Annotated in this window: 106 protein-coding genes, 1 pseudogene and 1 riboswitch (2 of these 108 only partly in view); of the genes and pseudogenes, 33 read left to right on the top strand and 74 right to left on the bottom strand. The window is 65.0% G+C overall.

Features of this window, described 5'->3' with window-relative positions; translation table 11 throughout:
- The 9 genes from HWX39_RS03790 to HWX39_RS03750 all read right to left on the bottom strand — a co-directional run.
- Positions 1 to 830, bottom strand: partial view of an efflux RND transporter permease subunit gene (locus HWX39_RS03790; protein WP_175965626.1) — the beginning only. 2257 nt of this gene lie to the left of the window's left edge; the window shows 830 of its 3087 coding nt (coding positions 1-830); its start codon is at positions 828 to 830; the stop codon falls past the left edge of the window.
- Positions 827 to 1912 (bottom strand): efflux RND transporter periplasmic adaptor subunit, encoded by a 1086-nt coding sequence (locus tag HWX39_RS03785; protein ID WP_175965625.1) that lies wholly within the window; start codon positions 1910 to 1912, stop codon positions 827 to 829. Before HWX39_RS03785 ends, HWX39_RS03790 begins: the two co-directional genes overlap by 4 nt.
- A gap of 178 nt (positions 1913 to 2090) precedes the next feature.
- Entirely contained in the window at positions 2091 to 2525 is a 435-nt protein-coding gene (locus tag HWX39_RS03780) for a DoxX family membrane protein (protein WP_175965624.1), read from the bottom strand.
- On the bottom strand, positions 2522 to 3712 hold the full coding sequence (locus HWX39_RS03775) for a multidrug effflux MFS transporter (protein WP_175965623.1): 1191 nt from the start codon (positions 3710 to 3712) through the stop codon (positions 2522 to 2524). Before HWX39_RS03775 ends, HWX39_RS03780 begins: the two co-directional genes overlap by 4 nt.
- A gap of 57 nt (positions 3713 to 3769) precedes the next feature.
- Positions 3770 to 4396 (bottom strand): thermostable hemolysin, encoded by a 627-nt coding sequence (locus HWX39_RS03770; RefSeq protein ID WP_175954433.1) that lies wholly within the window; start codon positions 4394 to 4396, stop codon positions 3770 to 3772.
- Between the two features lie 13 nt (positions 4397 to 4409).
- A complete protein-coding gene (locus tag HWX39_RS03765) occupies positions 4410 to 5885 on the bottom strand; it encodes an AMP-binding protein (RefSeq protein WP_175965622.1) in 1476 nt (491 codons plus the stop codon).
- On the bottom strand, positions 5882 to 6811 hold the full coding sequence (locus tag HWX39_RS03760) for a TauD/TfdA family dioxygenase (protein WP_175965621.1): 930 nt from the start codon (positions 6809 to 6811) through the stop codon (positions 5882 to 5884). Before HWX39_RS03760 ends, HWX39_RS03765 begins: the two co-directional genes overlap by 4 nt.
- A gap of 208 nt (positions 6812 to 7019) precedes the next feature.
- Positions 7020 to 7976: a LysR family transcriptional regulator gene (locus HWX39_RS03755; protein ID WP_175965620.1), complete on the bottom strand. Its 957-nt coding sequence runs from the start codon at positions 7974 to 7976 to the stop codon at positions 7020 to 7022.
- A gap of 92 nt (positions 7977 to 8068) precedes the next feature.
- Positions 8069 to 8605, bottom strand: coding sequence for a MarR family transcriptional regulator (locus HWX39_RS03750; RefSeq protein WP_175965619.1), 537 nt, complete (start codon positions 8603 to 8605; stop codon positions 8069 to 8071).
- 108 nt (positions 8606 to 8713) lie between these two features.
- On the opposite strand from HWX39_RS03750, the gene HWX39_RS03745 reads away from it, so the two are divergent.
- Complete coding sequence (locus HWX39_RS03745; RefSeq protein WP_175965618.1) at positions 8714 to 9568, top strand: alpha/beta hydrolase; 855 nt, start codon at positions 8714 to 8716, stop codon at positions 9566 to 9568.
- 203 nt (positions 9569 to 9771) lie between these two features.
- Here the strand turns inward: HWX39_RS03745 and HWX39_RS03740 are convergent, their stop codons facing one another.
- On the bottom strand, positions 9772 to 10476 hold the full coding sequence (locus tag HWX39_RS03740) for an SDR family oxidoreductase (protein ID WP_175965617.1): 705 nt from the start codon (positions 10474 to 10476) through the stop codon (positions 9772 to 9774).
- Positions 10477 to 10610: 134 nt separating this feature from the next.
- Between HWX39_RS03740 and gcvA the strand changes: the two genes are divergently transcribed.
- Complete coding sequence (gcvA, locus tag HWX39_RS03735) at positions 10611 to 11504, top strand: transcriptional regulator GcvA (protein ID WP_175954447.1); 894 nt, start codon at positions 10611 to 10613, stop codon at positions 11502 to 11504.
- Positions 11505 to 11520: 16 nt separating this feature from the next.
- Here gcvA and HWX39_RS03730 read toward each other — a convergent pair whose 3' ends face one another.
- From HWX39_RS03730 to HWX39_RS03705, 6 genes are all read right to left on the bottom strand, one after another.
- Positions 11521 to 12108: a pyridoxamine 5'-phosphate oxidase family protein gene (locus HWX39_RS03730; protein ID WP_175965616.1), complete on the bottom strand. Its 588-nt coding sequence runs from the start codon at positions 12106 to 12108 to the stop codon at positions 11521 to 11523.
- Between the two features lie 104 nt (positions 12109 to 12212).
- Positions 12213 to 12404 (bottom strand): hypothetical protein, encoded by a 192-nt coding sequence (locus HWX39_RS03725; RefSeq protein WP_175965615.1) that lies wholly within the window; start codon positions 12402 to 12404, stop codon positions 12213 to 12215.
- 12 nt (positions 12405 to 12416) lie between these two features.
- Positions 12417 to 13616 (bottom strand): PLP-dependent aminotransferase family protein, encoded by a 1200-nt coding sequence (locus tag HWX39_RS03720; protein WP_175965614.1) that lies wholly within the window; start codon positions 13614 to 13616, stop codon positions 12417 to 12419.
- 308 nt (positions 13617 to 13924) lie between these two features.
- Complete coding sequence (locus HWX39_RS03715) at positions 13925 to 14893, bottom strand: hypothetical protein (RefSeq protein WP_175965613.1); 969 nt, start codon at positions 14891 to 14893, stop codon at positions 13925 to 13927.
- Positions 14894 to 14999: 106 nt separating this feature from the next.
- Positions 15000 to 16640: a DUF2334 domain-containing protein gene (locus HWX39_RS03710; protein ID WP_175965612.1), complete on the bottom strand. Its 1641-nt coding sequence runs from the start codon at positions 16638 to 16640 to the stop codon at positions 15000 to 15002.
- A gap of 12 nt (positions 16641 to 16652) precedes the next feature.
- Positions 16653 to 16949: a hypothetical protein gene (locus HWX39_RS03705; protein ID WP_175965611.1), complete on the bottom strand. Its 297-nt coding sequence runs from the start codon at positions 16947 to 16949 to the stop codon at positions 16653 to 16655.
- A gap of 973 nt (positions 16950 to 17922) precedes the next feature.
- Between HWX39_RS03705 and HWX39_RS03700 the strand changes: the two genes are divergently transcribed.
- Positions 17923 to 19881, top strand: a complete 1959-nt coding sequence (locus HWX39_RS03700) for a glycosyl transferase family protein (RefSeq protein ID WP_244134895.1) — start codon at positions 17923 to 17925, stop codon at positions 19879 to 19881.
- On the top strand, positions 19878 to 21572 hold the full coding sequence (locus HWX39_RS03695; RefSeq protein WP_175965609.1) for a bacteriophage N4 adsorption protein A: 1695 nt from the start codon (positions 19878 to 19880) through the stop codon (positions 21570 to 21572). The genes HWX39_RS03700 and HWX39_RS03695 overlap by 4 nt, the downstream gene beginning before the upstream one ends.
- Before the next feature lie 38 nt (positions 21573 to 21610).
- Here HWX39_RS03695 and HWX39_RS03690 read toward each other — a convergent pair whose 3' ends face one another.
- On the bottom strand, positions 21611 to 22513 hold the full coding sequence (locus HWX39_RS03690) for a hypothetical protein (protein ID WP_244134926.1): 903 nt from the start codon (positions 22511 to 22513) through the stop codon (positions 21611 to 21613).
- 502 nt (positions 22514 to 23015) lie between these two features.
- Positions 23016 to 25316, bottom strand: a complete 2301-nt coding sequence (locus HWX39_RS03685) for an NADP-dependent malic enzyme (RefSeq protein ID WP_175965607.1) — start codon at positions 25314 to 25316, stop codon at positions 23016 to 23018.
- A 136-nt stretch (positions 25317 to 25452) separates the two neighbouring features.
- Between HWX39_RS03685 and HWX39_RS03680 the strand changes: the two genes are divergently transcribed.
- Positions 25453 to 26424 carry a LysR substrate-binding domain-containing protein gene (locus tag HWX39_RS03680; RefSeq protein WP_175965606.1) on the top strand — a complete coding sequence of 324 codons (972 nt, stop codon included), beginning with the start codon at positions 25453 to 25455 and terminating at the stop codon, positions 26422 to 26424.
- 117 nt (positions 26425 to 26541) lie between these two features.
- Here the strand turns inward: HWX39_RS03680 and HWX39_RS03675 are convergent, their stop codons facing one another.
- The 10 genes from HWX39_RS03675 to HWX39_RS03625 form a co-directional block, all read right to left on the bottom strand.
- Positions 26542 to 27195, bottom strand: a complete 654-nt coding sequence (locus HWX39_RS03675) for a hypothetical protein (RefSeq protein ID WP_244134894.1) — start codon at positions 27193 to 27195, stop codon at positions 26542 to 26544.
- A gap of 133 nt (positions 27196 to 27328) precedes the next feature.
- A complete protein-coding gene (locus HWX39_RS03670; RefSeq protein WP_175965604.1) occupies positions 27329 to 29221 on the bottom strand; it encodes an SAM-dependent methyltransferase in 1893 nt (630 codons plus the stop codon).
- A 125-nt stretch (positions 29222 to 29346) separates the two neighbouring features.
- Positions 29347 to 29841, bottom strand: coding sequence for a GNAT family N-acetyltransferase (locus HWX39_RS03665; protein WP_175965603.1), 495 nt, complete (start codon positions 29839 to 29841; stop codon positions 29347 to 29349).
- Between the two features lie 65 nt (positions 29842 to 29906).
- A complete protein-coding gene (locus HWX39_RS03660; protein WP_175965602.1) occupies positions 29907 to 30158 on the bottom strand; it encodes a hypothetical protein in 252 nt (83 codons plus the stop codon).
- 478 nt (positions 30159 to 30636) lie between these two features.
- Positions 30637 to 31011, bottom strand: coding sequence for a VOC family protein (locus tag HWX39_RS03650; protein WP_175965601.1), 375 nt, complete (start codon positions 31009 to 31011; stop codon positions 30637 to 30639).
- Positions 31012 to 31304: 293 nt separating this feature from the next.
- A complete protein-coding gene (locus tag HWX39_RS03645) occupies positions 31305 to 31691 on the bottom strand; it encodes a hypothetical protein (protein WP_175965600.1) in 387 nt (128 codons plus the stop codon).
- 402 nt (positions 31692 to 32093) lie between these two features.
- Positions 32094 to 32363, bottom strand: a complete 270-nt coding sequence (locus tag HWX39_RS03640; RefSeq protein WP_244134893.1) for a hypothetical protein — start codon at positions 32361 to 32363, stop codon at positions 32094 to 32096.
- A 66-nt stretch (positions 32364 to 32429) separates the two neighbouring features.
- A complete protein-coding gene (locus HWX39_RS03635) occupies positions 32430 to 33590 on the bottom strand; it encodes an IS30 family transposase (RefSeq protein WP_175965599.1) in 1161 nt (386 codons plus the stop codon).
- Positions 33559 to 34239, bottom strand: a complete 681-nt coding sequence (locus HWX39_RS03630; protein ID WP_279613059.1) for an alpha/beta fold hydrolase — start codon at positions 34237 to 34239, stop codon at positions 33559 to 33561. Before HWX39_RS03630 ends, HWX39_RS03635 begins: the two co-directional genes overlap by 32 nt.
- Positions 34240 to 34326: 87 nt before the next feature.
- Positions 34327 to 35193, bottom strand: coding sequence for a helix-turn-helix transcriptional regulator (locus HWX39_RS03625; protein ID WP_175965598.1), 867 nt, complete (start codon positions 35191 to 35193; stop codon positions 34327 to 34329).
- A gap of 268 nt (positions 35194 to 35461) precedes the next feature.
- Between HWX39_RS03625 and HWX39_RS03620 the strand changes: the two genes are divergently transcribed.
- Positions 35462 to 35920, top strand: coding sequence for a GNAT family N-acetyltransferase (locus HWX39_RS03620; RefSeq protein WP_175965597.1), 459 nt, complete (start codon positions 35462 to 35464; stop codon positions 35918 to 35920).
- A gap of 232 nt (positions 35921 to 36152) precedes the next feature.
- Here HWX39_RS03620 and HWX39_RS03615 read toward each other — a convergent pair whose 3' ends face one another.
- From HWX39_RS03615 to HWX39_RS03600, 4 genes are all read right to left on the bottom strand, one after another.
- The gene (locus HWX39_RS03615; RefSeq protein ID WP_175965596.1) at positions 36153 to 36806 is read right to left on the bottom strand and encodes a DUF998 domain-containing protein; all 654 of its coding nucleotides are present in this window, start codon (positions 36804 to 36806) and stop codon (positions 36153 to 36155) included.
- Between the two features lie 90 nt (positions 36807 to 36896).
- Entirely contained in the window at positions 36897 to 37091 is a 195-nt protein-coding gene (locus HWX39_RS03610; protein ID WP_175965595.1) for a tautomerase family protein, read from the bottom strand.
- A gap of 271 nt (positions 37092 to 37362) precedes the next feature.
- On the bottom strand, positions 37363 to 37773 hold the full coding sequence (locus HWX39_RS03605) for a GNAT family N-acetyltransferase (protein WP_175965594.1): 411 nt from the start codon (positions 37771 to 37773) through the stop codon (positions 37363 to 37365).
- 177 nt (positions 37774 to 37950) lie between these two features.
- Entirely contained in the window at positions 37951 to 39078 is a 1128-nt protein-coding gene (locus tag HWX39_RS03600; RefSeq protein ID WP_175966074.1) for an aminotransferase class V-fold PLP-dependent enzyme, read from the bottom strand.
- A 325-nt stretch (positions 39079 to 39403) separates the two neighbouring features.
- On the opposite strand from HWX39_RS03600, the gene HWX39_RS03595 reads away from it, so the two are divergent.
- Positions 39404 to 40585: a serine hydrolase domain-containing protein gene (locus HWX39_RS03595; RefSeq protein WP_175965593.1), complete on the top strand. Its 1182-nt coding sequence runs from the start codon at positions 39404 to 39406 to the stop codon at positions 40583 to 40585.
- A 103-nt stretch (positions 40586 to 40688) separates the two neighbouring features.
- Here HWX39_RS03595 and HWX39_RS03590 read toward each other — a convergent pair whose 3' ends face one another.
- The 4 genes from HWX39_RS03590 to HWX39_RS03575 all read right to left on the bottom strand — a co-directional run bounded on the left by HWX39_RS03590 (position 40689) and on the right by HWX39_RS03575 (position 45514).
- Positions 40689 to 41861, bottom strand: coding sequence for an FAD-binding oxidoreductase (locus HWX39_RS03590; protein WP_175965592.1), 1173 nt, complete (start codon positions 41859 to 41861; stop codon positions 40689 to 40691).
- Positions 41862 to 42054: 193 nt separating this feature from the next.
- A complete protein-coding gene (locus HWX39_RS03585) occupies positions 42055 to 43206 on the bottom strand; it encodes a branched-chain amino acid ABC transporter substrate-binding protein (RefSeq protein WP_175965591.1) in 1152 nt (383 codons plus the stop codon).
- A 420-nt stretch (positions 43207 to 43626) separates the two neighbouring features.
- Entirely contained in the window at positions 43627 to 43818 is a 192-nt protein-coding gene (locus HWX39_RS03580; protein WP_175965590.1) for a CsbD family protein, read from the bottom strand.
- Positions 43819 to 43957: 139 nt separating this feature from the next.
- Positions 43958 to 45514 (bottom strand): helix-turn-helix transcriptional regulator, encoded by a 1557-nt coding sequence (locus tag HWX39_RS03575; RefSeq protein ID WP_175965589.1) that lies wholly within the window; start codon positions 45512 to 45514, stop codon positions 43958 to 43960.
- Between the two features lie 368 nt (positions 45515 to 45882).
- Here HWX39_RS03575 and HWX39_RS36070 point away from each other — a divergent pair, with 368 nt between their 5' ends.
- From HWX39_RS36070 to HWX39_RS03555, 4 genes are all read left to right on the top strand, one after another.
- The gene (locus HWX39_RS36070) at positions 45883 to 46050 is read left to right on the top strand and encodes a hypothetical protein (RefSeq protein WP_244134891.1); all 168 of its coding nucleotides are present in this window, start codon (positions 45883 to 45885) and stop codon (positions 46048 to 46050) included.
- Positions 46051 to 46109: 59 nt separating this feature from the next.
- Entirely contained in the window at positions 46110 to 46460 is a 351-nt protein-coding gene (locus HWX39_RS03565; protein WP_175965588.1) for a BON domain-containing protein, read from the top strand.
- 56 nt (positions 46461 to 46516) lie between these two features.
- Positions 46517 to 46714, top strand: coding sequence for a CsbD family protein (locus HWX39_RS03560; RefSeq protein WP_175864337.1), 198 nt, complete (start codon positions 46517 to 46519; stop codon positions 46712 to 46714).
- Positions 46715 to 46931: 217 nt separating this feature from the next.
- Entirely contained in the window at positions 46932 to 48440 is a 1509-nt protein-coding gene (locus HWX39_RS03555) for a DKNYY domain-containing protein (protein WP_175965587.1), read from the top strand.
- A 160-nt stretch (positions 48441 to 48600) separates the two neighbouring features.
- Here the strand turns inward: HWX39_RS03555 and HWX39_RS03550 are convergent, their stop codons facing one another.
- The gene (locus HWX39_RS03550) at positions 48601 to 49629 is read right to left on the bottom strand and encodes a DUF1338 domain-containing protein (protein ID WP_175965586.1); all 1029 of its coding nucleotides are present in this window, start codon (positions 49627 to 49629) and stop codon (positions 48601 to 48603) included.
- Between the two features lie 226 nt (positions 49630 to 49855).
- Between HWX39_RS03550 and HWX39_RS03545 the strand changes: the two genes are divergently transcribed.
- Positions 49856 to 50803 (top strand): LysR family transcriptional regulator, encoded by a 948-nt coding sequence (locus tag HWX39_RS03545; RefSeq protein ID WP_175965585.1) that lies wholly within the window; start codon positions 49856 to 49858, stop codon positions 50801 to 50803.
- Positions 50804 to 50822: 19 nt separating this feature from the next.
- Here the strand turns inward: HWX39_RS03545 and HWX39_RS03540 are convergent, their stop codons facing one another.
- Positions 50823 to 51356 (bottom strand): hypothetical protein, encoded by a 534-nt coding sequence (locus HWX39_RS03540; RefSeq protein ID WP_244134890.1) that lies wholly within the window; start codon positions 51354 to 51356, stop codon positions 50823 to 50825.
- A gap of 27 nt (positions 51357 to 51383) precedes the next feature.
- On the bottom strand, positions 51384 to 53513 hold the full coding sequence (locus HWX39_RS03535) for a TonB-dependent siderophore receptor (RefSeq protein WP_175965584.1): 2130 nt from the start codon (positions 53511 to 53513) through the stop codon (positions 51384 to 51386).
- A gap of 922 nt (positions 53514 to 54435) precedes the next feature.
- On the opposite strand from HWX39_RS03535, the gene HWX39_RS03530 reads away from it, so the two are divergent.
- The gene (locus tag HWX39_RS03530) at positions 54436 to 56064 is read left to right on the top strand and encodes an NADP-dependent glyceraldehyde-3-phosphate dehydrogenase (protein WP_175965583.1); all 1629 of its coding nucleotides are present in this window, start codon (positions 54436 to 54438) and stop codon (positions 56062 to 56064) included.
- 67 nt (positions 56065 to 56131) lie between these two features.
- Here the strand turns inward: HWX39_RS03530 and HWX39_RS03525 are convergent, their stop codons facing one another.
- On the bottom strand, positions 56132 to 57298 hold the full coding sequence (locus tag HWX39_RS03525) for a Xaa-Pro peptidase family protein (protein ID WP_175965582.1): 1167 nt from the start codon (positions 57296 to 57298) through the stop codon (positions 56132 to 56134).
- A gap of 128 nt (positions 57299 to 57426) precedes the next feature.
- The gene (locus HWX39_RS03520) at positions 57427 to 58755 is read right to left on the bottom strand and encodes an MFS transporter (RefSeq protein ID WP_175965581.1); all 1329 of its coding nucleotides are present in this window, start codon (positions 58753 to 58755) and stop codon (positions 57427 to 57429) included.
- 86 nt (positions 58756 to 58841) lie between these two features.
- Here HWX39_RS03520 and HWX39_RS03515 point away from each other — a divergent pair, with 86 nt between their 5' ends.
- Complete coding sequence (locus HWX39_RS03515) at positions 58842 to 59030, top strand: hypothetical protein (protein ID WP_175965580.1); 189 nt, start codon at positions 58842 to 58844, stop codon at positions 59028 to 59030.
- Positions 59027 to 59995 carry a LysR family transcriptional regulator gene (locus HWX39_RS03510; RefSeq protein ID WP_175965579.1) on the top strand — a complete coding sequence of 323 codons (969 nt, stop codon included), beginning with the start codon at positions 59027 to 59029 and terminating at the stop codon, positions 59993 to 59995. The genes HWX39_RS03515 and HWX39_RS03510 overlap by 4 nt, the downstream gene beginning before the upstream one ends.
- 18 nt (positions 59996 to 60013) lie before the next feature.
- Here the strand turns inward: HWX39_RS03510 and HWX39_RS03505 are convergent, their stop codons facing one another.
- The gene (locus HWX39_RS03505) at positions 60014 to 60646 is read right to left on the bottom strand and encodes a LysE family translocator (protein WP_175965578.1); all 633 of its coding nucleotides are present in this window, start codon (positions 60644 to 60646) and stop codon (positions 60014 to 60016) included.
- 592 nt (positions 60647 to 61238) lie between these two features.
- Here HWX39_RS03505 and HWX39_RS03500 point away from each other — a divergent pair.
- The 8 genes from HWX39_RS03500 to HWX39_RS03465 all read left to right on the top strand — a co-directional run bounded on the left by HWX39_RS03500 (position 61239) and on the right by HWX39_RS03465 (position 69581).
- Positions 61239 to 61562 (top strand): DNA-binding protein, encoded by a 324-nt coding sequence (locus HWX39_RS03500; protein ID WP_175015743.1) that lies wholly within the window; start codon positions 61239 to 61241, stop codon positions 61560 to 61562.
- Between the two features lie 93 nt (positions 61563 to 61655).
- Positions 61656 to 61889: a hypothetical protein gene (locus HWX39_RS03495; protein WP_175965577.1), complete on the top strand. Its 234-nt coding sequence runs from the start codon at positions 61656 to 61658 to the stop codon at positions 61887 to 61889.
- Positions 61886 to 62431 (top strand): hypothetical protein, encoded by a 546-nt coding sequence (locus HWX39_RS03490; protein WP_175965576.1) that lies wholly within the window; start codon positions 61886 to 61888, stop codon positions 62429 to 62431. The genes HWX39_RS03495 and HWX39_RS03490 overlap by 4 nt, the downstream gene beginning before the upstream one ends.
- A 103-nt stretch (positions 62432 to 62534) precedes the next feature.
- Positions 62535 to 63020 carry a DUF2946 family protein gene (locus HWX39_RS03485; protein ID WP_175965575.1) on the top strand — a complete coding sequence of 162 codons (486 nt, stop codon included), beginning with the start codon at positions 62535 to 62537 and terminating at the stop codon, positions 63018 to 63020.
- 243 nt (positions 63021 to 63263) lie between these two features.
- On the top strand, positions 63264 to 64727 hold the full coding sequence (locus HWX39_RS03480; RefSeq protein WP_175965574.1) for a PepSY domain-containing protein: 1464 nt from the start codon (positions 63264 to 63266) through the stop codon (positions 64725 to 64727).
- Positions 64705 to 65136: a DUF2946 domain-containing protein gene (locus tag HWX39_RS03475; protein WP_175965573.1), complete on the top strand. Its 432-nt coding sequence runs from the start codon at positions 64705 to 64707 to the stop codon at positions 65134 to 65136. Before HWX39_RS03480 ends, HWX39_RS03475 begins: the two co-directional genes overlap by 23 nt.
- A 159-nt stretch (positions 65137 to 65295) precedes the next feature.
- Positions 65296 to 67410 (top strand): TonB-dependent receptor, encoded by a 2115-nt coding sequence (locus tag HWX39_RS03470; RefSeq protein ID WP_175965572.1) that lies wholly within the window; start codon positions 65296 to 65298, stop codon positions 67408 to 67410.
- A gap of 53 nt (positions 67411 to 67463) precedes the next feature.
- On the top strand, positions 67464 to 69581 hold the full coding sequence (locus HWX39_RS03465; RefSeq protein WP_175965571.1) for a TonB-dependent receptor: 2118 nt from the start codon (positions 67464 to 67466) through the stop codon (positions 69579 to 69581).
- A 69-nt stretch (positions 69582 to 69650) separates the two neighbouring features.
- On the opposite strand, the gene HWX39_RS03460 is transcribed toward HWX39_RS03465, so the two are convergent.
- The 4 genes from HWX39_RS03460 to HWX39_RS03445 form a co-directional block, all read right to left on the bottom strand.
- Positions 69651 to 70016 carry a copper resistance protein CopC gene (locus HWX39_RS03460; protein ID WP_175965570.1) on the bottom strand — a complete coding sequence of 122 codons (366 nt, stop codon included), beginning with the start codon at positions 70014 to 70016 and terminating at the stop codon, positions 69651 to 69653.
- Positions 70017 to 70032: 16 nt separating this feature from the next.
- Positions 70033 to 70950 (bottom strand): hypothetical protein, encoded by a 918-nt coding sequence (locus tag HWX39_RS03455; protein ID WP_175965569.1) that lies wholly within the window; start codon positions 70948 to 70950, stop codon positions 70033 to 70035.
- Between the two features lie 109 nt (positions 70951 to 71059).
- Positions 71060 to 71443, bottom strand: coding sequence for a DUF2946 domain-containing protein (locus HWX39_RS03450; protein WP_175965568.1), 384 nt, complete (start codon positions 71441 to 71443; stop codon positions 71060 to 71062).
- Between the two features lie 180 nt (positions 71444 to 71623).
- On the bottom strand, positions 71624 to 72868 hold the full coding sequence (locus tag HWX39_RS03445; protein WP_175965567.1) for an NADH:flavin oxidoreductase/NADH oxidase family protein: 1245 nt from the start codon (positions 72866 to 72868) through the stop codon (positions 71624 to 71626).
- Between the two features lie 77 nt (positions 72869 to 72945).
- Here HWX39_RS03445 and HWX39_RS03440 point away from each other — a divergent pair, with 77 nt between their 5' ends.
- Together HWX39_RS03440 and HWX39_RS03435 are read left to right on the top strand one after the other, a co-directional pair.
- The gene (locus tag HWX39_RS03440; protein ID WP_175965566.1) at positions 72946 to 73416 is read left to right on the top strand and encodes a MerR family transcriptional regulator; all 471 of its coding nucleotides are present in this window, start codon (positions 72946 to 72948) and stop codon (positions 73414 to 73416) included.
- Between the two features lie 104 nt (positions 73417 to 73520).
- On the top strand, positions 73521 to 74219 hold the full coding sequence (locus HWX39_RS03435) for a hypothetical protein (protein ID WP_175965565.1): 699 nt from the start codon (positions 73521 to 73523) through the stop codon (positions 74217 to 74219).
- 228 nt (positions 74220 to 74447) lie between these two features.
- On the opposite strand, the gene HWX39_RS03430 is transcribed toward HWX39_RS03435, so the two are convergent.
- On the bottom strand, positions 74448 to 75281 hold the full coding sequence (locus tag HWX39_RS03430; RefSeq protein ID WP_175965564.1) for an NAD(P)-dependent oxidoreductase: 834 nt from the start codon (positions 75279 to 75281) through the stop codon (positions 74448 to 74450).
- A gap of 82 nt (positions 75282 to 75363) precedes the next feature.
- On the opposite strand from HWX39_RS03430, the gene HWX39_RS03425 reads away from it, so the two are divergent.
- Positions 75364 to 76467, top strand: coding sequence for a LacI family DNA-binding transcriptional regulator (locus tag HWX39_RS03425; protein ID WP_175965563.1), 1104 nt, complete (start codon positions 75364 to 75366; stop codon positions 76465 to 76467).
- A 78-nt stretch (positions 76468 to 76545) separates the two neighbouring features.
- Here HWX39_RS03425 and HWX39_RS03420 read toward each other — a convergent pair whose 3' ends face one another.
- Entirely contained in the window at positions 76546 to 77838 is a 1293-nt protein-coding gene (locus HWX39_RS03420; RefSeq protein WP_175965562.1) for an MFS transporter, read from the bottom strand.
- Between the two features lie 320 nt (positions 77839 to 78158).
- On the opposite strand from HWX39_RS03420, the gene HWX39_RS03415 reads away from it, so the two are divergent.
- Both HWX39_RS03415 and HWX39_RS03410 read left to right on the top strand, forming a co-directional pair.
- Positions 78159 to 79643: a DNA-3-methyladenine glycosylase 2 family protein gene (locus HWX39_RS03415; protein ID WP_175965561.1), complete on the top strand. Its 1485-nt coding sequence runs from the start codon at positions 78159 to 78161 to the stop codon at positions 79641 to 79643.
- On the top strand, positions 79640 to 80173 hold the full coding sequence (locus HWX39_RS03410) for a methylated-DNA--[protein]-cysteine S-methyltransferase (RefSeq protein ID WP_175965560.1): 534 nt from the start codon (positions 79640 to 79642) through the stop codon (positions 80171 to 80173). The genes HWX39_RS03415 and HWX39_RS03410 overlap by 4 nt, the downstream gene beginning before the upstream one ends.
- Before the next feature lie 19 nt (positions 80174 to 80192).
- Here the strand turns inward: HWX39_RS03410 and HWX39_RS03405 are convergent, their stop codons facing one another.
- Positions 80193 to 81011: a helix-turn-helix transcriptional regulator gene (locus tag HWX39_RS03405; RefSeq protein WP_175965559.1), complete on the bottom strand. Its 819-nt coding sequence runs from the start codon at positions 81009 to 81011 to the stop codon at positions 80193 to 80195.
- 77 nt (positions 81012 to 81088) lie between these two features.
- On the opposite strand from HWX39_RS03405, the gene panB reads away from it, so the two are divergent.
- Positions 81089 to 81946 (top strand): 3-methyl-2-oxobutanoate hydroxymethyltransferase, encoded by an 858-nt coding sequence (gene panB, locus HWX39_RS03400; protein ID WP_175965558.1) that lies wholly within the window; start codon positions 81089 to 81091, stop codon positions 81944 to 81946.
- Positions 81947 to 81978: 32 nt separating this feature from the next.
- Here panB and HWX39_RS03395 read toward each other — a convergent pair whose 3' ends face one another.
- Entirely contained in the window at positions 81979 to 82470 is a 492-nt protein-coding gene (locus HWX39_RS03395) for an Lrp/AsnC family transcriptional regulator (RefSeq protein ID WP_021160045.1), read from the bottom strand.
- Between the two features lie 156 nt (positions 82471 to 82626).
- On the opposite strand from HWX39_RS03395, the gene glmS reads away from it, so the two are divergent.
- The gene (gene glmS / locus HWX39_RS03390) at positions 82627 to 84456 is read left to right on the top strand and encodes a glutamine--fructose-6-phosphate transaminase (isomerizing) (RefSeq protein WP_175966070.1); all 1830 of its coding nucleotides are present in this window, start codon (positions 82627 to 82629) and stop codon (positions 84454 to 84456) included.
- 1111 nt (positions 84457 to 85567) lie between these two features.
- Here the strand turns inward: glmS and HWX39_RS03385 are convergent.
- The 5 genes from HWX39_RS03385 to HWX39_RS03365 all read right to left on the bottom strand — a co-directional run bounded on the left by HWX39_RS03385 (position 85568) and on the right by HWX39_RS03365 (position 92604).
- Positions 85568 to 87928 (bottom strand): DEAD/DEAH box helicase, encoded by a 2361-nt coding sequence (locus HWX39_RS03385; RefSeq protein WP_175965557.1) that lies wholly within the window; start codon positions 87926 to 87928, stop codon positions 85568 to 85570.
- Positions 87929 to 88112: 184 nt separating this feature from the next.
- Positions 88113 to 89453, bottom strand: coding sequence for a DUF1837 domain-containing protein (locus tag HWX39_RS03380; protein ID WP_175965556.1), 1341 nt, complete (start codon positions 89451 to 89453; stop codon positions 88113 to 88115).
- 121 nt (positions 89454 to 89574) lie between these two features.
- A complete protein-coding gene (locus tag HWX39_RS03375; RefSeq protein ID WP_175965555.1) occupies positions 89575 to 90168 on the bottom strand; it encodes a hypothetical protein in 594 nt (197 codons plus the stop codon).
- 269 nt (positions 90169 to 90437) lie between these two features.
- Positions 90438 to 91772, bottom strand: a complete 1335-nt coding sequence (gene mauJ / locus HWX39_RS03370) for a methylamine utilization protein MauJ (RefSeq protein WP_175965554.1) — start codon at positions 91770 to 91772, stop codon at positions 90438 to 90440.
- A gap of 475 nt (positions 91773 to 92247) precedes the next feature.
- Positions 92248 to 92604: a hypothetical protein gene (locus HWX39_RS03365; protein WP_175965553.1), complete on the bottom strand. Its 357-nt coding sequence runs from the start codon at positions 92602 to 92604 to the stop codon at positions 92248 to 92250.
- Positions 92605 to 92646: 42 nt separating this feature from the next.
- A riboswitch (SAM-I-IV-variant riboswitch) is annotated at positions 92647 to 92750 on the bottom strand.
- A 315-nt stretch (positions 92751 to 93065) separates the two neighbouring features.
- Between HWX39_RS03365 and HWX39_RS03360 the strand changes: the two genes are divergently transcribed.
- A complete protein-coding gene (locus HWX39_RS03360; RefSeq protein WP_175965552.1) occupies positions 93066 to 93443 on the top strand; it encodes a hypothetical protein in 378 nt (125 codons plus the stop codon).
- A 364-nt stretch (positions 93444 to 93807) separates the two neighbouring features.
- Here HWX39_RS03360 and HWX39_RS03355 read toward each other — a convergent pair whose 3' ends face one another.
- From HWX39_RS03355 to HWX39_RS03305, 11 genes and pseudogenes are all read right to left on the bottom strand, one after another.
- Positions 93808 to 94896: a porin gene (locus HWX39_RS03355; RefSeq protein WP_175965551.1), complete on the bottom strand. Its 1089-nt coding sequence runs from the start codon at positions 94894 to 94896 to the stop codon at positions 93808 to 93810.
- A gap of 197 nt (positions 94897 to 95093) precedes the next feature.
- Complete coding sequence (locus HWX39_RS03350; protein ID WP_175966068.1) at positions 95094 to 95429, bottom strand: Rieske (2Fe-2S) protein; 336 nt, start codon at positions 95427 to 95429, stop codon at positions 95094 to 95096.
- A gap of 3 nt (positions 95430 to 95432) precedes the next feature.
- Entirely contained in the window at positions 95433 to 95744 is a 312-nt protein-coding gene (locus HWX39_RS03345) for a YciI family protein (protein WP_046549162.1), read from the bottom strand.
- 20 nt (positions 95745 to 95764) lie between these two features.
- Positions 95765 to 95893, bottom strand: a pseudogene (locus tag HWX39_RS03340) (6-chlorohydroxyquinol-1,2-dioxygenase); the annotation flags it as partial.
- Positions 95894 to 95921: 28 nt separating this feature from the next.
- A complete protein-coding gene (locus tag HWX39_RS03335) occupies positions 95922 to 96989 on the bottom strand; it encodes a maleylacetate reductase (RefSeq protein WP_175965550.1) in 1068 nt (355 codons plus the stop codon).
- 8 nt (positions 96990 to 96997) lie between these two features.
- Entirely contained in the window at positions 96998 to 98464 is a 1467-nt protein-coding gene (locus tag HWX39_RS03330) for an aldehyde dehydrogenase family protein (protein ID WP_175965549.1), read from the bottom strand.
- A 45-nt stretch (positions 98465 to 98509) separates the two neighbouring features.
- Positions 98510 to 99529, bottom strand: coding sequence for a hydroxyquinol 1,2-dioxygenase (locus tag HWX39_RS03325; protein ID WP_175965548.1), 1020 nt, complete (start codon positions 99527 to 99529; stop codon positions 98510 to 98512).
- A gap of 38 nt (positions 99530 to 99567) precedes the next feature.
- A complete protein-coding gene (locus tag HWX39_RS03320; RefSeq protein WP_175965547.1) occupies positions 99568 to 100062 on the bottom strand; it encodes a hydroxyquinol 1,2-dioxygenase in 495 nt (164 codons plus the stop codon).
- Positions 100063 to 100177: 115 nt separating this feature from the next.
- Positions 100178 to 101107, bottom strand: a complete 930-nt coding sequence (locus HWX39_RS03315) for a LysR family transcriptional regulator (protein WP_175965546.1) — start codon at positions 101105 to 101107, stop codon at positions 100178 to 100180.
- A gap of 149 nt (positions 101108 to 101256) precedes the next feature.
- Positions 101257 to 102510 (bottom strand): MFS transporter, encoded by a 1254-nt coding sequence (locus HWX39_RS03310; RefSeq protein ID WP_175965545.1) that lies wholly within the window; start codon positions 102508 to 102510, stop codon positions 101257 to 101259.
- 527 nt (positions 102511 to 103037) lie between these two features.
- A complete protein-coding gene (locus HWX39_RS03305) occupies positions 103038 to 103652 on the bottom strand; it encodes an NIPSNAP family protein (protein ID WP_175965544.1) in 615 nt (204 codons plus the stop codon).
- Between the two features lie 199 nt (positions 103653 to 103851).
- On the opposite strand from HWX39_RS03305, the gene HWX39_RS03300 reads away from it, so the two are divergent.
- Entirely contained in the window at positions 103852 to 105342 is a 1491-nt protein-coding gene (locus tag HWX39_RS03300) for an aminotransferase class V-fold PLP-dependent enzyme (protein WP_175965543.1), read from the top strand.
- 16 nt (positions 105343 to 105358) lie between these two features.
- On the opposite strand, the gene HWX39_RS03295 is transcribed toward HWX39_RS03300, so the two are convergent.
- On the bottom strand, positions 105359 to 106363 hold the full coding sequence (locus HWX39_RS03295; protein ID WP_244134888.1) for a DJ-1/PfpI family protein: 1005 nt from the start codon (positions 106361 to 106363) through the stop codon (positions 105359 to 105361).
- A gap of 209 nt (positions 106364 to 106572) precedes the next feature.
- On the opposite strand from HWX39_RS03295, the gene HWX39_RS03290 reads away from it, so the two are divergent.
- A complete protein-coding gene (locus HWX39_RS03290; RefSeq protein ID WP_175965541.1) occupies positions 106573 to 107583 on the top strand; it encodes a helix-turn-helix domain-containing protein in 1011 nt (336 codons plus the stop codon).
- A gap of 63 nt (positions 107584 to 107646) precedes the next feature.
- On the opposite strand, the gene HWX39_RS03285 is transcribed toward HWX39_RS03290, so the two are convergent.
- The 7 genes from HWX39_RS03285 to HWX39_RS03255 form a co-directional block, all read right to left on the bottom strand.
- A complete protein-coding gene (locus HWX39_RS03285) occupies positions 107647 to 108039 on the bottom strand; it encodes a 2-oxoglutarate dehydrogenase (RefSeq protein WP_244134887.1) in 393 nt (130 codons plus the stop codon).
- Between the two features lie 92 nt (positions 108040 to 108131).
- Positions 108132 to 109976, bottom strand: a complete 1845-nt coding sequence (locus tag HWX39_RS03280) for a peptidase S10 (RefSeq protein ID WP_175965539.1) — start codon at positions 109974 to 109976, stop codon at positions 108132 to 108134.
- Between the two features lie 712 nt (positions 109977 to 110688).
- Positions 110689 to 112503: an ExeM/NucH family extracellular endonuclease gene (locus tag HWX39_RS03275; protein WP_175965538.1), complete on the bottom strand. Its 1815-nt coding sequence runs from the start codon at positions 112501 to 112503 to the stop codon at positions 110689 to 110691.
- 220 nt (positions 112504 to 112723) lie between these two features.
- A complete protein-coding gene (locus HWX39_RS03270; RefSeq protein WP_175965537.1) occupies positions 112724 to 113665 on the bottom strand; it encodes a CopD family protein in 942 nt (313 codons plus the stop codon).
- On the bottom strand, positions 113662 to 114042 hold the full coding sequence (gene copC, locus HWX39_RS03265) for a copper homeostasis periplasmic binding protein CopC (protein WP_175965536.1): 381 nt from the start codon (positions 114040 to 114042) through the stop codon (positions 113662 to 113664). The genes HWX39_RS03270 and copC overlap by 4 nt, the downstream gene beginning before the upstream one ends.
- A gap of 14 nt (positions 114043 to 114056) precedes the next feature.
- Positions 114057 to 114404 carry a copper-binding protein gene (locus tag HWX39_RS03260; protein WP_175965535.1) on the bottom strand — a complete coding sequence of 116 codons (348 nt, stop codon included), beginning with the start codon at positions 114402 to 114404 and terminating at the stop codon, positions 114057 to 114059.
- A 67-nt stretch (positions 114405 to 114471) separates the two neighbouring features.
- On the bottom strand, positions 114472 to 115063 hold the end of the coding sequence (locus HWX39_RS03255) for a copper oxidase (protein WP_175965534.1). Its footprint extends 704 nt past the window's final position; only the last 592 of its 1296 coding nucleotides appear in the window; the start codon falls outside the window, past its right edge; the stop codon is at positions 114472 to 114474.

Genomic DNA, 115063 nt, shown 5'->3' with positions numbered 1-115063 from the left:
TTGTATTGCTGGCCGCCCAGCTCGATCGTCGCGACGTCGCGCAACCGCACGAAGCTGCCGCTCGCGTCCGATTTCACGACGAGGTTGCCGAACGCGCTGACGTCGGTCAGGTCGGTGTTCGCGGAAATGTCGGCAACGGTCAGCGCGCCCTTCAACTGGCCCGGCGCGGCCTGCACGTTGTTCGCCTTCAGCGCGGCCGCGACGTCGGCGGCCGACAGCCCATGCGCGGCGAGCCGCGACGCGTCGAGCCAGACCCGCATCGCGAGATTCTGCCCGCCGACGATTTCAGCCGACGCGACGCCCGGCACCGTGGTGACCAGCGGCTGCGCCACCCGCACCACGTAATCGGTGATCTCGGGGATCGACAACGTATCGCTCGAGAAGCCCAGATACATGACGGCCGTGGGCGCATCGGTCAGCTTGGTGATCACCGAGTCGTACGCGCCCTCGGGCATCTTGTACTTGACCTCCTGCACCTTCGCCATGATTTCCGTCATCGCGCGGTCGGCGTTCGCATTCAGGCGCAGCCGCGCCTTCACGACGCTCTTGCCCTGCGTCGACGTGGAGGTCAGGTACTCGATGCCGTCCGCCGTCGCGATCGACTGCGCGATCGGCGTCGTCACGAAACCCTGCATCAACGCCTGCGACGCACCGGGATAGGCCGTCTCGACGCTGATCGTCGCGCTCTCCAGCATCGGATACTGGCGTACCGGCAGCGCGCCGAGCGAGCGCAAGCCCACCAGCAGGATCAGCAGGCTGCAGACGAGCGCCAGCACCGGCCGCCGCACGAAGATGTCGGTGAAGCGCGCGCCTTGCGTGGTCTGGCTCATCGCACCGTCTCCCGTTGCGTGGACGCATCGGCCAGCGCCTGCACCTTCGCGCCCGGCGCGACGCGCAACTGCCCGGTCGTCACGACCACGTCGCCGGCGCGCAGCCCGTCGTCGATGACGATGCGGCCACGCTCGCGCGCGCCGGCCCGCACCTGGCGCACGCGCGCCACGCCGACGCCGTGCGCATCGCGCTGCTCGACCACCACCACGGTGTCGCCCGCCTGCGAGGTCTGCACCGCGGTATCCGGCACGCTGATCACCGCGTCGCGACCCGGCAGCGCCAGATGTGCGTCGATATACATCCCCGGGCGCAGCAACTGGTCGGTATTGGCCACCGTGGCCTGCACGGTGATGTTGCGGGTCTCGTCGCCGACCTGCGGCTCGATCGCGGTCACGCGCCCTTCGAATGTGCGGCCCGGATACGCATCTGTCGTCACGCGCACGGTCTGGCCGAGCGCCACGCGGCTCAGCGCTTTCTGCGGCACCGTGAAGTTCGCGTGCAACACGTCGAGATCCGTGAGCGTCGCGATCGCGTCGCCCGGGTTCAGGTACTGCCCGAGGTTCACGCGGCGCAAGCCGATCACGCCGGAGAACGGCGCGCGGATCGACTTCTGCGTAATGACGGCCTGGGTCTCGCGGATATCGGCGCGCGCGGCGTCAAGCTCGTAGCGGCGTGCGTCGAAGGTCGCCTTCGGCTCGGCGCCGTTCGGCACGAGCTGCTCGGCGCGCGCGAATTGCCGGCGCGTATAGTCGGCCTTCGCCTGCAGCCCGGCGAGCTTCGCCTGCTCGGGCGCGTCGTAAAGCTGCACGAGCGGTTGCCCGGCACTCACGCGCGACCCCGCGACGAACTGGATGCCGACGATGCGACCCGCGACTTCCGGCGCGATGGTCACCTGCCGGACCGCTTCGAGCGAACCGACCGCGTCGAGCGTGGGCGCCGTCGCCTGCGGATTCACGACGATGGTTTCGACCGGCAACGGCGCCGGTGGCGACGCAGGCCGATCGGCGGCCGATACGCGTTCCGTGCGCCACAGGAACAACGCGCCGAACAGGACGATCAACGCGCCCGCGGTAAAAAACATTGAGCGTCTCACCGATATCTCCCCAATCAATCAGTCATGACATCAGTGTGTGTGGAGCGGCCTGCCTCGGATGTCAATTTTTTGAATCCCTGTTTAAATATTTCGCGTGCCTGACACGAAAAAAAACCGCATGCCCGGGACGAACGGGACATGCGGTGAAAAGACACCCGCCACGAGGTCAGATCGTCGTGGCCGGCGATCGCGACGCATGAAGGGTCCATGCGCGCGCATACGGGTGTGACATCGCCAACAGGACGGCGCCGAACAGCAGCAACGGATTGGTGCTGACCGCGCCGCACATGAGGAACAGCACCGACATCGCGGCGGCGCCGGCGACGCCCCACGCGGTTGCGATGCCGAGCAGGATCGACAGCCCTGCCGCCAGTTCGAGCCAGGGCACGGCCAGGTTGACCGCGACGACGTGCGGCAGCGCGACGTGTCCGATCGCGCTGGCCAGCGCGAGCCGCACGGCTTCGGGCGCCGCGGCGGATCGCGTGACGGCAGCCGTCAGGAACGGCCCCGCATCGAAGTGCCCGAAGATCTTCGTCAAGCCGGCCCAGATCCAGAACACGCCGAGTACGAGCCGCAACACGAGTGCGACGGCGGTCTTCATCGCGCCACCTGCGGATGCAGGCGATGCAGTTGCCGGAAACCGATCATGGTCACGCCCAGCAAACACGCGAACATGACGGCAATCGCCGCGTTCGTCTCCATGGGCAGCGCGCTGACGACCCCCGACACGATGGAGCCGAGCGCAAGCATCAGGCACCCCTGCAGGCTCGCGGCGGCGCCCGCGCGGCCCGGGAACAGGGCCATCGAGCGCGCCATCGCGTTGGAGAAGATGAAGCCCTGCGCAAACGCAATCAGCATGATCCCGCCGAGTGCGGTCACCAGGATCAGCTCGCCGCCGCTCGACGCCACGCAGGCCACCCCGAGCGCAAAGGTCGCAATGCCGCCGCGCATCAGCTGCTCGCCGCTGTAGCGCCGGATCAGGCTCCGGTTCAGCGTCGTGCCGCACAGGTAGCACAGCCCGACGCCGAGCGCGGTCGAACCGAAATACGACGCCGAATGCCCGAGGCGGAACTGCACGATGTACGGCCCGATCACGTTCCACATCAGGAATGCCGAGAAGCTCATCCCGAGCATCGCGACCGCCGACTGGAAGTGGGAATCGGACAGGATCTCGCGATAGCCCGCGATGGTTTGCCGCGGCGTGCGCCGCAACTCCGGTCGCAGCGTCTCGCGCAGGCCCGCGAAAGCGAACGACAGCACGACGAGCCCGTAGCCGCAGTAGACGACGAAGTTCCAGCGCCAGCCGGCCCACTCCTGCACGTGTCCGCCGATATACGGCGCGATCACGGGGCCGAGCCCGAACGCCAGGCTGAGATAGACGATCGCCACGCGGAAGCGGTCGCCCTTCAGCCGGTCGACCAGCACGGCGCGCGCGACGACCTGGCACGACCCGATCGCGAAGCCCTGGATCGCGCGTCCTGCCATCAGTACCTCGAACGACGGCGCGGCGACCGCAAGCGCACTGCCGGCGATGAACAGCGCGAGGCCGAACAGCACCGACGGGCGCCGGCCCAGCCAGTCGGCCAGCATGCCGAACGCGAGCTGGCCGATCGCATAGAACACGAGCGTGATCGTGATCGTGTTCTGCATCATGCTCGGCATGACGTTGAGTTCTCGACCGATGGCCGGGATGCTCGGCGCGTAGAGGTCGATCGCGATCCCGCCGACGCTGTTGATCAGCGGCGCCAGGAACACGAGAAAGTTTTCGTATCTTTTTGAGTCGGACATGGGGACGTTCCTGAAATGACGGGACAGGCCGACGCGAATGCGTGCGGCCCGTCGGGATCAGTGACCGTTTGCGGTGAATTCAACCTGCCTCGGCGGCATGCGGGCCGACGGCGGATCGTCGAACGGACTCCACTTCGGCAAGCCGTTGCGCCAGGCCATATCGCCGATCTTCACCATGATGACGCGCGGCGAGTTGTCGTAGTACGTGCCCCAGTCGACATGCCTGTCGCGTACCCGGCTCACGCAGGCGCGGCCGAGATCGTCATAGGTGATTTGCAGCGACTGCACGATGTGACGCACCCGCTCCGTCGCCGTCATCAGTACGTACCGGTAGTGATGCTGCGCCAGCGTGCGGAACACGTTCGCGATCAGGTAGCGCCCGGCGCCCTTCGAGCCGAACGACGAGAACTGCCCGAGCTCGACCAGCTCCGCACGCGACAGCCCGTAAAGGCTCGTCAGCGATTCGTCGAGGTAGTGCTCGGAGAACAGCGGGGCGCTGTCGCCCCAGCTGAGCCCCAGGCACGCGTAGCCGGGCAACGTCATCGCGCGATCGGTCAGGCACCAGAACTGGTCCGGGCGAGGCTCCGGACGCGCGCCGTGCGCCTGGTAGTAATGCTGAGAGACCGCGAGCTGAATCTCGCGATAGGCGCTCTGGCCCGGATGAAAGCTTCGTACGATGTGCACGGTCGGCTCCCGGTCAGTACAGCGACGCCGCATGATCCCGCTCGATCAGCTGACGGCGCGGCCGCCCGGTGACCGTGTAGTAATCCTTGCGGAACCGTTCGATGTCCGTCACGACCCGGAAGCGCCGCACGCGCGCGAAATCCGCGAGCCGCGGTTCGAGCCGCGCCATCTCGTCACGCACCGCCGCTTCGTCGTGCGCGGACAGCACGATCGCCGCCGGCTCTTCGCGCCCTTCGCCGAACACCACGATGTCGTCGATCAGCGCACTTTCCTTGTAGACCGTCTCCACCCACTCCGGCGAGATGTTGCGCGCCGTCGACAGGATGATCACGTGCTTCTTGCGACCGGTGATGTACAGGAAGCCGTCGACGATCTCGGCGATGTCGCCGGTGTGCAGGTAGCCGTCGGTGAGCTCGCACGACGTATCGTCCGAGTTGTAGTAGCCCGCGCAGAGCGTCGGTGTGCGCACGCGCAACTCGCCGTCGACGATCACCGGCTCGATCCCGTCGAGCAGCGTCCCGGCGGAGCCGATGCGGCGCTGCCCCGGGTAATTCAGCGAGATGATCGAGCTGTTCTCGCTGAGCCCGTAGGCCTCGTAGACCTGGACGCCGCGCTTGTCCAGCGATTCGAGCACGGTGGCCGGAATCTTCGCGCCGCCCGTGATGATGTGCGGATTGCGGCGGCCGAACAGTTGCGTCGTACTGGTCGACTCCAGCAATGCGTCGGCCTCCTCGAGCAGCTTCGGCGGCAGGTACAGGAAGTTCGGATCGACGCGGGCGATCAGGTCCAGGTAGTCGCGCGCATTGCCGCTGCGTGCGCCGTACTCGGCGTAGTTCGCGGGCATCAGCGTCAGCGAGCCGCCGGACAGCACCGGCAGGAACACGCCGAGCACCTGTTCGATCAGCAGGCTCATCGGCACGATCGACAGGTAGTCGAGCGGGCCGGCCGGCACGCGCTTGAGCACGTTCGTCACCAGCAGGCCGACAGCCTCGTCGCGGATCTTCACGCCCTTCGGCTTCGACGTCGTACCGGACGTATGGATGATCCCGCAGATGCCCGGCTCGATCCGCTCGCCGGTGGCTGCGCCCGCCGCCGGCCATGCACCGCGCTCGCTCGCGGCGTCGATGCACGCGATGCCGGGCAGGATCGCGCCGATCCGCGCGGCCGTGTGGGCGTCCTGCGTGAAGATCGCGGTCGCCTTGTGCAGCAGGCTGCCGATCTGCTCGTCGGAGAATTCGATCGGCACCGGCAGCAGCACGGCCTTCACGCGGAAGATCGCGAGCATCGTCGCCACCCACGTGTAGCTGGAGCGGGCGGCGATCCCGAAGACGAGGCCGCTGCAATCGCCATAGACGTCCTGCAGCGTCGCCGCGATGCGCGCGACGTCCGCGCGCAGTTCGTCCAGCGAGTATTCGCGGCCTTCCATCTCGCGCACGACCACACGGTTCGGCGCTTCGGCGAAATGACGTTCGATGAGTGCGCTGATCATGCAATGGCTCCCTTGCGATAGCTTTGCGCACCGAAGATGCGGCGCCCCGTGTCCGCGAGACGGCGGCGGCCGTGCATCACGCGACTGTTGTCGATCACGACGATGTCGCCCTTGTTCCAGAACAGGTCGTACGTATAACGGGCGGTCACGTCCTTGATTTCGTCCCACACCTCGAAATCGATGTCGGTGCCGTCGGCCCACGTGATCAGCGGCGGCTCATAGTTCACGCTCGGCCCGAGGAGCGAGTTGCAGAACGCACGACGGCCGGAGAAGCAGCTGGTGATGATCGCATCGGTCACACGCTCGGACGACACGAGGAACGGGTCGAGACGGCGATAGTGCTGGCCTCGAACGCGCTGGTTGACGACCTCGAGATGCGAGTCGTTCACTTCGTGCGCCGGCACCTGCAGCTCGACGCTCAGGAAGCGTTGTACGTTCGGCCAGGGAATGCGGCGCGAATACTTGATCTGGCGTTGCTCGAACAGGCGACGCACGGCCGGCGTCAGTTCGTGCAGCACGCGCTGCCCGTCGCAGATCGTCGTCTCGGAGCCGACGCGAGCCGGCTCGAGGCAGTAGAACCATTGCAGGTCAGGCGTGAACGGCAGGTTGCCGTTCTCACGGTGCAGGCCCATTTCGAGGTCGCCGGCATCGATTTCCGCGGTGTTTTCCGTCGAGGTCTTGCGAGCCGGATCGAACGTGACGCGCGCCGAATGCTGGCTGACGAAGTGATTGAAATCCTCGAGCGTATCCGCGAAATTGCGATAGATCACGACACCCGAATGGGCGAGCTGCTCGTACAACCCGTCGGTATCGACAAGGTCGATCGCCTTTTGACCGGGCTCGAGGCTTTCGATCAACTCGAAGCCGAAACGCGGCAATGGTTTGTGCTGAACCTGCGCAGTGACTACGTCAACAACATCCATCATGGTTGCCTCTCAGAGTGGTTAGTTTTGCGTTCGAAGCACTGCTTCGTCGAACACTGACCAATCTACCGACACGGCCGGGCACACCGTTTTAAAAATTAAATGGTGGATGTAAATTTTGTTTAGGGTCTTGCAAGGAAGCCCGGCTTTGCTTCCCCACCGGCAATAAACCGGACGGCGGCGATCGCCGGCCAGTGCGGGCAAGTTGCGGCTACGCGCGCGGCAATTCCCCCGGCTCGAGCGCGTTGGCGCTCGCGAGATCCTTGAACAGGGTGCGCATGGTGCGGATGTCGGGGTTCCTCTCCATCGGCGTCGACCAGATCACGTCCAGCGTAAAGGTCGGGAAGCCAAGCGGCACTTCGCAGATCTGCACGGTCGCCGGAATCGACAGGTACGGGATCAGGCGCCGCGGCAACGTCAGCGCAACCGGCAGCCGCGCAACGATGTTCAGGCAGGCCTGATACGTGTTGGCGCGCGCGACGATGCTGCGCGAGCGGCCGAGCTTTTCGAGCCAGCCGTCGATCATGTTGCGCTCGGAGACCCACGGCGTCGGGAACACGTGGTCCATGTCGCAGAATTCGTCGAGCGAGACGCGCGTCGACTGCGCGAGCTTGCGCGACGCGGTCAGGCACACGAAGGTGTCGGAAAGAACCGATTCCCATTGCAGGTCGGGATGCAGCCGGTGATAGCCGGGGCCGAAGCCGATCGCGAAATCGATTTCTCCGGCCAGCAGCCGTTCCACCGGCAGTTCGCGGCCGAGGCGATCGACGATCAGCGAGGTTTCGCGGCCACGCTTCATGAACGACTCGAGCACGCCCGGCAGCAGCAGCAGCTCGAAGTACTCCGGCGCACAGACACGCATCACGCGGCGCGCCGCCGCGACCACCTGGTCGTCATCCATGTCGGCGCAGTGGTTCACCGCATCGATCACGTTGCGCAGATAGGGCTCGATAGCCTCGGCCTTGGGCGTCGCGACGAGGCTGCCGTGATCGACATCGAAGAGCACGTCGTGAAAGCAATTGCGCAACCGCTTCAGGCAATAGCTGACGGTGGGCTGGCTGATGCTCATGACCTCGGCGGTGCGGCGTGCGCTTTTGTGTTCGTACAGACACAGAAACACCATCACGTCTTGTAAGTCGAGCTGGCGCAATACGTTACTGTTGAGCACGATTTTCCTCGTTGTTGTTGTCATCGGGACTTTTTCCGGGTTCCCCTCAACGCCCCGGCGATACTCCGGCGATCATCGATCGCCCTTTCCCATCACGCCAAGCCAGCCTCGTCCTGTGGCAGTTCCTCTCCCGGCAATGCGAGCAGCGCCTGCTTCAGGAGCGCCGCGAGCATGGTACGGTCATCGACATCGAGCCCTCCGAGCAGCAGATTCTGCGTATCCACGTGCACATGCACCGCCCGGTCGATCAGCTCAAGACCTGCTGGCGTCAACCGCACGGTGAGGCTTCGGCCGTCCTGTGGATTCGGCACACGCTCGACGAGTTCAGCCTGCTCCAGGCGCATCAATCGGTTCGTGATCGCTCCAGACGTGATCATGAGCGAGCGGTAAAGTTGCGTCGGCGACAGTTCGTAAGGCTTGCCGGCACGTCGAAGCGTCGCCAGCACGTCGAATTCGCCTTCCTTGAATCCAAACGGCGAAAGCGCCTCGGTACGCGCTTTCTCGCAGTGCTTCGCAAGCCGCGCGAGCCGGCCAAAGATTTCCATCGACGCGACGTCGAGCTCGGGGCGTTCGTGGCGCCATTGAGCCACAACCCGATCGACATGATCCTCCTTGGCACACGCCATCATGAATGTCCTCGCATTTGAAGGGGCTCTCGTTGAGCGCTTGTCATCAATATATCTCAATATTAAGATAATCGCGAGAGCGCATGTTGGGCGCGACAACGGAGCAGACCCATGACAAAACTATCATTCGGAGACCACGATCTCTACTACGCGGATGTCGGCAGTGGCACGCCCGTTTTGTTGATTCACGATTTAGGCAGTTGCGGGCGCGCGTGGGCGCGCCAGATGTCGTTCCTGCGTCAGGCGGGTTTTCGCGTGATCGTGCCGGACCTTCCCGGCCACGGCGCGTCGTCCTGTCCGGATCGCATGCTGGATATTCCAGCATGCGCCAGCGGCCTCGAATGTCTGCTGGATCATCTCGGGCTGGAAAGCGCGAACCTGGTTGGCCTGTCGCTCGGTGGCGCCATTGCGCTATCGGTGGCGATCGACGCCCCCTCACGTGTTGGCAAGCTGGTCATCTGCAACGGCTTCTCGAACCTGGTGGCCGACGATGTCGCGCGCCGGTTCGAACTCTGGAAGGCCGGATTCCAGCGCGGCGACGGCGCGACTCGCTGGTTCGAGGAAATGTGGCCGTTAATGGTGAGCGCCGAGTTTGCTCAAACGGAAGACGGAGAGATCGCTTATCAGATCGGCCATGCGCATGCGGCAGGCACGGATTCGGCCTTCCTGGCGCGCCTTTGCGAGGGAATCGCGAACCACGACGTGCGCAGACGATTGAACCTCGTCCGCAGCGAGACACTGGTCCTGCAAAGCGACGACGATGGCGTTCACCCGGCGATCGAGGGCCAGCGGCTCGCCGCGATGATCCCGGGCGCACGATTCAGTGCGCTGCCGGGAAGCGGGCATCATCCGAATCTCGACTGCGCCAGGACATTCAACTGGACGCTCCTGCGCTTTCTGTCGGATCACAACGAGTGGGATGCAGCCCACGTTGCACCCCATTCAGATTATTGCCGGGGCGCGTAACACCGGTGGCGACTTCGCCACTCCGGCTGACAACCCGCCACGTCCAGTGCCGTGACTGGATGACCGTTTGCATGCAATGCGTTGCGCTCGTTCCCGGCCACCCGGAAGGAACCCGCATGGTCTCCCGTGCATGACGCCCGCTCACCCACTGCCGGAGGCGCGGCGAGCGGCCCGGCCTGCGCGACCGCTCGCCGGTGCGACGCTCAGAGCGCCTTGACGATCGCGCCGTCGACGCGAATGTTCTGCCCGGTGATGTAGCCCGCGCCGTCCGACAGCAGGAACGCGACCGTCTTCGCGATCTCGCCGGTCTTGCCGAAGCGGCCGGCCGGAATGCGTGCGACGATCTCCGGCGTTTCCGGCCAGCTGTCGATGAAGCCCGGCAGCACCGCGTTCATCCGGATGTTCTCGGCCGCATAGCGTTCCGCGTAAAGACGCGTCCACGCGCTCAGCGCCGCGCGCAATGCCGACGAAACGGGCATCGGCTGCTCGGGCGCGTCCGCCGCGAAGCTCGAGATGTTGACTACCGCGCCGCCGCCCTGCTTCTGGAAGATCGGCGTCACGCGGCGCATCACGCGCACCACGTTCAGCAGGATCAGGTCGAGCCCCGCGTGCCAGTTGTCGTCGGTGATCGCCAGCAGGTCGCCCTTCGGCGGATGCCCGGTGTTGTTCACGACCGCATCGATGCGGCCGTAGCGCGCGACCGTTTCCTGCACGAGCCGGTCGATATCGGCTTCGTCCGTCACCGAGCCCTGGAGGCCGAACCCGCCCAGTTCCTCGCCGAGCGCCACCGCGCTGCCGGACGGCGACATCAGCGCGACGCGATAGCCCGTCGCCGCCAGTTCGCGCGCGATCGCCGCACCCATGCCCTTGCCTGCCGCCGTGATCAACGCTACTTTTTCTACAGTCACGATTTGCTCCTCGTTCGAATCCTGCCGCCGCGCAACCGCCGTTTGGTGCGCCATGGTGGTAATGTAGGCGCATCAATCATGACTGTCGAACCAGTATTTCTGCCTTCAGCCGATAGTTTTTCTACAGCCTGACGATGCCGCCTCGCCCCTCCCGCCTGCCGCCGCTGAATGCGCTTCGCGCGTTCGAAGTGTCCGCGCGGCACCTCAATTTCCGCGCCGCCGCCGACGAGATCGGCGTCACGCAGGGCGCCGTCGCGCAGCAGGTGCGCCACCTCGAGGACGTGCTCGGCCTGAAGCTGTTCGAACGCCTGCCGCGCGGCCTCGCACTGACGCATGACGGCGCCGCGTACTTCTCCGACGTGCAGCGCGCGCTGCATGCGATCGCCGACGCGACCGACAAACTCGTGAAGCGGCGCGCCGCGCTGACCATCAGCACGACGCCGTCGTTCGCGTCGAAATGGCTGATCCCGCGGCTCGCGCAGTTCACCGATGCGCATCCCGACTACGACGTGCGCGTGATCGCCGACCCGCAGATCGCGACGTTCCGCCACGACGGTGTCGATCTCGCGATCCGCTATGGCAAGCCGCCGTTCGGCAAGCATCTCGCCACGCATGCGCTGTTCCCGCTCGACGTGTGCGCGGTGTGCAGCCCTGCGCTGCTGGCCGCGCCCGCGTCGCCGCGCGCGCTCGCCGGCCACGTGCTGCTGCACGACGCGCACGACCTGTGGCCCGAGTTCCTCGCCGCGATGCCCGAGCCCGTCGACGTCGATCCGCACAAGGGGTTGCGCTTCAACCAGACGTCGCTCGCGATCGATGCGGCCGTCGCCGGCCAGGGCATCGCGCTCGCCACCGATCCGCTGGTCGAGCGCGACATCGCCGCGGGCAGGCTGTGCAAGCCGTTCGATTTCGCGTTTCCGCTGTCGGTGGGGTTCTATCTCGTGTACCCGGCCGAGCGGCGCGACGACGACGCGATCGTCATGATGCGCGAGTGGATGGCCGCGCAGGTGGTGTCGGGCGGACGCCCTTGAGCGACATTCGGCGGCGTCAGGGCGCGATCCAGCGGCCTTCGTAGCCGCCTTCGTGCAGGTCGAACACCGCGCGGCGATGGCCGGCGCGCGCGAGTTCGAGCCAGTCGATGCGCGTCACGCTCACGCGAAGCAGGCAGAAGTTGTCGTAGCCGTCGTCGGTCGAGGCGGCGCTGTCGGCATGCGCGGCTTCGGGCGACTCGACCGGCGTACCCGGCGGCAACGGTGCGCGATACAGCAGCAGCGTATGCGGACGGCTCGATTGCCAGACCGCGCGCCGTTGCGCTTCGTCGTCGCAGATCGATGCAACGCCCTCCGCACGAATCTGCACGAGCGCATCGAGATCGTTGGCGACGAGCGCGATATGCGGATCGCGCCGCAGCTCGGCGACCTTCTCCGAACGCGCGTCGGTATGAAACGACAGCACACGGTCGGCTCGGCTCACCTGACGCAACACGATCGTGCGCACCTTCGGCGTGCCGTCGACGCCGAGCGTCGCGGCCTGCAGCATCGTGAACGGCGAGCGCTGTGCGCTCACGCCGGATTCGAGGCAGGACCACAGGCGCTCGTACGTTTGCACGAGCGATTCGGAAGTCGAGGCGGGCATGACGGAGCGGCGATCGTGCGGGTTGCGATCGCGCAAGCTTAACTGTTTGCGGCGGCAACGGCACGCGTGCGGCTCGGGCCGCGCGCGCGCCGTCGCCGTGCGGCTCAGTTGTAGCCGAGTACGACCGGCGCCGCGTCGCCGAGGTCGGCCGCCGGCTCCGCGCCGAAGCGGCCGAGCACGTCGGCCACATACTGCGGCCCCGCGCTGATCTGCGACGACCGGTGCGCGACCGGCCGGCTATCGCCCGCGCCCAGCGCCGCGTCCGTCGATACGGTGTCGTTGACGGTGATGTTCATGTTGCTGTCTCCTCACGCGGCGAGCGCCGCACCATAGGCGCGCACGAGGCGCGCAACGCCTTCCCGGATCGCGTCGACGTCCGGCGCGGCAAACGACAGGCGCAGCGAGGCCGCGTCGACGTTGTCCGCGAAGAACGCCTTGCCCGGCACGAACACGACCTTGTTCGCGATCGCCTGTTGCAGCAGCGCGTCCGACGACACCGCGCCGATCCGCGCCCACACGAACATCCCGCCTTCGGGACGGTGGAATTCGATCGCCTCGCCAAGGCCGTCGCGCAACGCATCGCACATCGCATCGCATTTGCGCTGGTAGGCGGCCGTGATGCGCGGCAGATGGCGTTCGAGCGCGCCGTCGGCCAAATATTCGGCGGCGGCCGCCTGTGTCCACGGCGTGCTGCACAGATCGACCGTCTGCTTCGCGATCACGCAGCGCCGCGCGATCTCGGCCGGCGCGATCGTCCAGCCCACGCGCAGCCCTGGCGCGACGATCTTCGACAGGCTCGCGAAGTGCACGATCCAGTCGCGCGCGCCGTCCACGTGATCGGCGAGCGCGAGCATCGACGGCACGGCTTCGCCCGCGAAACGCAGGTCGCCGTACGGATCGTCCTCGACGATCAGGAAGCGGTATTGCACGGCGAGACGCAGCAGCTTCAGCCGGCGCTCGCGCGTGAGCGTCGCGCCCGTCGGGTTCGCGAAGGTCGGCACCGTATAGAGCAGCTTCGGCTGCGCGATCGCGCCGGACGCAAGCTGTTCGCCGAGACGATCGACGTCGAGGCCCGCGCCGTCGACCGGAATCGTCACGATGCGCGCCTGCTGCAGACGCATCGCCTGCAGCGTCGCCGGATAGGCCGGCTGCTCGGTCAGCACGACGTCGCCGGGCGACACCATCACGCGCAGCAGCAGGTCGAGGCCCTGCTGCGAACCGGTCGTGACGAGCAGTTCGGCCGGCGTGCACGCCACGCCGCGGCGCCCCATCAGCGCGATCAGTTGCTGCTTCAGTTCGGCGAGTCCGTCGGTCGGGCCGTATTGCAGGCAGCGCACGGGCTGCGCGTACGCACGCTCGGCGGCTGCGTCCAGGCCGTCGACGTCGAACAGGTCGCTGGCCGGATAGCCGCCTGCGAAGGAAATCATGCCCGGTTCGGACAGATACTTGAACAGTTCGCGGATCGGCGAGCCGGCGGGATTCTGGAATGAGGGAGTGAACGCGTACATGTCGTCGTGAGCTGGATGGCGCGGACGGCCGGGATAGCCGCCGGAGACCGCCCACCGCGGCGCTTCTGGCGCCGCGGCGGTGAAATCGAGTCACGATTGTCGAGAGTCATTAAGGCCGCGGCAAACGATATCTATGCACTAGGTCTTGCGGTTTGGTCATCACATGGGGCGTGGGCGGGAGCGGCGAAACGCCCCGTCCTTCGGCGCGGCGGCACCGGGTTTCGGGCGTGTGTTGCCGGCGGAAAGGCAATCCCGCCGATTGTTTCGCGATGCGCCCGCCCTGCCCCGCTTGCCGGAATCGCGCCGGATCAGTGCGGCGTCCCGGAAGACGCGGCCGGCGGCGGCGTGGGCTTCCACGTCGAGAGCGCGCGCGTGAGGTCGTCCGACACATAGTGCGGACCATCGAACAGATAGACCGGATAGCCGCGATACGCCAGCAACTGCTTGCTCAACTCGCCGGCGCTGGCGGAGCGGAAGCCGCCGCGCTCGGCGGGCCGGAACGCCTCGGCGATGACCCGCACGCGCTGCTTGCCCAGCCTTGCAGCCAGCTCGTCGAGGTAGCTGCGCGCGACATACGGCTCGCGGGCATAGACGCCGCAGCCATCCTGGAAGAACACGCCGACATCCGCGGGCAGCCACGCGGCGAGCCACTCCGCGAGCGCCTTTCCGCCGATATTGGTCTGGTCGTACACGCTCACCCAGAGCGGGCGCGGCAGCCGTTGCAGGATCGCGGCGAGCTTGGGCGCGTCCTGCCAGGTCGGATCGATCTCGGCCGGAAAGTAGTAGCCCGTGACATGCAGCGGGATCGATGCGCGCGCCACTTCCAGCGACTGGTCGGCCAGCGTCGACAGATGGGTGCGCGCGCGCTTTTCGTCCTGGTAGCCGGCGAGCCCCAGGATCACGTTCCGGGCCCACGGCTCACGACCGATACGTTCCCAGTCGGGAAGATGCGCGGCAGGCTGGATGCGGGTGTTGGGGAGGTACGCGGTATCGTCGACGACGGTCCACTGAATCAGCAGATCGTGTATGCCGAGTATCTGCCAGTTGCCGGACGGATTGGTCGTCGCGTTGTCCACCTGCCAGACGATGCCGTCCGCGTGCACGTCGTGCGCGGTCCAGCTGCAGGCGGCCACCACGAGCGATGCGCCGATCGCCGCGAGCGTCGCCGCGCGAGGCGAACGCGGCGCGGCGGCAGGCAAGCCCGGCCGTGCTGCGAGCCGGAACCGGCCCATACGCTGTCGAATCCTGCGCAAGGCCGGGATCGCATACGTGGTCATCGCTGGTTCCCCGGAAGCATGCCTGCGCGTCATCGTAGCCGATCAAGCGAATGCGTGCGACCCGCGTTGCCAATGCGGGTCGCACGGGGTTGTCGCTACGTCGTCGTCACTTGGCCGTCGTGCCGTCCACCCACTTGTAGCCCAGATTCGTGATACCGGTAATGAGACTCTGGAAGTCCTGGAACGCCGGCAATCCGAGATCCGGTTCGAGCCAGTACGGATGGAAGAAGAAGGACGCGAAACCGTCCCGCACCGCCAGGCCATACTGCGCATTGGTCACGATTTGCTGCCACGTGTACGAGATGCACGAGAACGGGTCGATTTTGCAGATGTTGTACTGGATGCTGCCCAGGTTCTCCGGAACGATCCGTTGCCCGTAGTAATCGGCGTTGATGATGTACGGGAAAAACTGCCCGGCCGAGAAGTCCTGGTTGGCGGCGCCCGTTCCGAGTTGCGGATTGGTCGCGGTGTAATACACGGCCCGCTGGAATGTGGTCGGGAACGTCAGGGCTGTCGCCGTCGATGCGGCCGGCGACATCTGGTACTGCGGCGCGGCAAAGCCGACGACCTTGTAGCCGTTGGTCTTGAACTCCGCCAGGCCATCGGCCATTCTGCCCTCCGCCCACGGGATGGAGTCCTCATCAACCGGCCGGTTCTGCACGGCGAACCAGAATTCGTAGTCGCTCCCGCTCACTGCATTCTGCAGGTTCGGCGTCGAATCGTACTGGTGCGTATAACCGTGCATCACGATCGAGCCGCCGCGCGCGATTGCATAGTTCAGCGCAGTCTTGAGGCCGGTTGCCTGCGCCAGGTGGATCGTTTCCGGCACGCCGCCGTTGTAATAGCCGTTCGGGTCCGTATACACCGGGATGGTGGCCATCGTGAACGGGATCTTCTTCGAGTACAGGTAATTCGTCAGCTGCTGCATCGAACTCGTCGTCGTATAGGCATCGAGGTCCTCCAGGCGGACGAGCGCACGGTGATTCACCGGTGCATTGGTCTGCAGGATGTCGTGCAGGATGTCGCAAATCACCAGGTAGCGGTCCGTCGGTCCGATGTAGGAAAACGGCATGTCCGCGAAGTACCAGAAGTTGCCCGAGCGCACGATGTAGGGCGTGGTTGCCCCGCTCTGGCTGTTCTTGATGGTGACGAGCGCTTGCGCCTTGGTGGAATTGATCTGGGTCAGGCCGACATCCGGATCCGCGCTGATGACGCCGGTCGACGCGTTATACGAGTAGTACTTGACCATCGACAGGTTCTTGTACGTGACCGTGTCGTAGAAGCCCGGATTCGGATTGCTCGCCGAAGGCGTCGCGTTCATCCCGGCGAGGCCCAGGAAGCTGAACCCGAAGGTCTGGTTGAACGTGTAGGCCGTGTTCCAGGCCAGCTGCCACAGGTTGTACTTGAACCAGACCACCGTCTTCGTGGTGGTCATCACGTCGCTCATGAACGCCGTCGGAATCGGGTTGTTGTAGTAGTCGCCGATATAGAACGTCGCATCGTGGCTGCCGACCATTCCGGACGTGTAGTTCTGGATCGGAACCAGATCGACCGTCGTATTGAAGTGGCCCAACAAGTTCCTCAGCATGATGCTGTACATCAGTCCCAGCTTCGAATAGGGATCGTTGGCCGGATTGTCGTACAGCACGAGCGTATGGGCAGTGGTGGCCTGTGCGTGGGCGGTGCCCGGCAATGTCATTTGCGCGAGTCCCGCGAGCAGGGCGATGACGAGCAAGATCTTTTTCATGGCCGTTTCTCCCTATTCGCGTTCCACATTGCCGTTGGATTTCTTGACCCACTTCCGGTTGAACTTCGGGCGCCCCGTTTCCTTGTACGCCTTGTCCCAATCCTCGTCGGACATCCCTGCTTTCACGTTGATCTGGGCCGAGCCGACCGGCAGCGGAGGCGGTTTGATCTTCGGAGCAGAGGAATTACTCGTCTGCTGCGCCCCCACATCCTGAACGCCGACGGCAAAGACGAGCGTCGCGATCAATGCGACGATTGATCCGGCTGTGCTCAACCCGTTTCGAAAAGATTGCTTGCGATGCGAAGGCATGATTTTCATCCTTTGATATGCAAAATAAATTCATCTCGTTAACGAAACGAGCACGGCGAATCACCATCCGGAATCGGGGCGCCATGTCGTGAAATTCCGCGGCGCAATTGAAACCAGACAAATAAATCCGGGAGGAGATGGTTTGACTTTCAAGCTAGAACCGTACCATCCGTCGCAAATGGGCATAGGGCCAAGAGGACAAAATCGACGCAGCGACACATTTCGAAAATGCGTCGATAAAACGTTTCAGGCGTGCAACGCGGTTGCGATACGAATCAAATCGGACAAACGCGCGAAACCCGTTCGTACGATTCAGGGAAAACCAGTCGATCACCGCGCGGCGCAGCACGCGATGCGGCGCGCTCCACAGGGGGCATGCACGCGCAATGACGACTCGGGCGTCGGCTTTCCGGTTCGACGCCAATCCATCCAGACAGTCACCACCGGGATCGCATGACGATCTCCCGGGGGCGGCTGACGCGATCCGCCAGTGGGTCTGAAAACGATGTGTGATGCAGTCGATCGGCCGCGTGTTTCAGCACTGAAACATTTGGCTCGGATTCGGCGGACCGGTCCGGTGCCGCTTCGCGCGCCGCCCGCAGCCTCAAGGGTCACGCCGCGATGGCGCACGACTTGCTACATGATCTGTGTGCCGCGAAGCCGGTGCGCGGGGAGCACCGCGCGGGTGCCGGGTGGAAAGCCGCTGCAAGCGTTCAAGCATGCAGGCACGGAAGCAGGAAAGCGGGAAACGGGCGGTCAAAAAGTCATCCACTGAACACGTTGCATCGCGCACGATGCAACGTGTTCACATCGGGAAAGCTCGCGTGTCGACAGGGCTGTTCCGGTTGACAGGCATTCGCGTGGCGCAAGCGAAGGCGTGGACATGACGGGGGCGACGAGGACGGGGAAGGTTTCGTCTTGCGTCGGTACGAGGAGGAATCATCCAGTACAAGATAAAAGTGCGGAACAAATGATGGATAACATGATTTGGAATGCGTATTTATATGCACTCAACCTTGTCGCCATTGTCACCGCAATCGTCATCCTGGTGAGCACACTGGATGACCTCACGCTGGACGCCTGCTACTGGTCCTTTGAAATCCGTCGCATCCTGCGCCGCGAAAAATCCCAAACGGTTGATATCGGCACGCTGCGCGCGCTGGAAGAGCGGCATCTGGCGCTGATGGTGCCGGCGTGGAAGGAATACGACGTCATCGCCAAGATGATCGAAAACACGTTGGCGACGCTCGAGTACGAGCGATACGTGATATTCGTCGGCACCTATCACAACGATGCCGAGACTACCGCCGAGGTCGAACGGATGATCCGCCGGTATCCGGGCAGGGTCACGCGCGCGACCGTCATGAACGACGGGCCGACCTGCAAGGCGGACTGCCTGAACTGGATCATCGAAGCCATCCTGCGTTACGAATCGGTCCATCACATTCAGTTCGCGGGCGTCGTCATGCACGACTGCGAGGATGTCATTCATCCGGTCGAACTCAAGTACCTCAACCACGCGCTGGCGGATAGCGACCTGGTCCAGCTTCCCGTGCTGTCGTTGCCGCGGAAATGGAACGAGTTCGTCGCCGGATGCTACCTGGACGACTTCAGCGAGACGCACCAGAAGGATGTACCGGTGCGCGCCCGGCTGACCGGCATCGTCCCCGGCGCAGGGGTGGCATCGTGCTACAGCAGGCGCTCGATCGAAGCGGCGATGAAGGAGCGCAACGGCGCGCCGTTCAACACCAGCTCGCTGACCGAGGACTATGACTTCAGTTTTCGGTTGAGAGACCTGGGGATGAAGGAAACCTTCGCGTGCATTCCACTGACGGGGATCGTGCGCGATGCAGCGGACAAGCGTGTGCAGGGTGGCGCCGTCAATCGAAACCTGCTGGCCACGCGCGAGTATTTTCCGAAAACATTTCGTACCGCGTACCGTCAGCGCACGCGCTGGATCCTCGGCATTGCATTTCAAGGCTGGGAGCAGCTCGGCTGGAAAGGCAATCTGCTGATGCGATACATGTTCTTCCACGATCGCAAGGGCATCGTGACTTCGCTGTTTTCGGTCGTTGCCTATGGCGTGCTGATCAACTTCCTGTTGCTGGGCGCGCTTCATCGATCCGGCCATGTCATCCCGCCCGGCGCCTCGTTCGTCATGGCAGCCCACTGGGTCATGCCGCTGCTGTGGATCAACACCGCGATGCTGTTTGCGCGCGCCGGGCAGCGCTTCCATTTCGTCAGCAAGCTGAACGGCCCGACCCAGGGGCTGCTCTCCATACCGCGGATGTTCGTCAACAACCTGATCAACTTCTACGCGGTTTGCCGTGCGTGGCGCATCTATATCCGCCACCTCGCGACCGGCAAGCCCATCGCCTGGGACAAGACCAGTCATACCTACCTGTCCAACGAAGCACTCGGGAAGGTGCGCCTGAAAGTCGGCGAGATCCTGGTCGGCTGGGGCGTGGTCACGCTGGAGCAATTGCAGGCGAGCCTCGAGAAACAACTGACCTGCGGCAAGCGGCTCGGTGAACTTCTGGTCGAAGGCTGCGCGATATCCGCCGAATCGCTGGCGGATGCGATCGCCGAGCAGGCGGAGTTGCCCCGGGTGAGCCTCGGCAACGTCGCGGTGGGCCACTTCGCGGATTCACTGGCATTCGAACTGCAGTACGCGTACCGCGCCATCCCGTTTTCGACGGCGGACGACGGCACGTTGAACGTCGCGGTCGGACGGCCGCTCACCCAGGACGAGCAGGATGTGGTGCGGCGGGGCGCCCGATCGAACGTGGCCTACTTCATCGCGTGCGATGCGGAGATTACCGCCGAACTCTCGCGGCACTCGCGCTTCGTCGAACTCGCACGCGCACGCGACGGCGATCCGGCGGCGCAGCACGGCGCTCCCGTAAAAACACCGTCGGGAGAACAGGCATGAAGCATTCGAGACTTCCGATCGCGGCCGGCCTCAAGCGCTGCGCACGGCTGAGCGCACTGGCGATCGCCGTGTCGCTGGCCTGGCAGGCGCCGGCATCCGCCGCCCAGCAACTGACACCCAAGGCCTACAAGCTCGCCGACAGCGCCTACAAGGCGATCAACGCCGGCGACCTGCCCCTCGCGGAGGTGTACGCATCGCGCGCCATCAAGATGCAGCCCGGCAGCGAACAGCTCGGGCTACTGCTCGTCGACGTATACAGACGGGAAGGAAAAGTCGACGAAGCGGACGAAATGGTCGAATCGCTGATCGTTCGTTTTCCGAAAAGTGCGGCGGTACGCGCGCAGCATGGCTACCTGGCGCAGCGCCAGATGCGCTACGACGTTGCCTGCAGCGATTTCGCGGCCGCCGTCGCGACCGGGAAATGGAGCAAGGATCAGCAGCGCAACCTGCGTCTCGCCTGGTCGGACAGCGCGCTCGCGGCGAAGCGTCCGCATGAAGCCGGCATTGCACTGGCGCCGCTGGCCGATGAAAAATCGGCCGTGATCCAGTTGCGCATCGCGCAGATGAGCCTGCAGGCAGGCGACCGCGACACCGCCATCCGCATGGCCGACCTGGCGGCCGGCAACGCGACGAACGACGGCGAGCGCAACATGGCCACGTCGATCGCGGCGCAGGCGCGGCAGGAAGACCAGGCCGCCGAAGCGCCGGTGGACAACACCGCGCAACAGAAATTGCAGGAAGCCTACGACCTCCTGCGCGACCACAAGGATCGCGAGGCGCTCGACGCATTCAACGCGGGATTTTCCGGCGGTGCCGGCAATGCGATGAACTACGCGGACGCGGGCTACGCCGCCAAGCGGATCGGGCTGAACCAGGAGTCCATCGACCTGTTCGAGCACAGCCTCGATGCCGACGAAAACGAACACACCTTCGATGCGCAGCACAAGTTCGGCTATCGGCGCGAAGTCGAGCAGCTTCAGCGCACCTGGGGGTTCGTGCTGAGCGCGCCGTACCAGTCGGCCGCGTTCGGGCCGCAAGGCACCATCAGCGTGTTGCAGCCGGGTATCGAAGTGTATTGGCAGCCGCCGAAGTTCGGCTATCAGAACGGCCGCATCTTCCAGTTCTTCGTGCGCGGATACGGCACGGCCTATGACGGGACGGGCAACGTGACCGGCATGCCGACCGTGCAGGGTTCGGTGGGCGCGCGCTACAAGCCGCTGCCCGACCAGAACGTCGTGCTGACCGCCGAGCGGCTGTTCCACGTCGGCAGCCTGTCGATGACGGACTGGCTGATGCGCCTGGGTTATTCGTCGGAAGGCGGAACCGACCTGAGGGTGACCGAGCCGAGCTGGCGCAGCTGGCAGGCGTACATCGAGGGCGCTTACTTCATCAGCGCGGGTCGATACATCATTTATTCGGAGTTGCGTTACGGGCACACCTGGCGGTTGCCGATGATCAGCGATCGGCTGACCGTCTACCCGCACGCCGCGGTGGCCGGCGATCACGACAATCGAGAGCCGGACAAGACGGCGATCGGCGCCGGGCCCGGCATCCAGTTTCGGTACTGGTTTCGCGAGGGCCGATATAGCGCGCCGGCAAGCTATCTGGATGTCACGGTGCAATACCGGTTCGGGTTGACGTCAGCGGCACGCGCACGGGGTCTCGTGGTACGCGCGACATTGTGGTTCTGACTGCGACGCTGACGCTTGCTTTCGAATGACGCGACTGCTTAGTTGGGCGCCTTGAGCGTGATGATCGTTTGACGCAGCAGCTGGAAGTACGCGCTCGTCGAATACGGGACCATTTGCTCGACGTAGTTCCACCAGAAGAATCCGCCGATGAAACGCGGATCGGCCATGCTGTTGACCATCGGGTAGTACGTCTTGATCAGGCTCTGCTGCACCGACGCCGGCGCGGAGGTATCCGAGGTACCGATTTCGCCGAAGCCGACCTTCGCGTTCGGGAAGATGCTTTCCAGCGCCGCGAAATCGTTCTTCCACGTCGGATTCAGCCCCGGGCAATCCTGGTACGGGTAGTAGCTGAACAGTGCGTAGTCGGCTTGCTGGCGGACCGTCGAGGACAGGAAGGTGGTCGGCCACGTCTTCCAGTAATCCTGCGGCTTCTCCCAGCAGTTGTTGCCCTTGCTGTCGTCGTTGTAGTACAGCGTGATGGCCGTCTTGCCGCCGTTCGATTTGACGATCTGGTTGGCCGCCGCAACCATCTGGCCGATCTGCTGCTCTTCCGAGTTGACCACGGATTTCGTGCCGCTCGGATCGTTACGCAGCCATTCGCCGTTGATTTCGTTCGCAATCTCCCAGACGTCGACGGTGTTCTTCAACTGCGACACCAGTTCCTGCGTACGTGCCTGATACGTCGCGAGATCCGTAGGGAAATAGTAAGAATCGTAGACTTCGCCCATCACGTAGGCGACTGCATGCAGGCGCAGCAGCGGCGCGTAGTAGTCGGCGGCCGACGTACCCGGATCGAACACGACACGCACGGTGGGTTTGTACGGCAGGTTCTGCAGCGACGCGACGATCGCGTCCAGCTTGGTCAGGTCGTCGAGGGTCACACCGTAGACGGGATTCTTCAGAGGTTCGACCTGGGCTTCGGCAGGCCGGGATAAAGGCAGGAGCCCGGCATAAGCAACGCATGCGGCGATGGCCGTGCGCGAGAGTTTTTTCGTCAGTCTTTTCAAAACAATTTCCGTCCAAAAGTAAGAAGAAGCGCGATTTTAGACGAAAATAAAAGGTAATTATCGGATGATATCGGAAGTGGCGAGCCCTAAAAAAATGGTTAGGATCGGTATCAAACGTGGCTGCGACAGGGTGTCGCGCCGAGGCAGTTGTTACGTGATGCTGATTAAATGCACTACAGCATTAGTGCAGGGAACGGGTGCGGGCGAGGCGGCGGGTGCGCGTCAGGGTAAAGCCGATGTCCGGTTGGCTGCACGCAAACGATTGCCGACGTCCGAGGCCGGTCTCGACCGACCTCGACATGCATGCGCGGCACCACGCCACGAACCACCAGCGGCACCCGTTCATCGGGCAACCGGATAGCGGAACCCCGCCACCACCGGGATTCCGCTACGCGGCGCCTTGCGGAGTTGCCACCGCCCCGCTTCCGTTACCTGTTCACGCGGACGCGTTGCGATTCGCCTCGATCACCGTCAAAGCCGCCATGTTCACGATCCGCCGCACCGTCGAGCTCGACGTGAGAATGTTCACCGGCGCGTTGACGCCCAGCAGGAACGGCCCCACCGCCACGTTGCTGCCCGCCTCGGTCTTGAGCAGGTTGTACGCGATGTTCCCCGCATCCACGTTCGGGCAAACGAGCAGGTTCGCAGCACCCTTCAGCGGCGACATCGGCAGCAGCTTCGACCGCAAGCCCTCGTCGAGCGCGCAGTCGCCATGCATTTCGCCGTCCGCCTCGATATCCGGCGCCTGCTCCCGGACGATCTCCAGCGCCCGGCGCATCTTCACGCCCGAAGCCGCGCTCCCCGACCCGAAGTTCGACCGCGACAGCAACGCCGCCTTCGGCGTCAGATTCAGCCATTCCATCTGACGCGCCGCGGCGATCGTGAATTCCGCGATCTGCTCCGCGTCCGGGTTGTCGTTGACGTGCGTATCCACCAGCGCGACCGTCCGCTGGTCGAGCAACAGGATGTTCATCGCCGCATAGGTCGACGCCCCCGGCTTCTTCCCGATCACTTCGTCGACGAACCGCAGGTGGTTGTGATACTCGCCCACCGTCCCGCAGATCATCCCGTCCGCATCGCCGAGCCGCACCATCATCGCGCCGATCAGCGTCAGGCGGCGCCGCATCTCGACCCGCGCCATTTCCTTCGAGATGCCGTCCCGGCAGCGCAGCTCCCAATACGTCGTCCAGTACTGCGGAAACCGCTCGTCATATTCGGGATTGGTCACCTCGACATCCTGGCCGAGCCGGATCCGCAGGCCGAAACGCTCGATGCGCGCCAGCAGCACCTCCGGGCGCCCGACCAGGATCGGCCGCGCCAGCTTCTCGTCGACGATCACCTGCACCGCGCGCAGCACGCGCTCGTCCTCGCCTTCGGTAAAGACGATCCGCGCCTTGCCGCCGTCGCGCACCAGCCGGCGCGCCGTCGCGAACAACGGCTTCATGAACGCGCCGGAATGGTAGACGAATTGCTGCAGTTGCTCGACGTACGCGTCGAGATCGGTCAGCGGGCGCTTCGCCACGCCGCCTTCCATCGCCGCCTTGGCCACGGCCGGCGCGATCCGGACGATCAGGCGCGGGTCGAACGGCTTCGGAATCAGGTATTGCGCGCCGAACGCCACGTCGTAAGCACCATAGGCCGCCGCGACGACTTCGTTCTGCTCTTCCTCGGCCAGCCCCGCGATCGCGTGAACCGCGGCGATCTCCATTTCACGGGTGATGGTCGTCGCGCCCACGTCCAGCGCGCCGCGGAAGATGTACGGGAAGCAGAGGACGTTGTTGACCTGGTTCGGGTAGTCCGAGCGGCCCGTCGCGATCACGACGTCGTCGCGCGTCGCATGCGCCAGTTCCGGGAAGATTTCCGGAGTGGGATTCGCCAGCGCGAGAATCAGCGGGCGCGGCGCCATCGCCTTCAGCATGTCGGCGGTCAGGATGCCGCCGACCGACAGGCCCAGGAACACGTCCGCGCCGCCGATGACTTCAGCCAGCTTGCGCGCATCGGTTTCCTGCGCAAAGCGCGACTTGGCCGGGTCCATCAGCGTGGTGCGGCCGCGATAGACGACGCCTTCGATGTCGGTCACCCAGACGTTTTCAACCGGCAGCCCGAGGTCGACCAGCAGGTCCAGGCAGGCCAGCGCGGCGGCGCCGGCCCCCGACGTCACGACCTTCACTTCCGAAATCGACTTCCCGACGACCTTCAGCCCGTTGATGAACGCGGCGGAGACGGTGATGGCGGTACCGTGCTGATCGTCATGGAAGACCGGAATCTTCATGCGTTCGCGCAGCTTCTGCTCGACCGTGAAGCACTCGGGCGCCTTGATGTCCTCGAGGTTGATGCCGCCGAACGTCGGTTCGAGGCCGGCGATGATGTCGACCAGCTTGTCCGGATCGGTTTCGTTGATCTCGATGTCGAAGACGTCGATCCCCGCGAACTTCTTGAACAGGACGGCCTTGCCTTCCATGACCGGCTTGGATGCGAGCGGGCCGATGTTGCCCAGGCCCAGCACGGCCGTGCCGTTCGTGATCACGCCCACCAGATTGCCGCGGCTCGTGAAACGGTGCGCCTGCAGCGGATCAGCGGCGATCGCCTCGCACACGCCCGCCACGCCCGGCGTATAGGCCAGCGCGAGATCGCGCTGGGTCACGAGCGGCTTGCTGGCGACGACCGAGACCTTCCCCGGGGTCGGAAATTCGTGATAGTCGAACGCTGCCTGCTGCTGTGTCTCAGTCTGTTTCATGTTTTTCGGTCCGGGCACGGGCGCCAGGCCAGTCCCGGCGCGATCCATGAACGGGATTCTAGGGATCCGCCATAAGGCGATGATTCTGTTTTAATATCGGTCCATCACTTTTTCATGATGATTACGTGGCCAGTCAATGACCTTTGATGCAAACGACGTGGTCAGGCGGCTGGGCGCCCGCTTGAAGATGCGGCACCTGGTGCTGTTGCTGCAGATCCAGCAGCACGGGTCGCTGACGCGCGTCGCGGAGCACATGGCCAGCAGCCAGCCGGCCGTGACGAATGCGCTGTCCGAGCTGGAGAGCATGTTCGGCACGCCGCTGTTCGAGCGCTCGTCGCGCGGCATGCGGCCCACCGCGCTCGGCGCGGTCGTGCTCGAGCGGGCGAAGGCGATGATCAAGGATCTCGACCACCTCGCTCGCGAAATGGAGGCTGTCGCCGCCGGGCATGCGGCCCACCTGCATATCGGCGTGATTCCGTTCATTTCCGGGCACATGCTGTCGGCGGCGCTCAAGCGGCTGCAAGCGCGCATGGAGCGGCGCCTGACCGTGACGATTCACGAAGGCACCAGCGATCAGCTGCTCCTTCAGCTCCGGGATCACAGCGTCGACATCGTGATCGGGCGGGCATCGTCGGCGATCGACCTGGGCCAGGTCTCCTTCGAAGTGCTGTACCAGCAACAGCCGCGCATGATCGCGAGCCGGCGTCTTGCGGCGAAACTGGCCCGCACCGTGCTCGACTGGCACAAGCTGCACGCGCTCGACTGGATTCTCGGCGCGCCGCATACGCCGATGCGGGAACAGGTCACCGACCTGTTTCTGTCCGCCGGCATCGCGCCGCCCGTTCCGATCGTCGAGAGTTATTCCTCCAAGCTGATCGGCGAAATGATCGCGTCGAGCGACGAGGCCGTCTCGATCGTGCCCGCCGATATCGCGGAAGAACTGGTGCGGATCGCCGGCGTGGCGATCGTCCCGTACTCGCTGGTGTGGACGCTTCCGCCCATCGCGCTGTTTACCCGCGCCGCCGATTCGCGCATGCCTGCGCGGGATCTCCTCGTCGAGGCGCTGCGCGAGGTGTGCAGGGAGACTTACGGGGAAGCGCAGCGGTAGCGGTTCACGCACCGCCCGCGTTGAACGGCCCGCCGGGTCCGCCGAAAACGGTCATGCGTCTCGACGAACACCGGGCACACCGGGCACACCGGGCACACCGGGCACACCGGCCGCAGGCTACTTGCTCGCGGCGAGGCGCCGCATGATTTCCGCACGCTCGGCAGCCAGCACATGGTCCGAGCCCTCGCCGCGGTCATAGCGCCTGGTCGTCCGGTAGGAAAACCGCTTCGTGTACAGGCTGGCGGCGGGATCGAATACCCACGCGTCGACGACGAAAAAGTGCGGGCCGAAATGACTCTCGTCCTTGCCCCACACATAATCCGCGCGAACGAACAGCGGATAGGGCGACACGTCCGGCACCGTCCACATCGCGCGGTCGGCCAGCTCGGTCTGGGTGACTTTCGGCATCACGTTCTCGATCTTGCCGTTCGCGCCATAACGCAATACCGCCACACGCTCCAGCATCCCGCTGCCGCCGCCGGAGAACATTCCCGAGAAGAACACCCAGGAGCCGCCCGACGCAATCGGCAAGCGTTCGGATCGCGGATCCAGCCCGAACTGGTATTGCACCTTCGTCGAGCCATCGGGAAGCGGCGCGGGCGGCATCTCGAAGCACGGCGCATGGTCGGGAAGCACGCAGAGTTTCACGCCGGACAGCGGGAGCCCGTCGGTGTCCAGCCGGCCCTCCGCCTGGGTGAAACGCGGGAAGGCAAGTTCGCTGGAAGCGGCTTGAACGCCGGTGACGCCGGCAACAGTAAGGCCCAGAATCACCCCAAGCGTTCGACAGAACCCGCGCATGCACCCGCCCCCTTCTCTCATGTTTTGATAGCCGCGAATTGTCGATGATCCGGCCACTTCTGTCGAATGAACGGTTGCGGCCCGCAATGCCCGCCGGCCGACACCATCAGACGGTGGCCAGAACCAGACGCCCCGGTGACGCGCCGATGTGCAGCCCGTCAGAACGATTCGCGAGATAACGCCGGTTCAACTCGTCCGGCGTCCACGTGTTGCAGTGGCTGAAGCCCAGCGCAGCCAACCGCTTGGTCAACTCGGCGGGTTCGAAGAAGCTCTTCCACGGTTCACCGCGCTCGGCGAATCGCGCCACCATCTGCTCCATCGCGATGCGCATGATCGGCGGCAGGCTCGGCAGCGGAACCACATACTCGAGCAGTACGGCGCTGCCTTTCGCGCAACCGGCGATGAAGCGCAGCGTCTCGATGACCGCGGCCTCGTCGAGATACATCGTCACGCCCAGCCAGCTGAACAGCGCCGGCGCATCGGCATCGAAACCGGCGCGCGCCAGCCCTTGCGCGAGACCGACACGCTCGAAATCGACCGGCACGAATTGCAGCGACGCCGGCACCGCGATGCCCGCCTCGCGCAAGCGGGCCCGCTTCCACGCCTGCGTCGCCGGCAAGTCGACCTCGAACACGCGCCCCGGCGCATCGGGTCGCCGGTATGCGCTGGTATCGAGCCCCGCGCCGAGCACCACATACTGGCGGATGCCACGTTCGATCGCATCGACCCAGACGTCGTCGGCCAGCCTGCTGCGTACGACCACCGTGCTGCGCATGCCCACGGTCATCGGCTCGCGGAACTTGTCGAGGTTGTCGTGCAAGGCCTGCGCCTCGGCCGGCCCTAGGACGGTCAGTGCGACCGGATCGTCGAGCACCAGCGGCCGGTCGAGCAGCTGGTGCGCGGCCCGCTGCGTGGCCACCATCAACGCGCTCGGCTTGGGCCCGGCGTTCACCGGTGTCGTGTCGTGGCCGACGATATACGCCCGGTTCAGATAGGCCAGCAGCGCATCGTCGAGGCCGATGCCCAGTTGCAGATCCGGTTCGCGCATCATCGCATCGCGCACACGCGCTTCCAGCGCGGCGTCGCTGCCGCAGAAGCTGTCGAGAAACAGCTGCTGCCAGCGCCTCACGATGGCTTGCACCGCAGCGGCGCCGGCGTCGACGCCCGCCTCCATGTGCGCTCTCAGTTCGACCACCAGTGCCGGCCACGCCCGATGCTTCATCGCGGCGAACTGGCGCCGCCGCACTTCGTCGGCCTGAGCCGGATCGAGGTACTTCGCAAGCAGCGCGCAACGCGCGTGCGTGAACGCTTCGTCGATCCATGCCAGCATCCCGGCCGTGATGCCGACGATTTGCGGGGCGCGCGGCTCGTCGAGCTGCATCATCATCAGCTTGGTCGCGAGCGTCGGGTCGTTGCGGGTCATGCGGACCACGAGCCGGATCCAGCGCCATGCCAGTGCGTGGGCGGCTTCGCTGTCGGCCGGCAGCGCCTGCTGCCAGGCAACGCGGACCTCGTCGATCAGCGCGACCCACGATGGGTCCGTCGGCGCGATCGTATCCGGCCCGGATGCCAGCAACGTATCGAGTTCGTCGTCATCAAGGTGTTTTTGGATCATGTTCATCAGCTCCAGAGCGTTCAGCCAGTCGGTCGCCGTGGTCTCGTCGCCGGCGGCGATCATGTCCACGAGGTATCTCAGGTGACGACCAAGGCGCTGCGCGCGCGATGCCTGCGCATCGAGCTCCGCGATCTGGCGCTGCAGAAGCTGGAGCGGTGAGCCGGCCAGTTGGCCGTCGAGGCTGGCCTTGATGTCCGGCAGCGAATACCCGAACCGCTTCAGCGCCTCGATCCGATGCAGCCGGATGAGGTCGTCGCGCCCATACAGGCGCGCGCCGCCGTCGGTGCGCTGCGACGGTGACAGCAGCCCGATTGCATCGTAGTGATGCAAGGTCCGGACGCTCAGTCCTGCCTTCTTCGCCAGATCGCCGATTTTCAGTCGCATGTTTTCCCAGTCGTCGGAGTCGACCATAAAAGCTGACGTAGCGTCAGGTGCAAGGGAAATCGAAGGGGTTGTGCGGGTGACGGGTTGAACCGTCCGGGAGAATTCACCGGGGTTCCAGTCGAAAACTACTCAGCCGGCTTCTCGTACAGGGACCAGACGATCCCGTCTGATTTCAACCCGACGCGAACGAAGCCAAGCGACTCGTAGTAAGCGCAGAGCGTCGCGTTTTCAACCGCGCAATCGAGTCGAACAAAGCGCCGGTTCAAGCTGCTCACCTTGTGAGCGCACCAGTCGAGCATGACGCTGCCGAGCCCCTGCCCGTTGAAACCTTCCCGCACGCACAGCCCGTGCACATAACCGGCGATCGGCTCCTGCGGCCCCCAATGCTTGTCCTCGTCGAAGGCGAGCGAGAACGTTCCGGCCAACGTGCCGTCCAGTTCGACGACATACACGTCCTTTTGGGAGACGTTGTTGCGTACCCACGCCTCGGAAAATCCGTCGCCTTCCTTGCCCCACACATGGTCGCCGTACCTGAGCTTCTTCGTGTGAGCGTCGTTCCGGATCACGGCGAGAATCGATACATCCTCTTCCGTTGCCCGGCGGATGCGTTTCGAAGCCATCGTTCGTATCTCCGTTGAAGCGTGCCGGTAAGAAAATGCCGCTTGTTTCCGACGGGGCGCCTGGACTATTCGCCGTTACGTTCAACGCGAACCGGCAGCGGCGTTCCGTCTTCAAACGAGCCCAGCGATTCCTGCGCCATCAGCACCAGCTTTTCGACCTGTGGAAACGGAAGTCCTGCTTGAAACAACGAAACGGTCAGGGAATTGTCGGCGTCGCACCTGAACACCTCGGCCAGCACATTACCGTCTGCGTCGATCAGCTCGATGCCCAAACCGTCGCGGCGGACATCCGAAGCCACCTGGAACCCATACGTCATCGAATTTCTCCGCTGAAATGTCTACGGCCCATCATCGCCGCTCCTGGCATGATGCAGAATTCGCCGACCCGGGAGCCGCTCGCACGGGACGCGCGACAGAGGGTGAGACTGTTCGCTCGATACACTCGCATCAAGTATTCAAACCCTGCCGAAGGGACTCATAAATCCCCGCGCCCGCATCAACAATGAACAAGAGCGCGATGACGATGCACACAACGCGCCCGATACCACGCAGACGAGTCACACCGACATATAACCCGACAGCACCGACGCAAAGTGCACGGGCCAGTAAATGGACCCCATGAGAATCGCGATGACTGGAAAGGGGATATCGATGGCGATGTCACTCATCCCCAAAGGCTCCGTTGCTCGGGTGCGGCATGTATTCGCTCATCGCTTCGAAGGCATCGGCCGACCGCCGACCATCAACGCGTGACGTCGCAAGCGGCCTCGCCTCCCCATGTTGCTCGACAGGGAATCACCCCTCCGCCTGATGACACACCACCTCGATATTGTGCCCATCCGGCCCGATGACGAACGCCGCGTAGTAGTTCGCGTGGTAATGCGGCCGCAGCCCCGGCGCGCCGTTGTCCTTCCCGCCGGCCGCCAGCGCCGCGCGATAGAACGCCTCGACTTGCTGCCGGTTGTCGGCCACGAACGCGATGTGAAGATGCGCCGGTTTCTCCGTCGTCTGGAACAGGCACAACGAAGGCTTGCCCGGCGGAGAAATCTCGATGCCGTACGAAGGCTCGCCCTCCCCCTGCACCACGACGCCAAGCGGTTCAAGTGCGCTCAGGAAAAACGCCTTGCTGGCTGCAAAGTCGCTCACGCCGAATTTGACATGGTCAAACATGACTCCCCCTCGGATAGATGGGTCTGCCGGCACCCGGATGGAATGTGCAAATCACCGCGATGTTGCCACACGTAGCCGTCGCCGGCACACCCGCTCGCGACCGAACAAAAAAAAGCCCGACACAGTCGGGCCAACGAGCGAGATACAAGGAAAGATCCCGCTCACCCCTCATCGAGCGGTCACACCGTACGACCTGACGTCATCGTGATCCTGGCGATAGCCGACTACCGGGCACGGCATTGCGACCGATCGTCGATCGACAGGCTTGCCTGGAAGGATTCGGAAAGCAGCGGCTACTGCGAAACCGGCGTGCCGGATGACCCGTCCGCCGGCATCGTCGGCAAAGGAATGGCCGCGCTGTTCGCCCCGCCGCCCGACGCGCCGGCTGTATTCGCGGTGCCCGTCTGTCCGCGGCGGCCGCGGTGCGCGCCACGCGCGACCGGCGGCGCGCTCGCGGCGACCGGCGGTAGCGGCGGATGCGCGATGTACTGGAAGTTGTCGTTGATCGCGCTATTGCCCGTGTCGTACGACCGGTGCACGAACACGCTGCTGGTCACCGGTTCGCTGGCTTGCGCGAACGCCGGCGGCACGGCGGACACCGTCACGGCGGCAGCCGCCGCGCTCAACGCGGCGATCCGCACGAGCGAACCGGCATCGCGGACTGTCGGGCGTACTGTCACGTTGCGTTTCCTCCGATGTGCATCCGGCCGGCGATCGTTCGGCCGCCGGTGGCGCCCGCCCGAAAAATTGGCCCGCACCGGAAAGCGCGGGCCCAACCGAGAACACAACAACACCTTGGGGGGGGGTATCAAGGCGAGGCCAGTCTAGCCCGAGCCGCCCGAAAGAAAATTTCAGGCCAAATTACAGCTATTACTCCATATGACGAAGCCTCGGCCGCTGTCGTGTACGGCCAAGTGGTGACGCATCGTCCGTGAGCCCGCGTAACGACTTGGCTCCGCGTGTCGTTCGCCGACGCGCTTCAACCTTCCATTTGCCCTGCATACGCAGTCGCCGTCAAAGCCAGCGGCGTTGCCATTCGCGTAAGCCCCGGATGCCGCACGCACGCCCTGCAGCGGGCCCGATCAACGCGCGCCAGACAGATGCAGCGTGAACCATTCCACCGCCGCCTGGCTGGTTGCATCGAAGTGCTCGATATACGGCGTGAAATGTCCGCCCTGGAGCAAGAGCAAGCGCTTCGGCTCCAGCGCGTTCTCCCATGCCTTGAGGCACAGGTCGGTGGGCGTCAGCAGATCCTGGTCGGCCACGATCATCAGCAACGGCGTGGGCGAAATGCGATCGACATACTGGCCCGGCTCGTTCTCGCGCGACAGCTCGGCGCTGCGCAGCGTCACTTCGTTCTTCCAGTTCGGCGCACACCGCGCCGCCGACTCGGTGAAGAACCGGTACGCATTGCGGATTCAACCGGTCGATGCAACAGATTGATGGAACCGCTGGGCGGGTGTGTCAAAGTTTAGCGTCTTACGCGGACGCTCGTTGAGACGCCTCGCTACAGCGTCGAGTTGGGCTTGGGAATAGGCAGAGAGGTCGGTACCTTTCGGGAAGTACTGCCTCAGCAGTCCGTTCATGTTTTCATTCGAGCCGCGTTGCCACGGATTCTGCGGATCGCAGAAATAGACCTGGATCTTGGTCGCCACGGTAAAGCGTTTGTGATCAGCCATTTCCGTGCCCCTGTCCCAGGTCAGCGATTTATATAGTTCCCGAGGTAACTTGCTGGCGTGTCGTATCAGCGCGTTGACCACAGCCTCGGAATCCTTGCCGGCTACTTTTACCAGCATCACGTATCGACTCTGACGTTCGACAAGAGTCGCAATCTGGCTGGTAGCGTTGCCAAACAGCAAGTCCCCTTCCCAGTGCCCGGGTATCGCGCGATCCTCCGCCGTCGCGGGGCGTTCACTGATCGATACAGCGTCGCGAATGTTCGTGCGGTCTTCGGTTTTCAATGTGTGATGGCGAGACCGGCGCATCGCTCGAGAGCGTCGCAAGTGTTCAAGCAATTCCTTTTTCAGGGCACCGCGAGCTTGGATATAGAGGCTCCGATAGATCGTCTCGTGTGACACCAGATGGTCCTTGTTGACGGCATACGCATGCTTGAGCCAACCAGAAATCTGCTCAGGGGACCACTGCAGCTTCAGCTTTGCAGCGACAACTCGCGCCAGCGTCTGGTTGCTCACTAATTTGCAAATCTTCGGGCGACGTGCCCGATCCCAGGCGAGCTCATCCGCCCGGCTCGCTCGATAACCTTGGCTGCCTCCGTTGCGCTGCAGCTCGCGGCTGATCGTGGAAGGAGCACGTCCCAGCTTGGCCGCGATAGACCGAATCGATAATCCGCTCACCAGGCAGCGAGAGATTTCCTCGCGTTCCGCGAGCGTCAATGTCTGCGGTGCGCGATGTCTTTGCGGTGGCTCGATGCCGCCGGCCTCTGACAGGATCCGCTGTATCGAAGAGTGGCCCCGATCGAACAGTTTGGCAATTTGATGAATCGTTTCACCTTTGCGCCAGCGGTCCCACATGAGTGCTTTCTGACTCTCAGAATAGTAGATCCTCGGCCTCCGCTTCATTTGCAACACCTCCACTGCTTGCGCAGATTCTAGTGTGTTGCATCGACCGGTTGAATCCGCAATCCGCACCGGCCATCGCGCAGGCTGTCGCGGGATCGGCGCTGACTGCCGGCAACATCGCCGGCGGGCCGCCCGCGAATCGCTGCCTGCGATCTTCAGCGAAGCGAGCCAGCATCGCCGGCACCAGATCGGAACGCGTACGGCGCAACGCCGACCGATAGCCGCTGATCGTCGGCACCTGCGACACCACGCATTTGACGCGCCGGTCGATCGCCGCGACTTCGAGCACGTGGCCGCCGCTGTAACTGGTGCCCCAGATGCCGATGCGGGCGGCGTCGACGTCCGGGCGGGTGAGCAGATAGCTGATCGCGTCGCGATAGCCGCGCTTCTGTTGCACGGGGTCGATCTCCTGACGCGGATACCCGTCGCTCGCGCCGAAATTCCGGTGATCGTAGAGCAGCACGCCGAAACCGCTGGCGGCGAACACCTCGGCGTAGCGGTCCAGATATTGTTCCTTCACGCCGGAGAAACCGTGCGCCATCACGATGGCCGGATACGTTGCCGTATCGGCGATGCGCTGCGCCGGTTCGTAGTACCAGCCTCGCAGCGTGGCGGCTTCGGACAGGAATTCGATGTCGTGTCGCGTCATGTCGGCTTACCTCGTTCGGTCAGTGGATTCGATGACCGACACGATAAGCGTGCGCGCCACGCGCTGCGTTTGCCGGAAAGACGTGTGCTACGCGGAATCGGACAGTTTCGCGTAAGCGCTGGGCGTCATGCCGGCAAACCGGCGAAACACGGTCGAGAAGGCACTCGCGGTTTCGTAGCCGAGTTCGGTCGCGACGGCGATCACCGAGCGCCCCGACGCCAGCAGCGGGCGCGCGGCCGAAATCCGGGCCTGCTGGCGCCACTGGCTGAACGACAGCCCGGTTTCGGCAGTGAAAAGCCGGGCCAGTGTCCGGCTCGACGCACCGACTTCATCGGCCCATTCCGCCAGCGTTCGCGGATCGGCCGGATTCGCCAGAATCGCGTCGCAGACGCGGGCAAGACGCCGATCCTGGCCGGACGGCAGCCGCAGGGGCTGCTCGGGGGACCACTCGATTTCGGCCAGCATCAGCTGGATGACGAGATCGTCGCGTCCGTCGGGATGGATCTCGACCGGGAACGACGACGCGCGCACGATCAACTCACGCAGCAGCGGCGACACGTTGACCAGGCGCGGCCGGTTCGGGGTTGCCGATCGGTATGCGCACGGGTCGACGTAGGCGGTGCGCAATTCGAGCGGCCCGTGTGCACGCATCGCGTGCGGCAGGTCGGGCGGAATCCACAGTGCGCGATGCGGCGGGATCATCCAGAGCGACTGGCAGGCAATGACTTCGGCGATGCCCGTCGTGGTGTAGACGAGTTGTGCGCGTCGATGCCGATGCTCCGGGACGACGAAACCGTCGGGGAATGCTTTCGGCATGACGGCGGCGATACCGGGTGCATGCTGGTAGTCGCGCGGGTCGGTGCTCTTCGTCGCGCGTGCGATACCGGCACGCTTCGGCCCTGCCGCCGTGTTTTGCTCGATCGCGTTGCCGTGGCCGCGCCCTTCGACCTTCATCGCTCGTCCTCTCGTTTGTATGGAATCGCCAGGTCATGCGGTCCCGGCGAATCGGACAGATGATACGAGAATGTCGAATCCCGGGGATCGTGGAACGAAGCAGCGAATCGGTCACGAGATCGCGCTGTCGATTCGCTGTACCCCACACTCGATAGGTCGCGTTGAACTTTCGGTCTCGCCGGTTTCAGCGCAGTCCACGCGATCTTGGAAGGTCCATTCCGTGCTGCTATCGTTGTGCACCTTTTGAAGATTTGGGAGCGGGAGATACATGCCCTTGATCTTGCGTCGAGCGATTGCGGCCGATGCCGCGGAGGTAGCCGAAGTCTATCTACGGTCGCGCAACACGCTGGCATCCTACGCGCCGCTCGCGCATTCCGAAGCCGCCGTCCGCGATTGGATTGCCAACATCCTCGTGCCTTCGGGCAACGTTACCGTTGCCGTGAACGATCAGCGCATCGTCGGCATGGCCGCACACGTCGTCGCCAACGGCGTGGCGTGGCTTGACCAGTTGTATGTGTGCCCCGAATTCAAGCGACGCGGGATTGGCTCTTCCCTCCTGGAATCGGTGAAATCGCAGACGGTTGGCAGGCTCCAGCTCCATACGTTCCTGATGAATCGCGATGCTGCCGCGTTTTATGAACGGCACGGGTTCGTTGCGATTGCATACAGCGATGGAAGCAGGAACGAGGAAGGTTGTCCCGATGTTTTGTATTGCTTGATGCGGTAGCGCTCGCTCGCGTGGCTCGCATCATCTGTCTTGTCCGTCGCCGGCAAGATGGAAGGATTGCTCGGAGTCGGAAACGATGAGGGCTTTCGTCGGGAAACGGCCAGGAGCGATCGTTCGCGCAACTCGACGAACTGGGAGGCCCACGCGATGGAACCTATGGACCAATCCGAGTGTGGCTGCACAAAGCCGCCTCGCCGGCCGGCAATTGGTACATCGCAACCGATGAAGTATTTCAAGCGTTCCGTCGTGTACAACGCGAGCACAGTGTCGCAGCCAGAACGCCGACCCACGCGATCGACACGCCGTAGTTGATGCGCTGATACAACCCGAAGGGACCGCCGGTCCCTGCGGCCTGAACCATCAGCGGCAGCGTCGCGAGGCAGATGAGCGTCGTGACGGCCGAAAGCGCACTGAGCCACCCCAGACCGAGCACGCGCTTTCCCAACACCGTCCACAGGACATTGGCCCCGAGCAACGACAGCGCCATGACGAGGCCGGCCAGATTGTGGATCCGTTGGGATGACGAAGCGGCGTCGAGCCGGCAACCGACGTCGCAGCTCCATGTTCCCGTCGCGACATTCGCCAAGCCGTGAACGACCAGCAAGACGGCGCTCGTCCGGGCGAGTCGACTCTCCGGAAAGGTTTGCCATACCGCGCATCCGAAGGCAACAAACCAGAATGCCAAGGGGAAGTTGTTGATCAACGGTGACCACTGATGCGTGGGAGCGCCAACGGCACCGAGCTCGCTCATCGCTTGCGTGATGTGACTGTAGCCAGGGTAGAAGTGCGCGACGAGGGTCACCCCCATCGCCAGCCAGAGCGGTGCCAACATGCCTGAGACATAACCGAAACGGGTCCAGCGGGATTGCAAGCGAACTGCTGTCATTTCAACTCTCGATAAGTCAACGCTCGTGGGACAGGGTGCTCCCTCCCATCGAATCATGGACCGGTGCCGTTCAGGGCCGGTCAGGGAAACTCAAGCCTCGCTTGGCGGCGCAAGGAACTTCGCGTCGATAGCCCACGCCGAAGCCGGCACGTCCAGGTACTCGACATGGATGCTTTCGAGTGTGGATCCGCGGTGCGTCATCATGGCTTGGGTAATCGCATCGGTCACCTCCTGTTTTTTGGAGCGCGTGCGCCCTGACGACATCTCAACGCGAATCACGGGCATCGATGTCTCTCCTTAGCATGGCCGGAATGAAGGGAAATACGGGGGGCGTGCGGCAGTATGCCGTGACCGCGAGACAGCCGGTGTGCCCAGCGCCTGAAGCGCGTCACGCGAGATATCGCGCGCGATGGCGTGTCCGGAAGGCGGCACGCGCAGGCGATGGGTGGGCACCTTGCCGGTGAAGAAGTCGCGACCGTCGAGCAAGCACTCACCACCGAACGAATGCAGCATCATTCCGCCCCGTGCCCGTATCGCGACTGACGCATCCCGCACGTTACGCAATCCGCAGGAACATCCCCGCCTTCTCGGGCAACAGCGACGGTTGAAACCCGTAGCGCGCGTAGAACTTCGGTGTCCCGTGATCCGCCATCAGGCTGACATAGGCGGTCGGCGGCGCATGCTCGTGAATGTAGCCCATGAGTGCTCGCATCATCTGGTCGCCCACGCCTTTCTTCTGGTGAGCCGGCAATACCGCGATATCGACGATTTCGAAGAAGCAGCCGCCGTCGCCGATAACCCGGCCAATTCCGACCGGGACGCCGTCGCAATACGCTACGACACTGAACAGGCCATTCCTCAACCCGATCGTCGCGGCCCGCTCCGACTTTATGCTCAACCCTGCGGCAAGACGAATGTCGATATACGCGGATACCGACGGGACTTCCTGTCGAACGACGTATGCCATGCGAACCCTTCAGGTTAGCCGTACAGGCAGAGGAACCGACCTCGCTGCGCATGCGTACCTCGAACCCGGAACCCGAACGCGCGCATCGGGCAAGACCATGACCATGAGTCCGGCGAGGCGATGGACCGCCGGTGCGGCCACCCACCATCCACTGCCTCGCCAACCCCGCGAACCGCCTCAAAGAATCCGATTCAGCGCATCCGCAAACCGCGCAACCGCCCCATCGACATCATGCAGCTTGTCGAGACCGAACAACCCCAGGCGGAAGGTCTTGAAATCCTCCGGCTCATCACATTGCAACGGAACGCCAGCCGCGATCTGCAAGCCAACGTCGGCAAATTTCTTCCCGGTCCGGATCCCGTCATCGTCCGTATAACTGACCACGACGCCCGGCGCCTCGAACCCTGGCGCCGCGACACTCCGGAAACCCTTTTCAGCCAGCAGCGCGCGGATGCGCTTGCCCAGCTCGAGTTGCTCCTCTTTCACCTTGTCGAAGCCATACGCGTCGGTTTCCTTCATCACGTCGCGCAGCGTCGTGAGGCTGTCCGTCGGCATCGTCGCGTGGTACGCGAACCCGCCGCCCTCATAGGCTTCCATGATCTGCAGCCACTTGCGCAGATCGCACGCGAAGCTGGTGCTGGTCGTGCCATCGATGCGTTCGCGGGCCAGCGCGCTGAGCATCACCATCGCGCAGCACGGCGACGCGCTCCAGCCCTTCTGCGGCGCGCTGATCAGGATATCGACGCCGCTCGCCTGCATGTCGACCCACACCGTGCCGGACGCGATGCAATCCAGCACGAACATCCCGCCGACCGCATGCACGGCATCCGACACCGCGCGCAGATACCCGTCGGGCAGCATCATCCCGGACGCGGTTTCGACGTGCGGCGCAAAGACCAGATCCGGCTTGTGTTCCTTGATCGCGGCAACCACTTCGTCGATCGGGGCCGGCGCATACGCGGCCTGCCGTCCCGCTTCGACCGGGCGCGCCTTCAGCACCGTCGTTTCGGACGGAATGCTGCCCATGTCGAAAATCTGCGACCAGCGGAAGCTGAACCAGCCATTGCGGATGACCAGGCACTTCCTGTTCGTTGCAAACTGCCGCGCGACGGCTTCCATGCCGAACGTCCCGCTGCCGGGAACGATCACGACGGACTTCGCGTTGTAGACTTTTTTCAGCGTGCCGGAGATGTCGCGCATGACGCCCTGAAAGCGCTGCGACATATGGTTGACCGAGCGATCGGTGTACACCACCGAATATTCGAGGAGCCCCTCGCGGTCAACATCGGGAAGTAATCCTGGCATGCTCGCCTCCGGTGAAAGATGAACGATGGAATCTGGGCAAGCAGTGTCCGTCATGCGATACCGCGCTGCACCCATGCAATTGCGTTATTTTCTCGACGAAAGCAGATTCTAACGAACACCGCGCACCGCTTGGCGCATATTTTGTCGGCCGCCCGGCGCATGCCCGACGTGGGCGCCCCCCGGCTGAACCGCCCGCCCCGTGGCCGTCCACGCCGACCGTTGCAGCGCACGAAGCCCTCGAAGCCCTGTTCCATGTATGGACAAATGGCACTTCCGCCGGGTGCCGCCTACCATGTCGACTCCCCCCTTCACGACAGAGTCTTCGATGATCCCCAACCGAGCATCATCACGGCAGCCGTCGGCCGATCCCGCGCTCGCCGAACGCGTCGATGCGGTGCTGTCCCGCCAACTCGAAACGCAACGCCTCGTCGGCGTGGTCGTCCTGGTCGCACGCGACGGCGAACTCGTCTATCGCCGCGCAGCCGGGTTCGCCGACCGCGAAGCGCGCACGCCGATGCAGGAGGACACGCTGTTCAGGCTCGCGTCGGTGACGAAGCCGATCGTCTCGGCGGCCGCCATGGCGCTCGTTGCACAGCACAAGCTGTCGCTCGACGACGACGTCACGCGCTGGCTGCCCGAGTTCCGTCCGGCACTGCGTGACGGCAGCGTGCCGGTGATCAGGGTGCGTCATCTGCTCACGCATACCGCCGGCCTCGGCTATCGCTACGCGGAAGCCGACGCGATGTGCGCGTATGCACGAGCGGACGTCTCCGACGGGCTCGATGGCGCATCGATCACGCTCGCCGAAAACATGCGCAGGATCGCAAGCGTGCCGTTGCAGTACGCACCCGGCACCGGCTGGAACTATTCGATCTCCATCGACGTGGTCGGCGCTGTCATCGAGGCCGTCAGCGGGCTGCCGCTCGCCGATGCAATCGATGCGCTTGTGCTCCGCCCGCTCGGTATTCGCGACACGGGATTCGTCGCACGCGACGCCGCGCGGCTCGCGACGCCCTACGTCAATGACACGCCGCAGCCGCACCGGCTCGCCGAGGGCGAAACCGTGCCCATCTTCGAAGGAACCGTCGGCGTGACGTACTCGCCGTCGCGCGCGCTCGACCCGGGAGCATTCGCATCGGGCGGCGCCGGAATGGTCGGCACCGCCGGCGACGTGCTGAATGTGCTCGACACGCTGCGGGCGGGCGGCGGCACGCTGCTGCCGGCCGACCTGGTCGACGAGATGGGGCGTGTCCACACCGGCAACCTCGCGTTGCCCGACCTGCCCGGCGCGGGTTTCGGGATCGGGTTTTCCGTGTTGCGCGACCCGCAAGCGGCCGCGTCGCCGGAGTCCGTGGGCACCTGGCGCTGGGGCGGCGTCTATGGCCATTCGTGGTTCGTCGATCGCGCCCGCGGGCTCACCGTCGTGTCGCTGTCGAACACGCTCTACGAAGGAATGAACGGCCAGTACACGCTCGATCTGCGCGACGCGGTCTACGGCGCAGGCTGACACGCGCAATGACGTGCACAACAAAAAAGGCCCGACACGGTCGGGCCAATGAGTCGAGACACAAGGAGAATCCCGCCCACCACACCGGGCGGATTACGCCGCGCTACACGACGTTCTTTTCGACGATCGGCCGGTTTTCCAGCACGCGCGACCAGCCGAGCGTCGACAGGTCGAGCGTGTCGTAACGCCCGCCCAGAATGAGTTCACTGACGCCGCGCCCCGTCGCCGGCCCTTGCTGCAGCCCGTGGCCGCTGTAGCCGTTCGCGAACACGACGTTGTCGAGTTCCGGGTGATACCCGATGATCGCGTTGTGGTCGAACACGTTGTACTCGTAGTACCCGGACCAGCAGTTCTCCACGCGCAATGCCTCGAACTCCGGCACGCGATTCGCGAGCGTCGGCCAGATCACCTCGTCGAACAGGTCGTGATCGACTTCGTCGAGCGGCAGGTCGTCCGGGTCGCGATCCGGGCTCGGCGACGTCCCGCAGATATACGTGCGCCCTTCCGGCCGGAAATACACGCCGGTCGGATCGATCAGCAGCGGGCAATCCGTGAGCTTCGCCGGCGACGACACGTTGAAGATGCTGCGGCGCCGCGCATACACGGGAATGTCGATGCCCATCATCGACGACAGCGTGCGCGTCCACGCACCGGCCGCGTTGACCAGCGTGTCGCACGCATAACGCTCGCCGTCGCCCGTCACGACCTGCGTGATCCTGCGTCCGTCGCGCTCGACCGACTTCACGTCGGCCGCCACGTAACGCGCGCCGAGCGCCTGCGCCTTCTTGCGCAGCGCCTGCACGAGCCCGTAGCCGTCGAACCAGCCTTCGCCGCTCACGCCATACGCGCCGGACACGAGATCGTCGACGTTCAGCCACGGAAACTTCGCGCGCAGCGCATCGCGATCCATCAGCCGGATGTCCGCGCCGAGGCTCGTCTGCAACGCATGGTTCTCGCGCAGCGTCGCATCGCCGGCCGGCGTCGCGAGGAACAGGTAGCCGCCTTCGTGCAGGTCGATCGACGGCCGGTGGCCGTCCACTTCGAGCCGTTCGCCGATCGTGCGCAGGAAGTCGATGCCGAACAGCGACATCTCGATCGACAGCGGCGTCGAGAACTGCTGGCGAATCGACGCGGCCGACAAGGCCGACGACGATCGCGCATAGGTGGGGTCGCGCTCGATGACGGTCACGGAAACCGTGGGATCGGTGGCGCGCAGGAAATAGGCGATCGAGCTGCCGATCACACCACCGCCGACGATGACGACTTGAGAACTCACGACTGACTCCAGTTGCACATGTTGGGCGCGGCCAGCCGGCCGCGCCCGTGGGTTGTTCGTGCCGCGTCACGCGCGGCGTCGCGCGGGCAGGCTCGTGCGGCTGCAACACCGGCGTGCGCCGCGAGCGCAACCGGTCGCCGATGGCATTTCAGCACGTCCGGCATCGCCGCGAAAGTCCGCGCGCGTGGTGCGTTCAATCCGCCGATTTCGTCGTGACGGGCTGCCACGCGGCGTTCTTCACCTCATACAGCGTCGAGCTCGGGTTCTTCAGGTCGCCCGTGTTCGTGAACGCGATCGTGCCCGTGATGCCGTCGTAGCGCGTGCCCTTCAGCGCGCCGTTGAAATCGGCCGGCTTCGTCGAGTTCGCCTTCTGCATCGCATTGATCGCGATCCACGTCGCGTCGTACGCGAACGGCGCATACGCGAGCATGTCGATGCCGTACTTCTGCTTGAATTTCGTTTCGAACTGCTTGCCCTTCGCGAGGCGCGACAGCGGCTGCCCGTATTCCCACACGGACGCACCTTCCGCCGCATTGCCGGCCAGCTTGATGAAGTTCGCGTTCATCACGCCGCCGCCCGCGAGGAACTGCGCGCGGATGCCGAGCTGGCGCATGCGCTTCACGAGCATCGCGGCCTGTGCGTCAAGCCCGCCGAAGAACACGAGATCGGCCTGGGTGCTCTTGATCTTCGTGAGCTGCGCGCTGAAGTCCACCGCCTTGTCGTTCGTGAATTCGCGCGCGACGATCGTGCCGCCGTTCGCCTTCACGGCCTTCTCGAATTCGTCGGCTTCGCCCTGGCCGAACGCGGTGCGGTCGTCGATGATCGCGATGCGCTTCGCCCGGGTCACGCTCGCCGCATAGGCGCCTGCGTTGCCGGCGTTCTGCGTGTCGGTTGCGATCACGCGATACACGGTGCCGAGACCGGCGCGCGTGATGTCGGGATTGGTCGCCGACGGCGTGATCATCGGAATGCCGGCCTTTGCGTAGATCTTCGATGCGGGCAGCGTCGTGCCCGAATTGAAGTGGCCGATCACGACGGCCACCTGCGCGTCCGCGAGCTGCTGCGCGGCCTGCACGCCGGTGCGCGGATCGCTCTGGTCGTCCTGCGACGCGACGACGAACTTCACGGGCTTGCCGCCCACCGTCGTATGCGCGGCATTCGCTTCGTCGACGGCCATGCGCACGCCGTTCTCGATGTCCTTGCCGTACGCGGCGCCACCGCCCGTCAATGGGCCGGCCACGCCGACCTTGACGACCGTCTCCTGCGCATGAACCGCGCCGGTCTGGAGCGCGAGGATCGCGGCGGTCAATGCGACGCCGGAAAGCGAACGAATGCGGAACGTCATGACAATCCTTGTTCTGGGGGCCGGGATGCAACGCGCGACCGCCGCGCGTCGGCAACCTCCCGCGTGCCGGTCATTTCGTCCGCCGCCGGGGCGTCATGCCATGCCCGCAAACCGGCCGGTCGATCGCCGCGGCTCCGTCTCCGAAGAGCCTTTCATCGCGAAAGAGGTGAATGGATTGTGGATAGCCAATACCCGTGCAGCAAACGAAAATTCGGAACTATGTTGTGAGGATTTGTCATCAAGTTCCGCGTTTGCGGCTGGCCCACGGCCCGCGCAACGGGGGCCGGGGGTCGACAGTTGCCGTGGGACGCCGCGCCGGTGCCCGTCCATCAAGGCCGGCGGTGGTCATGCCGGTGGCTCATCACCGTTGCGATGACGGCCCGGCCGGCCAGCGCGACGCCCGCGGCGCCGCGTCATCGGTCAGTGCCGATCGGTGCTCGTCTGCTTGCGCACCGCATCGGCCGCCTCGCCGGCCTGCTCCTGAATCCTGCCGGCCTGCTGTTCGGCGACGCCTTCCGCTTCCGTCTTGCGGTCGCCCGTCACCTTGCCGAGCGCTTCCTTGACCGAACCCTTGACCTGCTTGAGCCTGCCTTCGATGCGATTCCTGTCCATGGTCGTCTCCTGCGATGGTTGGGGAGAACCGGCGATGTGACGCCAGCGCCGCACCGCCGAATGGACAGGATCGCAAGCGGGCGCCGCGCGCGGCAGATGCGGATGCACCAGCGCACATGGTGCATTCGTACCGACGGCGTCAGTCCTTCCCCTTCGCGCCGCCCTTCTCGCCGCCCTTTTCGCCCCCCTTCTCGCCGCGCGCGCCATTCGCGTCGGCCGCGCCGACGATCCCGCGTTCGCGCGCCCACACGATCGCCTCGCCGCGGCTGTGCACGTCGAGCTTCGCGTAGATCGTCGCGACGTGATTGCGCACGGTGTTCGGCGCGAGCCCGAGGCGGCCGGCGATTTCCTTGTCGGCCAGGCCGTGGCACAGCAGGTCGAACACGTCGCGCTCGCGCGCGGTCAGGTCCGACAGCTGGGCGCCCGCATCCGGCGCATTCGCGCGCCGCACGTTCGCGAGCTTCTCGATCAGCGTGCGGCTGAACCATGACGCATCCTGCATCGCCGTTTCGATCGCGTAGACGAGCTCCATCTCCGTGCGCTTGCGATCGCTGATGTCGAGCAGCGCGACGAGCAGGCAGTCGCGCCCGTGTATCGCGACCGGGTCGGCCGACACGACGCAATCGCGCACATCGCCTTCGCGCGTGCGAATCTGCACGTCGGCGTTGCGCACGTTGCCGTCGCGCGCGAGCCGGCCTTCGATGCGCTGCCACGCGCCGCGTTCGGCCCACAGCCCGATCTCGTCCGCGGATTTACCGAGCAGGTCGTCCTGCGCATGGCCCGTCATCGTGGCGAACGCGTCGTTCACGTCGAGCAATTCGAAGCGCTCGGCCGTGACGATCGCGGTGGCGACCGGCGCCATCCGGAACGCCGTCGCGAAGCGTTCCTCGCTCTGCCGCAGCGCGCGCTCGGCCTGCTTGCGCGGCTCGAGATCCATGAACGTGAACAGCATGCAGGCCTCGTCGTTCATGTCGATCGGCTGCCCGGCGACGACCACGGCCTTCGCGCTGCCGTCCGCGAGCTTCAGCACGGCCTCCATCTGCGGAATCGTCGCGCCTTCGCCAAGCCGCTCGATCGCGAGTTCGCGCCGCTCGGCCTGTTCGAGCACGTCGACCTCGTACACCGAGCGGCCGAGCACGTCGTCGCGCGCATAGCCGGTCATGTCGAGAAAGCCCTGGTTGACCTTCACGTAGCGCAGGTCGGCGAGCCGGCAGATCACCGCCGGCGCCGGGTTCGCGTTGAAGGTGCGCTCGAAGCGCTCCTCGGCACTCGCCCATTCCGTCGCGTCGTGCAGCACGAGCGCGAGGCAGTCGGGTTCGCCGGCCGCGTTCGTCAGCACGAGACTGCGGATGCGGTGGACCCAGCTCACGGTCTCGTCGGCGGCCGATTCGACTTCGACCGTCACGTCGCTGAACTCCTCGCCCGCGATCACGCGATCCATCGGATAGTGGCCGTCGCGCACCGGGTGGTTGTTCCGGTAGCGCAGCCGGAAGCGCTCGCGGTAATCGGTGACGGTCGCGCCGAGCGCCTTCAGCTCGGTCACGCCATGCATCGCGAGCGCGGCTTCGTTCGCCCAGACGATCCGCTGGTCGGGCTCGATCAGGATCACGCCCTCGGTGAGCCCCGAGATGATCTGGTGCAGCTGGCGCCGGTCGGTATGTGACTTCAGCGCCTGTTCGTTTACCTGTTCGTTCATCGAATGGTTGTCCCTGTCGTCTGCATGACCGCCGGCCCGGTTGCCGCTGCGCCGACACGCGCCGGCCGGCGCGTGTGGCGATGATCGCGTGCCGCACCGGTGCGCGACAGATGTGAATGCACTATCCGCCATAGTACATTCGCGCCGCGCGCCGCCTCCGTGCGGTACCTCGCCGATCCCGAAAACATCCGCCGCACCGGCTTCCCGCGCGCCCCCGCCACCACGCGCACCGCCTCCCCGTGACGACACCCCGTGCAAACGCACTAGCCGATCAGGTGAATTTGCGCGATGTCGGCGCGCGTTCGCATCGGTACGCTGGTACTGCATCGGCGCTCATGCGCTGCCTTTCCGAACCGTAGAGGAGAAGCATGATGAAGCTGCATCAGACACCCGATCCGACGCGGCCCGAACCGCCTCCGGACAGCCCGCCCGAACCGCCGCCCGGCACCGATCCGCCGGTTCCGCTGCCGCCCGACGTGCCGCGCCCGGACCTCCCGCCGCGCGAGCCCGGCTACGACACGCCGATCGCCCGGTGACGGACGACCCGGCTCGCACTCGCTGATTTGACACGCTTATCCCGAAGGAGGACCCATCCATGAACAAGACCCGCCACCTTTCGACGCTGCTCGCCGTCAGCGGGGCTTTCCTGCTCGGCGCCGCGCCGCTCACGAACGCGGTTGCGCAGGACGCATCGACCGACAACGGCATGAAGGCCGAATCGAACCAGCCCGTCACCGACACGTGGATCACGACCAAGGTGAAGAGCCGGCTGGCCACCGTCGACGGCCTGAAGAGCGTCGACATCAGCGTGACGACGGTCGACGGCGTCGTCACGCTGACCGGCGTGCTGCCGACCAAGATCGCCGTGAAGAAGGCGATCGCCGTGTCGCGCGCGGTCAAGGGCGTGAAGCACGTCGACGCATCCGGCCTGAAGGCAAAGGCCTGACCTCCCGGCGCGGCACGCCGCCGCGCCTTTTATCCCTGCATGACAAGGAGCACACGATGAACGAGGACAAGATCAAGGGCCAGTGGAAGCAACTCTCCGGCAAGCTGAAGGCCAAGTGGGGCAAGCTGACCGACGACGACCTGGCCGTCGCGGATGGCAATCGCGAGTATCTGGCCGGCAAGATCCAGGAGCGTTACGGGATCGCCCGCGACGCGGCCGAGAAGCAGCTGAAGGAATTCGACCGCGAGCTGTAACGCGACAACGCAACCACCGCGGCGCCCACGGCGTCGCGGCCACCAGGACAACGACATGGGCAAATACCTGATCGCCTGGCTGCTCGGCGTACCGGTCGGGCTGCTGGTGCTGTTCTATCTGATCACGCACATCTTCTGACGGCGCGGCGCCGGCGCGCGCCGCCCGTATTCCACGGCATACTACGGCGACCGCCACGACGCCCGCGCGCCATCCGCCATGCCCCAGCCGCCCCTGCAGGACACCAACCATCCCGACTACGCGATCGCCGGCGACACCGTGATCCGCCGCCCGGACGGCCTGCCGCTGTGGGGCAAGGACGGCAAGCCGCTGCCGATCGAACGGCCGCACGCGTTCCGCTGCATCGGCGGCCGCTGGTTCACCGACGGCGTACACGTGATCGTGCAAGGGCAACTCGGCAGCGCGATGGTGAGGCTGTATTACTACCGGATCGAGGATGCCGATCTCGAGACCTTCGAGATCCTGAACCAGCGCTACGCACGCGATGCGCGGCAGGCGTACTACATCACCGGCAGGACGATCCGCACGCGCAGCCCGCACGCATTCCGGCCGCTCGTCTACGAAACCTGGAGCCGGCCGACCGACGGCCGCGGCGTGACGTTCGAGCGGTGCGAGCACGAGTACATCGCGATCGACGACGAATCGATCTACATGAACGGCCGCCGCATCAACGGCTCGCATGGCGCGAGCGCGATCGGCTTCCCTGGCGGCTACTTCGCCGATGCCGATCGCGTGTACTACTACGGCCGGCCGAAGGACATCGATCGCGCGAGCTTCCTGTGCGGGCCCGACGAGGCCGGCACCCTGCGATGCACCGACCGGGCCGGCCCGATCGAATCCGGCGAGCGGCAGACGGTGCAGGAGACGCGCATGTTCGACGACTGGCGCGGCTTCTTCACGATGCGCCCCGAACTGCGGGACTACTGGTGGCATCGGCAGCAACAGCCGGCGGCCGACACGACGGTGCGATTCGGGGACGCGACGCTGACCGGCTTCGATCCCGCGACCTTCGCCGCGCGCGAGACGCTGTTCGATTTCGGTGCGATCGAGTGGCTGTGCGGCGACGCACACGGCATTCACTGGGCATACCGGACCTCTGCCGAGATGCCGATCGAGCTGACCCGTTTCTCCGACCAGCCGATCGATGCGCTGCGCGTGCTCGGCCCGCACTATTTCACCGATGGCGTCACGGTGTTCTACGCGTTCACGCCCTCCCAGCCGCAGCCGCTGCGCGGCGCCGATCCGGCCGCGTTCCGCGTGCTGTCGGGCGGCTGGGCGCGCGACGCGACGCGGGCGTTTCATCTCGGCGTCGTCAAGAAAGGCATCGATCCGGATCGGCTGCAGGTCGAAGGCAGCTATGCGTGGGACGGCGAGCGCCTGTTCTGCGACGGCAAGCCGCTGCAGGTCGACGTGCCGGCCAGCGCGCTCCAGGTGCTGCACCCGACCTTCCTGCGCGCTGGCGACAAGCTGTTCTTCGGCCGCCGGCCGGTTTCGACGAAGCGCGTGCACCTGCCGACGCTCGAATTCCTCGACGACGATTTCGCGCGCGACAGCAAGCATGCGTATATCGTCGGCTACGTGAGCCTCGTTGAAATCGACGGCGCCGATCCGGCCACGTTCCGCGTCGTCGAACCGGGGACCGCGGAGGACAGCGCCCGTCGCTACGACGCGCGGACCTTGCGCGACGCAACGGCGCCGCGCGACTGACGCACGCCTGACGCACGCCGCCAAACGCAATCGGGCAGGATGCGGTCACGCCCTGCCCGATCGGCCATCCTTTCCATCGGGAGCGGCCCGCCGGCGCCGGCACGGCGATCACGCCGCCGCACGCACCGCTGGCCACTTCGCCTGCGTTACTTCACCTGCGTTACTTCGCCGCGTTCGCCGTCATCTTGAAGATGCCCTGCGCGTTGCCGGCATCGAAACGCAGGTCGGTCACCCAGCGGCGCGCCGCCTGGTCGAACGTGCGCTTGCGCGTGATGAACTCGTAGAACGAACCCGGCACGTTGCGCTTCACCGTGCCGCCGTCGCGCGTGCGGAATTCGCGCTCGACGATATCCGCGCGATACGCGGTCTGGAACACGCGGCCCGAGCGCGAACGCTCGACTTCCGGCTTCATCGGCCGGCCCTTCGCCTTCTCGTCGTCGGCCAGCTTGAACACGTCGGCGACGCGGTCGGTCGCATGGTTGAACGCATTACCTTCGGTCGAGATCCACGCCATTTCCGCCGATTCGAGCAGCAGCGTTTCGTAGTCGAGTTCGCTCGGCAGGTCGTGCTGGCGCGCGAACGCCCCGACGATCTCCGGCAGCAGCGCGTGCGCGGCCTCCAGCGGCAGCCAGCCTTCGCGCTCGACTTCCCACAGCAGCGCGACGGCCGCTGGCGACAGCGGATCGCGCGACGTGCTCACCACGTTCGTCACGGCCTGCTGGAATTCCTTCGAGAAACGTTCCGGATGCAACTCGCTGACGAAGAACTGCGCGATTTCGTCCGGTGCGTCTTCATGCGCATACGCGCGGCCCGTCATGCCGAGCTTGTCGAGCGGGTAGCGGCCGTTCAGGCGGAAGCCGAGCGGACGCAGGATGCGCGTGAACGCGGCCTCGCCCGGCGGCAGCGCGCCCGTGTGCGGCCAGCGCACCGTGCGCAGCGCGCCGTGGTCGAAATAGACCGAGCCGCCGCTTTCGATCGCGTCGGCCGTATACGCGCGGCCGTTCGCCGAACGTTCGAGCAGCCCTTCGAACAGCGCCATGTTCATCGTCTGCGCGATTTCCGCGCGCGTCACGACGCCGTCTTCCCATTCTTCGAGGATGGCCGGCATGTTCAGGGTCGAGAACAGGGCGTCGGTCTTCGCCTGTCCCAGCAGCTTCGTCAGCAAGCTCTCGATATTCGGATTGCGCATCAGGATTCTCGTCTCGGGGGATCGCCGGCAAACGTGCCGGCAACTCGTTGGCCGGCCGCCCAGCGGGCGCACGGCCTTGCGTGGGGAGCATTATTCAAAGGGTTGCAGCCGGGCGTAAAGCGAGATTAAATTGATACGTGATGAGTTTTTGGAATTATCGGCCGCTCCGCTGCTCCGCCTCCCGCCTTGTGTCGCGCGGGCCTGATCGTCAGACGAATCGAACATCATGCGCAAATTCAAGATTCCGAACATGGGCGCGCTCGTGGCTTTCGAAGCCGCCGCGCGCCACGAAAGCTTCACGCACGCGGCCAAGGAGCTGTTCCTGACCGAAAGCGCGGTATCGCGGCAGATCGCGACGCTCGAAGCGAGCCTCGGCGTGCGGCTGTTCGCCCGCGTGAAGCAGCGCGTCGTGCTGACGCGCGCCGGCAAGCTGTACGGCACGCAGGTGCGGCGCGCGCTCGAGGCGCTCGACCGCGACACGCTGTCGATCATCGCGCACGGCAGCGGCGGCGGCTACCTGGAGCTGGCGGTGCTGCCGACCTTCGCGTCGCACTGGCTGATCCCGCGCATCAAGAACTTCTACGACCGCACGCCCGACGTGCGCGTGAACATGGGGAGCCGCACCGACCTGTTCTCGTTCGAGGACACCCACTTCGAGGCCGCGATCCATTACGGCAAGCCGACCTGGCCCGGCACGTCGTCCGACTACCTGTTCGGCGAGGAAGTCGTGCCGATCTGCTCGCCGGCGCTGCTCGACGGGCCCGTGCGCAGCGTCGAGGATCTGCTCGCCTACCCGCTGCTGCACTCGACGACGCGCCCCGGCGCGTGGGCGCAGTGGTTCGAGGCGCACGGCGTCGAGGACATCCGCACGATGCAGGGCGTGCGCTACGAGCTGCACACGATGCTGATCAGCGCGGCCGCGGCCGGGCTCGGCGTCGCGCTCGTGCCGAAATTCTTCGTCGAGGAACAGTTGCAGCAGCTCGGGCTGATGGTGCCGTGCGACGCGGCGACCGTCGGCGATTCCGCGTACTACCTCGTGTATCCGACGGAGTTCAGCCACAGCAAGCCGCTGGAGCTGTTTCGCGGCTGGCTGCTCGAGCAGGCGAGCGCGTATGCGGCGCCGGATTTCGACGCGGAGGGCGGCGAGATGGTGGACGACGAGGACGTCGAGTAACGTCGCGGTCGCGCCATGCTTATGGCGCGGTGGCCTCGCACGCGTGTCGCGCCGGCGGACTGGCCTTCACCACCTTCACCAGCCGCGCGTGATCGGGCTCCTCCAGCCCCGGGCACACCGTGTCCAGATCGCGGATCACGACCGTCGCGCGCCCGTCGAACCGGCACACGCCGTCGGGTTGCGCGGCGGGCAGCCGCAGGCCGCGCCGTGCATCGCGCTGGTTCGTGAACCGGATCACACCCGCGCGTTGCGAACGGTCAGGCAGGCGCCGCGCCGATGCGTCGTCCTCCTCGAACCACACGTCCGGCCCGCTCGATTCGTCGCCGTAATCGAGCGTGTAACGGCCCGACAGCGTGATCGCCCGGGCGACATGCACCGAATGGCATTCGGGTTCGGCATCGCCCGGGATCGTCTGCGCGCGTGCTGCAACCGGGCCACAAGCCAGCCACAACACGGCGCACAGCACGCGGGCGCGGCCGGTCATGTGCGACACATCAATCGATTGGCGGATCATGGGCAGTGAGGTGCGGGTCATCGTGACGAAGACCCGCATTGTCGCCTGACGCATGCATCACGTGCATCACATGTGCCACTTCACCGTGGCGGTCAGCGTGCGCGGATCGCCGGGCATGTTGTACAGGTCCGCGTTGCCGTGCGCGGCGATGAAGTAGCGGCGATCGAACAGGTTGTCGAGCGTGAGCGTCACGTCGACCTTCTTGCTGCGATACCCGGCCCCCAGGTTGAACACCGTGAACGACGGCAGCGTGACGAGATCGCTCGCCGACGTGTAGCGCGCCGACTGAAACTGCATGCCGGCCGCCGCGTAGAAACCGTACGGCAGCTCGCGCTTGAGCCACAGGTTCGCGCTGTGACGCGGCATCAGCCCCGGCGTGTTGCTCGATACCGCGACGCCCGCCGCCGTCGATTGCGCGGAGCCGTCGACCGTGCCGTTTAGGTACGCGTAGCCCGCATACACCGACCACTTCGGCGCGATCTCGCCGGTGAAGCCCAGCTCCATCCCGTGCACGTGCTGCGTGCCGATCGGCAGCGCATAGCCGGGATTCGCCGGGTCGCCGATCTGCTGGTTGGTCTGGCGCATGTCGAACAGCGCAACGCTGGCCGTCGCCTTGCCGCCGAGATCGAAGCGCGAGCCGACTTCATACGCGGTGGTCTTCTGCGGCGCGAGCGCGGCGCCGTTCGCGAACGCGCCGGCGCTGATCAGCGTGTCGGCCAGCGGCGAGAACGACTGGCTGAACGAGCCGTACAGCGTCAGCCAGTCGAGCGGTTCGTAGATCAGGCCGACGCGCGGGCTCCACGCGTGATCGGTGCGGTCGAGGTTGACGTTCGCCGACGTGTAGTCGTGGCGGATCTGGTTCAGGTAGTCGAAACGCAGCCCCGCGAGCACCTTCCAGTGTTCGGTCAGCGAGATCAGGTCCTGCGCGTAGCCCCCCGCGAGCCCGACGACGGTCGACGCGTTCGTCTTCGCCCGCGCGCCGGTCGGCACGCCGGGCAGCATCACCGCCTGCGGATTGAACAGATCGTAGGTCGCCACCTTCGACACGCTGTAGATCGTGTCGAACTTCTGCTGCTGCGACAGTTCGAGCCCGTACAGCAGCTCGTGGCGCATGCCGAACAGCGAGGTTTTCTGCGTGAGTTCGAACAGGCCGTCGATGCCGTGGTCGGTGCGCTGGCGCGTCGACTGGTCGAGCGTCACGACCGGGTGCGCGGCGGTCTTGATCGGCTCGTACGTCACGTAGTTCTTGCGTTCGAGCGAGAAGTCGTACGCGCGGATCGCGCCATGGAACGACAGCGAATCGCTGAAGCGATGGTCGAGCGACACCGTCGCGCTCTTCGCGGAGACGTCGTTGTACGAGCTGTTCGCCGCGTCGGCCGAACCGTAGTACGTGTTGATCGGCACATCGACCGGCCGCCCGAGATACGCGGGCAGCCCCTGGTCGGACGTGCGGCGGTCGTGCAGGTAGTCGAATTCGACGTTCAGCACCGTGTCGCTGTCGAGCTTGAACTGCGCGGACGGCGCGATCGCCTGACGGTTGAGCTGGAACTGGTCGCGGAAGCTGTTCGAGTTCTCGGCCGCGCCGGTGATCCGGAAACGCGCCGCATCGTTCGCATTCCAGCCGAGGTCGAATTCGCCGCGCCGCTCGCCGCGCGTGCCGAGCGTCACGCCGACGTCGTTGACCGGCGTCGCCAACGGCCGCTTCAACACGCGGTTCACGATGCCGCCCGCCGAGCCGCGCCCGTACAGCACGGCCGCCGGCCCCTTCAGCACTTCGACGCGGTCGACGTTCGACAGGTCGCGATAGTAGAGCGCATCGTCGCGGATGCCGTCGACGTACTGGTCCGTGATGCTGTTGAAGCCGCGGATCGTGATCTGGTCGCGCTGGCCGTCACCGACCGAGAAACCGACGCCCGGCACGTTGCGCAGCGCATCCTGCATCGACGTCGCGTTCTGGTCCTCGATCACCGCGTGCGGCACCACGTTCACCGTCTGCGGCACGTCCATCAGCGACATGTCGGTCTTGGTCGCCGCGCGCGAGTGGCCGCCGTCGTACGACGCATGCTCGGCGGTTGCATTGACGGAGATCGCGGGCAGGGTCGCGGCGGCGTCGCTTGCCTGCGCGCAGGCGGCGCGTGTGCCGGCAAGCGACGAGGCGATCAGAAGGACGTGGCACGCGCTCTTGTTGAATTTCATCGTTGAAGTAAGGGCAGAGGGAAAACGGCGAACGAAAACGCATCCGGCCAACGCGCGAACCACGCAGTGAATCGGCTGGCGAAATCCTTTCCGTGAACAGGAAACGGCGCGCGGGGGATCGCCTCGTCGCGCTGGCGGGCCGGTGGACGGCCGGCGCGGATGGCTGCAGGCCGGCACGAAACCAGCCGTGACGTTCCGTCACGGCGTGTAACGGAGCGAAATATTAAACGAGAATGATTCGTATTTTTAGTTAATTTTTAACGTGTCGCCTGCCTGCAACGGGCAGGCACATGGCGTTCCGCATTCCTGACGAATGCCTTTCTGTTTCGGGATTTAATGCGACCCGCGCGTAATTAAAACGAAAGATTTCGATCGACCACATCGGGCGATGAAGGGGCAGGCAGAAGGCGGGATTCGGCAGACGACGATAGAAATACTGGAGAGGATCACGAAGCATCCGTCGAAGCAGGCGGAACGCATGGGAAGTCCGGTGCGCGCCGGACCGGGCAACCCCGACCCGGCGCTCCGGGCAGCCGACCTCGCATCGGCAGCGCGGCGGACTTTCTTCCGTTCTTCACTACATATGCTCTCAGGCTCACTTCATTTTTCTCTTCGCCGCGCCGGACAATTATCCGCGCAATCCGGCCCAAGGGAAACGTTTGCGGGTGCGATTGGCGTGTTATACCAAGCATTCGGCAACAGTCTTTCCAGATGCTTACGGCGGATGCGGCACGGTTCGGCAAATCTTGCGTTCACGCCGGCGTTCCTTTTTAATGGAACTGGTTTCATTCGTTGATTCGGCCATGTTCGCGCGTGACGCGTCGTCGTCCGCGCGTCATGATGCCGAATCAGGATCGAGGATCACCCAGCTCAGGATTCGCAGCGCCCGTCCTTCCCGGACACCCCGTCAAACGAGACCGTCATGCCCGATTCCGCCTCCCTGCAGCAGTTGTTTCCCGCCTTTCAGGACATTCCCGCCGAGTACCGGCTCACTTCGCCGATTCACCAGCGCGTGTCGCTCGTCGACGGCGCGTTACGGCCGTGGGACGGCGCGACCAAGACCGTGCTGTCGCCGGTGTGCGTGCGACAGGCGGACGGCAGCGTCGAGCAGGTCGAGATCGGCAGCTACCCGGTGATGGGCGAAACGGAAAGCGACGCGGCGCTCGACGCCGCGGTGCGCGCGTACGACGCCGGTCGTGGCGAGTGGCCGACGATGAAGGTCGAGCAGCGCATCGCGTGCATGCAGGATTTCATCAAGCGGATGGTCGCGCAGCGTGAGCGGGTGGTGAACCTGATCATGTGGGAGATCGGCAAGAGCCTCACCGATTCGCAGAAGGAGTTCGACCGCACCGTCACGTACATGACGCAGACGATCGACGCGCTGAAGGAACTCGACAACGCGAATTCGCGCTTCGTGATCGCCGAAGGCACGATCGGCCAGATCCGCCGCACGCCGCTCGGCGTCGTGCTGTGCATGGGCCCGTACAACTATCCGTTGAACGAGACCTTCGCGACGCTGATCCCCGCGCTGCTGATGGGCAACACCGTGGTGTTCAAGCCGCCCCAGTACGGCACGCTGCTGTTCGAGCCGCTGCTCGAAGCGTTCCGCGACGCGTTCCCGAAGGGCGTGATCAACACGATCTATGCACCGGGCGCGGTGGTCGTGCCGCACATGCTCGCGTCGGGCAAGATCAACGTGCTCGCGCTGATCGGGTCGAGCAAGGTGGCCGACCACCTGAAGAAGCAGCACCCGAAATCGCACCGGCTGCGCGCGATCCTCGGCCTCGACGCGAAGAACGCGGCGATCGTGCTGCCCGACGCCGATCTCGACCTCACCGTGAAGGAATGCCTGCTTGGCGCGCTGTCGTTCAACGGCCAGCGTTGCACCGCGCTGAAGATGCTGCTCGTGCACCGCTCGATCGTCGATGAATTCCTGAAGCGCTTCACCGCCGCGCTCGAACAGCTGAAGATCGGCATGCCGTGGGAGAAGGGCGTCAGCATCACGCCGCTGCCCGGCATGCATCGCACGGCCTACATGACGGACGCGATCGACGATGCGAAGGCCAAGGGTGCGCAGGTCGTCAACCATTCGGGCGGCGAGTTCAGCAAGACGCTGTTCTATCCGGCCGTTGTGTATCCGGTGTCGGAAGGGATGAAGCTGTACCGCGAGGAACAGTTCGGGCCGATCATTCCGGTCGCGCCGTTCGACGACGTCGACACCGCGCTCGATTACGTGACGACGTCGGATCACGGCCAGCAGGTCAGCATCTTCGGTTCCGATCCGGCGCAGATCGGCGCGCTCGTCGATCCGCTCGTGAACCAGGTGTGCCGCGTGAACATCAACTGCCAGTGCCAGCGCGGGCCCGACGTGTTCCCGTTCGCGGGGCGCAAGGATTCGGCCGAGGGCACGCTGTCGGTGAGCGACGCGCTGCGCGCGTTCTCGATCCGCTCGATGGTCGCGGCGAAGCAGACCGAAGGCAGCAAGCAGCTGCTCGATTCGATCGTGTCGGATCACTACTCGAAGTTCATCAATACGGGCTTCATTTTCTGACGCGAGCCGTTCGCGAAAAAGCCGCTGCACGCGCCCGTGCAGCGGCTTTTTTTGACCCTGCGCGCAACTACGCCCGAACCTGGAACGTCAATGCGTCGAGATCGAGCGGCCCGCCGGTCAGCAGAACCGGGCCTTCATCGCCGATCAGCACCGTATCGGAATGACGGAAGCCGCCGACACCCTCGATATAGATGCCCGGCTCGATCGTCAGGCACATCCCCTTCTCGATCGGCCGGTCGTAGCCTTCGGCGAAGAACGGCGCCTCGTGCGCGGTGACACCCATTCCGTGCCCGGTCCGGTGCAGCATCCGGTCGCCCATCCCCGCGCGGCGGAAATAGTCGTTGACCTTGCGATCGACGTCGCTCAGCAGCGCGCCGGGCATCGCCGCGTCGAACGCCAGCCGCCGCCCTTCCGACATCACGTCGAACGCGCGTCGCGCCGCGTCCGGCACGTGGCCGAGGAAGAAGGTCCGCTCGACTTCCGCGCCGTAGCCGTTCATCACCGCATTGACGATCGACACGTGCGGACCGCCCTCCTCCATCCGCATGTCGATGTTGCTGAAGTTGTGCGGATCGTGCGACACGCTGCCCGGCTGGAACACCGCGACGATCCGCGTCGCCAACGGGTTCAGCGACGGATCGTCGGCCAGCAGCCGCTGCATGATGAAGCCGCGAATGCGCGACGACATTTCCGCCATCCCGAGTCCCGGGCGCGCTTCGCTCAGCAGCAAGTTGTGCGCGTCGGTCGCGATCCCGCACGCATACACGTGGCGGCCGATCTCGTAGTCTGACTTGATCATCCGGACGTCGTCGATGATGTCGATGCATACGCGCTCGCCCGGCGTCCGCGCATAGACCTGCAACGGACACACCGACTCGACACCGACACGCTCGCCCGGCCCGAACAGCGCGTTGAAACGGTCGCTCCATTCGCGTCCGGCCGGCGCCGGAAATTCGAAATATGGAATCAGCTCGAGTTCGCCGATCGAGCGCGTCCGCACATGCGGCTGCTCGAGCTGCGGCACGACGAACTGCGGCGGGCCGCTGCGCGAAATGACCAGCACGAACGGCCGCTCGTGGACGATGTTCGCGAAGTTCGTCAGGTAGTAGATGTTGTCCGGGGAGAACGCCACATAACGATCGAGGCCGGCTTCCGCCATGCGTTCGCGCACGCGGTCGAGACGCCCTTCGAGTTCCGCCTCGCTGGGCGGTGCGAACGTGGGTTTGAACTTCATGCGTGACTTCTCCTGTTGAGGGTGAGGGGGCGGCCGCACTGGCCGGTCATTGCGATGTCGCTACAGCAGCACATTTCATTCGTTATCCTGCATTTCAACAACACGCTCATCGACTGAATCCGGCTCGCTTATTCGCTCGCCATACGACGGAACCCGAGCAGCGCGACCAGGCTCACGACCGACATCGCGACGATGTACAGCGCGGGCGACGCCTTGTTGTGCGTGGTCGCGATCAGCCACGTGACGATCAGCGGGGAAAAACCGCCGAACACCGTCGTCGGGATGTTGTACGACACCGCGAGGCCGGTGCTGCGCACCGCGGCCGGGAACGCGCGCGCGGCGAGCGCGGGCACCAGCCCGACGAGCACGCCCATCGGCGCGGCGGCGGCGGCCTGCATGATCAGCAGGTTGCGCAGCGAAGGGCTCGCGATGACCCACGTATAGAGCGGCAGCGTGATCGCGGACAGCACGACGATCGCGGCGGCGACCATCGCGACCGGCCGGCGCCAGACGTCGCCGAGCAGGCCCGCGAGCGGCGCGATCGCAACCATCACGATGCCGGCAACCGTCGTGCTCATGAACGGCGCGGACATCGGCAACCCGAGCTGCTTCACCGCGAACGTCGGCATGTAGATCAGGTACATGTAGAACGACGCAGTACTGACGATCGTCACGCCGATCGCCGCGACGAACGACGCGAGGTGCTCGCCGAACAGGCGCTCGAGCACCTGCGAAACCGGCAGCGCTTCGCCGTGCACGAACGCATCGGTTTCCGACACGTTCCTGCGGATATAGAAGCCGACCGGGCCGATCAATAACCCGACGACGAACGGCACACGCCAGCCCCAGCTTTCGATCTGATGCGGGCTGAGCGACGTCGTCAGAATCGTGCCGATCATGCCGCCCAGCACGATGGCCAGCATCGTGCTCGACATCTGCAGGCTCACGAAGAAATGGCGTCGATGCGGCGGCGCCTTTTCCGCGAGGAAGGCAACCGTGCTGCCGAATTCGCCCGATGCCGCGAAGCCCTGCACGAGCCGCGCCAGCACGAGGATCGTGGCGCCGAGCCAGCCGGCCTGCGCATACGGCGGCGCCACCGCGATCGCGGCCGTGCCGGCCAGCATCAGCCAGATCGTGACGGACATCGCCGCCTTGCGGCCGTATCGGTCGCCGTACAGCCCGAGCACGATACTGCCGAGCGGCCGCACGACGAACCCCACGCCGAAGGTCGCCGTCGCGAGCAACAGCGACCCGACCTGCCCGGCCACCGGGAAAAACAGCTTCGCGATCACGCTGGCGAAATAGCCGTAGATCACGAAGTCGAACCACTCGAGCGCATTGCCCGCGGCGGCGGCCGCGACGTCGCGCAGCATGCCCGTTCGCGCGGACGGCGGCGCCCCCGCCGATCGGCGATCGAGCGCCAGGGCGTCGGCCGGATTCACTGCATCCTCTTTCATCGTCTGTCTCCTCCACCTGCTGGCTGCAGTGGCTTCGTGCTCATGTTCGATGCGCACCGTTACCGCGTCCAACGGATTTCCGGAATATGATCATCACCAACGTGAATAATGGTGTGAGCCTGCATGCGGCTTCGTCGGGCCGCCAGGCCGGCTTGCTGCAAGGGCAAACGCGGCCTTGCCCGCATGCCGTGTCGCGCGGACACTGGCAGCCGCAACGTTCCGCTTTCCGCAGCCATGTGCGGGATGCCGGCACCCGAACCGGAGATGTGCGATGAAGGATGTGTTCCGCCAGCTCGACCTCAACCTGCTGCGCGTGTTCGCGGCATTGATGGCCGAAGGCAACGTCACGCGCGCCGCCGAGCGGCTGGCGCTTTCACAGTCGGCGGTCAGCAATGCGCTGCGCAGGCTGCGCGAATCGCTCGACGACGTGCTGTTCGAGAAGACCGTCTCGGGCGTGCGGCCGACCGCGCGTGCGCGCGAGCTGTGGTCGGCGGTCCAGCCGCACTTCGACGCATTGAAGCAGGCGATCTCGCCCGACCAGTTCGACCCGCAAGCACATCGGGGCACCTTTACGATCGCGATGTCGGACTACTCGGTCGAGCGCATCATGCCGCGCCTCGCGCGATACATGGGCACGCATGCTCCGTCGATGCGGATCGAGCTCACGCCGTTCAGCGTCGCCGACCTGCCGGGCATGTTCGACCGCGGCGGCGTCGATCTCGCGATCGGCGGCTACCTGAACGACTCGAGCCCGAGCAGCGGCGTGCGCACGCACGAGATGTGGCCGATCCACTGGAGTTGCTTGATGCGCAAGGATCACCCGCTCGCGAAGGGGCCGCTCACGCTGAAGCGCTTCCTCGCGGCGCGGCATCTCGACGTCGGGTTTTCGGGCATGCGGGTGCCGGTGTACGACAGCCTGCTCTCCGCGCACGGCCTGCAACGCAATCTCGTCCTCACGCTGAATGCGTACTCGCCCGCGCTGGCGATCATCCGGGAGTCGGATTTCATCGGCGTGCTGCCGACCACACTGCTCGATCTATCGATCCATGAAAAGGAACTGGTGTCGCGGCAACCTCCGGTGCGCATGCCCGCGCGGCCCTACTGCGTGATCTGGCATCAGCGCTGGGACAGCCATCCCGCGCACCGCTGGCTGCGGCAGACGATCGTGTCGCTGTTCACGCGTCCGGCGGAGCAGCCGGGCAGCGCCGGGCGCCCGGCAACCCGGCGCGCTGCCCGCTAGATGCGCGGGTGCGCCACCTCAGACGTTCGACGCCAGCAGCCTGATCCCCGCCACGCCGAACACGACGGCAAGACACGCTTCCATCGCGCGCCGGCCGCGCACGTACAGCCGGCGCGCACCGTCCATCGAGAACACGAGTGCGTAACCGCCGAACACCAGGCACCCGATCACGAGGCAGCCCGGCACGACGGCGCCGTGCGACGCGCCCGCGCCGTTCGATGACAGCGCCACGATCGACACCCACACGAGGATCGCTTTCGGATTGGTCAGGTGCAGCATCGCGCCACGCACATAGAAGCGCGACAGCCGCTGCTCGCCTGCTGCGTTCAGCGACGCTGCCCCCTTGCCCGACAGCGCCGTGCGCCCCGACTTGAACGCGAGCCACAGCAGATACACCCCGCCGAACAGCTTGATCGCGACCAGCAGCTTCGACCACGCGAGCAACGCGGCCGACACGCCGAGCGCCGCCACCGTCGCCCAGAGCATCGACCCGGACATGACGCCGAGCGCGAACGCGAGCGCCGCCTTGCGGCCCTGGTTCGCGGCGACGGACATGATCGCGAGATTGCTTGGCCCGGGGCTGGCCGTACCGATGAAATAGGCCGTGTAGGCCAGCAGCAGGTTGGCCGAGAAGAAGGCGTGGACGCTCATGTCGAACCTCGCAAGGATGGTTAGGGGATTGTTGGCAAACGCGCGCCGTCTGCCCATGGACAATTGCCCTTCCATTCGCTGGGCCAGTTGGACGGGCCGCGCTTCCGGGTTGCCGCACGCGAATCCGTCTCGGTTTTGAAACACCCGTCACATTCGCCGGCGGTTTTTGCCGACCATGGCGGACTTCCATTTCCACCGCTTCCGGCGGCCCGGACGCCCGGCGGGCGCAGGCGGCACACGCGCGCCGGCCCGTTTCGTCAGACACGCGGGGAACGCGCCACGCAATTTATCCCGGCGTTACGTTACATCCGTGAAGCATTTCGCCTCGGCGAGCCGCTCCGCGTACCCGATATGCGTCGCGCCACGCATCTAGACGGCCGCCTCGATCACCTCCGCTACCCAGTATCGGCGGGACTCGCCGCCCGCCTCGCATCGCGGCTCAACAATACTCAACAATCGTCTCGCGGCGCTGGTACGAAAACTGCATTCCGTTCGGGTGACAACCGCGCCGTTCACCGCGCGGACACGAACCCACCTTCGGGCGCATCCACCGGACACGCCCGAACGATCCGAGCAAGTTACGAGGCCCTTCATGGATACGCTGCCCAATTCGTCCGACACGTCGTTCCAGCTCTTTCTCGCGAAGCTGCTCGAACAGCCGTTGCCCGACTGGACCGAAAAACAGCAGATGGAACTCGAGATGGCACGCTCGCTGTCCACCGAAATGGTTCACCTCGCCGAGGACATGCGCGGCCGCACGCCCGACCTCGCGCGCTGCCTCGTGCTGCTCCGCTACGCGAAGGTGCTCGACTTCATGCTGACGTCGCTCGCCGCGCACCGCGACATTCATCCGCAGACGCTGCGCACGCTGTTCCGGCTCGCGAACCTGAAAGTCGACGATGCGTATCCGGCCTGAGCCGGCGCAATGCATCGGCTGCCGCGGGCGTCACGCACGACCGCGGCGGCCCCTCCCGATTCGCGGCGCGCGCATGCCCGACGACCTCGCCGCATGATCGCCAGGAACCGGAGAAACCGTCTGGCCGGCGCACTCGGCGTGTTCGTGAAACGCTACGGCCGCAACGCGCAGAAGCATCTCGACCCGAACGATCGCCGCCACGATCACGACGTCGAGCGGACGATGCGCCGCTTGTCGCCGGCCGACCTGTCCGATCTGCTGGCCGGCGATGACGGCAGCGCCGCCGACGACGAGTCCGGTTTCGCCGAGGTGAGGCCCGCGCCGTGAACGCCGTCGACTTCGACCGGATCTGGTCGGCCATCTGCACAACCCCGGCCTGGTCCGTGACGAAGGGCCAGGGCAGCTTTCTCACGTTCGAGTTCGGGCAACCCGCGCTGTACGTCAGGGAGCCGCTCGCCGGCTCGCCCGGCCTGTCCGCGGCGGCGCGCGACAGGCTCGCGTCGCGGCGCGTGACGGTCGCCGGCAACGGGCATCTGTGGATCTGCTACTGCCATTGGTCGATCGCGCTCGACGGTCACGAACTCGCGCACAGCGAATCCCGATCCGGCGACATCGCGGCCGCCGCGCAACGGCTCGACGGACAGATCCTGCAATCGATCGCGCCCTGCGCGCAGCCGGGTTCGTGGGCGTTCGACTTCGATCTCGGCGGCAAGCTGACGACCTGGCCCTACGGCGACGACCCGGCCGACGAACAGTGGCATCTGTACGACCGGCGTTCCGGCAACGTGCTGACCGCCCGCGCGGACGGCACCTGGTCATATGGCCCGGCGAACACACCGCCCGGCGGCGGATCGTTCGGTTCCGGATAGCCGCAGCGGGCGCCCCATCCGCTTCCGGCCGCACGCCGGGCTGATACCGCGAATCAGCGTGCCAGCCGGCTCCTCCGCGCAAACGGAGGTACAATCGCGCGCCATGAACGCACTTCGCCACTTCCTGCTCCGGCAAGGCGTCGCGCGACAGCTTCTGTGGGGGTTCCTCCTCGTGACGCTGCTGTCCCGCGCGCTGATGTCGGGCGCCGTGATGCTCGATCCGGACGGTCCGGATGCGGGCTCGGTGGTACTGTGTTCGGGCCGCGGCCCGCTGATCGTCAATGTGGCTGCACTCGCCGCCCGCTTCGATGCCGGCGCGCCGATCACACCGGCCAACGATGCGCGGGCGCTCGCCGATGTGCTCAAGCATGACGCGCATGCCGACCAGACGGCGTCGTCCGGCAGCGGCGACAGCCTGTGCGTATTCGGCGCCGCGCTGTTCACGGCGCTGGCGTCGTTCGTGCTGCGGGTGCTGCTGTTTCCCGCCGTCGCGCCGCGGCGCTTCCGGATTCGCTTCGACCGGTTTCCCGTCGTGCGATCGATCTTCGACGATCGCCCCCCCTCCCGCGCTCCTCCTCTGTTCTGCTGACGGTTCCGCCCAGCGGCTCGTGCACGTCGACGTGCGCTGGCCTGCATTCCGTTCGTCTCACACGACCTGATTCAAAGCGTTCACCTGCATGCCCGCATCGCGCGGGCGACGCCGTCATGCGCCCCTTCCGCGCATGACGCCGCGCCGCCCGTTCCATCGATGCGCGCTGGCGGGCGCAACGCGCGTTGACGCCCGTCGGCTCGCGCCGGCGCGGCCGCTCAACGAACACGAGGAGCTGACACCATGTCGACCACCGTCGAGCGAGCCCTCTCGCCCGCCCAATCCGCCCACGCCGGCTACCGGACGCTCTGGCGCTGGCACTTCTATGCCGGCCTGTTCGTCATGCCGTTCCTGGTGGTCCTCGCGATCACCGGAACGCTCTACTGCTTCCAGCCGCAGATCGAGCCGCTGCTGTATCCGCACCGGCTCGTCGTCGAGCCGCGCGCCACACCGCGGCTCGATGCCGACGCGCTGCTCGCGAACGCGCGCGCCGCGATGCCGGCCGGCGCGACGCCGGTGTCCGTCCAGGTCTCGACCGCGCCGGACCGCAGCGCCGAATACGTGTTCCGGCTGCGCGACGGCAGCCGCGAGAGCGTGTATGTGAACCCGTACGACGGCAGCGTGCTCGGCACGCTGAGCGTCGAGAACCGCTTCATGCAGATCGACCGGATGCTGCATCGCAAGCTGCTGCTCGGCAAGACCGGCGAGTTGCTGATGGAACTCGCCGCGTGCTGGACCTTCGTGATGATCGGCACCGGCATCGCGCTGTGGTGGCCGCGAGGCGCGGCGCGCGTCGGGCAGGCGCTGCGTCCCGACCTGTCGCTGCGCGGCCGGCCGCTGTGGAAAAACCTCCACGCGACGGCCGGCATCTGGCTCGCAGCCGGCACGGTGGCGTTCATCCTGACCGGGCTGCCGTGGTCGGGCTCGTGGGGCAAGAACTTCAAGGCGCTGGCCGCGACCGTGAACCTCGGCGCGCCGGAAGGCGCATGGGGCGGCGGGTCGGTGCGCTCGACGCGCCCGGGTGCTGCCGCGGCGCCCGCGCCTGCCCAGGCCGCTGCGCCGTCGGGTCATCACCACGAATCCGGCGATTCGATGCCGGGAATGGTGATGGACGACCTGCCGCTGCCGCAAACGCCGTGGGCGGTCGGCAACGTGCCCGTGCCGCACTCGCCGTCGGCGCCGACGCCGGCACCGCTGCCGCTCGCGCGCGCGATCGCGATCGTCGCGGGCCTCGGCGTGACGAGCGGCTACACGCTTGCGCTGCCGTCCGGCACGGACGGCGTGTTCACCGCGTCGTACTTCCCGGCCGACCCGAAGGCCGAGCGCACGATCTACATCGACCAGTACAGCGGAGCCGTGCTGAAGGACATCCGCTATGACGACTACGGCGCGGTATCGCAGGCCGTGTCGTACGGCACGTCGCTGCACATGGGCCGCTACTTCGGGCTCGCGAACCAGATCCTCTGCGCGGTCCTGTCGCTCGGGCTGGCCGCGATGGCCGTCACCGGTACCGTGATGTGGTGGAAGCGCCGCCCGGCCGGCAAGTTGGGCGCGCCGTCGCGCGAACGCGGCACGCCGCCGATGCGCGGCTGGGCCGCGGGACTCGTGCTGCTCGGCATCGTCTTTCCGCTGATGGGCGCGACGATCGTCGCGGTCTGGTTGATCGACCGCCTGCTGTTCGGCCGTGCGGCACGCGCAGCCGCCTGAATCGTCGCGCGCCGGCACACGCCGCGCGCCGACACGGCAAGCCCGGGCCACGGCGTGGCTCGGGCTGTTCGCGCTCGTGCTCGCGCTGGTCGCGCCGCTGATCTCGCAACTGCGCGCAGCCGCATCCGACGACGGCTTGCCGGCCGCGCCGATCTGCTCGGCAACCGGCAACACGCTCGTGACGCACGCGCAACCGCATGCGCCGTCGGATTCGCCGTCCGACCGGCATGTCGACCGCTGCGGCTATTGCGGCCTGCTCGCCGGCCATCCGCCGCTGCAGTACGCGGTGCTCCTGTCCGCCTCCCCGGCCGTGCGGCATGCGCTGCCCGAGCCACCGATCCTCCCTGCTCGCCCCCCGTCGAAGCCCTACGCGCTCGCCGCGCGCGGGCCACCGTCCGCCCGCGCCTGACGCGCTTCTCGAACGAGCCGACGCACGTGCGTGCCGGCGTCGTTCGCACAGCTTGCCTACCACGCCGATACCTGAAATCGCGCACGAGCGCGCGCAGCGCGCCGGCCGTGGCGTGTGCCGTATCGGTTCCGCATTCACTATCACCACACACACAACGACATGTTTCCCTTGACCCGTATTGCCGTCGCGCTGTCCGGTGCGATCTCCGTCCTGTTCGCCTCGAGCGCATGCGCACAAAGCGCCGCCGCGCCGGCCGAAGCGCCGGCCGCTTCGACGCTGCCCGCCATCAACGTCAACGCGACCCGCACGGCGGATTCGCTGACGTCGAAATCGACCGACGACCTGAAACGCACGCTCGGCCAGACGGTCGGCTCGGTCGGTTTCGTCGACGCCGACAGCTACCGGAACACCTATGCATTCACGCTGCGCGACGTGCTGAAGGACGTGCCCGGCGTGTTCGTCGAAAACCGCTACGGGCAGGAATTGCGGCTGTCGATTCGCGGCTCGGGGATTGCCCGCGGATACCATACGCGCGGCCTCGAGATCCTGCAGGACGGCATCCCGACCAACCTCGCGGACGGCAGCGGCGACTACTACCAGATCGATCCGCTCGCGCTGCAGGCGGTGCAGGTCTACAAGGGCGGCAACGGCCTCGCGTACGGAGCGTCGACACTCGGCGGCGCGATCGACTTCATCACGCCCACCGCCCATACCGCCGACGCGCCGAACATCGTGCGCGTGGAAGGCGGCAGCTACGGCACGGTGCGCACCAGCGCGCAGATCTCGCGCGTGCTCGGCCCGCTCGACTTCCTCGCGAACTTCAGCGTCAATCACGCGGACGGCTATCGCGATCATTCGAAGGGGCAATACGAGCAGTTCAACGCGAACGTCGGCTACCGGTTCAGCCCGACGGTCGAGACGCGCTTCTACGTCGGCGTGTACGTGGTCGACCAGTTGCTGCCCGGCACGCTGTCGCTGTCCGACGCGCTGAGCAATCCGACCAAGGCCGCGCCGAACGCGGTGTCGGGCGACCAGGCGCGCAACACGCGCACCGAGCGGATCGCGAACCGCACGACGGTGAAGCTCGATTCGGGCGAACTGCAGTTCGACACGTGGGCGATCCACAAGAGCCTCTATCACCCGATCTTCCAGGCGCTCGACCAGGACGGCTGGACCTACGGCTTCGCCCCGCGCTACACGGGGCGCCTCACGCTCGGCGGGATGCGCAACGACCTGATCGTCGGTGCGCGCTTCTTCGGCGGCCGCACGCAGGCGAACCAGTACGTGAACGTCAACGGCGACAAGGGCGCGCAAACGCTCGACTCGACGCAGACGGCGTTCAACTACGAGGCGTACGTCGAGAACCGGTTGTTCTTCGTGCCGACCGTCGCGCTGATGACCGGCGTGAAGGTACTGCACTCGGTGCGCGAGTACATCGACAACGGCGGCCTGCCGCGCAACCCGAACTACAAGTCGACGAATGCGAGCTACAGCGGCGTCAACCCGAAGCTCGGGCTGCTGTGGCAGCCGGATGCGAACACCCAGGCCTACGTCGACGTCACGCGCAGCCAGGACGTGCCCGACTTCACCGACCTCACGCAGACCTTCTCGAACACGACGCGCTTCACGCCGCTCGCGGCGCAGCACGCGTGGACGATCGAGTTCGGCACGCGCGGTTCGCGCGAGCGCGTGAGCTGGGACGTGACCGCCTATCGCTCGCTCGTGCGCGACCAGTTGCTGCAGTACACGACGAACCCGGATGTCCCGGCGTCGACGTTCAACGCGAACAAGACGGTGCTGCAAGGGATCGAGGCCGGCGCGTCGGTCGAGTTGCTGCGTAACGTCACGGGGCGCGGCGCGGGCGACAAGGTCACGCTGTCGGGCATCTGGAACCTGAACGACTTCCGCTTCAAGAACGACCCGCAGTACGGCAACAACCGGATCGCGGGCGTGCCGTTGAACGTGCTGCGCGCGACGCTGGGTTACGCGCGCCCGAGCGGCTTCCACATCGCGGCGACCCTCGACTGGGTGCCGTCGGGCGCATGGGCCGACGATGCGAACACGCTGCGCGTGCCGAGCTACACGCTGCTCGGGCTGCAGGCCGGTTACGACTTCCGCAACGGGCTGTCGCTGTTCGTCGACGCACGCAACCTGACCAACAAGCGCTACGTGAGCGACATCAGCACGGTCGCGAATGCGCGCACCGCGAACACCGCGATCTTCTATCCGGGTGAAGGACGCAGCGTGTTCGCCGGCATGCGCTACGCGTTCTGATGCGCCGCCGCCCGCAGCCGTGCTCATTGCAAAGATTCAAAGGAAACCGAAACATGAAGTTCAGATTGATGCTGCCCGCCGCCTTGCTCGCCGCCTTCTCCCCCGCCGGGCAGGCACAGGAAAGCGACGTCAAGCACACCGGCGCCACGCTTGCGCCGATTCGCGTCAACGCACAGAAGGCGGCGCCGCTCACGCAGCCGCTCGACACCGGCAGCCGCCTCGGCTTGACTTCGCTCGAAACGCCCGCGAGCGTCGAGCAGATCGATCGCACGACGCTCGGCACCCGCGGCGACGCGTCGATCGTCGACGCGGTGAGCCGCGCCGCCGGCATCAGCGCGTCGCCGCATCCCGGCAACGGCGGCTCGGAGCTCGGCGCGCGCGGCTTCGTCGGCGCGTCGTCGGTCACGCAGCTCTATGACGGCGTGCGCCCGTACGGCGCGATCGGCGTCACGTTTCCGTTCGACACGTGGTCGGTCGACCATATCGACGTGCTGCGCGGCCCGGCGTCGGTGATCTACGGAGAAGGCGCAATCGGCGGTGTCGTCAACATCGTGCCGAAGAAACCGACACGCGGCGCGATCCAGAACGAGCTCCAGGTCGGCGGCGGCACCGAGGGCACGGCGCGGGTCGCGTTCGGCAGCGGCGGCGCGATCAACGACAAGCTGTCGTACCGCTTCGACATCAGCGGCAACCGCTCGTCGAACTGGGTCGATCGCGGCGATTCGCGCAACCTGTCGATCTCCGGCGCGCTGCGCTACGACGTGACGTCCGACCTGTACGTGACGGCGTCGTATGCGCAGGGCTTCCAGCATCCGATGCAGTATTTCGGTGCGCCGCTCGTGAACGGCGCGCGCGATCGCGCGCTCGACAAGAAGAACTACAACGTCGGCGACAGCGACATCGCGTTCCGCGACAGCTGGGCGACGGTGTCGGCGAACTGGCAGCCGAGCGACAGCCTGAACGTGACGAGCACGCTGTACCGGATGAAGAGCAACCGCCACTGGAAGGACGCCGAGTACTACACGTACCTGCCGTCGACCGCGCAAGTGCGGCGCAGCAGCTTCACGGAGATCTTCCACGACCAGGAACAGTACGGCAACGTGACGGCGGCCACCGTGACCACCGCGCTGCTCGGCATGCGCAACACGTTCTCGACGGGCGTCGAGTTCAATCACACGACGTTCCAGCACGACAACAACTCGCCGTACTCGGGCACGTCGACGGTCGATCCGTTCAACTTCGATCCGGGCAGCTTCATCAACACGGCCGGCACCTATCCGAAGTACCGCAGCCAGGCAAACCAGTACGCGCTGTTCGCCGAGAACCGGCTGGAAATCACGCCGCGCTGGTCAGTGATCGGCGGGCTGCGCTACGACCACGCGAGCGTGAACCGCGACGATCTCGTGAACGGCGCCGCGTTCACGAAGGTGTTCGCGAACACGGGCTGGCGCATCGGCACCGTGTACGACGTGCAGCCCGGCCTCGCCGTGTACGGCCAGTATTCGGTCGCGGCCGACCCGATCAGCTCGCTGCTGTCGCTGAATGCGTCGAAGGCGAACTTCACGCTCGCGACCGGCCGGCAGGTCGAGATCGGCGTGAAGCAGTCGCTCCTCGGCGGCAAGGCGGAATGGACGCTCGCCGCGTACCGGATCGTGAAGAACAATCTCCTGACGGCCGATCCACTGAACCCGAACCAGTCGATCCAGGTCGGCCAGCAGTCGTCGCGCGGGCTCGAGGCGACGGTCGGCGCGGAGATCGCGAAGGACTGGCGCGTCGACGCGAACGTGTCGATCTTGCGTGCGAAATACGACGACTTCCAGCAGACGTCCGGCGGCGCGACCGTCTCGCGCGCCGGCAACGTGCCGGTGTCGGCGCCGCAGCGGCTCGCGAACCTGTGGGTGAGCTGGCACTTCGCGCCGGACTGGACGGGCATCGCGGGCGTCAAGTACGTCGGCAAGCGCTTCGCCGATACCGCGAACCAGCTCGTGATGCCGTCGTACACCACCGTCGACCTCGGCCTCGCGTGGAAGCCGCGCAAGGACACGACGATCACCGCGCGTGCGTACAACGTGTTCAACCGCCGCTTCGTGCAGTCCGCGTACTACAACGAGACGCAGTACCTCCTCGGCAACGACCGGCGGCTCGAAGTGGTGGCGAACTACCGGTTCTGACGCCGTGCGGTGCGGTGCGCCGCACCCGCCGCCGCGCGCATGCACGGCCGCGGGCGCGGGCGGTGAGCGTCACTTCACCGTGAACGCGTAGTGCCCCTGCGTGCGGTGGCCGTCGAGCGCGACGGCCACCCACGCCACCGTGTAGACGCCCGGCGCGAGCGGGTTCAGCGCGACGGACATGTGCTTGCGGTTCGACGCATCGACCTCGGCCTTGCCGCTCGTGACGGCGTGGCCCTGCGCATCGGTCACGGCGATCGAGCTGAACGCGGGCTCGAGCCCGTCGTCGAAATCGATCGCGACTGTCTTCGGTGCGCCGGTCACGGTCTCGCCCGCGGACGGCGCCTGATGCGTCGGGAACGCATGGGCATGCGCGAACTGCGCGCCCGCGAGCAGCAGCGCCGCGGCGGCCATGTGCAGAGGGGTCAGTCGGTTCATGGCGTTTCTCCGTCGATCAGAACAGCGGCTTGCCGAGCGAGCCGGGGAACAGGTCGTCGAAATACAGATGCGCATCGAAGATCACGCCGACGTGATTGCCGCTCGCGCGATTGACCGGAATCTGCGCCTCGACACCGAACTGCCCGTAGCGATTGAGCCACAGTACGCCCGGATTGATCGTCCCGGTCGTCTGGCCCGAACACGCGCCCGCGGTGCAGGTGCTCATCGGCGCCTCGACGACGAACACCATGTTGCTGAGCGGCTGCGGCAAGCCGAGGTTCTTCACCTGCTGCTGCAGGTACGGGATGCTGTATTGCAGCGTCATGCCCCAGCCGAGCGCATTCGGCCCCTGGTCGGACGACGCGGTGGTCAGGTTCGGCCCGAGTTCGGCCGTGAGCGCGAGCGGGCGCAGATAGCCGAGCGACGCGGGCAGATCGCCGAAGCCCTTGCCGACGTAGACGGCCGGCGTGAACGTCGAGTACGCGTTCGCGATCGATTTCGCGCCGGTGCCGCCGATCTCGGTTTTCAGGCCGACCGACGCCATGAATTCGTGCTGCGCGTTCGTGTAGGCGAGGTACTTCACGCCGAGCGTCACGTTGTCCCAGCCCTTCGCGGAGCCGCCGTCCGGCGCGTTCTGCGACACGTACTGGCTCGAGACGCTGAACGCGAGGTTCTTCGTGATCAGCTTGTCCCACTCGTACGACACGGTATTGACGTTGATGGCGTTGCCGCTGTCGTCGGTGGACTTGATGTGGCCGAACTGCGTGTCGAATTCGTCGCCGACGCCGGGGTCGTCCACGGTCATCGTCGCGGGAAAGACGCGGTCGCCGACCACGGCGTGCGCGTTTGCGAAGGAAGCATGGGAAAGGCCGGCGATGGCGGCCAGCAGCGCGGCACAGGCGCGGAGCGCGTGCCGTTCGTTCAAGCGGGGCATGTTGTGGGTTCTCCGGTTGTCGTTCGATGCCGTCGCGCACGTGCGCGACGAACGGCCGCCCGCTCCAGTCGCGAAGCGGCGGCTTGTCAGGCAGAAAAATCAGACGAACTCAGGAGAACGCGGGAGGCGCGCGTGATTGCGCGACGGTATGGACGAGACGCACGCGCGCCGGAATCGATGCCGACACGATCGGCTGCTGCGCGTCCGGAAGCGGAACGGCGAACGCGACGGCATGGCCCGGCAGTGCAACGGCGTGGGCAACGAAGCTGCAATAAGGGCAAGCCTGCCAGTGCGCCTTGACGCCATGCGCGGGCTTGCCGTCATCGTGCGCGACCACCGCTTCATCGACGCTCGCCGTGCAATAGACGGCCAGCACATCGACGAGCCGGTGACGCGACGCCATCATCTGCGAGACCGCAGGGGCGAGCGCCATCATCAGGATTGCGATCAATCCGATCAGGCTGCCGGGCTTGCGGAAACGGGCGACGTGCATGACGCGCGACGAGGATGGAATGCGATGAAGGTGGTGGATTATGCCACGCCGGAATCGCGCTCAGGCGCCGGAATAATCCAGTAAACAGGCTCGATATTACGGAAAGCAATCCGAAAGGATCGAGCGTTGAAACGACCCGCCGTGCGGCGGGGGGGCCGTCGATTCGGCCCCGCGCGCACGTCACGCACGCGTGCCCGTTGCGCGCCCCGCCATCCATTTCCGGTAGCGCCGCGTCTGGCACTGCGCGGCCAGTTGCTGCCTGACCAGCGCGCGCAGCGGCGACACCTGCGGGTGCGTGCGGCGGCCTTCGCTGAGGCGCGTGAGCTGGAACTTGACGACGGCCATGTTGGCCAGCGCGCCCAGCGCCTTGTTCTTCCACCGGATCGGCTCCAGCACCGGCGCGCTGTCCTTGCCGGCCCGCCAGTCGCGCGGCAGGTTCGGCTCGATCGACAGCGCGGTCGCGATGCCGACCATCGCCACGCCGCTGTCGACCACCTGCTCGGCAACCACGCGACGCCGGATGCCGCCCGTGACCATCAGCGGCATCCGCGCGACGGCCGTGATGTCGCGTGCGAATTCGAGGAAATACGCTTCACGGGTCAGCGTGCGCCCGTCGCGCGCCTCGCCCTGCATCGCCGGCACTTCATAGCTGCCGCCCGACAGTTCGACGAGATCGACGCCCAGCGGATTCAGCAGTTCGACCACGTGCTTCGCATCGTCCGCGCTGAAGCCGCCGCGCTGGAAATCGGCCGAGTTCAGCTTGACCGCGACCGCGAATTCCGGCGACACCGTCGCGCGCACGTCCCGCACGATATCGAGCAGCAGGCGTGCGCGATTCTCGATGCTGCCGCCCCACTGATCCTGCCGGCGGTTCGTCAGCGGCGACAGGAACTGGCTCAGCAGATAGCCGTGTGCCGCGTGAATCTCCACGCCCGTGAAGCCGCTTTGCTCCGCGAGTTGCGCGGCGCGCACGAAGCGCCGCTGCACGTCGGCGATATCGGCCTGGGTCATCTCCTTCGGCACCGGGAACTGCTTCGACAACGCACCGAGCGCGAGCGGCACGGCCGACGGCGCGAGCGTCGTCTGGCCAAGCGCCGCCTGCATCTGGCGCCCCGGGTGATTGATCTGCATCCATACGTGTGCGCCGCCCGAGCGCGCCACCTGCGCCCAGCGGCGGAAGCGGTCGAGATGCGCGTCGCTCTCGAGCACGACGCCGTTCGGCCCCGTCATCGCGCGGCCGTCCACCATCACGTTGCCGGTCAGGATCAGGCCGACCTGGCCATCGGCCCACGCCTGGTACAGGCGCAGCAACGCGTCGGACGGTGCGTGATTCGCATCGGCCATGTTCTCTTCCATCGCGGCCTTGGCCAGACGGTTCGGAATCACCGCCCCGTTGGGCAGTGTCAGCGGTGTAAACAGGTTCATGGAGGGCACCCTCGATTGACGATGCCCAACGATAACTTTAAAGTCAACTTTAAGGTCAAGCCCTTTTGGAGCACCGCATGAAAATCGGCGAACTGGCGCGGGCCAGCGGTATCGCGGCATCGCGCATCCGCTTCTACGAAGCGAGCGGCCTGCTCGAACCGGCCCGTCGGCAGGCCAACGGCTATCGGGAATACGGGTCGGAAGCGTTGACGCGTCTCGCGATCATCGACCGTGCGCAGCGTGCGGGCTTTGCGCTCGACGAAATCCGCGCGGTGTTGCCGCCCGATCTCGGCGCGTGGCCGCACGACGAACTGCTGGCCGCGCTGCGGCACAAGGTCGACGAAATCGCGCTGCTCGAACAGCGTCTCGCGCAGAACCGGCAACATCTGGAGGTGCTGATCGAGGAGATCGTGAACAAGCCGGAGGGCGAGGACTGCGCGGGCGCCGCGCAACGGATGCTCGACCGGCTGTGCGCGCAGGCCGACGAACCGCCCGTGCCCGCGCCCGCACCCGCGCCGGTTCCGCGGCCGACGCGCAAGCGCGCATGACTCGTTACACTGCGTCACCTGAAAAACAATCGACCCGCGCTGCGGCGAGACGAACCGACGCGTGTGCGCCGGCTGGCGCGGCGCGACTTCAAGACCCGATCCGCATGACGATCCCCCGCATCAGAGGATTCCTCGTCGCAGCACTGCTGACGTTCGGCATCGGCGACGCCTGCGCCGCGACGTGCGGCGACATACCTGCGTCGTCCGCGTGCCCCGGCACACCCAACCTTCCGGCCGACATCGTCGCGCAGCTTCCCGCCGGCTACGCCGCGCTGGACGCCGCGTCGGGGCATCTGACCGACAGCGCCCGCATCGGCTATGTCGTCGTCGCGCATCGGCCCGACGACTCGATGCGCCACGCGTCGCCGCGCCCGCTGATGATCTTCGTGCCAGGCAAGGACGGGCACTACCGGCTCGCGGCGCGCAACGACACCGTGATCATGAAAGCCGACGAAGGCGGGATGGGCGACCCGTATCTCGATGGCGTCGCCGAGAACGCGCTCACGATCGAACCGCGCACCTTCACGGTCGAACAGGGCGTATTCGCGGGACCGAGCCACTGGCGCGACCGCGTGACGTTTCGCTACGACGCCGCGCATCGCACCTGGGTGTTCCATCGCGAAGTCATGCGGAACTGGCGGCCCAACGACGACCCGAACGGCGATGCGCTGAAGGCCGACCCGGTGCGCGTCACGCGCGCCAATGCGGCGAAAGCCGTCACGTTCGAAGCGTGGCGGCCGAGTGACTGGTGCGAGTCGGCCGAACAGCGCGACACCGATCCGGCGTGCGGCAAGCCGCATTGACGGCGACGCGGCTGAACGGCCGCACCGGCCGACGATGCGTGCGGGCCAGCGATACGCATGGGTGCTGCCGTGCCGCGCGAGCGGTGTCTCTGCCGGCACGCGCGTGCGCCGTTCCGCAGCCGTGCGGATTCGCTTGCGTCGCAGGTAATCGACGCGCGCCGCCCGCGTCGCGATGATGGCGCCAGCGACGCACGAACCGCATCACGTCGAGGAGCCTGCCATGACCGCCTACGCCTTGCGCTCCATCGGCTCGCCGACGACGAACCCGCCGCCCTGGAACCGCTGCGCGGGATCGTCGTAGTCGGCGGTCGGCGCCGTCACCGGGAACAACCCGGCGAACTGCTCGGAGCTGTCGCGCGGACGGAAGCCGAGGAAACCCACCTTCGTGTTGTCCCACCACTTCACCGGGTTGTCCGACGCGCCGTACACGATCGCGTGCCCGACGCGATTCGTCAGCAGCGAACAGCGCACGAGCTCGATGAAGTCGCGATAGCTGAGGAACGTCACGAGCATGCGCGGATTCTTTGGCACTTCGAACGAAGAGCCGATCCGCAGGCACACGGTTTCGATCCCGAAGCGGTCGAAGTAGTAGCGCGACAGCGATTCGCCAAAGCACTTCGTCACGCCATACAGGCTGTCGGGCCGCAACGGCGAATCGGCGTCGAGCACCTCCGTGACCGGATGGAAGCCGATCGCATGGTTCGAGCTCGCGAACACGACGCGCTTCACGCCATGCTTGCGCGCGGCTTCGTACAGGTTGTACGTGCCGGTGATGTTCGCGCCGACGAGATCGTCGAACGGTGCGTCGACCGAAATGCCGCCGAGGTGGACGATCGCGTCCACGCCGTCGACGAGCTGCATCACCGCGGCCCGGTCGGCCAGGTCGACGACGCGGGTTTCTTCATGCGCAGCCGCGTCGCCGAGCGTCGCGATGTCGCTGACGCGCACGACGTCGGCCCAGTCGGCAAGCGCGCTACGCAACTGGCGGCCGAGGTTGCCGGCCGCGCCCGTCAGCAGCAGGCGCCCGAACGGTTTGCGCGTGCCGGTGGATGAGGCGTTCATCGAATCTCCTTGAATCTGACCTGAAATCTGACTGAGGTGGAAAACGTTTTCCAACTATACGCGGGAGCGCCGCTGAACGTCAATGGTCGAACCCGTTGGCAACCATCCGCACTTTCCCGATATCGGCGCGTGGCCGCACGCCCCCTTTTTCTGCCACAATCCGGCGTTATCGAACGAAAACGTTACCCTTCCGATGAAAAAAGTTTCCCCGACGATCCGCGACGTGGCGGCGGAAGCCGGCGTGTCGGTCGCGACGGTATCGAAGTACGTGAACGGCACGCAGCGCTTCTCGCCGACCGTCGAAGCGCGGCTCAAGGAAGCCATCGACCGGCTCGGCTACCGTTCGAACCCGCTCGCGCGCTCGATGATCACCGGCCGCACGCGCACGATCGGCCTCGTGATCCTCGACATCAGCAACCCGCACTTCACGAACGTGGTGAAGGGCGCGAACCGCGTCGCGCTGCAGCACGACTACACGCTGCTGCTCGTCGATACCGAGGAGAGCCAGGCACGCGAGCGCTCGCTGATCGAGGCGCTCGCGCAGCGCGTCGACGGGCTGATCGTCAGCACGCGGATGCCGGATGAAGAAGCCGGCTGGATGCTCGATCTCAACAAGCCGCTCGTGCTGCTGCGCCGCAGCCCCGGCCTGCCGATTCCGAGCGTCGGCATCGACAACCGGCTGTCGACCTACATGCTCGCGCGCCACCTGCTCAATCTCGGTCACACGCGCATCGCGTATCTCGGCTTCGGCACGGCGCGCGTGAACGACGAGCGGATTCAGGGTGCGCGCGACTGTCTCGCGGAAGCCGGGCTCACGCTCGACGTGCACGATGCGCATGCGCCGACCGCCGAGGCCGGCGAGCGTGCGTGCTCGCGCGTGATGCTCGGGCCGCAGCGCCCGCAGGCCGTGATCTGCTACAACGACCTGATCGCGCTCGGCTTCATGAAGGAAGCCGCATCGCTCGGTTTCCGGCTGCCGCAGGACGTATCGGTGGCGGGCATCGACAACGTGCCGTACGGCGCATACGCGGCGCCCGCGCTGACGACCGTCGACATCCAGAGCGAGAACATGGGCGAACTCGCGATGCAGAAGCTGATCGATGCGCTCGCGGGCCGCACCGATGCGAGCTATTCGACGTTCGAGCCGCGGCTGATCATGCGCGCGTCGACGGCCGCGGCCGGCTGAGCGCCCTGCTTCGCGCCTTCGAAAGAAAACGCGCCGCCCTTGGGCGGCGCGTTCGTCTGTCGACGCTCGATCACACACTCATGCGTCGAGCTGCGCCGGCTTCATCTTCGGCGTGAGCACGTGCATCACTGCCAGCGCGATCAGGTAGGCCAATGCGCCGACCGCGAACAGCACCCAGTAGTGGCCCGTGCGCTGCAGCACCTGGCCGATCACTTCCGAGAACAGCACGCCGCCGATCGATCCGGCCATCCCGCCGATGCCGACCACCGATGCCACCGCACGGCGCGGGAACAGGTCGGATGCCGTCGTGAACAGGTTCGCCGACCAGCCCTGGTGCGCAGCGGCGGCCAGGCCGACGATCAGCACCGCGACCCACAGGCTCTGCACCTGCGACACGAACGCGATCGGCAGCACGCAGCATGCGCAGATCAGCATCGCCGTCTTGCGCGCGCGGTTCACGCTCCAGCCCGCGCGCAGCAGCATCGACGACAGCCAGCCGCCGCCGATGCTGCCGACCGTCGTCAGCGCATAGATGCAGACGAGCGGCAGGCCGATGTGCTGCATGTCCATCCCGCGCGATTCGTTGAGCCACTTCGGCAGCCAGAACAGGTAGAACCACCACACCGGGTCGGTCAGGAACTTGCCGATCAGGAACGCCCACGTCTCGCGCTTGCGGATCAGTTCACCCCAGCGCGGCGCACCGGCATTTGCGTTTGCCGCATCCATCGCTTCGGCTTCGTCGCGCGGCTCGTCGTACTCCGCGGCCAGCGCGCGCGTATCGGCCTGGCGATAGAACACGAGCCACACCGCGAGCCACACGAGGCCGATCGCGCCGATGATCACGAACGCCGCACGCCAGCCGTAGGCCACCGCGATCGCCGGGATGATCGCCGGCGCGAACACCGCGCCGATGTTCGCGCCCGAGTTGAAGATGCCGGTGGCGAGCGCGCGTTCGCGGCGCGGGAACCACTCGGCCGTCGTCTTGATCGCGGCCGGGAAGTTGCCGCCCTCGCCGATGCCGAGCAGCGCGCGCACGAACGCGAAGCCCATCACCGAGCCGACCGCCGCGTGCAGCATCGCGGCAATGCTCCACACCAGCATCGCCAGCGCATACGAGATACGCGTGCCGAGCCGGTCGACGATGCGCCCGAAGCCGAGCAGGCCCAGCGCATAGAACGCGGAAAACGCCATCACGATGCGGCCGTACTGCACCTGGCTCCAGCCGATGTCGTGCTGGAGCATCGGCGCGAGCAGGCCGAGGATCTGCCGATCCATGTAGTTGATGACGGTCGCGAAAAACAGCAGCGCACAGACGGTCCAGCGGTAGCGGCTGGCGACGGCGCGCACCGTGCCGACGACGGCAGATTGCATAAATGTCTCCGATGCGCGGCCGCGCCCGTCGCGCCGCACGATGTTCGTTGTCCGGCGACCGGCGCCGGGGCGGACGGCGGCGCGCTGTCGCGCACGGCCGATCCCACCGATCAATCAGGAAAACGTTTTTTAAAGGATAGGGCGTGTGCCGGCGCCCTGTCAGTCGGGGATTTCGATGAGTCATCTCAAATTGGTCGCGGCAAAAGAGACGACTGTTTCGCAACGTGCCATTAACCGTTTTTCCCGGATTTTCCCGGCGGACGTGCGCGGGGACGGCGGTCGATACACAGGTCCGATTCCAGCCAGAATCGGGGGCCGGGATGGTTTACAGTCGCCTCATGCGCCTCGATCCCGACACCTGCTATGACGCCCTGCTTTCGCGGGATCGCCGCTTCGACGGCTGGTTCTTCGTCGGCGTGGCGACGACGGGCGTGTATTGCCGCCCGGTCTGTCCGGTGAAGCCGCCGAAAGCGCTGAACTGCAGCTACTACCCGAGCGCCGCGGCCGCCGAGAAAGCCGGCTTCCGACCCTGCATGCGCTGCCGCCCCGAGCTCGCGCCCGGCCACGGGCTGCTCGACCTGTCCGGCAATCTCGCCGACGCGGCCGCCACGCTGATCGAGGAGGGTTTCCTGAACGTGCATTCCGTCGAGGCGCTCGCGCAGCGCGTGGGCGTAACGGAACGCCACCTGCGCCGGATCTTCGGTGCGCAGTTCGGCGTATCGCCGGTCGAGTTCGCGCAGACGCACCGGCTGCTGATGGCCAAGCGCTTGCTGACCGATACCGCGCTGCCGGTGGCCGTCGTGGCGTCGACGGCCGGGTTCGGCAGCGTGCGGCGCTTCAACGACCTGTTCCTGCAGCGCTACGGCCTCAATCCGCTGCGGCTGCGCAAAGGGGCGCGCGCGTCGGCCGATGGCGACATGACGTTCCCGCTGCCGTATCGCCCGCCGTTCGCGTGGGCCGACTTGATGCGCTTTCTCGCGCAGCGGCAGATCGCCGGTGTCGAGCGGATCGATGCGCAGGGTTATGCGCGCGTCGTGGAATGGCCGAACCGGAACGGCAACGGCAGCGGCGGTTACGGGCGCGTCACCGGTTGGCTGTCCGTCGCGCATGTGCCGCAGCGCTTCGCGCTGGCCGTCAACGTGTCGCCCGCGCTGACGCCGGTCGTGCCGGCCGTGCTCGCGCGCGTGCGGCGGCTGTTCGATCTCGACAGCCGCCCCGACGTGATCGACGCGCATCTCGGCGAACTCGCGAGCGGCTCGCCGGGCCTGCGCGTACCGGGCGCGTTCGACGGCGTCGAGATCGCGATCCGTGCGATCGCGGGCGAACGGCTTGCGGCCGCGCATGCCGGCGCGCCGGTGCTGGCGCGCATCGCCGAACGTTTCGGCACGCCGGTGGACGGCGCGCCGCCGGGCCTCACGCACGCGCTGCCATCCGCCGCGACGCTGGCCGCGCTGCCGCCTTCCGCGCTCGAAACGATCGGCATCGCGCGCGAAGCCGCACAGGCGATCGTGTCGCTCGCCCGCGCCGTCGACGACGGCACGCTCTCGCTCGAACCGATGGCGCCGCTCGATACGACGCTTGACGCATTGCGCGCGCTGCCCGGCTTCGACGAACACGCGGTGCAGTACGTCGCGATGCGCGCGATGGCGTGGCCGAATGCGTTCCCGGCCGACGATGCGTGGCTTCCCGCCCGCGCCGAACGCACCCGTGTGCCATCATCCGCGCCGCATGCGGCGCGCTGGGCGCCGTGGCGCGCGTATGCCGCACTGCACGTGTGGCGCCTTCATGGAGATGTGTTGCGATGACTCCCGCTCACCTGATTCCGAGCCCGCTGGGAGACATCGCCGTGCGCATCGAGGACGATGCGCTGACCGGCCTCTACTTCGTCGGCCAGAAATACTTCCCGCCGGTTGCGATCGTGACCGAAGCGGACGCGGCCGCGAGGTCGCCGCTTGCGCGCAAAGTCGCGGAAGAAGTCGCCGAGTACTTCGCCGGCATGCGCGAAACGTTCTCGGTGCCGATTCACTTGCGCGGCACCGCGTTTCAGCGACGGGTATGGAAGGCATTGCTCGCCATTCCGTTCGGCGAACTCGTGACGTACGGCGACATCACCGAACGCGTCGGGTTGCCGATGAGCGGCGCGCGCGCCGTGGGCGGTGCGGTCGGCCGTAACCCGGTGTCGATCATGGTGCCGTGCCATCGCGTGGTCGGCGCGTCGGGCAGCCTGACCGGTTATGCCGGCGGCATCGACCGCAAGCGCGCGCTGCTGTCGCTCGAAGGCGCGGGGTTCGAGCGCGGCGCCCACCATCCGGTGCAGCAGGCGCTCGCGTTCTGAGTCGCGATACGCGGCCGCGTCAAGCGTTCAGCACGGGCCGGCGCGCTTCACGCTTCGCATACGCGCCGGGCGTCACCTGGAATTTCGCCTGGAACAGCGCGATGAACGACGACGTCGAGTCGTAACCCAGTTGCGCGGCCACCGAGCCGATCGGCTCGCCCGCGTCGAGCAGCGGCAGCGACGCCAGCAGCCGTACCGCCTGCCGCCATTCGGTAAACGACAGCCCCGTGTCCTGCCGGAACAGCCGCGACAGCGTGCGACGCGTCGCGCCGACCTGATGGCCCCATTCGTCGAGATTGCGCGTATCGCCCGGATACGCATGCAGCGCACGCGCGATTTTCAGCAGACGCGGATCGCGCGGCAGCGGCACCGTCAGCGGCGCCTGCCGCATGCGTGCGATCCGGTCGGCGATCAGGCAGACGAGCGCACCGTCCGGCCCCGCCTCGTCGTAGTTCACCGGCAATTCAGCCGTGGCGAGCACCAGCTCGCGAAGCAGCGGCGTCATGCAGAGGATCGCGCAATCGTCGTGCACGTCGTCGCGCGCGATCGCGGCATCGAGATACAGGCTGTGAAACGCGACGCCATCGCGCGTCGACACCGCATGCGGCACGTGCGGCGGAATCCACATCGCATAGTGCGGCGGCAGCAGGTGCCGGCCCGACGGCGTCGCGACCTCGAGCACACCGCTCATCGCATACATCAGCTGCGCCCACGGATGACTGTGCGCGTCGATGCTCACATTGCCGGGAATCCCGAACGCACGCACGTACAGCGGCCTCGGCAGGCGCGCCATCGGCGGCACCGCGTAAGGGTCACCCGATTGTCCCGCCAGCAACATAAGACGTCCTCCGAAGGTCATTGCACGAACGAGCGCGATGCTACCGTGGCGGCTCTTCCTTCACACGGCTTCCACCCATGAGCGCTCATACCCGCACCACCCGCAAGACCGTCACCGCGATCCGTTCGACCAAGGGCATCGGCAGCCTCGTGTCGCTGACCGCGTATTCCGCGCCGATCGCGAAACTGGTCGACGAGGTGGCCGACGTGATCATCGTCGGCGACTCCGTCGGCATGGTGCTGTACGGGATGCCCGATACGCTGCGCGTCACGCTCGACATGATGATTGCACACGGTGCGGCCGTCGTGCGCGGCGCCGCGCAGGCGTGCGTCGTCGTCGACCTGCCGTTCTCGACGTATCAGGAATCGCCCGCGCAAGCGTACCGCTCCGCCGCGCGTCTGCTCGCCGAAACCGGCGCGCAGGCCGTGAAGCTCGAAGGCGGCGCCGAGATGGCCGACACGATCCGCTTCCTGACCGAGCGCGGCATCCCGGTGATGGCGCACGTCGGCCTCATGCCGCAGCAGGCCAACGCGACGGGTGGCTTCCGCGCGCAGGGGATGGACCCGCGTTCGGCCGCGCAGGTGTTAGACGCGGCCTGCTCCGCGGAACGGGCAGGCGCGTTCTGCGTCGTCATCGAAGGCACCGCCGAAGCGCTTGCGCGCCATCTGACGGAAACGCTGACGATCCCGACGATCGGCATCGGCGCATCGCCCGCATGCGACGGGCAGGTGCTCGTGACCGAGGACATGATCGGCGCATTCGATGCGTACACCCCGCGCTTCGTGAAGCGTTATGCCGATGCGAATGCGGTGACGCGCGAGGCGATCCGCCAGTACGCGCACGACGTGCGCCAGCGTGCGTTCCCGGAACCCGCGCATTGCTTCGGGTACGGCAAGCCGCTGCAACTGGCGGGCGCGGCCGACGCGGCTGCGTGATGGCACGATGGGCACGACACGCACGACGGGCACTACGCGCGCTTGCGCATCGCATGCGTGACCCGCGCATTCGCTTCGAACTTCGCGCGATGTGTCGAGAAGAACGTCCGCACGTTGCGGACGTTCGATGCGCCGGTGAACAGCCTTCGCGCGAATTCGTCGTATTCGGCGACGTCGGCCAGATCGGCCACCACGACGAAATCGGGCCCCGGCGACACGCGGTAGCACTGCGTGACGGCCGGCTCCGCGCATACGTACGCTTCGAACGCGTCGTAGTCTTCCGCGGTCTGCCGGTCGAGACTGATCTCGATCAGCGCGGTAACGGCCGTGCCGATCGCCACCGGATCGAGCACCGCAACCTGCCGGCGAATCACGCCGGCTTCCGTCAGCCGGCGCACGCGGCGCATGCAGGTGGGCGGCGACGACAGCGCGCGCTCGGCCAGTTGCAGGTTCGACACCGACGCGTCGTCCTGCAGGATCGCGAGGATGCGCAGGTCGAGATCGTCGAGGGTGATGCCGGCCATCGGCGGCTCCTTCCAGTCAGGTCGTGAAATTTAATTTCAACATGATAGCTGACCTGCCATTTATTTCATCTACTTTTGTATTTTGAAATTTAATTCCATTTGGCTCGCCCTACCATCGCTCTCACTGATCCAGACAGGACATTTAGGGAGCGCGATATGTGTGGAATTGTCGGGGCGGTCGCCCAGCGGGACATCCTGCCGAACCTGGTCGACGGCCTGAAGCGGCTCGAATACCGCGGCTACGATTCGTGCGGCGTCGTGGTCTATCGCGACCGGGCGCTGGCGCGCGCTCGCAGCGTCGAGCGCGTGGCCAACCTGCAGCGCGAGATCGCCGAGCATGCGCTGTCGGGCTACACCGGCATCGCGCATACGCGCTGGGCCACGCATGGCGCGCCCGTCACGCTCAACGCGCACCCGCACTTCTCGCCGAGCGACGCCAACGCGCGCATCGCGCTGTCGCACAACGGGATCATCGAGAACTGCGATCAACTGCGCGCCGAATTGCAGGCGCATGGCTATGTGTTCGCGAGCCAGACCGACAGCGAGGCGATCGCGCACCTGATCGATCATCTGTACGACGGCGATCTGTTCGATGCGGTGCGGCGTGCGGTCGCGCGACTGCGCGGCAGCTATGCGATCGCGGTGATGTGCCGCGACGAGCCGCACCGGATCGTCGGCGCGCGCGACGGGATGCCGCTCGTCGTCGGCGTCGGTGAAGGCGAGAATTTTCTGGCATCGGATGCGATTGCGTTGTCGGGGATCACGGATCGCATCGCTTACCTCGAGAACGGTGATGTTGCCGATATTCAGCTTCATCGCTACTGGATCGTCGATGCGGCCGGCCAGCGCGTCGAGCGCGCGGTGCAGCGGGTCGCCGCGCATAGCGGCGCGGCCGATCTCGGGTCGTATCGCTACTACATGCAGAAGGAGATCTTCGAGCAGCCGCAGGCGGTGGCCGATACGTTGCTCGATGTGTCTTCGATCATGCCGGAGTTGTTCGGCGACGGAGCGTGGCGGGTTTTCAATGACGTCGATTCGGTGTTGTTGCTCGCGTGCGGCGGCAGCTATCACGCGGCGCTCACGGCGAAGTACTGGATCGAGAGCATCGCGAAGCTGCCGGCCAGCGTGGAAATTGCGAGCGAGTTCCGGTATCGCGACAGCGTGCCGAATCCGCGCACGCTGGTTGTCGCGGTGTCGCAGAGCGGCGAGACGGCTGATGTGCTGGGTGCCGTGCATGTCGCCAAGCGCATTGGAATGATGCATACGCTCGCGATCTGCAACGTCGCGACGAGTGCGTTGATGCGGGAATGTGCGCTGCAGTTCGTCACGCGTGCGGGCGTCGAGATCGGGGTGGCTTCGACGAAGGCGTTCACGACGCAACTCGTTGCGTTGTTCCTGCTGACGTTGTCGCTTGCGCAGGTGCGCGGGCGGTTAAGCGACGACGAGGAGAAGGCGCATCTGCGTGCGCTGCGGCATCTGCCCGATGCGATGTCGAAAGTGCTCGCGCTGGAGCCGCAGATCATGGCGTGGTCGGAACTGCTCGCAAGGCACGACAACATGCTGTTTCTCGGGCGGGGGATGCATTTTCCGATCGCGCTCGAGGGCGCGTTGAAGATGAAGGAGATTTCTTATATTCACGCGGAGGCGTATCCGGCTGGCGAACTCAAGCATGGGCCGCTGGCGCTGGTGAGTAACGAGATGCCGGTGATTGCGGTTGCGCCGAACGACATGCTGCTCGAAAAGCTCCGGTCGAACATGCATGAGGTCAGTGCGCGGAATGGACGGCTTTTTGTCTTTGCGGATGTCGACTGCGGGCTGGTGCCGAGTGAGGGGATCGAGGTGATTCGGCTCAATGAATACTACGGGCCGCTTTCGCCGATTCTGCATACGGTGCCGATGCAATTGCTTGCGTATCACGCGGCGCTGGCAAGGGGGACGGATATTGATAAGCCAAGGAATCTGGCTAAGTCGGTGACGGTGGAGTGAGGGGGCGTTTCATGCCCTTTTCAGTGGCAATCCGGATTAGAAGCGTTTTCACGTAAACGCTTCCATCCCGTCAGGACCCAGTTTTTGGATCAAAACGCTTGTTTTTTGACGTAAACGCCTCTAATCCTGCAACGAAAAATTACTCACTTCAGCGAGGAGAATCCGAAAAAGTTACACCGAAATAATTCCATCAAGCGGGTGTTCGGGGCGTCAACCCGGTCTCATGCCGTCAGCCAAAATGAAAGCGCCCCGCGGCTCCAAATAGTCCCGCCTCCACCTCCCATAGCAGATTTTCCCCAAAAAAACGGGGCGAAAAGCAGTAGGCCGAGCCCCTACTTACCTCCCAGAACCCGAAGCATGTAGACTTTCAAGCACAGTCAGGGGCCGAGTTTCCATGGCACAGAGCCTGATGGCTAAAGGACACATCGCGGTGTTACAGTATTACCTAGAGTCGTTCGCAACGCGGGGGAACCCGTACTGCGGACTAGAGAGTTTCTGCTTAGCCAGTTACTAGCGCAAAAAACTTGCATCCAGTGCGTTGTAGCTATAATCGGTCTGTAGTTGCACAATTTTTGTCGCTCGCGAACAACCAATTCTTGTCTCAGCACGAAACAGAAAGCTTTTTGTGCTGACCCCTTGGCCTTCGTCCCAACTATTCGTGCCGCGCTCGCAGTGGACGCTTAACTTCCTGGTAACTCTCCCCCGATTACCAAGTACCAACTGGGCTAACTCACGCTCGGGTATAACTCCGAATGAATCGCGTAATCAGTGCCCTGACCTGTATAGGCTCCGTCTACGGACCTTTAGCAGTCTCGTCACGAATGTAGCCAGTCCGGTCGAGGCTCGCGGAGCAAAGTTCTCCGAAGTTTCCGGCTTCCCCAACCGAGACAAAAGTCGGGCAATACGCTCCTCCGACGCGTAATGAGACGGAACGACTTCGGCAGTCGCGGCAATTCCGATACTTAGCTTTGCCGGGTTGACGGTAACCACGCGCAACTCATGTAATCCCACGGTAGATTTCTCTGTCGCACACCAATCTTTGAAGTTCAGCATTCGTCACCTGCGCGCGCCGTAGGCGTGTTTGATTGCTCTCGGAAGATTCTTATATGTGTCAAATCAACGCGAGCCTCTGCAATTCTCGCCTAACTAAGGGTGACAACCGTCTAAATCGCTCGGGCGATAGCGCCTTCAATCTTTTCTTGACAATTACAGAGTTCAAGTCCCGGCCATCCAAAACGTCTGTCACCTCTCTTGCCGCAATTCTTGACATTCCCAAGTCCATGCATCCAATCATCGTTCCTGAGCAAGCCCCGAGCTCCAAGAAAAGCGGAATAGGCGGAATATCTTGCAAATCCAAACCCTTCTCCGTTAAAGCCGCCAAGCGAAGTAGGTCGATGTAGCAAGCGACGAATTTCACATATTTGAACCTCAACTGCTCCTCGATTTGCTTCATCACACTCTTAATCGTTTCGCCCGCAGGCACGAGCCCGTCATACCCCTCCTCCTTCGCTTTCTCCCTGGCCCTTTTAAGCTGGAAGTCAATCATCTCGTACAAGGAACGACCTCTCATCCACGACAAAGCGAACCAACTGTAGTAACGGTGGGCACGATTCGAAATACCTTCGAGATTCGTATGAATTAGAGAAAGAATGAACATGAAGCGAGTCTTCACCTCGCTGTATTTGTGCTGAGGATGAAGAGGTACGTGCTCCTCGAGCTGCCCTGCGCGAACCGCGACCCGAAGCACGTCATACATTTGCTGCTGACGTAGTGGCGAAATCATCCCATGACGTTTCAGCACTTCCGGCGGAAGGGTCACCTTATCCAACTGCTCTTCTACCACCGCAATCGTCTGTATAGCATCGGCGTGAAGACCGTTTGGCGCAACGCGCCGAACCGTCTCTGCAAGTGCACCAGTTTTGATGTCAGTAACCAAACGAGAAAATACACTTTCGGCGAATGCCGTCTGGCGTACGCCGGAGCGGTGATTAGCGTTTTGTGCGAACTTCAAGAGAGTCTTCTGCTCTGTCGTCAGTGCCGTTGTAAACGCGGCAGTAACCTCTGTCGACGGAGGTTCGTGGGCCGGCCTATTCTTCCACGTGTCATAGCTAACCAAGAAGACGTTCCCGTGAGTATCCTTCTTGAGCCGTCCGGCACGCCCCGCCAAATTCCAGAAGTCATCCGGATTCATCGGCGTGTGGTTGCCTTTCTCCGGCTTGTACAAGAAGATGTTGCGAGCAGGAAGGTTGACCCCCTGAAGGAGAGTCGACGTGCAGACCAATGTATGCAGCAAGCCTTCTACGAAGTACTCTTCTATGGCCTTTGTGAGGTTTGTCGGCATATTGCCGAAATGGAACCCCACACCGCGTTCCACACAGTTTGCCAAGGTAAATTCCGGGTGGACGTGTTTTCGAATGAATCCAGCCAACTCGAGCAAACGTGCGTTCGGTTCACACTTACTGGCGTTTGCCAACTCATTCGCGATGCTCTCCGCGGGATGCTTGGAAGAAGCGTAAACGAGGCTCTGCCCCTCCGTCCCGAGCTGGAGTATCGCATCGATGAAGCGGCCGATTTCAGTATTCGAAGGCCTGGCCGGCAACCTCCCGATAGTGAGCCGCCCGCCTTCAGGCCGCTGGAGCGTCAGCACCATATGCTCGTCACGCTTGGCCTCTTCGAAATTGACGAAAATCAGATTCTGCCGCACTGGCCTCAGATTCGTTCCAACATCCACTACGCCGTGAACGCCAAGCAATCTACCGATGGTAGCTGCGCTCTGCGTCCCAGGGGTAATGAAGAGTAACCTGGACTGCGGCATTCTTGACGCGACGTCTTCGAGGCAATCCAGCAAGAGCATTCCTCTCGCCCCATCCGCGATTTGCTGAGCTTCATCGACAATGAGTATGTCGAGCGACAAATCGCTCTGGTCGAGAGCGGTTCGCAGACGTTCTTGCGTAAAAACAAAGACTCGCGATTGGTGTGACGCAAGTTCGGGCCTTGTTCGAGGTACGCTGCTGATAACCGGCGGGGTCGGCAGTTGTTCGAGCAACCGGGCGAGGTTCCCTTGAACTTCGTGAATCAATGACCGAGAGGGAACGATGTACGCGATGTCGAGCACAGCATCGGATTTTTCAAGCGTTTCTTTGATGAAAGCTTGGACGATGTATGACTTCCCTGCGGAGGTCGGCGCTCTAACACTGACATGCTGCCGTTGCTGCAGTTCATTCCAGACATTACGCTGAAAATCAGTGAACAGCTCGGGTTTTCCCGATACAAGCACCGTATTACCTTCTCGCCTCGCTAGTTCCGACAACGCCAATTGCCAAGGCAGTTGGCAATCGTCCCCCACTTCCGATGAAATGAATTCGCCCGCCGGAAAATTTCCGACGCTTGCCATAATATGGCGACACACGATACGCTCTTCATCGGTGATAGACGCTGTCGCAAGGCAGTAAGCAATGTTCTGCGCTAGCATGAAGTGAGACTCGCGGCTGCTCTGAGCAAAGATTAGAGCCGAACGGAGGAGTTTCGTGGCCAGGGCCGAACTGAGCCGCCTGTTCCCATTCAATAACGAGCTTAGACTGTCTCTCTGCAGGACATCATATGCCGCACAAAACTCTCTGTTTGACGAGACCTCGTCTGCCAATCTTGTTCTAAAGTCAGCCATCCAGCACCTCGTCGAACTTGTCGCGAAATTCCTGCACACTTGGCATAGGCAAAACGAACAGGTCGACTGTATCGAGTTCCACGCCAGCCTGCGCGAGATGTTTCTTTGCGAGACGCAGTGCCGGCGACAGTTTCGTGTTGTAGTCGTCCAAGAACGCCCTCTCCGCTTCAGTAGCCGTAAGCCTGTCTAGCGTCGCGTATCCTTTCGACGTATACGCAAGCAAGATGGCAAATCTTTCTTGACGACGTGCGCCCTCTTCCGTAGCGAATGGATGGAGATAGCGTATGAGCTCCTCCTTGTACTCTTCAGGAAAACCATCGAGGTCAACGTGGTCAGTCGTCAACAGAAGCTCATGCGTTTTTCTGCCTTCGACATCTGCGACGAAAGAGCCAACTGATTCCGCAGCGGCCTTGAGCGCTCCGTGAATCGATGCATGGACCTTAGATTCACCAAATATGACGACAAGCCGATTGCCTTCACTGTCCCATCTTGCGTGAACACCATCAGCTCCATGCACGGGCATCTGTGTGTTTGTCTTCAACCTCATCTTGGATAAAATGATGGGCGCCTCAAGGAAATGCTCGATGAACGCGAACAGCAATAGCTCCCCGCCTTCGCCAGAGTCCTTCTTTCCCGCCGTGGCTTTGATGAACAGTCGTCTCGCTTTGTCTACTAACATTTGCGTCTCGAAGGTTTCCAATCCTCCTGCTCTATCCTTCGCCAACGCTTTCGCTCGCTCTTGCTTTGTAGTGCAAAAAGCTGGAATCTCTAGTTTCAAGGCCTCGATGAGTGCGTCCATCGCCGGCTTTCCACGCTCGAACGCTGGATACAGGAAATGCGCCGAGACAGACGGTTCCAATTTGCCACCCGTCGATATCCGGCGTATTCGGTTCACGACAATATGCTTGCCGATGAGAGGTTTGAAGTACTGCTCGATTCTCGAGTTCACTGCGTTGTTGGCTTCCATTTTGAAGACACGGACAACTGGTTGGTCGAAATATCGACTATTAGAAACTTGCATGCGAAGCATGCTAGCCACATCATTATCGGTCATTTTCACGCAGTTTTCCGCCCCCCCCCAGAAACAGGTGGAGAGAGCACCGTCAAGATACGCGTCTTGCATATCTTGACTCGCCGAACGCCATGAGGGCGCACTGACGGCTAGGCTCCAACGATGATTCGTTGCGCGTTGACGCTTCTCAATCGACATCGCGCGTCCAAGACGAAAACTATACTGCTTGACGTATCTACGGTCGATGCCGCAGAAAGTTGAGGGCATCCTGTCAATTTTGACAGCGGAGATGGTTACGGCGGAAATTTCGTAACTACCCATGTTGCCTGGATGCAAGTGGTTGCGATATCGTTGGCAACGATTTATTGAAAAGATGCAGATGAAACGTTCTCTTTTCGCTAAAAAATTCCCCTCTTGCCCGCCGCCAGCAATTTCGCGAATGCTATACCCCTTGACCTCGGCGCGAGGGCCGCTCTACATGGTCCCGGATAAATGCTCGATACTTTTCCACCGTGTCTATTTGAACTTTGAACGTCTCTACCAGCCCGTCTGGCCCTTTTTGAAACGAGTTGCGCCCAAACCCGTCGTATCCAACTGCTCTGCTTGCCCCGTCGGCAAGCAAATTGCACCAGTGCCTGATAAAGTCGGTCAGCTCATCGAGTTGGTCTCGCTGGAGACAACGCGTAGTCAATTGGCCGTGGAAGACTTTGTTTCGAACGTCCAATGCGTCCACAAGGATTGGCCGAAGTCCATTGTATTGCTGCCCCACCATTTTTTCGATTGAGGCTGCGGAAAGTTCATTTATGCCTCGCTCGAAACCTTCAAAGTACGCTTTCCTACTCGCACCCAACACTTGTCTAAGTTCTTCCACACTTTCAGGACCGAAAGCGTGAGCCTGATAGACGAGATATGTAAAGAGCTTCCGCATTTGCCGCTCCATCTTGACGATGGCGAGCGAAAATGCATCTACCGCGCTGGTTGCGAGTTGGCTCTTTGCTACCAAGTCTACGACTGCGAATTCATTGGCAAAGCTCATTGCAGCCCTTTTTTCTGGTCATCTCCAACGCCCGCCGGAAATGGTGCATCTCTTTACACATACCGCTGGGGACTGCAAGCGCTTTGAGTACCAACTGAGGCGGCCGCATAAACACATCACGCCGCTTTCGCTGCGGCTCCCTCGTCACCGAAACTGCCGGTTCACGCGGGTCATCGAGACGCAATAGGTGTACATCCTCCTACTCACACCGTACTTCGCGGTGACCTCTTCGTCGGACCGGCGGCTAAGAGTTACCTGATAAGGCATAACTAGACGCCCTGCTGCCTAGACCGCCTGAACTGGTCGAGAGCATGGGCAACTGCCTCTTCTGGCGCCTGCGGAATGATGTTGACTGGTATAACTACCTCACAGTCAACCGGCTCAGTGCCGTCGATAATCAGCTCTACAATGCGGTTACCCACGACACTATGGAAGTAGCGCGTGTAATCCTCGATATCTTCTTCCCCAATTTCAACGCCAGCGCGCATACCACCCTCGTTCAGCAGCGTATGCATACGGCCGTTTTTCACGTCCATCGCGAACGCCAGCACGATGGTGCCGTGGGCACTCAGTGCAATGAATTTCACAGCACCATTAACGCTCGCCGTCGGCAGCAGCGTCATCCGTTCGAACTGCGGAGCGGGTGCATCAGGCCACAACCGCACTGACACCGTCGCGCCATCGAGCTGGCCAAGATCTTTTTCCGAGCCCAAATTACCACCGGCTTTCAACGTGGCGACGGATTCTGCGGGCATCAAAGCATGCCACGGCGCTACGCGATCCCGTGACTTGTAAAGGTCCATCTCGTCAGGCACGCCCGCGTCAATTTTGATGTAGCGGTCTGCCAGTGCCGAAATTATGTCTAGGTCAGCGGCAATGCGCTTCCGGTCTGCCGGTATGTCCGGGTCCACAATGTTACCGTCTACGCTCGCGTGAGCCACCGCGCATCGCCCGGAATCGAACAGATGCTGGTTGACGTTTACACCTTGTCCCCGTAACTCATTGATGCGGTTGACGGCCCGCTCCTGCGTGACAAGCGCCAAGTTTTCCTCAACCCATGCAACACGATCACGCGGCCGAAACTGGCTCTCTATGACTTTAAAAAACGACAGGAACGAGTAGGGTTCATGCACCCGTTCCAATCTGCGCCCCTCGCGGAGGAATGCAAGTGCCTTACGCACTTTGTCATCCTCAACAATTGGCATGTGATTACAGCTGAATCCCCGCTCCCCTCCCTGAAGCACCGTGCCAAGCGATTCACCTAGCGTGACGTTGCGCATGACGTGACCGGCCCAATTTCGGCCAGTGATATCTACATATCCCCGCTTGAAGAAACCGAGCACGGACACGAACCGATAAAGCCGCGAAAGGGCTTCATCAATTTCCTCGCGAGTAGCCGGTGTGCTGACGCTCGGCGCTATACGTCGCTGCCCCTCCTGTCGAACCCCGTGGAGCAGGTATTCAGAGCCGTCGTATTGAACCCAAACGTCATCAACTGGCCACGCTATGGACGAGGCAACGCCGACTGTTAGCCAGCCAATCCGGTCGGCCACCTTTGCCAACGCGTCGGTTCCGAAGAAATGGGGGACGTACGGGGTCTTCATGAATTTGAATGATAGCCTCACCTCGCCCTAACAGAAAACTGTTTGACATCCCCCTCAATCTGCCGATGCAAACGGTTTGCCGTCGTCTCGAAGCTCTCGATTGATAGGGAAAAGAAACCCCTTTAACGTTCTCCGTTTGATTCTCTTGGCGAGGTGCCAAATAGAACCGATGCAGGGCTCCAAATCTAAAGGGTTCGAGTCGGAGATGGTCGCCCTGGCGGAATCAGCGGACTCGATTCAGCGATGCTCAGACCCACCCAAAATGGGCTTGCTCGCAGATAGCCGCAGCGCAAGTAAGCTAACAAAGCAACCAGAGAGGGCACTGCAGCGAAGACGCCGTACCTTCGGGCCGTTGCCAGAGCAGGACGAGTAGACGCCCGTCCAGACGTTTCACTCGCGCGGGTAGAGCATGACATGCAAAGGCTTTAAATCCGGAACGCCATCAGCAGACACCGCGACGACGCAAATGCCCCGCCTAACGACCGCTCTCCGGCGCATTGTAGGACGCCCCCGAACCCGCCCGAACGAAATGATGCTCAACCCTCGTGCGAAACACGCCATCGAGCGCCGCAAGTCGTTCGCGCAATCGAACCGCCTGCCCTTCCGTCATTTCCCCGAGAACGATTTTCTGCTCCAGAACGCCCCCACAGCGGGTGATGGCCCAGCGGTCAACCGTGGCGGTTTCATCTTCGAGTACGGCGGCCGCCGTCGAGACTATGCCCGGATTCAATCCCGATACGAGATGAACCGTATGCGTCAGCGTGAAACCGGGAAGGAAATGCGACCAGTCTTCACAGACTGCGGGGCAGGAAGTGGAGGTAGCTTGACGCATGGTGGCTCCGGATGAGTGGTTATCGAACCGGTGCCAGCCATGCTGCTCCCGTTTCGTTGCCGTAAATCGGCCGCATCGCCTCGAAGGCGTCCACCTTGCCCGGGAGGGCAGGTTGGCGTCGGATAGCCCGACTCTGGATGCTTGAATTCTTACGTTCGACATTCCGAACGCGGGTTCATTATACCGAAAATCGGATAGCGGGCAAGACGTGCCGGAGGAGCCCTACCTTGGTCGGGTGTCGAGATTCATCCTACTGGGAACTTTGCTCACTCAACGCCGACCTCTAAAGTTACTTCAAGGTTGTGGTCAATGCCGGTCCGCCGGCCTCAAGGTTGCTCTGTGGCTCAGTTCGGCCAGGAAGAGTCGTTTGCGAGCGTCCGCTTTCAGTGTCTCCCGTCGAAGAAGCGGCCACCCGCCACCCGCCTGCTAAACTCGCTTGCATCCGTTCGATTGCCCAAACCATGAATCCTCGCGAAGTAAATCGCCCACTGTCGGCTTCCGAGATGTCGCTCGCTCGCTGGATGCTGGAACATGGCGAACCGGAGGCGCGAGCGTTTCTCGAACAACTCGCGGTGGCCGAAGTCACACCGTGGCGCTGCCCCTGCGGCTGTGCAAGTATCAATTTTCAGATCAAGGGCAACCAACCTGCGCCGCCGGGGGTGCATGTTCTCGGGGACTTTCTCTTTGGCCCGGACGACGCGCCGGCGGGAATCTTCATTTACGAGAGCGCTGGTTTGCTAAGTGGCATCGAAGTTTACGGACTCGCCGGTGATGCACCCTCAGAACTGCCCCGAGAGGATACGCTTCGGTCTTTCACCGCGAACCGTGGCGACGCGTAGTCGACCGCTAGCACGTCGGGAAGGTGGCCCCGTGCGGCGTAGAAGCTGGGATGACCGCTTTGCGTCGTCGGATTTCGAGTCGGCTACTTCCGCTTCGGGTCGATGAGAGCCGGTCGCCCGTGCGCGACCGAGCCAAGCTGCCCTTGGAAGTTCAACGTTGAATGCACCGCGAATTCAACATTGAATAAGCGCGTTTTCCGGTAGGCCGTGTACGGCTGGCGCGTCGGAACCAAGTTGAGTGAATCTCGACATCGGGTGGCGCACCCGATCCGGCCAGCGCGCAGGAGCCGAGCTCGACGACGCGATCTCGTACGTGCCGACGAAACGACCCGTAGACAAAATGAAGCGCGGCACCACGGCCCAATCAAAACACCGTATGCACCCCCACCCGCGCCACCGTCTGGCTCGCCGAACTAGAAGCCCCATTCGGATCGAGCACGCCATTGACCTGCGCATTCGCGCCGCTGTTCGCCCGCTGATAATCCGCCGACACATAGACCATCGTCCGCTTCGAGAACAGGTACTGAAGCGCCACGCTGACCTGGTGCGCGTGGTTGTCGTTCACCGCTTCATTGCCCTTCATGTACATGTATTTCGCCCCCAGCACGACATCCGGTCGCACGTGCCACAACCCGCCCGCTTCGGCCATCCACACCCCGGCATCGTTGAACGAATTCCGCACGGCGGTCACCAGCGCACTCGCGGTCACGACACCGAAGTCGTAGTGCATCCCGACGCCCCAGTTGCGCACGCTGGTGGACGGCACGCCGGGCGCGGGACCGTACTTCTCGTTCGTATAAGCCACGCCTACACCAAACGCGCCCGCGTCATAGTTCACCCCGGCGCTGACGGCATTGTCCGCACCAACCGAACCGGCCACCCCGCCAAACGCATACATCACGCCGCCGGAAAAACCCGCGACCGTCGGCGAGCTGTACTTGACGGCGTTCGCGATCGGCTTGCTGCCAGCCGTGCGGTCCCAATCGAACGCACCGGTCGGATTGTCCGGGAGCGCGAGACGCTGGAACGGGCCATTGCGAAAACCGTACAGCCCCGAGATATCCCGCGAAATCGCGTTGTTCTTTGAAAACAGCGAATCCACCATGAAGTCATACTGATTGCCCAGCGTGACGCTGCCGAGCCGATTGCTTTCGAGGCCGACGTACGCGTTGCGCCCGAAAATCCCGGTCCCGACGATGCTGCCGTTGGCCATCGAGAACTGGTTCACGAGCGCGAAGATCGCGCGATATCCGCCGCCAAGGTCTTCCGTACCGCGAAAGCCGAAGAGATTGGGCGCGAATATGCCGTCGTCGAACTTGACGTTCTTTCCGCCCCCCTCGTTGCTGACATAAGACACGCCGGCGTCGATCAGCCCGAACATCGTCACGCTGCTCTGCGCCCATGCGCCCTGCGCCACGGCAAGAATCGCCACTGCTCCAAACCTGAGTTTCATTCCGTCTCCGTCTTTTTTATGAAAATGCGGGACCGCCACCTGCTGCGTGGCAGGTGCTCGCCCGGTGCTGCACAAGGAATCGCCGTCTTTCGGGTGTCGTTTTCCCGACGCGTTGAATATGATTAGCTTTACTGATTTATAGATACAACAACCGCCGCATCAACCGGCCTTGTCTGCACTTCGCCAACTCACCCGGATCAAGCACCGCGATAGACGACCCACCCGGTGGAATCCACCTCGACAACCACGGCCTCCAGCGCCGAGCCCGAGCAAGGCCCGTCGATACACACGCCATCGTCGAACCGGAACAGCGCGCTGTGATGGGCACACATCAACACCTGCGACCGGTAACAGGAAACGCTGCCCGGCACGAAATCGAGCGGCACCGAGAAGTGCGGGCAACGATTCACATACGCCCACACCTGCTCGCCCCGTCGCACGACGATCACGGGGCGCCCGATGCATGCTTCGTCGACGACCGACGCGCCGCCGTCAGGCACATCGGAAAAGCGGCAGAGTGGTCGTGCTTCCATCATTCACACTCTCTGCTCGGGGTTGCCGAGGCTCCAGTCCCACGGCCGCACCTCCACATGCGAGAACAGCCCTTCCTTCACATACGGATCGTTGCCGATGAACTGCATCACCGCCTGAATGTCGTCCGCCTCCACGACGAGCAGCGTGCCGTTCATCGCGTCGCCGTGCGGATCCAGCGTCGGGCCGCCGAGCCGCACCACCACACCGTGCTGATCGGCCGAGCGCAGGTAAGTCCGGTGAATCGGCCGCACGCGATCGCGCACGTCGCGCATGCCCGGCTGGTCCGTCGCAAACACCGCAAAGAAACGCGCCATGGCGATCAGCTCCGATCGAGGACGAATGCATGCAGATGCCACACGCGGCTCTGCATCAGCGTGCGCAAGCGCGGGCTTGGTGTGCCGTCGAAGCTGGCGACGACCTGCTCGTTCAGCCTGGCGTCGCCGTCATGGCGGTCATGGCTCATGTCTTTCTCCATTGACGCATCGGGCCGCTCATTGCGGCGCGCGCCCTTCCCACGCGTGCTGAAGCAGTGCGCGAATCGCCGTGCGTTCGATCGGCCTTGGGTTTGCATACGGGTTGCGGCAAGCGAGATCGGCAGCTTCGTCGAGGCCAGCCTCCGGCATCCCGAGATCGGCGAGCGCCGGCGCGATGCCGAGCTGCGCGTTCAGCGCAAACAGCAGCGGGCCGGCTTCGGCCGCATCGTTCCCGCCCAACGCGCGCGCCACGCGGCGCAGCGCATCGGGTGCGGCAACATGGTTGTAGTGCGCGGTGTGCGGTAGCATCGCCGCATGTGTCTGCGCATGCGGCAGGTTGAAGGTGCCGCCGAGCGTGTGACAAAGCTTGTGGTGCAGCGCCATGCCGACCGCGCCCAGGCAGGTTCCCGCGAGCCACGCGCCGTACAGCGCGCGGCTGCGCATCGCACGATCTTCCGGATTGCGCACCACGACCGGCAATGCTTCGCCGAGCGCGCGGATCGATTCCTCGGCCATCAGGCTGATCACCGGGTTCGCGTCTTCCGCATAGAGCGCCTCGACGGCATGCGCCATCGCATTGATGCCCGATGCCGCCGAGATGGCCGGCGGCAGCGACAACGTCAACGACGGATCGTAGAGCACGGTACGCGGCAGCACGCGCGCGTCGCGCCCGGTGCGCTTCAGCCGGCCTTCCGTGAGCCCGAAGATCGGCGTCATCTCCGAGCCCGCGTAAGTCGTCGGCACGGCCAGGATCGGCAGCACCGACTCGAGCGCGATGGCCTTGCCCAGCCCGATCGTCGACCCGCCGCCGATCGCGACGCAACAGTCCGCGCCCAGTTCGCCGGCCATCTCGCGAGCCGCGTGCGCGACCTCGATCGGCACATGCATGACCGCCTGTGCGCAGATGCCGGCCGCACGCTCGCCCAGGATCGCCGCGACACGCTCGGCGAGCGGCCGCTGCTCGGGCGTGGACAGGATCAGTGCGCGGCGGGCACCGAGCGTCGACAACTCGTCCGGCAGCCTGGCGAGCGCGCCCCATTCGAACACCACGCGGGAAGGGGTGCCCTGATAGACGAAGCGATCCATGGCGAACCTCAGCGCTTGAAGTGCGGCGGTACGTTGCCGTCGACGTTGACCCACACCGACCGCGCTTCGGTGTAGTCGTGCATCGCCTCGAAGCCCATCTCGCGGCCGTAGCCCGACTTGCCGACGCCGCCGAACGGGCTGCCCGGATTGACGCGCTTGTAGCAGTTGATCCAGCACATGCCCGCGTTGATCCGCGACGCCATCTTGTGTGCGCGGGAAAGATCCTTCGTCCACAGGCCGCTGCCCAGCCCGTATTCGGTTGCGTTCGCAATGGCCAGCGCTTCGTCGTCGCTGCCGAAGCGCAGCACCGTGACGAACGGGCCGAACACTTCCTCCTGCGCAATGCGGTCGGTCGCGCTCCTTGCCTCGACGACCGTCGGGCGCACGTAGTAGCCGTCGGCAAGCGCCGGATCCTGCGGCACGCTGCCGCCGGCGAGCACGCGGCCGCCCTGCTCGCGCGCGACATCGACGAACGACAGCACACGATCGAGGTGCTGCTTCGAGGTGAGCGGCCCCATCTCGGTGTTCGCATCGAGCGGGTTGCCGATGCGGATCGACGACGCGAGCGCGACGAAGCGCTCGAGGAACGCATCCGCGATGCGTTCGTGCAGCACGAGACGCGAGCCGGCGATGCACGCCTGCCCCTGGTTGTGGAAGATCGCCCACGCGGCGCCGTTGATGGCCGCGTCGAGGTCGGCATCGTCGAACACGATGTTCGCGCCCTTGCCGCCCAGTTCGAGCTGCACGCGCTTCAGGTTGCCCTGCGACGCTTCGACGATCCGGCGGCCGGTGGCCGTCGATCCCGTGAACGCGATCTTGCCGACGCCCGGATGTTCGGCGAGCCGCTGCCCCGCCGTATGCCCGTAGCCGGGGACGATGTTGACGACACCGGCAGGGAACCCGACCTCGGCCATCAGCTCGACGATGCGCAGCGTCGACAGCGGCGTGATTTCCGACGGCTTGAGCACCACCGTGTTGCCGGCCGCGAGCGCCGGGCCCATCTTCCAGCTCGTGAACATCAGCGGAAAATTCCACGGCACGATCTGGCCGACGACACCGATCGGCGCGCGCTGCACGTAGTTCAGGAAGCCGGTTTCGACGGGAATCACCGAGCCCTGCAGCTTGTCGGCCATGCCGCCGAAGTAACGGAAGCAGGCCGCCGTGCGCGGCACGTCGAGCGAACGCGAATCACGAATCGGGTGGCCGGTGTCCAGCGATTCGAGCTGCGCCAGCTCCTCCGCGTTGGCCTCGATCGCATCGGCCAGGCGCAGCAGCAAGCGGCCGCGTTCGGCGGCCGGCAGCGCCGACCACCTGGGGAACGCGCGGGCCGCCGCTTCGACGGCCAGGTCGACATCCGCCGCGGTGGCCGCGGCGATCTTCGTGATGACGGCGCCGTCGTGCGGATTCAGCACGTCGATCGTGCCGCGGTCGACGGCGTCAACGAAGCGTCCGTCGATGAAGAGTTGGGTTTGCATGAATCGTCCTCGATGTAGGGCTTGAAGCGGAAACGGAAGCGCCGCTCAGAACGCGATCGGATACGGCGCGAGCTCGCCGCTCTCGTAGCGTTGCGGCAGATCCGGCGTGGCGTTTTCCCAGACCAGCAGCATCGAGCGCTTCGTGGAGTAGCCCTGGTGCCGGATGTCGGCGGGCATCGCGCAGATGTCGCCGGCGCGCATCGTCACGCGCGCACGCGGCGCGCCGGTGTTCTTGTCGCCGATGTCCCACACGATTTCGTCGGATAGCTGCAGAAACCATTCGACGCGATCGTTGCCATGGAACACCGGCAGGATGAATTCCTCGGTGGTCGGGCAGAACAGGCTGCGCCCGCACACCGACGTGACCGACGGATTCCACGTCACGTCCGAGCGCGACAGGTACTTGAACAGGTTGAACGCGTGCAGCTCGCCTTCGAAGCCCGGCTCGACGTGCACTTCCGGTTCGTCCTGCGCGACGTCGAGGAACGCGCGGTTGACCGGCAGGTCGTCGCGCAGCGGCGAATCGCCCTCGAGGCCCGGCATGCGGCGCGTCGCGATCCGCGTGCGCTCGATCGCCGAGCCGTTGTCGCCGTGCTTGCGTCCGAACGCCGTACCGGTTTCCTCGGGCGCCGCGAACGGGTCGAAGCCCTCGTTCGTCCAGTCGTGCAGCATCGCCTTGAAGGTCGCCATGATGGTGGGCGTTTCGAAGGTCTCGGTGTAGTCGACGCCGGCGTCCTTCAGGATGCCGTTGAAGGTGCCCGCATACATATCCACCTTGCCGTAGTGATTGCGCGTGCCGAACACGTGGTCGAAGTTCACCCAGCCGTAGAAGAAGCCCCACGCCACGTCGCGCATCATCGCGCGCAGGAACGCGTCCGCCGGCATCGCATGCGTGCGCGTCCGGCCTTTCGCGGGCCAGCTGATCTTCACGAAATATTCGTCGCGCTGGAACTCGAACGCGCCGAGCTGGAAGCGGCGATAGCCGGTGACGGCATCGGCTTCGGTCGATCGCACCAGATCGGCGGCAAAGCCCACGGAGGGGTCGAGGGTGTCGAGGGTGGCCATAACGTGTCTCCTGGAATAGTCGAATGAGGTCGGACGAATCAGTGCAGGCAGATGTCGGCCCACTTCTCCACCGACAGCTCGCCCAGGACGGTCTGCACGAGCGCGACGCCCGGCCGGCTCGCGGTGAAGCGGTATGCGCAGCCGGCCGGCAGCAGCGCCTGATGGCCCTGGCGCAATACGACGTAGCCCATCTTGCGGCCGGCCGGTTGCGTGCCGGCGCTCACGGTTCCGCGCCCCGATGCCGGCGGCGTATCGAGCTTGATGAATTCGATCCGGACTTCGCCATCCATCTGGATCACGAACTCGTCGTGCGCGCAGGCGAACCACGGCGACTGGCCGTCGGTGCGCAGCACTTCGATCACGTATTCGAGGTTCTTGCCGGCGACGACCTTTTCGTAAGGGGCCGACTTCGATGCGACCTCGAAGACATTCGAGAACGCGTAGTGTTGAGCGCTGCCGCTCGTGATTTCGATCTCGCCCTTCCGGTAGCTGTCGAGCGAGCCAAGGACGGTATGGAATGCCGTGTCGGTCATTGCTGTCTCCTGAGTTGAACCGCTTGTTGGATTCAACTCTAGGGGCAAGGCCCCCCCGCAACAAGGCACGGGACGGCGACTACGGCATTTGCGTTTCGCGAATAATCCGCGCGGCTCAACGCACCCAGCCACGCGCCAGAAGGGGAAGATCCCACGGCGGTTCGTCGCCGATGGCTTCCGCGAGGAATTCGACCAGCGCCTTCACCTTCAGCGCCTGTCGCTGCGTGGCGGGATACACCGCGGCAAAGCTCAGCGGCGCGAGCTGGAAGTCGGTGAGGATGGGCACCAGCCGGCCGGCGACGAGCGCTTCGCTCGCCACGAGGGTCGGCAGGCACACGACACCGCCGCCGGACAGCGCGTACTCGCGCAGCAGGTGCACGGAGTTCGAGCGGATCATGCCGGGCAACTCCATTTCGACGACCTCGTCGCCGCGCGTCATCGTCCAGCGGTTGCGCGACGGATAGCCCGAATACAGCGCGGTGGTGTGGTGCAGGAGGTCGCGCGGATGTTGTGGCGCACCATGCGCGTCGAGGTACGCGGGCGACGCGCAAAAGAGGCGCCTGACGGTGAACAGCCGCCGTTCGATCAGCGATTCGGAAATGGGCGGAAATATCTGGAACGCGATGTCGAACCCTTCTTCGACCGGGTCCACGACACGGTCATTGACGATGACGTCGAGCTGGATGCCCGGGTAGCGCCGGTTGAATTCCATCAGCGGCGCGCCGAAGTGATCGAGCGCGAAACCGGGCAGCATCTGGATCCGCAGCCGCCCGGTCGGTGTCGCGCGAAGCTCGCGCATCTGGTCCGTCAGCTCGTTGACGCGCCCCACCACCTCCGCGCACTCGCGATAGAACGCCTCGCCCGTTTCGGACAGGCGCACGTGGCGCGTGCTGCGATGGAACAGCGGCGCGTTGACGAACTTCTCGAGCTGCTGGATGCGATTCGTCACGACGGAGCTGGTCACGCCAAGCTGCCGCGCCGCCTCGGCGAAGCTGCTCGCCTCCGCCACCCTGACGAATGCCTCGATGCTCAGAAACCGGTCCATACCGCGCCCTTTTTCGACAGCGAAACCGGCAGTCTACCCGTGCGGATCACGGGCTGGGTCATGCGAAAGGCGTCACTGTGTCACGCAATGGATGTCAATCGGCGGCGGCGGCGCCGGCCCACGCCTGCGCCGACCGTCGCGCGCGGGCCTTAACGCTGCTGCTCGCCCGCCGCCAGCGCCGGCTGCACGGCCGCGCGGCGCTGCAGCACGGCCGGCGCGGTTTCCTTCAACAGCAGGCTGACCGCGATGCCCAGCAGCACCGCGACCATCGGCAGCCACAGAATGTTCTGGATGCCAAAGTGTGCAGCGACGTAGCCGCCCATCGCCGGCGCGATGCCGCCGCCGAAAATCTCGCCGACACCGACCACCACGCCGATCGACGTCGACACGAGCCCGACGGGCGCAGCCTCGGTCGCCACGGGGCCGGACAGCAGCGACACCAGCCCGAGCGTGAAGAACGACGCGACGAACAGGACCCCGAACAGCGCGAGCGGTTGCGGGCCGAGGCCACGGAAGAGGTAGAGCATCACGGCCGTCCCCGCGAAGCCGACGATGCTCGCAAGACGACGGCCGACGAGGTCGGACAGCCCAGGCAACCCGAACTGCCCGAGAAAACCGCCGAAGCCGATCGCCGACACGACGAGGCCCATCTTCTGCGTGCCGAGCGCCAGATAGCCGGTCAGGTACAGCGGCAGCAGCGCGCCGAGCACGAATACGCCCGTCATCGCGCAGCACAGGGCGGCCATCGCGACGAGGATGTTGCGGCTCCTGAGCACATGGCCGAGCGACGCCGGCGCATGCTCCGACGCGACGGCCTTCGTGACCTTCGGCTCACGGATGACGACGAACATGATCGCGCCGAGGATCAGGCCGGGAACGGCGACGAGCGCAAAGACCCAGCGCCACGACACGAACCCGAGCAGCTGCGTCGCGATGATCGGCGACAGTGCGAGCCCGAACAGCGCGAAACCGCTTTGCTGCAGGCCAAGGTTCAGCCCGCGCCGCCGCGGATGGGACGCGTCGGCCGTCGCGGCAAAGCTCGTCGGGCAGAACGAGCCCTCCGCGACGCCCATCAGGCCGCGAATCGCGATCAGCCCGAGCAGGCCGCCCGCGAGCCCCGAGAAGCCCGACAGCAGCGAGAACGCGATGATGGCCGGAATCAGCACCTTCCGGCGGCCGATCCTGTCGGAGATGCCGCCCATCAGCGCCGCGAAGATGCCCCACGACAGGCCGAGCACGCCGATACAGTTGCCGACGTCCTGCGCGTTCAGGTTGAGGTCCTTCATGATCGAAGGGAACAGCGGCGCGATCAGCCAGCGGTCGAGGCCGACCAGCCCGAAGCCGAGCGCCAGCAGCGTGACCGCCTTCCACTCGTATGAGGTATCCCACTCGTTTGCTTTCATGTCCGTCTCCGTGGACACGGCTTCGCCTGCGCGCGCCGCAGCGCGAGCGCACGAGCCAGGTCCGATGTCTTTTGTGTGCGACGCGAGTCGCGGGGAAGTGCCGGCCGCGGTGCGGGTGCGACGCGTTGCATTGCGTTCAAGCAGCCGACGTCACCACGATAGGTGCAAGGGCGCCAATCGGGTATCGAACAACCGGCGAACGCGCCATTCGCGAAACGCAAATAATCGCGGGCGGTGCGCGGAAAGCATCGACGGAGAAGCGCGGAGCGAACGAAAGCGGCGTTGAAGCAGCACACGTTCGCGTGTCACGGGGGAATCCCTCATAGACATCGAGGCATCGGCATTTCGCCTGCGTGAACACGGCGTACCGCCATTCGAGCACGCCCCGGTGCTTGCCGCGGTTCAGCGAAGAAACGCGGCAAGCCAGCCGTTTCGGGGTGGTTGATACGGCCAGTTGCCTTCGCATCGTGCTGCCCTCGGCAGCACGGGGCGGGGCGGGGCGGCCTCATCGGCGATTCATTGAAAATTCAACACAGCGGAGACCACGCTTCCGGCAGGCAAATCGTCGACGTGGCCCGCTCGATCTGCTGCGGTCCGCCCTTGGGTGGCCAAAGCCCTTCGGCATAGTGGCGCGCCCGCAATGCCATGCGCTCCTCCAGGCTCGAGAACCCCCAGATATGGGCAATGCGAGGCGGGCCATCGATCGCGTACATGTTCGCGACGAGATGCGACGTATAGGCTTCGGCTGGGCCGACTGCCTGCTCCCACGCGGCGATCGTCGGCGCGATCCCGGCCGGCTTGAGCCAATAGCGGCGAAATTCGTAGAACCTGCCGAGTGTCGACGGCTCGATCTCGGGCAGGAACGGAAACAGCTCGTAGGTTTCCATGTTGAGACCGACGTCGTCACCGTCGATATTGAACGGCCCGCCGCTCATCAACGCACGACGGCGCTCCTGCTGCAGTTCGCCGACATCGTCGAAGCCTCGCAACACGACGATCTGCCCCAACTCGCCGATTTCCGAACGCCATGCGCCGAGGAGACGCCCCCCAGCCCCCGGATCCGATACCCATCGATGCACACCGGCGGAAACGGCATCCTGCGCCAGCAGCAAACACGACAACGTCGTCAGTTCATACTGCATCTCGACCATCCCTCGCAAAATGGGCTGCGGACACGCAAATCGCACCCGCTAGCCACAAGAAAAATAAATTCCCCCAATCCACAATCAGATAAAACGTTATTCCATATCAAGCTGAATCGACAGCCCACTTTGGATCCTTTTTCCCGCCTGCCCCCCGTATCATTTCTTCCATTCCGAAAGAAACGAGCAAGAGACGGACATGAGCGACACCACCACGCTGCACTACCTCGACTACGCCGCCACGACGCCCGCCGATCCGCGCGTGATCGACGCGATGACGGCCTGCCTCGGCTTCGACGGCATCTTCGGCAACCCCGCATCGAGCTCGCATGCCGCCGGCCGGCTGGCGAAAGACAAGGTCGAGCAGGCACGTGCGCAAGTCGCCGCGCTGATCGGCGCGGATGCCGACGAGATCGTCTGGACCTCGGGCGCCACCGAATCGAACAACCTCGCGCTGAAGGGCTATGCGGAACACGCGACCGGCAAGCGGCACCTGATCACGAGCCGCATCGAGCACAAGGCCATTCTCGACACGATGGCGAACCTGTCTAAGCATGGCGCGTCGGTCACGTTCCTGACGCCCACGCGCGACGGCGAGATCACCGCCGACGCGGTCGCTGCCGCGATCGGCCCCGACACGGGCCTCGTGTCGCTGATGCTCGTGAACAACGAGCTCGGCACGCTGACCGATATTGGCGCAATCTCGCGCATCGTGCATGACGCGGGCGCGCTGCTCCACGTCGACGCCGCGCAGGCGCTCGGCAAGACGCCGATCGACGTGCGCGCGCTCGGCATCGACATGCTGTCGATGTCCGCGCACAAGGTGTACGGCCCGAAGGGCATCGGCGCGCTGTTCGTGCGCCGCGACATCGCGAGCCGGATCGCCCCTCAGATTCACGGCGGCGGGCATGAGCGCGGGTTGCGCTCGGGCACGCTCGCCACCCACCAGATCGTCGGCATGGGCGTTGCATGCGAACTGGCCGCTGAAAAGCTCGACGGCGAAGCCGCCCGGATCGCGGCGCTCGGCGCCCGCCTGACGGACGCGCTGGTCACGCTCGGCGACGTCACGCAGAACTCGGCCACCGCGCGCCGCATTCCGCACACGCTGAGCCTGACGGTGAACGCGCCGGGCTTCTTCCCGTTCATGCTCGGCGACGCGCTCGCCGTATCGTCGACGTCCGCGTGCAACTCGACCAGCGGCGCACCGTCCCACGTGCTGACCGCGATCGGCCTCGATGCGGAAGCGGCAGGCCGCACCGTGCGCGTGAGCTTCGGCCGCTTCACGACGGAGCAGGACGTCGACTTCGCGATCGCCTGTTTCCGCCACGCGATCGAACAGTGTCGCGCGACGGCGGCGAACGGGTTCTCCGCTTCACGGCAGATCACGCCGGCCGACCTGAAGGCGATCCGCAATGCCGGCTTCCGCTCGGTGATCTGCAACCGGCCGGACGGCGAAGGCGACGACCATCCGGCGTTCGATGACATCGCCGCGGCGGCCCGCGAGCTGGGCCTCGAAGCGCGCTATCTGCCGGTGGAGCGCGATGGCATCGGCGATGCGCAGATCGATGCATTCGGTGAAGTGGTCGACACGCTGCCGAAGCCGGTGCTCGCGTACTGCCGCAGCGGCAGCCGCTCCGGCATGCTGTGGAATCGCCTGTGCGCCCGGCGTACGGCACTGGCCTCGGCCTGAACCCGGCACGGCGCCGCTAACGCGGATACTCCAGCAGCAACGCCACCCAATCGGACGTCGCGCCACCGTAGCGTGATGCGATGTCCTCGAGCACGCCGGGCAGCACCGCATCGCCGCGCCGCCCTTCCGGAATGACGATGGGCGCGTGACCGACGCCCGCCGGCTGCGCCAGTAGCCGCAGCCCGTGCTTCGAAACGATCTCGCGCGCGTCTGCCGTCACGACGACGTCGCCGCGCCATGTCCGCGCCCATGCATCGGCCGTCAGCGCCACGGGCAGTTCGTCGAAACCGCGCTCGACCGGCAGATCGAACGTCTCGTGCCGCCAGAACGCCACTCGATTCGCCAGCGCAGACATCACGGTGCGCGCGCTCAGCGCGAACCGGCTTCCGTCGTGACGATCGCTCCAGGCCTGCACACCGATGCGCCGCGCGGTCTCGCGCGCTGCCTCGAGCCCGGCCAGCGCGCTCAGCAAGGCAAGCGACGCAGGCAGCGACGCCGACACGCCGCTCGTCGTCATCACGTTGCCGTCCATCACATAGCGGCGATCGTCGATCCAGGTCGTATCGGCAAAGCGGCGGCGCAGGCCGTCGCGCGAATACCAGTGAGACGTCGCGGCACGATGGCGCAGCAGGCCCGCGTTCGCGAGCACCTCCGCGCCATCGCAGATCGCGACCATCGTCGCGCCGCCGGCCGCCTGCTTGCGCAGCCATGCCAATACGGCCGGGCTGTCCGCGCGGTGCAGCGCGGGCACGATCACCACGTCGGCTCCCGCCGGCGTTGCGGCATCGAATCGTTCGAAGGTCGCGTCGGCCAGCACGCGCAGCGCGGGCATCAGTTCGACGGCCCCCGCATCCGTCGACACGGCGACGACATCCACCGCGCCGGACGCCTTCAGGATCGAGTAAGGGATGACGAAATCGGTCGTCTCCGTGCCTGCGTTGTCCGCCACGATCGCCACGAGCGGGCGCGAGCGGCCGTCCTTCGGCGCGGCCGTCATCAGCGTCGGCATCGGCGTCGGCATCGGTGCGCCTGTCGCCGCGGCGCAGGCCGTCTGCGCCGGCCATGCCCACATGCCAAGCAACATGCACGCAAGCAGCGCCATCCACGCGCGTCCTGCACGCCGTCCCGTTCGTTCCCGCATCGTCCACCCCGCGTCATTCGATTGCATGCCCGGGAAATTACAAGGATCATGCTCGCGGTCACAAGGACAACTCCACCGCACTTTCCGCCATGCCCCAGCCCCTGCAACCGGTACGCGACATCGTCGTGATCGGCTTCGAAGGCGTCCAGTCGCTCGACATCACCGGCCCGATGGAGGTATTCGCGATCGCGAACCGCTACCGGCCGGATCACGCGACGCCGTATCGGCTGACGCTCGCATCGCAGGACGGCGACGACATCGTCACGCACGCGGGCTTGCGGCTCGCCGGCACGACGGCGCTCGCGGCACTGCCCGGCCGGATCGATACGATCATCGTCGCCGGCGGCAGCGAAACGGCGCTGCGACACGCGGCGTCCGACGCCGGCGTGCTGCCGTGGCTGCGTACGCGGCTCGCGGGCACACGGCGCATCGCAAGCATCTGCACCGGCGCATTCGTGCTCGCCGCGGGCGGCTGGCTGGACGGCCGGCGCGCGACTACGCACTGGAACCAGTGTTCGACGCTGCAGGCGCTGTGCCCTGACGTTTGCGTCGAGCCCGACGCGATCTACGTCAGCGATCCGCCCTTCCATACGTCGGCCGGCGTGACGGCCGGCATCGACCTGTGTCTTGCGCTCGTCGAGGCGGACTGCGGTGCGCCGACCGCCGTCGCCGTCGCGCGCGAACTCGTGCTGTTCATGCACCGTCCCGGCGGGCAAGCGCAATTCAGCGTCGGACTCGGCACGCTGGCCGACGCGACACCGCGGATGCGCGCGCTGCTCACCGAGATCGCCGACGATCCGACCGGCGATCTCGGCGTCGCCGCGCTGGCCGCACGGATGCACATGAGCGAACGCACGTTTGCGCGTCATTTTCTCAAGGAGACCGGACGATCGCCCGCGCAGTTCGTCCTGGCGGCACGCATCGAGCGCGCGAAGGCGCTGCTCGAGCGGGCCGACTGGCCGCTCGAACGCATCGCCGAGCGCTCGGGTTTCGGAAGTGTCGACGCGTTGCAGCGTGCGTTCGCGAAGCAGGTCGGCGTATCGCCGCGCGACTATCGCGCACGCTTCGGACAGCGACGCGACAAGCAGCGGATGGAATAGGGCGTTCACCTTCCGGCGGCCGGTGCGAATCATCCCGCACCGGCCGCCGCCCTGCCTGCTACGTCACTCGTCCTGCTGTTCCTGCTGCGCCTGCACCTGCCGCTGCTGGATGAACTGCCGCACATCGCTCATCGTCACGCGGCCGGTGTGCTTCGTATCGATTTCGTCGAAATGCTTCGACACGAAGCCGAGGCCGTTGCTCTGCGCCTGCGCCTTCGTCACGGCCGCGCCGTTGCTCAGCACCGTATTGGCGCCGAGCCGCGCGTCGACACGCTGCTGCGCCTGCTGCTGCAGCGTCGCGCCGGTCGACGGCAACACCGGCGCCGCTTTCGTGGCAGGAAAGAACGGACCGTCGACACCGCGCCCGCCGTGCGGCAGCTTCACCGGCGCCACCGCCTGCGGCGGCAACGCATAGGCACTGCTCATCACGGCACCGAGGACGATCAACGAAGACATACGCCGCATCAAATTGATTAGGGACATGATCACTCGCATTCAATGGATGAATAGAGGGTTCCTTTGACAAGGAGTCCGTCGTTCACGGTCGCTCAAGGGGCCGCCGCCAGCGTCGTCGCGGCCGTTGCGCCCGGGACGCTGCCGGTCGGTACGCTCGGCGGGTTTTCATCCGGCCACGGCGGCGGCAGCGTATGCAGCGTCAGCGCCGTCGGAATCCGCGCGCCCTTGTAGAACGTCTTCAGGTCCCGCTTCATCTGCGGCCGGGCGACGTCATCCAGGTAGATCATGTGGCCGCCCTGGAAGAAGTTCACCTGCAGCTTCGGATTCAGGCCCTTCACCGTCTGCAGCCGCGCGAGTTGCTTCTCGGTGTTGAAGAACGGCGTCGCGAGATCGTGGAAGCCATTCTCCGCGAGCACGCGAAGCTTCGGGTTGAGCTGCAGCGCACCGAGCAGATCGGGGATCGTGTCGGGCATCGGCTGGCCGTCGTGCGTGAAGTCCCAGACGCCGATGATGTTGTCGTTCAGCGGCAGGTACGTCGCGTTCGGCGCGGTGTAGCCGAGGTAATCCGGCATCTGCGTCGCGAGCGCGTTCGTGAACGGCTGCGAAATCAGGATGTCGGACGGGTCGCCGTCGTTCTGCAGCCGCGGATCGGCGTTCGGCAACGACACGCGTCCGTCATACCGGCCGATCGTCGTCCCGGGCAGCAAGCTCGTGCCGAACGGATTCGCGTTGAAGTAGCCGCGCAGCGCCTGTTGCGTGAGGCTCGACGGGATCGACCACAGCTTGAGCGTCGCATCGCTCGGGAACACCGGCGTGCCGAGCGCATCCGGAATGCCGAGCTGGCTCAACACCCACGACTGCGAATACTTCTGCAGCTGGTTGTAGATCAGCGTCGTGAACAGTTCCGTCTGCAGTGCGTACAGATCCTGGTTCACCGGCGCCGGGGAAACCTGGTTGAAGTACGCCGCGACCGCCGCATAGCCCGGCAGGTAGCCGGCCACGGTATCGGTTTCGAGCAGCAGCCCCTCCGTCGACTGCGTGATCGCCACCGCTTCCACCGCATCCGCGAAGTAATTCAGGATCGCCGACTGCAGCACGATGCCCGTCAGGTGCACGCCGGCCGATTCGAGCGCGAGCGCCAGCATGTCGGTGCGCGGCGTGCCGTACGATTCGCCGTACAGGTAGATCGGCGACGTGCCGCGGCTGTTGACGTTCAGGTAGCGCTGGATGAAGTCGCGCATGATGTTCACGTCCGCATCGGAACCCCAGTACTTCTGGTTGGTGTTCGGCAACACGGCTTCCGACAGCCCGGTGCCGGGCGGGTCGATGAACACGAGGTCGGTGGTGTCGATCAGGCTTTCGGCGTTGTCGACGAGCGGATAGTTCGGCCAGTTGCTGCCGAACAGCGGATCGGGCGTGGCCACGCGGGTCGGCGCGAACGAGCCGAGCCGCAGCCAGATCGACGACGAGCCGGGGCCGCCGTTATAGACGAACGTGACGGGGCGCGGCTTGCCGTTCGTGCTCGGCGCGGTGTAGGCGACATACGACATCGACGCTTCCGGATTGCCGTTCGCGTCCTGCGCGGTCAGGTGGCCGGTGGTCGTCGTGTAGTTGACGGTCGTGCCGCCGTTTTTCCACTGGTAATGCATGACGGCCGTTTTCTCGGACACCTGCCCGGGGGCGAGGCCGTCGGTCGCATTCATCGAATACGCGACCGGGTCGACGTACGGCTGGTTGGCCGGCGTCTGGCCGGCCGCCTGTTGCGCGCTGGCCTGCTGGCTGGCGGTGGCCTGCGCGAGGCTCGACGCACCGACGGACGACGAATCGTCGCCGCCGCATGCCGCGAGCGCCAAGGTCATGACGGTCAATGCACCTAGCCCGGCCAACCGGCCGTGACGGCCACGGCGGCTGCCGGTACAGTTCCTGTCTGGTTTCATCTCTGTCCTTTGGTTCGGATACCGCATCACAAAGGCCGCCAACGCCTGCGAAACGCGCAGACCGACCCGCCACTCGCGTTGCACGGTCGGCAGTCGGCGGTTGGGGATTGGACTTCTAAGAGACTGAACTTGATACAGACACAGCAAACTGCCGGCGAGAATGGTGCTCGGACGCCCCCTGCAGTTTGGACAACTTTTATATGACCCAAATTTACGACAACACAAAAATAGGCGGTGCTGCGCCGCGTTGTCAAAGATCATTCGGATATTAAAAATCCCGCAATGATGCTAACGGCCGACAGTGTCTGGCAATTGAAAGAAAGCGGGAATATTCGTGCATTGCACGCTTTATCGACAATAATCCGCCGAATCGGCGGCTTTTAACGCACGACCGGCAATCCTTTACTGGCACCGGCATCGCGCCTCGAAAGCCTTCAGATCGCCGGAATTATTCTTTCATTTTAATTATCGGCGATCGATTAATTCAGCACGACATCACGCATGAGCCGTCACTCGATGATTCGAGTCGCTTCAACGATTTTTCAAATGATGCACTTATCCGCATCACGCCATCCATAAAATACCGATTTCACTGATTCATGAGAATTTCAGCGGAATTATTTACCCGCAATCCGGCCGGCCGGTGCGGCCGGGATGAAACGCGGCGTGCAGCCGCGCCGCACGCCGCGCCCCACCCGCGTTCAATCCGCCATCACTTCCCGCCGCCCGGCAGCGCGATATCGATCAGCACCGGATCGTGATCCGACGAACGATACGCATCCGGCGCGTAGAACGTCTTCTGCTGCTCCGCCGACTTGTACGCGAGCGTGTACTGCAGCGCGACCGGCTCGTCCGCGTTGATGTGCCATTCGTGCACGGCCTTCACGTGCGACGCGAGCGGCAACGTCGCGAGCGCGTGATCGAGATAGCCGGCTTCGCCGTTGTACACGTAGCTGTACGCATTCGCGCCGATCCAGCGCGCGACGAGGTTGCGGTAACCGCGCGATTCCAGCGTGCGGATCGGGTCTTCGTACGTGTAGCTGTTGAAGTCGCCGATCAGCAGCACGCCCTGCCCCGCGACGCCCGTCGGGTTGCCGGCGAGCCAGTCGGCCAGCTTGGCCGCCGCGCGCGTGCGCGTCGGGTTCCAGCAGCCCTGGCCGTCACCCTGGTCGAGATCGTCGTTCGCGGCGTCCGGGCAGTTCTTCGACTTCAGGTGGTTGACCGCGACCGTCAGCGACTGCTTGTTGCCACGGATCAGCCGGAACGACTGCGCGAGCGGCTGGCGGTTCTTGTCGTCGATCGCGAGCGTGGCCGCGCGGCCGACCGGCTCGACCTTGCGGCTGTCGTAGATCATCGCGACCGTGATCGCATCGCCGCCGAGGCGCGGCACGCCCGGATCGACGACGCGCCAGTGGTTGCCGAGCTTCGCCGCGAGCTGGCGCACCGCGCTCAGTTCGCCGTAGCCGTTGTTCTGGATTTCCATCAGGCCGATCACGTCGGCGTCGATCGCCTTCAGCGCGCTGACGATCTTCGCTTCCTGGCGCTGGAATTCCTGGAAGTTCTTCGCACCGCGGTTGTTCGGATCGTCGAAGCCGCCGCCGAGACCGTTGCCGTTGAAGTAGTTCAGGACGTTGAACGACGCCACGCGCAGATTCGATTTCGGATCGCGTGCCGGTGCGGGGGTGCGCGGGTTCGTGCGCGCTTCGAATGCCGGCACGGCGGCGCCCGGCAGCGGCTGCACGCGCCATGCGCCGTAACGCACTTCGAGCACGCCTTCGATGTCGCGCACCGTGTAGCCCGCACGCAGCGTGTTCGCGGCCGACAGGCCCGGCGCCGGGTACGGCACCGTGGCGGGGTTCTGCTTGTTCGAGCCGTCGTCGAGGATCAGGCGATTGCGTGCGTTCGCATCGATCTGCGTCTGCGCCTGCGCGGGCGGCACGACGCTCGTCGGCGTGCGCAGGCGGCCGTTGCTGAGCATCACGCTGCCGTAGCGGCCGAGTTCGTAGTTGTCGGTGACGTTCAGCGTCTGCGGCAGGCGCACGAGCATGCCTTCATACGCGGCGAACGCGTTCGGGCTGTCGACCGGCAGCGTGAGCGTCGCGGGCCTGACCGTCTGGCCGTTCGCGCACACCGCGATCGCGCCCGACTGCGTGAGCTGCGTCTGGCCGTATTTCTCCTCGACCTTGCCCGTCACGTGCACGAGGTCGCCCGCTTTCGCACGCACCTTCGGCGCGTAGACGAACAGCCCCTCGGACACGCCCGGCTGGTTGCGGCGCTGCGCGTCGGCCTGCTGGACGAAGAAGCCGCCGAAGCCGTCCGTGCCGCCGAAATCGGCGGTGACGACGGCTTCGATCGACACGTTCTGGCCGGCGAGCGGCGACGGCGCGCCCGGCCCCTGGATATCGGCGATCGGCGTCGCGCTGCCGCCGCAGTTCGGACTGACGGGCGCGGCGGCGGCCGCGAAAACCGGCGCGGCGAGCGTCGGGAGCAGCAATAGCGGAGTAATGAGGCGGATTGTCGAGCGCATGACGGGGAATCCCGGTTGTGAGGGTGGCGAAAGCTTAGCGGCGCTCAATGACAGCTTTTGGTAATCGAAAGACAGGTAGATGTAACTATTTTTATCGTGGTGCGATCGCAGCTACCGTGCGTTTACGCCTGAAAAAGCGGGGAAATCGTCTGATGAAATCCAGCCATGCTCGTGACGATTGCCCCGCGTGCCCTCTCCACTGCGGCGTCGCGCCGTCTCGCTACACCGTGCCAGGCAGCGCGCTCGACACGAGAACCGCCGCAACCATCAGCACGCCGCCGAGCACCACTGCCTCGATCCGCAACACTGTGCCGAATCGTTGCAACAACCCGACCGGCATCGAGGCTGCCGGATCTTTCAGCGCCGCCAACAGATTCGGCATCCCGAGGAAGCGGTTGTGTCCGCCAAGTGCCGCCGCGATCAGCACGAGCGCGAGCTTCAGCAGCAGGATCTGCCCGTACGTCGACGCGAGCAGGTTGGCGGGCGTATCGACGCCGCGCCAGCCGTTGTACGCGCCGGTCGCGAACAACACGATCAATGCGCAGGTCGATGCATCGGAAAGCGACTGCACGAACGACGCGCCTGTCATGCGTTCGCTCGCGGGCATCGCGGCGAACCTCGGCATCACGCCGAATGCCGTCACGAGCACGAGCCCGACCCACGCGCTAATCGCCAGCAGATGCAGCCAGTCGATCCACACCGGCACGCTGAACAGCCCGGCATCCACCGGATGGCCGCCATTGCTTCGTGCGAGCGCGACGCTGGTAAGCGCGGCCCATATCGCCAATCGCGAGCGCATGACGTTCGCATGCGTGAGAAACGACAGCGCCACGACCACCGCCATGAACACCGCGCCGGCCAGCCACGCGTGACCGAACCCGGTGCCCGCGAGCATTGCGCACACAGCCGGCCCCACGTCGAGCAACGACACCTCGCTCATCAGCGCGCAATGCGCCCAGAACGCGGTGATGCTCGCGGCCAGCGATATGACGGACGCGATGCGCAGCGTCGCGACGAGCCGCCGCCCGATGCCGTGCTGCCACGCCGACGCGCCGCGCGCGAGCCAGTGGCTGCCGAGCAGCGCGCCGACGATGACGGCAAACCCGGCGTTCTGGATCGCGACCGACACGAGCCGCAGGAGGCCGACGAAGCCGTCGTTCACCCCTTCACCCTGAACGTATAGGTGCCCTTCGTGCGATGCGCATCGGCCGTCATCGCCGCCCACTGCACCGTGTACGCGCCGGGCGCGAGCTTCGGCATCGCGACGGTCATCACGCGCGGGTTCGCCGCATCGACCTTCGCCTTTTCCTGCGTGACGGCGTTGCCGTTCGCATCCGATACCTTCACCGAGCTGAACGCCGGTTCGAGGTCTTCGTTGAAGGTGAGCCGCAACGTGTCGGGCGCGGTGTCGACCGTGCTTCCTGTCGCCGGTGCTGCGCTTTCCAGCCTGCCGTGCGCCGAGGCCGCGATCGGTGCGGCGGCGAGAATCGCACCGGTCGAGACGATCGCGGCCAGTCGCGTGAGGTTCGTTATCTTCATGGTCACGCTCCGCGTCACGGCTTCTTCAGCTCGACGACGGTCAGCGCACCGTCCACGTCTTGCGCAACGAAGTCGATCCTGTCGCCGGCCTTCACCTGCGACAACATCGCCGGGTCCTTCACCTTGAACACCATCGTCATCGCGTCCATCCCGAGGTTTTCCAGCGGGCCGTGCTTGATCGTCAGCTTGCCGGCGGTCGTATCGACCTTGCGGATCTCGCCGTGCGACATGCGTTGTTGCGCCGCGGCTTCCTGCTTCGCACCGCCGCTCATGTCCATGCCGGCCATGTCACCGGCCGCGTACGACGCAGCGGAAAACGCCCATGCGCAACCCATCGCCATCAAAACCAGTCCCTTCTTCATCGTGTCGACTCCCTGTGAATGAAATGAAACCGGCGGCCGCCTGTGAGCAGCCGCCGCATGCTGCTGCTCAGCCGTCCGGCAGTTCGCCGGTGTACTCGTACGCGACAGTGCCCTTCGGATGCCGGAACCAGCCCGGATCGCGATAGTCGTTGCGGCCGAGCCCCTGCCGCACCTTGCAGACCGTGAACATCCCGCCCATCTCCAGCGGCCCGAACGGGCCCGTGCCCGTCATCATCGGCAGCGTGTTGTCGGGCAGCGGCATCTCCATGCCGCCCATCGCGCCGCCCGTGCTGCCCATCGCCATGTAGTCGGGCACGAGCTTGCCGATGCGCTGCGCGAGATCCTTCTGCGGCACGCCGATCAGGTTCGGCACCTGGTGGCCCATCGCATTCATCGTGTGATGCGACTTGTGGCAATGGAACGCCCAGTCGCCCGGGCGATCGGCAGTGAACTCGATCGCGCGCATCTGGCCCACCGCGACATCGGCCGTCACTTCCGGCCAGCGCGCGGTCGGCGGAATCCACCCGCCGTCGGTGCCCGCGACTTCGAAGCTGTAGCCGTGCAGGTGGATCGGGTGGTTCGTCATCGTCAGGTTGCCGAAGCGAATCCGCACGCGGTCGCCCGCGCGCACCGGCAGCGGATCGATGCCCGGGAACACG

This window comes from Burkholderia sp. BCC0322 (assembly GCF_902833045.1).
Taxonomy (GTDB): Bacteria; Pseudomonadota; Gammaproteobacteria; order Burkholderiales; family Burkholderiaceae; genus Burkholderia.
The sequence above is the reverse complement of the archived record's forward strand: the minus strand, read 5'-3'. Positions and strand labels throughout refer to the sequence as shown.

Coding starts and splice junctions, on each gene's coding strand:
- HWX39_RS03275 (WP_175965538.1), bottom strand. CDS start 112,503: ATGCGCTCGACAATCCGCCTCATTACTCCGCTATTGCTGCTCCCGACG.
- HWX39_RS03485 (WP_175965575.1), top strand. CDS start 62,535: ATGAACGCACTTCGCCACTTCCTGCTCCGGCAAGGCGTCGCGCGACAG.
- HWX39_RS03335 (WP_175965550.1), bottom strand. CDS start 96,989: ATGGATCGCTTCGTCTATCAGGGCACCCCTTCCCGCGTGGTGTTCGAA.
- HWX39_RS03525 (WP_175965582.1), bottom strand. CDS start 57,298: ATGAAGTTCAAACCCACGTTCGCACCGCCCAGCGAGGCGGAACTCGAA.
- HWX39_RS03575 (WP_175965589.1), bottom strand. CDS start 45,514: ATGAACGAACAGGTAAACGAACAGGCGCTGAAGTCACATACCGACCGG.
- HWX39_RS03290 (WP_175965541.1), top strand. CDS start 106,573: ATGCCCCAGCCCCTGCAACCGGTACGCGACATCGTCGTGATCGGCTTC.
- HWX39_RS03330 (WP_175965549.1), bottom strand. CDS start 98,464: ATGCAAACCCAACTCTTCATCGACGGACGCTTCGTTGACGCCGTCGAC.
- HWX39_RS03515 (WP_175965580.1), top strand. CDS start 58,842: ATGATCATCACCAACGTGAATAATGGTGTGAGCCTGCATGCGGCTTCG.
- HWX39_RS03500 (WP_175015743.1), top strand. CDS start 61,239: ATGGATACGCTGCCCAATTCGTCCGACACGTCGTTCCAGCTCTTTCTC.
- HWX39_RS03380 (WP_175965556.1), bottom strand. CDS start 89,453: ATGGGTAGTTACGAAATTTCCGCCGTAACCATCTCCGCTGTCAAAATT.
- HWX39_RS03375 (WP_175965555.1), bottom strand. CDS start 90,168: ATGAGCTTTGCCAATGAATTCGCAGTCGTAGACTTGGTAGCAAAGAGC.
- HWX39_RS03635 (WP_175965599.1), bottom strand. CDS start 33,590: ATGAAGCGGAGGCCGAGGATCTACTATTCTGAGAGTCAGAAAGCACTC.
- HWX39_RS03480 (WP_175965574.1), top strand. CDS start 63,264: ATGTCGACCACCGTCGAGCGAGCCCTCTCGCCCGCCCAATCCGCCCAC.
- HWX39_RS03670 (WP_175965604.1), bottom strand. CDS start 29,221: ATGCGACTGAAAATCGGCGATCTGGCGAAGAAGGCAGGACTGAGCGTC.
- HWX39_RS03420 (WP_175965562.1), bottom strand. CDS start 77,838: ATGCAATCTGCCGTCGTCGGCACGGTGCGCGCCGTCGCCAGCCGCTAC.
- HWX39_RS03700 (WP_244134895.1), top strand. CDS start 17,923: ATGGATAACATGATTTGGAATGCGTATTTATATGCACTCAACCTTGTC.
- HWX39_RS03295 (WP_244134888.1), bottom strand. CDS start 106,363: ATGCCGACGCCGATGCCGACGCTGATGACGGCCGCGCCGAAGGACGGC.
- HWX39_RS03610 (WP_175965595.1), bottom strand. CDS start 37,091: ATGCCCGTGATTCGCGTTGAGATGTCGTCAGGGCGCACGCGCTCCAAA.
- HWX39_RS36070 (WP_244134891.1), top strand. CDS start 45,883: ATGATGAAGCTGCATCAGACACCCGATCCGACGCGGCCCGAACCGCCT.
- HWX39_RS03450 (WP_175965568.1), bottom strand. CDS start 71,443: ATGCACGTCGCCCGTTTCCGCAAGCCCGGCAGCCTGATCGGATTGATC.
- HWX39_RS03395 (WP_021160045.1), bottom strand. CDS start 82,470: ATGGCCGGCATCACCCTCGACGATCTCGACCTGCGCATCCTCGCGATC.
- HWX39_RS03775 (WP_175965623.1), bottom strand. CDS start 3,712: ATGTCCGACTCAAAAAGATACGAAAACTTTCTCGTGTTCCTGGCGCCG.
- HWX39_RS03595 (WP_175965593.1), top strand. CDS start 39,404: ATGATCCCCAACCGAGCATCATCACGGCAGCCGTCGGCCGATCCCGCG.
- panB (WP_175965558.1), top strand. CDS start 81,089: ATGAGCGCTCATACCCGCACCACCCGCAAGACCGTCACCGCGATCCGT.
- HWX39_RS03650 (WP_175965601.1), bottom strand. CDS start 31,011: ATGTTTGACCATGTCAAATTCGGCGTGAGCGACTTTGCAGCCAGCAAG.
- HWX39_RS03260 (WP_175965535.1), bottom strand. CDS start 114,404: ATGAAGAAGGGACTGGTTTTGATGGCGATGGGTTGCGCATGGGCGTTT.
- HWX39_RS03625 (WP_175965598.1), bottom strand. CDS start 35,193: ATGAAGGTCGAAGGGCGCGGCCACGGCAACGCGATCGAGCAAAACACG.
- HWX39_RS03685 (WP_175965607.1), bottom strand. CDS start 25,316: ATGAAACAGACTGAGACACAGCAGCAGGCAGCGTTCGACTATCACGAA.
- HWX39_RS03615 (WP_175965596.1), bottom strand. CDS start 36,806: ATGACAGCAGTTCGCTTGCAATCCCGCTGGACCCGTTTCGGTTATGTC.
- HWX39_RS03630 (WP_279613059.1), bottom strand. CDS start 34,239: ATGACGCGACACGACATCGAATTCCTGTCCGAAGCCGCCACGCTGCGA.
- HWX39_RS03300 (WP_175965543.1), top strand. CDS start 103,852: ATGAGCGACACCACCACGCTGCACTACCTCGACTACGCCGCCACGACG.
- HWX39_RS03445 (WP_175965567.1), bottom strand. CDS start 72,868: ATGAACCTGTTTACACCGCTGACACTGCCCAACGGGGCGGTGATTCCG.
- HWX39_RS03350 (WP_175966068.1), bottom strand. CDS start 95,429: ATGGAAGCACGACCACTCTGCCGCTTTTCCGATGTGCCTGACGGCGGC.
- HWX39_RS03505 (WP_175965578.1), bottom strand. CDS start 60,646: ATGAGCGTCCACGCCTTCTTCTCGGCCAACCTGCTGCTGGCCTACACG.
- HWX39_RS03435 (WP_175965565.1), top strand. CDS start 73,521: ATGACGATCCCCCGCATCAGAGGATTCCTCGTCGCAGCACTGCTGACG.
- HWX39_RS03780 (WP_175965624.1), bottom strand. CDS start 2,525: ATGAAGACCGCCGTCGCACTCGTGTTGCGGCTCGTACTCGGCGTGTTC.
- HWX39_RS03320 (WP_175965547.1), bottom strand. CDS start 100,062: ATGACCGACACGGCATTCCATACCGTCCTTGGCTCGCTCGACAGCTAC.
- HWX39_RS03385 (WP_175965557.1), bottom strand. CDS start 87,928: ATGCTAGCGCAGAACATTGCTTACTGCCTTGCGACAGCGTCTATCACC.
- HWX39_RS03620 (WP_175965597.1), top strand. CDS start 35,462: ATGCCCTTGATCTTGCGTCGAGCGATTGCGGCCGATGCCGCGGAGGTA.
- HWX39_RS03315 (WP_175965546.1), bottom strand. CDS start 101,107: ATGGACCGGTTTCTGAGCATCGAGGCATTCGTCAGGGTGGCGGAGGCG.
- HWX39_RS03355 (WP_175965551.1), bottom strand. CDS start 94,896: ATGAAACTCAGGTTTGGAGCAGTGGCGATTCTTGCCGTGGCGCAGGGC.
- glmS (WP_175966070.1), top strand. CDS start 82,627: ATGTGTGGAATTGTCGGGGCGGTCGCCCAGCGGGACATCCTGCCGAAC.
- HWX39_RS03725 (WP_175965615.1), bottom strand. CDS start 12,404: ATGAACATCACCGTCAACGACACCGTATCGACGGACGCGGCGCTGGGC.
- HWX39_RS03765 (WP_175965622.1), bottom strand. CDS start 5,885: ATGATCAGCGCACTCATCGAACGTCATTTCGCCGAAGCGCCGAACCGT.
- HWX39_RS03545 (WP_175965585.1), top strand. CDS start 49,856: ATGCGCAAATTCAAGATTCCGAACATGGGCGCGCTCGTGGCTTTCGAA.
- HWX39_RS03285 (WP_244134887.1), bottom strand. CDS start 108,039: ATGTCTTCGTTGATCGTCCTCGGTGCCGTGATGAGCAGTGCCTATGCG.
- HWX39_RS03745 (WP_175965618.1), top strand. CDS start 8,714: ATGACAAAACTATCATTCGGAGACCACGATCTCTACTACGCGGATGTC.
- HWX39_RS03550 (WP_175965586.1), bottom strand. CDS start 49,629: ATGCGCAATCCGAATATCGAGAGCTTGCTGACGAAGCTGCTGGGACAG.
- HWX39_RS03470 (WP_175965572.1), top strand. CDS start 65,296: ATGTTTCCCTTGACCCGTATTGCCGTCGCGCTGTCCGGTGCGATCTCC.
- HWX39_RS03465 (WP_175965571.1), top strand. CDS start 67,464: ATGAAGTTCAGATTGATGCTGCCCGCCGCCTTGCTCGCCGCCTTCTCC.
- HWX39_RS03520 (WP_175965581.1), bottom strand. CDS start 58,755: ATGAAAGAGGATGCAGTGAATCCGGCCGACGCCCTGGCGCTCGATCGC.
- HWX39_RS03660 (WP_175965602.1), bottom strand. CDS start 30,158: ATGACGTATGGGTTCCAGGTGGCTTCGGATGTCCGCCGCGACGGTTTG.
- HWX39_RS03535 (WP_175965584.1), bottom strand. CDS start 53,513: ATGAAATTCAACAAGAGCGCGTGCCACGTCCTTCTGATCGCCTCGTCG.
- HWX39_RS03440 (WP_175965566.1), top strand. CDS start 72,946: ATGAAAATCGGCGAACTGGCGCGGGCCAGCGGTATCGCGGCATCGCGC.
- HWX39_RS03715 (WP_175965613.1), bottom strand. CDS start 14,893: ATGACCACGTATGCGATCCCGGCCTTGCGCAGGATTCGACAGCGTATG.
- mauJ (WP_175965554.1), bottom strand. CDS start 91,772: ATGAAGACCCCGTACGTCCCCCATTTCTTCGGAACCGACGCGTTGGCA.
- HWX39_RS03425 (WP_175965563.1), top strand. CDS start 75,364: ATGGTCGAACCCGTTGGCAACCATCCGCACTTTCCCGATATCGGCGCG.
- HWX39_RS03565 (WP_175965588.1), top strand. CDS start 46,110: ATGAACAAGACCCGCCACCTTTCGACGCTGCTCGCCGTCAGCGGGGCT.
- HWX39_RS03730 (WP_175965616.1), bottom strand. CDS start 12,108: ATGCCCGCCTCGACTTCCGAATCGCTCGTGCAAACGTACGAGCGCCTG.
- gcvA (WP_175954447.1), top strand. CDS start 10,611: ATGCCGCCTCGCCCCTCCCGCCTGCCGCCGCTGAATGCGCTTCGCGCG.
- HWX39_RS03530 (WP_175965583.1), top strand. CDS start 54,436: ATGCCCGATTCCGCCTCCCTGCAGCAGTTGTTTCCCGCCTTTCAGGAC.
- HWX39_RS03495 (WP_175965577.1), top strand. CDS start 61,656: ATGATCGCCAGGAACCGGAGAAACCGTCTGGCCGGCGCACTCGGCGTG.
- HWX39_RS03555 (WP_175965587.1), top strand. CDS start 46,932: ATGCCCCAGCCGCCCCTGCAGGACACCAACCATCCCGACTACGCGATC.
- HWX39_RS03415 (WP_175965561.1), top strand. CDS start 78,159: ATGGTTTACAGTCGCCTCATGCGCCTCGATCCCGACACCTGCTATGAC.
- HWX39_RS03760 (WP_175965621.1), bottom strand. CDS start 6,811: ATGATGGATGTTGTTGACGTAGTCACTGCGCAGGTTCAGCACAAACCA.
- HWX39_RS03430 (WP_175965564.1), bottom strand. CDS start 75,281: ATGAACGCCTCATCCACCGGCACGCGCAAACCGTTCGGGCGCCTGCTG.
- HWX39_RS03580 (WP_175965590.1), bottom strand. CDS start 43,818: ATGGACAGGAATCGCATCGAAGGCAGGCTCAAGCAGGTCAAGGGTTCG.
- HWX39_RS03365 (WP_175965553.1), bottom strand. CDS start 92,604: ATGCGTCAAGCTACCTCCACTTCCTGCCCCGCAGTCTGTGAAGACTGG.
- HWX39_RS03750 (WP_175965619.1), bottom strand. CDS start 8,605: ATGATGGCGTGTGCCAAGGAGGATCATGTCGATCGGGTTGTGGCTCAA.
- HWX39_RS03560 (WP_175864337.1), top strand. CDS start 46,517: ATGAACGAGGACAAGATCAAGGGCCAGTGGAAGCAACTCTCCGGCAAG.
- HWX39_RS03460 (WP_175965570.1), bottom strand. CDS start 70,016: ATGAACCGACTGACCCCTCTGCACATGGCCGCCGCGGCGCTGCTGCTC.
- HWX39_RS03605 (WP_175965594.1), bottom strand. CDS start 37,773: ATGGCATACGTCGTTCGACAGGAAGTCCCGTCGGTATCCGCGTATATC.
- HWX39_RS03680 (WP_175965606.1), top strand. CDS start 25,453: ATGACCTTTGATGCAAACGACGTGGTCAGGCGGCTGGGCGCCCGCTTG.
- HWX39_RS03345 (WP_046549162.1), bottom strand. CDS start 95,744: ATGGCGCGTTTCTTTGCGGTGTTTGCGACGGACCAGCCGGGCATGCGC.
- HWX39_RS03280 (WP_175965539.1), bottom strand. CDS start 109,976: ATGAAACCAGACAGGAACTGTACCGGCAGCCGCCGTGGCCGTCACGGC.
- HWX39_RS03585 (WP_175965591.1), bottom strand. CDS start 43,206: ATGACGTTCCGCATTCGTTCGCTTTCCGGCGTCGCATTGACCGCCGCG.
- HWX39_RS03600 (WP_175966074.1), bottom strand. CDS start 39,078: ATGCCAGGATTACTTCCCGATGTTGACCGCGAGGGGCTCCTCGAATAT.
- HWX39_RS03695 (WP_175965609.1), top strand. CDS start 19,878: ATGAAGCATTCGAGACTTCCGATCGCGGCCGGCCTCAAGCGCTGCGCA.
- HWX39_RS03510 (WP_175965579.1), top strand. CDS start 59,027: ATGAAGGATGTGTTCCGCCAGCTCGACCTCAACCTGCTGCGCGTGTTC.
- HWX39_RS03710 (WP_175965612.1), bottom strand. CDS start 16,640: ATGAAAAAGATCTTGCTCGTCATCGCCCTGCTCGCGGGACTCGCGCAA.
- HWX39_RS03310 (WP_175965545.1), bottom strand. CDS start 102,510: ATGAAAGCAAACGAGTGGGATACCTCATACGAGTGGAAGGCGGTCACG.
- HWX39_RS03410 (WP_175965560.1), top strand. CDS start 79,640: ATGACTCCCGCTCACCTGATTCCGAGCCCGCTGGGAGACATCGCCGTG.
- HWX39_RS03540 (WP_244134890.1), bottom strand. CDS start 51,356: ATGCGGGTCTTCGTCACGATGACCCGCACCTCACTGCCCATGATCCGC.
- HWX39_RS03325 (WP_175965548.1), bottom strand. CDS start 99,529: ATGGCCACCCTCGACACCCTCGACCCCTCCGTGGGCTTTGCCGCCGAT.
- HWX39_RS03305 (WP_175965544.1), bottom strand. CDS start 103,652: ATGCAGTATGAACTGACGACGTTGTCGTGTTTGCTGCTGGCGCAGGAT.
- HWX39_RS03405 (WP_175965559.1), bottom strand. CDS start 81,011: ATGTTGCTGGCGGGACAATCGGGTGACCCTTACGCGGTGCCGCCGATG.
- HWX39_RS03720 (WP_175965614.1), bottom strand. CDS start 13,616: ATGTACGCGTTCACTCCCTCATTCCAGAATCCCGCCGGCTCGCCGATC.
- HWX39_RS03455 (WP_175965569.1), bottom strand. CDS start 70,950: ATGCCCCGCTTGAACGAACGGCACGCGCTCCGCGCCTGTGCCGCGCTG.
- HWX39_RS03665 (WP_175965603.1), bottom strand. CDS start 29,841: ATGGCTTCGAAACGCATCCGCCGGGCAACGGAAGAGGATGTATCGATT.
- HWX39_RS03705 (WP_175965611.1), bottom strand. CDS start 16,949: ATGCCTTCGCATCGCAAGCAATCTTTTCGAAACGGGTTGAGCACAGCC.
- HWX39_RS03785 (WP_175965625.1), bottom strand. CDS start 1,912: ATGTTTTTTACCGCGGGCGCGTTGATCGTCCTGTTCGGCGCGTTGTTC.
- copC (WP_175965536.1), bottom strand. CDS start 114,042: ATGAAGATAACGAACCTCACGCGACTGGCCGCGATCGTCTCGACCGGT.
- HWX39_RS03360 (WP_175965552.1), top strand. CDS start 93,066: ATGAATCCTCGCGAAGTAAATCGCCCACTGTCGGCTTCCGAGATGTCG.